The organism is Patescibacteria group bacterium, from assembly GCA_028716665.1.
In the GTDB taxonomy this organism is placed as follows: Bacteria; Patescibacteriota; Patescibacteriia; order UBA2591; family JAQUPP01; genus JAQUPP01.
This window is the reverse complement of sequence record JAQUPP010000002.1, coordinates 228,936-334,070: the sequence shown is the minus strand read 5'-3', so window position 1 is coordinate 334,070 and position 105,135 is coordinate 228,936. Positions and strand designations below refer to the sequence as shown.

At 34.9% G+C, this 105,135-nt stretch carries 125 protein-coding genes and 4 tRNA genes (1 of these 129 cut by a window edge); 30 read left to right on the top strand and 99 right to left on the bottom strand.

What is annotated here, in order from left to right:
- Nucleotides 1–124 precede the first annotated feature (124 nt).
- Nucleotides 125–850: a ZIP family metal transporter gene (locus tag PHF10_04935; protein ID MDD5535065.1), complete on the top strand. Its 726-nt coding sequence runs from the start codon at nucleotides 125–127 to the stop codon at nucleotides 848–850.
- 52 nt (nucleotides 851–902) lie between these two features.
- Here the strand turns inward: PHF10_04935 and PHF10_04930 are convergent, their stop codons facing one another.
- From PHF10_04930 to PHF10_04655, 56 genes are all read right to left on the bottom strand, one after another.
- Nucleotides 903–1,448 carry a phosphoesterase gene (locus PHF10_04930; protein MDD5535064.1) on the bottom strand — a complete coding sequence of 182 codons (546 nt, stop codon included), beginning with the start codon at nucleotides 1,446–1,448 and terminating at the stop codon, nucleotides 903–905.
- Entirely contained in the window at nucleotides 1,445–1,771 is a 327-nt protein-coding gene (locus tag PHF10_04925) for a hypothetical protein (protein MDD5535063.1), read from the bottom strand. Before PHF10_04925 ends, PHF10_04930 begins: the two co-directional genes overlap by 4 nt.
- Nucleotides 1,772–1,841: 70 nt before the next feature.
- A complete protein-coding gene (locus PHF10_04920; protein MDD5535062.1) occupies nucleotides 1,842–2,558 on the bottom strand; it encodes a phosphoglycerate mutase family protein in 717 nt (238 codons plus the stop codon).
- A 58-nt stretch (nucleotides 2,559–2,616) separates the two neighbouring features.
- Complete coding sequence (locus tag PHF10_04915) at nucleotides 2,617–3,600, bottom strand: methionine adenosyltransferase domain-containing protein (protein ID MDD5535061.1); 984 nt, start codon at nucleotides 3,598–3,600, stop codon at nucleotides 2,617–2,619.
- A 267-nt stretch (nucleotides 3,601–3,867) separates the two neighbouring features.
- Nucleotides 3,868–5,607, bottom strand: coding sequence for a class IV adenylate cyclase (gene cyaB, locus PHF10_04910; GenBank protein ID MDD5535060.1), 1,740 nt, complete (start codon nucleotides 5,605–5,607; stop codon nucleotides 3,868–3,870).
- A gap of 72 nt (nucleotides 5,608–5,679) precedes the next feature.
- Complete coding sequence (locus PHF10_04905; GenBank protein MDD5535059.1) at nucleotides 5,680–6,030, bottom strand: hypothetical protein; 351 nt, start codon at nucleotides 6,028–6,030, stop codon at nucleotides 5,680–5,682.
- On the bottom strand, nucleotides 6,027–6,317 hold the full coding sequence (locus tag PHF10_04900) for a hypothetical protein (GenBank protein MDD5535058.1): 291 nt from the start codon (nucleotides 6,315–6,317) through the stop codon (nucleotides 6,027–6,029). Before PHF10_04900 ends, PHF10_04905 begins: the two co-directional genes overlap by 4 nt.
- 158 nt (nucleotides 6,318–6,475) lie before the next feature.
- The gene (gene atpC, locus PHF10_04895) at nucleotides 6,476–6,916 is read right to left on the bottom strand and encodes an ATP synthase F1 subunit epsilon (GenBank protein MDD5535057.1); all 441 of its coding nucleotides are present in this window, start codon (nucleotides 6,914–6,916) and stop codon (nucleotides 6,476–6,478) included.
- 6 nt (nucleotides 6,917–6,922) lie between these two features.
- A complete protein-coding gene (gene atpD, locus PHF10_04890; GenBank protein MDD5535056.1) occupies nucleotides 6,923–8,314 on the bottom strand; it encodes a F0F1 ATP synthase subunit beta in 1,392 nt (463 codons plus the stop codon).
- A 168-nt stretch (nucleotides 8,315–8,482) separates the two neighbouring features.
- Nucleotides 8,483–9,397, bottom strand: a complete 915-nt coding sequence (atpG, locus tag PHF10_04885; protein MDD5535055.1) for an ATP synthase F1 subunit gamma — start codon at nucleotides 9,395–9,397, stop codon at nucleotides 8,483–8,485.
- Nucleotides 9,398–9,400: 3 nt separating this feature from the next.
- Entirely contained in the window at nucleotides 9,401–10,924 is a 1,524-nt protein-coding gene (gene atpA, locus PHF10_04880) for a F0F1 ATP synthase subunit alpha (protein ID MDD5535054.1), read from the bottom strand.
- 34 nt (nucleotides 10,925–10,958) lie between these two features.
- Entirely contained in the window at nucleotides 10,959–11,360 is a 402-nt protein-coding gene (atpH, locus tag PHF10_04875; protein MDD5535053.1) for an ATP synthase F1 subunit delta, read from the bottom strand.
- A 19-nt stretch (nucleotides 11,361–11,379) separates the two neighbouring features.
- Nucleotides 11,380–11,868, bottom strand: a complete 489-nt coding sequence (gene atpF, locus PHF10_04870) for a F0F1 ATP synthase subunit B (protein MDD5535052.1) — start codon at nucleotides 11,866–11,868, stop codon at nucleotides 11,380–11,382.
- Nucleotides 11,869–11,943: 75 nt separating this feature from the next.
- Nucleotides 11,944–12,156, bottom strand: coding sequence for an ATP synthase F0 subunit C (atpE, locus tag PHF10_04865; protein ID MDD5535051.1), 213 nt, complete (start codon nucleotides 12,154–12,156; stop codon nucleotides 11,944–11,946).
- Nucleotides 12,157–12,197: 41 nt separating this feature from the next.
- The gene (atpB, locus tag PHF10_04860; GenBank protein ID MDD5535050.1) at nucleotides 12,198–13,025 is read right to left on the bottom strand and encodes a F0F1 ATP synthase subunit A; all 828 of its coding nucleotides are present in this window, start codon (nucleotides 13,023–13,025) and stop codon (nucleotides 12,198–12,200) included.
- A 101-nt stretch (nucleotides 13,026–13,126) separates the two neighbouring features.
- Entirely contained in the window at nucleotides 13,127–13,354 is a 228-nt protein-coding gene (locus tag PHF10_04855; GenBank protein ID MDD5535049.1) for an AtpZ/AtpI family protein, read from the bottom strand.
- Between the two features lie 102 nt (nucleotides 13,355–13,456).
- A complete protein-coding gene (locus tag PHF10_04850) occupies nucleotides 13,457–13,807 on the bottom strand; it encodes a hypothetical protein (GenBank protein MDD5535048.1) in 351 nt (116 codons plus the stop codon).
- A 62-nt stretch (nucleotides 13,808–13,869) separates the two neighbouring features.
- Nucleotides 13,870–14,151, bottom strand: a complete 282-nt coding sequence (locus PHF10_04845; protein MDD5535047.1) for a hypothetical protein — start codon at nucleotides 14,149–14,151, stop codon at nucleotides 13,870–13,872.
- A gap of 21 nt (nucleotides 14,152–14,172) precedes the next feature.
- Complete coding sequence (locus PHF10_04840) at nucleotides 14,173–14,856, bottom strand: hypothetical protein (protein MDD5535046.1); 684 nt, start codon at nucleotides 14,854–14,856, stop codon at nucleotides 14,173–14,175.
- A gap of 199 nt (nucleotides 14,857–15,055) precedes the next feature.
- Nucleotides 15,056–15,547 (bottom strand): tryptophan-rich sensory protein, encoded by a 492-nt coding sequence (locus PHF10_04835; protein ID MDD5535045.1) that lies wholly within the window; start codon nucleotides 15,545–15,547, stop codon nucleotides 15,056–15,058.
- A 14-nt stretch (nucleotides 15,548–15,561) separates the two neighbouring features.
- The gene (locus PHF10_04830) at nucleotides 15,562–16,074 is read right to left on the bottom strand and encodes a dCMP deaminase family protein (GenBank protein MDD5535044.1); all 513 of its coding nucleotides are present in this window, start codon (nucleotides 16,072–16,074) and stop codon (nucleotides 15,562–15,564) included.
- A 48-nt stretch (nucleotides 16,075–16,122) separates the two neighbouring features.
- A complete protein-coding gene (locus PHF10_04825) occupies nucleotides 16,123–16,971 on the bottom strand; it encodes a BRO family protein (protein ID MDD5535043.1) in 849 nt (282 codons plus the stop codon).
- 11 nt (nucleotides 16,972–16,982) lie between these two features.
- Nucleotides 16,983–17,738, bottom strand: a complete 756-nt coding sequence (locus tag PHF10_04820; GenBank protein ID MDD5535042.1) for a PD-(D/E)XK nuclease family protein — start codon at nucleotides 17,736–17,738, stop codon at nucleotides 16,983–16,985.
- A 1-nt stretch (nucleotide 17,739) separates the two neighbouring features.
- On the bottom strand, nucleotides 17,740–18,105 hold the full coding sequence (locus tag PHF10_04815) for a hypothetical protein (protein ID MDD5535041.1): 366 nt from the start codon (nucleotides 18,103–18,105) through the stop codon (nucleotides 17,740–17,742).
- A gap of 11 nt (nucleotides 18,106–18,116) precedes the next feature.
- Nucleotides 18,117–18,632, bottom strand: coding sequence for a hypothetical protein (locus PHF10_04810; protein ID MDD5535040.1), 516 nt, complete (start codon nucleotides 18,630–18,632; stop codon nucleotides 18,117–18,119).
- Nucleotides 18,633–18,636: 4 nt separating this feature from the next.
- Nucleotides 18,637–18,825 carry a hypothetical protein gene (locus PHF10_04805; GenBank protein MDD5535039.1) on the bottom strand — a complete coding sequence of 63 codons (189 nt, stop codon included), beginning with the start codon at nucleotides 18,823–18,825 and terminating at the stop codon, nucleotides 18,637–18,639.
- Between the two features lie 74 nt (nucleotides 18,826–18,899).
- Complete coding sequence (locus PHF10_04800; protein MDD5535038.1) at nucleotides 18,900–19,313, bottom strand: hypothetical protein; 414 nt, start codon at nucleotides 19,311–19,313, stop codon at nucleotides 18,900–18,902.
- A 37-nt stretch (nucleotides 19,314–19,350) separates the two neighbouring features.
- Nucleotides 19,351–20,742, bottom strand: coding sequence for a hypothetical protein (locus PHF10_04795; protein MDD5535037.1), 1,392 nt, complete (start codon nucleotides 20,740–20,742; stop codon nucleotides 19,351–19,353).
- Nucleotide 20,743: 1 nt separating this feature from the next.
- Nucleotides 20,744–22,630 carry a DNA adenine methylase gene (locus PHF10_04790; GenBank protein MDD5535036.1) on the bottom strand — a complete coding sequence of 629 codons (1,887 nt, stop codon included), beginning with the start codon at nucleotides 22,628–22,630 and terminating at the stop codon, nucleotides 20,744–20,746.
- A 172-nt stretch (nucleotides 22,631–22,802) separates the two neighbouring features.
- Nucleotides 22,803–23,618, bottom strand: a complete 816-nt coding sequence (dinD, locus tag PHF10_04785; protein ID MDD5535035.1) for a DNA damage-inducible protein D — start codon at nucleotides 23,616–23,618, stop codon at nucleotides 22,803–22,805.
- Nucleotides 23,619–23,636: 18 nt separating this feature from the next.
- Nucleotides 23,637–23,858, bottom strand: coding sequence for a type II toxin-antitoxin system RelE/ParE family toxin (locus PHF10_04780; protein MDD5535034.1), 222 nt, complete (start codon nucleotides 23,856–23,858; stop codon nucleotides 23,637–23,639).
- Nucleotides 23,830–24,192: a type II toxin-antitoxin system Phd/YefM family antitoxin gene (locus PHF10_04775; protein MDD5535033.1), complete on the bottom strand. Its 363-nt coding sequence runs from the start codon at nucleotides 24,190–24,192 to the stop codon at nucleotides 23,830–23,832. The genes PHF10_04780 and PHF10_04775 overlap by 29 nt, the downstream gene beginning before the upstream one ends.
- Before the next feature lie 141 nt (nucleotides 24,193–24,333).
- Entirely contained in the window at nucleotides 24,334–24,924 is a 591-nt protein-coding gene (locus tag PHF10_04770; GenBank protein MDD5535032.1) for an MBL fold metallo-hydrolase, read from the bottom strand.
- 5 nt (nucleotides 24,925–24,929) lie between these two features.
- Nucleotides 24,930–25,904 carry a virulence protein RhuM/Fic/DOC family protein gene (locus PHF10_04765; GenBank protein ID MDD5535031.1) on the bottom strand — a complete coding sequence of 325 codons (975 nt, stop codon included), beginning with the start codon at nucleotides 25,902–25,904 and terminating at the stop codon, nucleotides 24,930–24,932.
- A gap of 8 nt (nucleotides 25,905–25,912) precedes the next feature.
- Complete coding sequence (locus tag PHF10_04760) at nucleotides 25,913–26,566, bottom strand: Type 1 glutamine amidotransferase-like domain-containing protein (GenBank protein ID MDD5535030.1); 654 nt, start codon at nucleotides 26,564–26,566, stop codon at nucleotides 25,913–25,915.
- Nucleotides 26,567–26,570: 4 nt separating this feature from the next.
- A complete protein-coding gene (locus tag PHF10_04755; protein MDD5535029.1) occupies nucleotides 26,571–26,906 on the bottom strand; it encodes a hypothetical protein in 336 nt (111 codons plus the stop codon).
- A 2-nt stretch (nucleotides 26,907–26,908) separates the two neighbouring features.
- On the bottom strand, nucleotides 26,909–27,256 hold the full coding sequence (locus PHF10_04750; protein MDD5535028.1) for a DUF5674 family protein: 348 nt from the start codon (nucleotides 27,254–27,256) through the stop codon (nucleotides 26,909–26,911).
- Between the two features lie 146 nt (nucleotides 27,257–27,402).
- On the bottom strand, nucleotides 27,403–29,007 hold the full coding sequence (locus tag PHF10_04745) for a dihydroorotate dehydrogenase (GenBank protein ID MDD5535027.1): 1,605 nt from the start codon (nucleotides 29,005–29,007) through the stop codon (nucleotides 27,403–27,405).
- 116 nt (nucleotides 29,008–29,123) lie between these two features.
- Complete coding sequence (locus PHF10_04740) at nucleotides 29,124–29,462, bottom strand: hypothetical protein (GenBank protein MDD5535026.1); 339 nt, start codon at nucleotides 29,460–29,462, stop codon at nucleotides 29,124–29,126.
- Complete coding sequence (locus PHF10_04735) at nucleotides 29,443–29,793, bottom strand: hypothetical protein (protein ID MDD5535025.1); 351 nt, start codon at nucleotides 29,791–29,793, stop codon at nucleotides 29,443–29,445. The genes PHF10_04740 and PHF10_04735 overlap by 20 nt, the downstream gene beginning before the upstream one ends.
- Before the next feature lie 71 nt (nucleotides 29,794–29,864).
- The gene (locus PHF10_04730) at nucleotides 29,865–30,386 is read right to left on the bottom strand and encodes a hypothetical protein (GenBank protein ID MDD5535024.1); all 522 of its coding nucleotides are present in this window, start codon (nucleotides 30,384–30,386) and stop codon (nucleotides 29,865–29,867) included.
- A 6-nt stretch (nucleotides 30,387–30,392) separates the two neighbouring features.
- Entirely contained in the window at nucleotides 30,393–30,734 is a 342-nt protein-coding gene (locus PHF10_04725; GenBank protein ID MDD5535023.1) for a hypothetical protein, read from the bottom strand.
- A 96-nt stretch (nucleotides 30,735–30,830) separates the two neighbouring features.
- The gene (locus PHF10_04720; protein ID MDD5535022.1) at nucleotides 30,831–31,076 is read right to left on the bottom strand and encodes a hypothetical protein; all 246 of its coding nucleotides are present in this window, start codon (nucleotides 31,074–31,076) and stop codon (nucleotides 30,831–30,833) included.
- 25 nt (nucleotides 31,077–31,101) lie between these two features.
- Nucleotides 31,102–31,389 carry a hypothetical protein gene (locus PHF10_04715; GenBank protein ID MDD5535021.1) on the bottom strand — a complete coding sequence of 96 codons (288 nt, stop codon included), beginning with the start codon at nucleotides 31,387–31,389 and terminating at the stop codon, nucleotides 31,102–31,104.
- 326 nt (nucleotides 31,390–31,715) lie between these two features.
- Nucleotides 31,716–32,147 (bottom strand): hypothetical protein, encoded by a 432-nt coding sequence (locus tag PHF10_04710; GenBank protein MDD5535020.1) that lies wholly within the window; start codon nucleotides 32,145–32,147, stop codon nucleotides 31,716–31,718.
- Nucleotides 32,148–32,189: 42 nt separating this feature from the next.
- The gene (locus PHF10_04705) at nucleotides 32,190–32,570 is read right to left on the bottom strand and encodes a hypothetical protein (protein MDD5535019.1); all 381 of its coding nucleotides are present in this window, start codon (nucleotides 32,568–32,570) and stop codon (nucleotides 32,190–32,192) included.
- Nucleotides 32,571–32,723: 153 nt separating this feature from the next.
- Nucleotides 32,724–33,416: a hypothetical protein gene (locus PHF10_04700; protein ID MDD5535018.1), complete on the bottom strand. Its 693-nt coding sequence runs from the start codon at nucleotides 33,414–33,416 to the stop codon at nucleotides 32,724–32,726.
- A gap of 190 nt (nucleotides 33,417–33,606) precedes the next feature.
- Nucleotides 33,607–33,828: a hypothetical protein gene (locus PHF10_04695; protein ID MDD5535017.1), complete on the bottom strand. Its 222-nt coding sequence runs from the start codon at nucleotides 33,826–33,828 to the stop codon at nucleotides 33,607–33,609.
- A gap of 243 nt (nucleotides 33,829–34,071) precedes the next feature.
- Nucleotides 34,072–34,311, bottom strand: coding sequence for a hypothetical protein (locus PHF10_04690; protein ID MDD5535016.1), 240 nt, complete (start codon nucleotides 34,309–34,311; stop codon nucleotides 34,072–34,074).
- Nucleotides 34,312–34,383: 72 nt separating this feature from the next.
- Nucleotides 34,384–34,457 (bottom strand) — tRNA-Gln (locus tag PHF10_04685).
- A 5-nt stretch (nucleotides 34,458–34,462) separates the two neighbouring features.
- Nucleotides 34,463–35,554, bottom strand: coding sequence for a DNA polymerase III subunit gamma/tau (gene dnaX, locus PHF10_04680; protein ID MDD5535015.1), 1,092 nt, complete (start codon nucleotides 35,552–35,554; stop codon nucleotides 34,463–34,465).
- A gap of 53 nt (nucleotides 35,555–35,607) precedes the next feature.
- Nucleotides 35,608–36,156 carry a 50S ribosomal protein L11 methyltransferase gene (locus tag PHF10_04675; GenBank protein ID MDD5535014.1) on the bottom strand — a complete coding sequence of 183 codons (549 nt, stop codon included), beginning with the start codon at nucleotides 36,154–36,156 and terminating at the stop codon, nucleotides 35,608–35,610.
- A 111-nt stretch (nucleotides 36,157–36,267) separates the two neighbouring features.
- On the bottom strand, nucleotides 36,268–38,796 hold the full coding sequence (locus PHF10_04670; protein ID MDD5535013.1) for a type IV secretion system DNA-binding domain-containing protein: 2,529 nt from the start codon (nucleotides 38,794–38,796) through the stop codon (nucleotides 36,268–36,270).
- A gap of 203 nt (nucleotides 38,797–38,999) precedes the next feature.
- A complete protein-coding gene (locus tag PHF10_04665; GenBank protein MDD5535012.1) occupies nucleotides 39,000–39,350 on the bottom strand; it encodes a NifB/NifX family molybdenum-iron cluster-binding protein in 351 nt (116 codons plus the stop codon).
- Complete coding sequence (locus tag PHF10_04660) at nucleotides 39,347–39,859, bottom strand: hypothetical protein (GenBank protein ID MDD5535011.1); 513 nt, start codon at nucleotides 39,857–39,859, stop codon at nucleotides 39,347–39,349. Before PHF10_04660 ends, PHF10_04665 begins: the two co-directional genes overlap by 4 nt.
- A 26-nt stretch (nucleotides 39,860–39,885) precedes the next feature.
- Nucleotides 39,886–39,960: transfer RNA gene (locus PHF10_04655), tRNA-Glu, on the bottom strand.
- A gap of 138 nt (nucleotides 39,961–40,098) precedes the next feature.
- On the opposite strand from PHF10_04655, the gene PHF10_04650 reads away from it, so the two are divergent.
- From PHF10_04650 to PHF10_04630, 5 genes are read left to right on the top strand one after another with little or no spacing between them, the layout of a single operon-like run.
- Nucleotides 40,099–40,617 carry an adenine phosphoribosyltransferase gene (locus PHF10_04650; GenBank protein MDD5535010.1) on the top strand — a complete coding sequence of 173 codons (519 nt, stop codon included), beginning with the start codon at nucleotides 40,099–40,101 and terminating at the stop codon, nucleotides 40,615–40,617.
- Between the two features lie 4 nt (nucleotides 40,618–40,621).
- Nucleotides 40,622–41,419 (top strand): S-methyl-5'-thioadenosine phosphorylase, encoded by a 798-nt coding sequence (locus PHF10_04645; protein ID MDD5535009.1) that lies wholly within the window; start codon nucleotides 40,622–40,624, stop codon nucleotides 41,417–41,419.
- Nucleotides 41,420–41,437: 18 nt separating this feature from the next.
- Nucleotides 41,438–42,685 (top strand): serine hydroxymethyltransferase, encoded by a 1,248-nt coding sequence (locus PHF10_04640; protein MDD5535008.1) that lies wholly within the window; start codon nucleotides 41,438–41,440, stop codon nucleotides 42,683–42,685.
- A 56-nt stretch (nucleotides 42,686–42,741) separates the two neighbouring features.
- Nucleotides 42,742–42,942, top strand: a complete 201-nt coding sequence (locus PHF10_04635) for a hypothetical protein (GenBank protein MDD5535007.1) — start codon at nucleotides 42,742–42,744, stop codon at nucleotides 42,940–42,942.
- A gap of 18 nt (nucleotides 42,943–42,960) precedes the next feature.
- Nucleotides 42,961–43,314, top strand: coding sequence for a hypothetical protein (locus PHF10_04630; GenBank protein ID MDD5535006.1), 354 nt, complete (start codon nucleotides 42,961–42,963; stop codon nucleotides 43,312–43,314).
- A 195-nt stretch (nucleotides 43,315–43,509) separates the two neighbouring features.
- Here the strand turns inward: PHF10_04630 and lon are convergent, their stop codons facing one another.
- Nucleotides 43,510–45,828 (bottom strand): endopeptidase La, encoded by a 2,319-nt coding sequence (gene lon / locus PHF10_04625; protein ID MDD5535005.1) that lies wholly within the window; start codon nucleotides 45,826–45,828, stop codon nucleotides 43,510–43,512.
- A gap of 367 nt (nucleotides 45,829–46,195) precedes the next feature.
- Here lon and PHF10_04620 point away from each other — a divergent pair, with 367 nt between their 5' ends.
- From PHF10_04620 to PHF10_04565, 12 genes are all read left to right on the top strand, one after another.
- Nucleotides 46,196–46,414 (top strand): hypothetical protein, encoded by a 219-nt coding sequence (locus PHF10_04620; GenBank protein MDD5535004.1) that lies wholly within the window; start codon nucleotides 46,196–46,198, stop codon nucleotides 46,412–46,414.
- Between the two features lie 14 nt (nucleotides 46,415–46,428).
- Nucleotides 46,429–46,848, top strand: a complete 420-nt coding sequence (locus tag PHF10_04615; protein MDD5535003.1) for a hypothetical protein — start codon at nucleotides 46,429–46,431, stop codon at nucleotides 46,846–46,848.
- Nucleotides 46,849–46,988: 140 nt separating this feature from the next.
- Nucleotides 46,989–47,387 (top strand): hypothetical protein, encoded by a 399-nt coding sequence (locus tag PHF10_04610; GenBank protein ID MDD5535002.1) that lies wholly within the window; start codon nucleotides 46,989–46,991, stop codon nucleotides 47,385–47,387.
- A gap of 221 nt (nucleotides 47,388–47,608) precedes the next feature.
- The gene (locus PHF10_04605) at nucleotides 47,609–48,424 is read left to right on the top strand and encodes a bifunctional 5,10-methylenetetrahydrofolate dehydrogenase/5,10-methenyltetrahydrofolate cyclohydrolase (GenBank protein MDD5535001.1); all 816 of its coding nucleotides are present in this window, start codon (nucleotides 47,609–47,611) and stop codon (nucleotides 48,422–48,424) included.
- Nucleotides 48,425–48,445: 21 nt separating this feature from the next.
- Nucleotides 48,446–48,679, top strand: coding sequence for a preprotein translocase subunit SecG (gene secG, locus PHF10_04600; protein MDD5535000.1), 234 nt, complete (start codon nucleotides 48,446–48,448; stop codon nucleotides 48,677–48,679).
- Between the two features lie 93 nt (nucleotides 48,680–48,772).
- The gene (locus PHF10_04595) at nucleotides 48,773–50,545 is read left to right on the top strand and encodes an ABC transporter substrate-binding protein (GenBank protein ID MDD5534999.1); all 1,773 of its coding nucleotides are present in this window, start codon (nucleotides 48,773–48,775) and stop codon (nucleotides 50,543–50,545) included.
- Between the two features lie 52 nt (nucleotides 50,546–50,597).
- Nucleotides 50,598–50,684: transfer RNA gene (locus tag PHF10_04590), tRNA-Leu, on the top strand.
- Between the two features lie 22 nt (nucleotides 50,685–50,706).
- Nucleotides 50,707–51,114, top strand: a complete 408-nt coding sequence (locus tag PHF10_04585; GenBank protein MDD5534998.1) for a hypothetical protein — start codon at nucleotides 50,707–50,709, stop codon at nucleotides 51,112–51,114.
- 117 nt (nucleotides 51,115–51,231) lie between these two features.
- A complete protein-coding gene (locus tag PHF10_04580; protein MDD5534997.1) occupies nucleotides 51,232–53,271 on the top strand; it encodes a sodium-translocating pyrophosphatase in 2,040 nt (679 codons plus the stop codon).
- Between the two features lie 86 nt (nucleotides 53,272–53,357).
- Nucleotides 53,358–53,978, top strand: a complete 621-nt coding sequence (locus tag PHF10_04575; GenBank protein MDD5534996.1) for a hypothetical protein — start codon at nucleotides 53,358–53,360, stop codon at nucleotides 53,976–53,978.
- An 18-nt stretch (nucleotides 53,979–53,996) separates the two neighbouring features.
- A complete protein-coding gene (locus PHF10_04570) occupies nucleotides 53,997–54,299 on the top strand; it encodes a hypothetical protein (protein MDD5534995.1) in 303 nt (100 codons plus the stop codon).
- Between the two features lie 241 nt (nucleotides 54,300–54,540).
- A complete protein-coding gene (locus tag PHF10_04565) occupies nucleotides 54,541–55,299 on the top strand; it encodes a hypothetical protein (protein ID MDD5534994.1) in 759 nt (252 codons plus the stop codon).
- 59 nt (nucleotides 55,300–55,358) lie between these two features.
- On the opposite strand, the gene PHF10_04560 is transcribed toward PHF10_04565, so the two are convergent.
- Complete coding sequence (locus tag PHF10_04560; protein MDD5534993.1) at nucleotides 55,359–57,143, bottom strand: PHP domain-containing protein; 1,785 nt, start codon at nucleotides 57,141–57,143, stop codon at nucleotides 55,359–55,361.
- 49 nt (nucleotides 57,144–57,192) lie between these two features.
- On the opposite strand from PHF10_04560, the gene trpS reads away from it, so the two are divergent.
- From trpS to PHF10_04545, 3 genes are all read left to right on the top strand, one after another.
- Entirely contained in the window at nucleotides 57,193–58,188 is a 996-nt protein-coding gene (gene trpS, locus PHF10_04555) for a tryptophan--tRNA ligase (GenBank protein ID MDD5534992.1), read from the top strand.
- A 4-nt stretch (nucleotides 58,189–58,192) separates the two neighbouring features.
- On the top strand, nucleotides 58,193–59,743 hold the full coding sequence (locus tag PHF10_04550; GenBank protein ID MDD5534991.1) for a hypothetical protein: 1,551 nt from the start codon (nucleotides 58,193–58,195) through the stop codon (nucleotides 59,741–59,743).
- 83 nt (nucleotides 59,744–59,826) lie between these two features.
- The gene (locus tag PHF10_04545; protein MDD5534990.1) at nucleotides 59,827–60,066 is read left to right on the top strand and encodes a hypothetical protein; all 240 of its coding nucleotides are present in this window, start codon (nucleotides 59,827–59,829) and stop codon (nucleotides 60,064–60,066) included.
- 107 nt (nucleotides 60,067–60,173) lie between these two features.
- On the opposite strand, the gene PHF10_04540 is transcribed toward PHF10_04545, so the two are convergent.
- The gene (locus tag PHF10_04540) at nucleotides 60,174–61,571 is read right to left on the bottom strand and encodes a phosphomannomutase/phosphoglucomutase (protein MDD5534989.1); all 1,398 of its coding nucleotides are present in this window, start codon (nucleotides 61,569–61,571) and stop codon (nucleotides 60,174–60,176) included.
- Nucleotides 61,572–61,609: 38 nt separating this feature from the next.
- Here PHF10_04540 and PHF10_04535 point away from each other — a divergent pair, with 38 nt between their 5' ends.
- Nucleotides 61,610–61,816 carry a hypothetical protein gene (locus tag PHF10_04535; GenBank protein MDD5534988.1) on the top strand — a complete coding sequence of 69 codons (207 nt, stop codon included), beginning with the start codon at nucleotides 61,610–61,612 and terminating at the stop codon, nucleotides 61,814–61,816.
- A gap of 10 nt (nucleotides 61,817–61,826) precedes the next feature.
- Here the strand turns inward: PHF10_04535 and PHF10_04530 are convergent, their stop codons facing one another.
- The 4 genes from PHF10_04530 to PHF10_04515 all read right to left on the bottom strand — a co-directional run bounded on the left by PHF10_04530 (nucleotide 61,827) and on the right by PHF10_04515 (nucleotide 64,447).
- The gene (locus PHF10_04530) at nucleotides 61,827–62,711 is read right to left on the bottom strand and encodes a hypothetical protein (GenBank protein ID MDD5534987.1); all 885 of its coding nucleotides are present in this window, start codon (nucleotides 62,709–62,711) and stop codon (nucleotides 61,827–61,829) included.
- 9 nt (nucleotides 62,712–62,720) lie between these two features.
- Complete coding sequence (locus tag PHF10_04525) at nucleotides 62,721–63,431, bottom strand: methyltransferase domain-containing protein (GenBank protein MDD5534986.1); 711 nt, start codon at nucleotides 63,429–63,431, stop codon at nucleotides 62,721–62,723.
- A 525-nt stretch (nucleotides 63,432–63,956) separates the two neighbouring features.
- A tRNA-OTHER gene (locus PHF10_04520) sits at nucleotides 63,957–64,038 on the bottom strand.
- A 118-nt stretch (nucleotides 64,039–64,156) separates the two neighbouring features.
- On the bottom strand, nucleotides 64,157–64,447 hold the full coding sequence (locus PHF10_04515; GenBank protein MDD5534985.1) for a hypothetical protein: 291 nt from the start codon (nucleotides 64,445–64,447) through the stop codon (nucleotides 64,157–64,159).
- A gap of 349 nt (nucleotides 64,448–64,796) precedes the next feature.
- On the opposite strand from PHF10_04515, the gene PHF10_04510 reads away from it, so the two are divergent.
- Entirely contained in the window at nucleotides 64,797–66,341 is a 1,545-nt protein-coding gene (locus tag PHF10_04510; GenBank protein MDD5534984.1) for a tRNA uridine(34) 5-carboxymethylaminomethyl modification radical SAM/GNAT enzyme Elp3, read from the top strand.
- Between the two features lie 26 nt (nucleotides 66,342–66,367).
- Here the strand turns inward: PHF10_04510 and PHF10_04505 are convergent, their stop codons facing one another.
- From PHF10_04505 to PHF10_04450, 12 genes are all read right to left on the bottom strand, one after another.
- Nucleotides 66,368–67,624 carry a UDP-N-acetylmuramoyl-tripeptide--D-alanyl-D-alanine ligase gene (locus tag PHF10_04505; GenBank protein MDD5534983.1) on the bottom strand — a complete coding sequence of 419 codons (1,257 nt, stop codon included), beginning with the start codon at nucleotides 67,622–67,624 and terminating at the stop codon, nucleotides 66,368–66,370.
- Nucleotides 67,625–67,735: 111 nt separating this feature from the next.
- Nucleotides 67,736–69,481 (bottom strand): penicillin-binding protein 2, encoded by a 1,746-nt coding sequence (locus PHF10_04500; GenBank protein ID MDD5534982.1) that lies wholly within the window; start codon nucleotides 69,479–69,481, stop codon nucleotides 67,736–67,738.
- A 24-nt stretch (nucleotides 69,482–69,505) separates the two neighbouring features.
- Nucleotides 69,506–69,835 (bottom strand): hypothetical protein, encoded by a 330-nt coding sequence (locus tag PHF10_04495; protein MDD5534981.1) that lies wholly within the window; start codon nucleotides 69,833–69,835, stop codon nucleotides 69,506–69,508.
- Nucleotides 69,836–69,856: 21 nt separating this feature from the next.
- Nucleotides 69,857–70,726, bottom strand: a complete 870-nt coding sequence (rsmH, locus tag PHF10_04490) for a 16S rRNA (cytosine(1402)-N(4))-methyltransferase RsmH (GenBank protein MDD5534980.1) — start codon at nucleotides 70,724–70,726, stop codon at nucleotides 69,857–69,859.
- A 1-nt stretch (nucleotide 70,727) separates the two neighbouring features.
- Complete coding sequence (gene mraZ, locus PHF10_04485; protein ID MDD5534979.1) at nucleotides 70,728–71,159, bottom strand: division/cell wall cluster transcriptional repressor MraZ; 432 nt, start codon at nucleotides 71,157–71,159, stop codon at nucleotides 70,728–70,730.
- A gap of 546 nt (nucleotides 71,160–71,705) precedes the next feature.
- Nucleotides 71,706–72,752, bottom strand: coding sequence for an acetate/propionate family kinase (locus tag PHF10_04480; GenBank protein ID MDD5534978.1), 1,047 nt, complete (start codon nucleotides 72,750–72,752; stop codon nucleotides 71,706–71,708).
- 8 nt (nucleotides 72,753–72,760) lie between these two features.
- Nucleotides 72,761–73,894: an aromatic amino acid transport family protein gene (locus PHF10_04475; GenBank protein ID MDD5534977.1), complete on the bottom strand. Its 1,134-nt coding sequence runs from the start codon at nucleotides 73,892–73,894 to the stop codon at nucleotides 72,761–72,763.
- Nucleotides 73,895–73,897: 3 nt separating this feature from the next.
- Nucleotides 73,898–74,932, bottom strand: coding sequence for a DNA recombination protein RmuC (locus PHF10_04470; protein ID MDD5534976.1), 1,035 nt, complete (start codon nucleotides 74,930–74,932; stop codon nucleotides 73,898–73,900).
- Nucleotides 74,933–74,972: 40 nt separating this feature from the next.
- The gene (locus PHF10_04465; GenBank protein MDD5534975.1) at nucleotides 74,973–75,188 is read right to left on the bottom strand and encodes a hypothetical protein; all 216 of its coding nucleotides are present in this window, start codon (nucleotides 75,186–75,188) and stop codon (nucleotides 74,973–74,975) included.
- Between the two features lies 1 nt (nucleotide 75,189).
- Nucleotides 75,190–75,807: a hypothetical protein gene (locus PHF10_04460; protein ID MDD5534974.1), complete on the bottom strand. Its 618-nt coding sequence runs from the start codon at nucleotides 75,805–75,807 to the stop codon at nucleotides 75,190–75,192.
- Nucleotides 75,808–75,896: 89 nt separating this feature from the next.
- Entirely contained in the window at nucleotides 75,897–78,179 is a 2,283-nt protein-coding gene (locus tag PHF10_04455) for a hypothetical protein (protein ID MDD5534973.1), read from the bottom strand.
- Nucleotides 78,154–79,296, bottom strand: coding sequence for a glycosyltransferase family 4 protein (locus tag PHF10_04450; protein MDD5534972.1), 1,143 nt, complete (start codon nucleotides 79,294–79,296; stop codon nucleotides 78,154–78,156). The genes PHF10_04455 and PHF10_04450 overlap by 26 nt, the downstream gene beginning before the upstream one ends.
- 93 nt (nucleotides 79,297–79,389) lie before the next feature.
- On the opposite strand from PHF10_04450, the gene PHF10_04445 reads away from it, so the two are divergent.
- The 5 genes from PHF10_04445 to PHF10_04425 are packed head-to-tail and all read left to right on the top strand — an operon-like array spanning nucleotide 79,390 to nucleotide 81,790.
- The gene (locus tag PHF10_04445) at nucleotides 79,390–79,707 is read left to right on the top strand and encodes a hypothetical protein (GenBank protein ID MDD5534971.1); all 318 of its coding nucleotides are present in this window, start codon (nucleotides 79,390–79,392) and stop codon (nucleotides 79,705–79,707) included.
- Nucleotides 79,708–79,716: 9 nt separating this feature from the next.
- The gene (locus tag PHF10_04440; GenBank protein ID MDD5534970.1) at nucleotides 79,717–80,226 is read left to right on the top strand and encodes a GNAT family N-acetyltransferase; all 510 of its coding nucleotides are present in this window, start codon (nucleotides 79,717–79,719) and stop codon (nucleotides 80,224–80,226) included.
- A gap of 6 nt (nucleotides 80,227–80,232) precedes the next feature.
- Nucleotides 80,233–81,075: a methyltransferase domain-containing protein gene (locus PHF10_04435; GenBank protein MDD5534969.1), complete on the top strand. Its 843-nt coding sequence runs from the start codon at nucleotides 80,233–80,235 to the stop codon at nucleotides 81,073–81,075.
- Between the two features lies 1 nt (nucleotide 81,076).
- Nucleotides 81,077–81,445 carry a hypothetical protein gene (locus tag PHF10_04430; GenBank protein MDD5534968.1) on the top strand — a complete coding sequence of 123 codons (369 nt, stop codon included), beginning with the start codon at nucleotides 81,077–81,079 and terminating at the stop codon, nucleotides 81,443–81,445.
- A 9-nt stretch (nucleotides 81,446–81,454) separates the two neighbouring features.
- Nucleotides 81,455–81,790 (top strand): hypothetical protein, encoded by a 336-nt coding sequence (locus tag PHF10_04425; GenBank protein ID MDD5534967.1) that lies wholly within the window; start codon nucleotides 81,455–81,457, stop codon nucleotides 81,788–81,790.
- Between the two features lie 71 nt (nucleotides 81,791–81,861).
- On the opposite strand, the gene PHF10_04420 is transcribed toward PHF10_04425, so the two are convergent.
- The 7 genes from PHF10_04420 to PHF10_04390 form a co-directional block, all read right to left on the bottom strand.
- Nucleotides 81,862–82,167 (bottom strand): hypothetical protein, encoded by a 306-nt coding sequence (locus PHF10_04420; GenBank protein ID MDD5534966.1) that lies wholly within the window; start codon nucleotides 82,165–82,167, stop codon nucleotides 81,862–81,864.
- An 801-nt stretch (nucleotides 82,168–82,968) separates the two neighbouring features.
- On the bottom strand, nucleotides 82,969–84,039 hold the full coding sequence (locus tag PHF10_04415) for a glycosyltransferase family 2 protein (protein ID MDD5534965.1): 1,071 nt from the start codon (nucleotides 84,037–84,039) through the stop codon (nucleotides 82,969–82,971).
- A gap of 3 nt (nucleotides 84,040–84,042) precedes the next feature.
- Nucleotides 84,043–84,618, bottom strand: coding sequence for a phosphate propanoyltransferase (pduL, locus tag PHF10_04410; protein ID MDD5534964.1), 576 nt, complete (start codon nucleotides 84,616–84,618; stop codon nucleotides 84,043–84,045).
- 4 nt (nucleotides 84,619–84,622) lie between these two features.
- A complete protein-coding gene (locus tag PHF10_04405) occupies nucleotides 84,623–85,573 on the bottom strand; it encodes a carbohydrate kinase family protein (protein ID MDD5534963.1) in 951 nt (316 codons plus the stop codon).
- A gap of 38 nt (nucleotides 85,574–85,611) precedes the next feature.
- On the bottom strand, nucleotides 85,612–86,754 hold the full coding sequence (locus PHF10_04400; GenBank protein ID MDD5534962.1) for a hypothetical protein: 1,143 nt from the start codon (nucleotides 86,752–86,754) through the stop codon (nucleotides 85,612–85,614).
- A gap of 13 nt (nucleotides 86,755–86,767) precedes the next feature.
- Nucleotides 86,768–87,175, bottom strand: coding sequence for a hypothetical protein (locus PHF10_04395; protein MDD5534961.1), 408 nt, complete (start codon nucleotides 87,173–87,175; stop codon nucleotides 86,768–86,770).
- 6 nt (nucleotides 87,176–87,181) lie between these two features.
- On the bottom strand, nucleotides 87,182–87,565 hold the full coding sequence (locus PHF10_04390) for a hypothetical protein (GenBank protein MDD5534960.1): 384 nt from the start codon (nucleotides 87,563–87,565) through the stop codon (nucleotides 87,182–87,184).
- Nucleotides 87,566–87,710: 145 nt separating this feature from the next.
- Between PHF10_04390 and PHF10_04385 the strand changes: the two genes are divergently transcribed.
- Nucleotides 87,711–87,986 (top strand): hypothetical protein, encoded by a 276-nt coding sequence (locus PHF10_04385; GenBank protein MDD5534959.1) that lies wholly within the window; start codon nucleotides 87,711–87,713, stop codon nucleotides 87,984–87,986.
- Nucleotides 87,987–88,039: 53 nt separating this feature from the next.
- On the opposite strand, the gene PHF10_04380 is transcribed toward PHF10_04385, so the two are convergent.
- The 14 genes from PHF10_04380 to PHF10_04315 form a co-directional block, all read right to left on the bottom strand.
- Complete coding sequence (locus tag PHF10_04380; protein MDD5534958.1) at nucleotides 88,040–91,039, bottom strand: UvrD-helicase domain-containing protein; 3,000 nt, start codon at nucleotides 91,037–91,039, stop codon at nucleotides 88,040–88,042.
- Nucleotides 91,040–91,448: 409 nt separating this feature from the next.
- Complete coding sequence (locus PHF10_04375; protein ID MDD5534957.1) at nucleotides 91,449–92,255, bottom strand: TatD family hydrolase; 807 nt, start codon at nucleotides 92,253–92,255, stop codon at nucleotides 91,449–91,451.
- Nucleotides 92,256–92,342: 87 nt separating this feature from the next.
- Entirely contained in the window at nucleotides 92,343–93,812 is a 1,470-nt protein-coding gene (locus tag PHF10_04370) for a hypothetical protein (GenBank protein ID MDD5534956.1), read from the bottom strand.
- An 89-nt stretch (nucleotides 93,813–93,901) separates the two neighbouring features.
- Complete coding sequence (locus PHF10_04365; protein MDD5534955.1) at nucleotides 93,902–94,792, bottom strand: hypothetical protein; 891 nt, start codon at nucleotides 94,790–94,792, stop codon at nucleotides 93,902–93,904.
- Nucleotides 94,793–95,052: 260 nt separating this feature from the next.
- A complete protein-coding gene (locus tag PHF10_04360; protein ID MDD5534954.1) occupies nucleotides 95,053–95,313 on the bottom strand; it encodes a hypothetical protein in 261 nt (86 codons plus the stop codon).
- A gap of 106 nt (nucleotides 95,314–95,419) precedes the next feature.
- Entirely contained in the window at nucleotides 95,420–95,872 is a 453-nt protein-coding gene (locus tag PHF10_04355; GenBank protein ID MDD5534953.1) for a DUF5666 domain-containing protein, read from the bottom strand.
- 51 nt (nucleotides 95,873–95,923) lie between these two features.
- Complete coding sequence (locus tag PHF10_04350; protein ID MDD5534952.1) at nucleotides 95,924–97,147, bottom strand: ABC transporter permease; 1,224 nt, start codon at nucleotides 97,145–97,147, stop codon at nucleotides 95,924–95,926.
- Nucleotides 97,144–97,857, bottom strand: a complete 714-nt coding sequence (locus PHF10_04345) for an ABC transporter ATP-binding protein (protein ID MDD5534951.1) — start codon at nucleotides 97,855–97,857, stop codon at nucleotides 97,144–97,146. The genes PHF10_04350 and PHF10_04345 overlap by 4 nt, the downstream gene beginning before the upstream one ends.
- Before the next feature lie 36 nt (nucleotides 97,858–97,893).
- On the bottom strand, nucleotides 97,894–99,774 hold the full coding sequence (locus tag PHF10_04340) for an HlyD family efflux transporter periplasmic adaptor subunit (protein ID MDD5534950.1): 1,881 nt from the start codon (nucleotides 99,772–99,774) through the stop codon (nucleotides 97,894–97,896).
- A gap of 245 nt (nucleotides 99,775–100,019) precedes the next feature.
- Nucleotides 100,020–100,541, bottom strand: coding sequence for a hypothetical protein (locus PHF10_04335; GenBank protein MDD5534949.1), 522 nt, complete (start codon nucleotides 100,539–100,541; stop codon nucleotides 100,020–100,022).
- A 14-nt stretch (nucleotides 100,542–100,555) separates the two neighbouring features.
- Nucleotides 100,556–100,954, bottom strand: coding sequence for a hypothetical protein (locus PHF10_04330; protein MDD5534948.1), 399 nt, complete (start codon nucleotides 100,952–100,954; stop codon nucleotides 100,556–100,558).
- Nucleotides 100,955–101,018: 64 nt separating this feature from the next.
- Entirely contained in the window at nucleotides 101,019–101,612 is a 594-nt protein-coding gene (locus PHF10_04325) for a sigma-70 family RNA polymerase sigma factor (protein ID MDD5534947.1), read from the bottom strand.
- A 77-nt stretch (nucleotides 101,613–101,689) separates the two neighbouring features.
- Nucleotides 101,690–101,920 carry a hypothetical protein gene (locus tag PHF10_04320; GenBank protein ID MDD5534946.1) on the bottom strand — a complete coding sequence of 77 codons (231 nt, stop codon included), beginning with the start codon at nucleotides 101,918–101,920 and terminating at the stop codon, nucleotides 101,690–101,692.
- Nucleotides 101,921–102,008: 88 nt separating this feature from the next.
- On the bottom strand, nucleotides 102,009–102,227 hold the full coding sequence (locus PHF10_04315; GenBank protein ID MDD5534945.1) for a hypothetical protein: 219 nt from the start codon (nucleotides 102,225–102,227) through the stop codon (nucleotides 102,009–102,011).
- Between the two features lie 87 nt (nucleotides 102,228–102,314).
- Here PHF10_04315 and mnmA point away from each other — a divergent pair, with 87 nt between their 5' ends.
- Nucleotides 102,315–103,412, top strand: a complete 1,098-nt coding sequence (gene mnmA, locus PHF10_04310) for a tRNA 2-thiouridine(34) synthase MnmA (GenBank protein ID MDD5534944.1) — start codon at nucleotides 102,315–102,317, stop codon at nucleotides 103,410–103,412.
- A gap of 51 nt (nucleotides 103,413–103,463) precedes the next feature.
- On the opposite strand, the gene PHF10_04305 is transcribed toward mnmA, so the two are convergent.
- The 3 genes from PHF10_04305 to PHF10_04295 form a co-directional block, all read right to left on the bottom strand.
- Nucleotides 103,464–103,766 carry a hypothetical protein gene (locus tag PHF10_04305; protein MDD5534943.1) on the bottom strand — a complete coding sequence of 101 codons (303 nt, stop codon included), beginning with the start codon at nucleotides 103,764–103,766 and terminating at the stop codon, nucleotides 103,464–103,466.
- A gap of 234 nt (nucleotides 103,767–104,000) precedes the next feature.
- On the bottom strand, nucleotides 104,001–104,198 hold the full coding sequence (locus PHF10_04300) for a cold shock domain-containing protein (GenBank protein ID MDD5534942.1): 198 nt from the start codon (nucleotides 104,196–104,198) through the stop codon (nucleotides 104,001–104,003).
- Between the two features lie 274 nt (nucleotides 104,199–104,472).
- A protein-coding gene (locus tag PHF10_04295; protein ID MDD5534941.1) for an ATP-binding cassette domain-containing protein crosses the window boundary here: on the bottom strand, nucleotides 104,473–105,135 show its 3' portion. It continues 819 nt past the right edge of the window; only the last 663 of its 1,482 coding nucleotides appear in the window; its start codon lies beyond the right edge, outside the window; the stop codon is at nucleotides 104,473–104,475.

Sequence of the window (105,135 nt, the reverse complement as noted above, 5' to 3'; positions counted from 1 at the left end):
AATTTTACTCTTGACTGGGGATAACTCCATTGCCTGATTTAACCTTATTTTAAAAGGATTTATTGATATAAATAAATCCTCGGTCTATTGAAATAAATGTAGATTTACTATAATATAATCCTATATGGAAATCATTATTTTAGCCATTATTACCTTTGTTTCCACCTTGGCCGGAGGTTTATTGGCCATTAAATTTAAAAATCGCCTTCATTTGATAATGGGATTTACCGCCGGCGTATTGTTGGGCGTGGTGGCTTTTGATATTTTACCGGAAATTATAACCGAAGTCGGCATTAACAAATATCCGCCCATTGAACCGATGATTGCCCTGGTGATCGGTTTTCTTTTATTTCATATTTTGGAAAAAACAATTTTAATTCATCATACGCACGAAACAGATTATGCCGAACACAAACATCCGCAAGTCGGTGTATTTTCGGCGCTGGCCTTGATCGGACACAGTTTTATGGACGGAGTCAGTATTGGTTTTGCGTTTCAAGTAAACCAAGCAATTGGTTTATTGGTGGCCATTGCCGTTATTTCTCATGATTTTACCGACGGCATGAATACCATTACTTTTATGCTGGCCAATAAAAATAATATGAAAAAATCAAAGATGTTTTTATTCTTTGATGCTTTGGCTCCGGTACTGGGAGTGCTTTCAACATTTTTATTTATTATTCCTCCGCATTTTTTAATTTGGTATCTGGGATTTTTCGCCGGATTTTTATTGTACATCGGCGCCAGCGACATTTTACCCGAAGCGCACAGCAAGCACAGCTCTCCTAAATTAATTTGTCTGACTTGTCTTGGCGTTTTATTTATTTTTATTATCACTCGATTGGTTTAAAATTTTTTACAAGTAAAAAAGCCAGCTATTTTTAATAAGCTGGCCTTATGTTTTATTTAAATCTTCTTCGGTCATTGAAATTCAATGGCCGGCTCTCCATAATTTTTTTAACCTCATCAAGAGACCAAGGTTTGAAATTATGAGAATCAACGCCTACATCCAATAACTTGCCTTCTTCTTTTGCGTAATCATCCATTCTGCCATGAGAATGTCCGAATAAATGCCAGGCTCCGTAATGCGACAGATGCCATTCTTTGTGGATATAATGGTTTAAAAAAATGAATTGGTCTTCCTCAGTTTTTATTAAAAAAGATTCTTTCATTTCTTTAAAATATCCGGACAGTTGAGACATATGCTTATCATGAGAACCGAAACAGAAAAATTTTTTTCCGTTGAGCCGTTTCAAAATACTTTTTACCAATTCAATGTCATCCCAACTGAAATCTCCGAGATGATAAATGGTATCATCCTCGCCTACAACTTTGTTCCATTCCTCAATAAGAGATTCGTTCATTTCGTCCACGCTTTTAAAAGGACGATTGCAGTACTTAATAATATTGGTGTGGCCGAAATGAGTATCTGCCGTAAAATATATCATCGACATTTTTCACCTCCTTTTTTTCTGGTTTTTTGTTGTTTACGCGGCATTTTATGTAAAAGTTGATATTTGCCGCTCATCCTGAAATTCATCGCATTCATGCCATTTGGACAAGCATGATCTATCCGGCACCAAGAACAATGATTACCGGGCAGAACAATCATTCCGTGGCAATTGAGGCAAATAATCACCAGTTTTACTTTTTTCCCATGTGGACATTTGCCATCGCAAGGACATGGCCTGGTTGTGTCCCAAAATAATTTACATTTTTTATCAGGACAAATAATATAGGTTACGCCTGATTCCATCTCAGATATTTTCATTTTTTATATCCTCCCTTTTAAAGAACTTAATTTAATTTTAATCCGATAATTTTTTTTGTCAATTTATATTTTACCAGTAAATTTTATTATATACTTTGAGCGCCATTTTTGGTTTTGGCTTTAAATTCGGATTAAATTGATAAGCAATTATGGCGCAATTTTTAATATCGTCTTCCCGGTCTATTTTTAATAATTCCGCTTCAGTGAATTTTTCCATCAATTTTCTAAATGACAGCATAACTGCGGAATGGCAAACCACCATAATATCTTTTCCTGAATATTCTCTCACTATTGATGTTAAAAATGACCAGACTCGCAAATTAACATCCGGATAAGATTCGCCGCCGATTGGCCGATAATAATATTTTTTTTCTTTTTCCTTGCGTTCATATTCGTACGGAAATATTTTTTTTATTTCTTCAGCGGTTAAACCGTCGGCAATACCGAATTCTTTTTCCCTGACTCGTTCTTCAATGACAAATCTGGTTTTTGAAAAATTACGGGCAATAATTTTAGCCGTATCTTGAGCTCTTTTAAAAGGTGAAGCAAAAATTAAATCAAAACTTTTATAATCTTTTTTTAATCCCAGTCCTGTTTTGAAAGCTTGTTTTTTCCCGATTTTAGACAAATGCACATCGGCGTTGCGAACACTTTTCACCTTATTGGTATAAGTTTTCAAAACGCCCCGGTTGATTAATTCTCTTTCTTCGTTGTAAACAGACAGGCCGTGACGCACAATTACCAATCTGTTCGGCCATTTTTGTTTTAAGATGTTTTCTTCAGACATATTATTTTATTTTATTATTATAAATTAAGTGTAGCAAAAAAACATCTTTTAATCAAGATTAAATATCCCATTTAAACCCATTGCCAAAATGTCCGTATTTGGCGGTTTCTCTGAAAATCGGTTTTTGCAAATCCAAATATTTGATAATTTCCGCCGGCGTTAAATTATATCCTTCAATGTGCGATATGAATTTTGTCGGTTTATTTTTAAAATTCAATTCCGCGGTTGCCATAACCGGTTTTGCCACTCCGATCGCATAAGCCAATTTCACAAAAACTTCTTGAGCTTTGTATTTTTTAAGCAAGTCCACGGCTACTTTGCGCGCCATATAGGCGGCCGATCTGTCAACTTTTGTGGCGTCTTTACCCGAAAAACTTCCGCCGCCGATTGAAATATTCGGTCCGTAATTATCAACAATTAATTTTCGGCCGGTTAATCCGGTATCAGCCTTAAATCCGCCAAACGTCCATTTTCCGGCAGGATTTTTAAGCCAACGTTTATCATTGTTTTTTATCCCCCATTTTGTTAATAAATCAATTAATTTTTTTGGGTAATTTTCACCGCAAACACTGGTAATAATTTTTTCTATTTTTTTACCATTGAGCGTTACTTGGCTTTTACCGTCGCGCGCGCCCATTGCTTTTGTCAATTGACGAGACATTAAAACTTCCGAAGGAATCATTTCTTTTGTTTCATCGCAGGCGTAACCGACCATTATTCCCTGATCACCCGCGCCACCAATATCAACTCCGGCTTTTATTTGCGGCGATTGTTTTGCCACATTAACAAAAACTTTAACTTTGTCTTTGTATCCGCAATCTTTATAAACTTTTTTCGCGATTAAAACGTAATTCGGATTGGCATGACTGGTTATTTCGCCCATTACATAAACACAACCATGTCCACCCATGGTTTCTATCGCCACGCGCGAATTAGGGTCAACTTTTAAACATGCGTCTAAAATTGCGTCGCTGATTTGATCACAGATTTTATCCGGATGGCCGATGGCGACGCTCTCGGCTGTTTTAATTTTTTGCATCATACATTTTTATTTAATAATTAAAAAAATTCATTCCCGAAAGAATGAAAGATTTGGACTATTATCTTCCCTTTCGGGTTCTTTAGCACCTTCCGGGATTATTGTCTCCGGGGTTGCCGGACGCATCATCGGGTTTTGTTCCCGCATTCCGATTTTACTCGGAAACTCCGCGCCTCTCTTGATAAACTAAATTAAATTGTAAGTTAATTGTAAAATAAAAAAAAATTAAATGCAATGGCTGGCCTGTGGAAAATTTTACTGCGAATATTATTACATTTCAAAATAAGATTTTTTAATACTGTCGTCCAATGAAAATCCCAGTTTTGATATGGTCTCTTTTATTTCTTTTTCATTTGTTTCTTTGTCCGTTGACCTGATTTCCACAAATTTTCCCAAATTTATTTTTTTACCGTCTTCTATTTTCGCGACTGAATCAACTGAAAAAATCACACCACCGAGTTGATATAAAACTCTTTCTTTTTTAATTGTTTTTATTTTATCTCCATAAACCGATAAGAATTTTTTCTCCGTTTCAGCATCTATTTCAAATTCAAATTTTGGCCTCTCTCTGAAATCAGATTCAATTCTTGGCCCTTTATAAGTGAGAATTTTATATTCGCCTTCATCCCGAATTCTTAAAACTTCGTCAGTTTCAATTAAATTTCTATCTTTGGGATTATAATAATAATCTGTTTGCGTAGTGGATCCCAGCCGTTCCGCGCCCATTTTACGCAAAAATTCAGGATCAATCTCAGCGCTGAATTTCAATTGAATCTCGTGCAAACCGGATTTTTGCGCTTCTATTTTGGGACTATATTCGTTTTTTATTATAATATCCGCGTTTTTCTTGGTATTTTGAATATGTTTTTCGTGCATCGGTTCCACCACTTCTGAAAAATATTTTAAAATATCAATCGGTTTTTGACCCGTTCTTTCCACATCTCGCAAAAGTCTTCTTAAAATTCTGCCATGAGTTCCGATATCAACAAAAGCTTTAATGTCGCCTTCCGGCGCTATTGATTCATTAAGTGCGAATAATCCTTCAACGATAACCACTTTATTGGGTTGTACTTCTTCCGTTCCTGTTGATTCGGCTTCTTTAAAATTGTAAATCGGTTTTTGAATTGATTTTCCTTGTTCTAATTTTTGCAAATGTTCTTTAAGCAATTCAAGGTTTAAAGCCTCGGGTTGGTCCCAATTTAAAATATTTCCTTTTTCAGCTTCTTTATCCATGAATTTTTTGCCGCGATAATAATCATCCATTGAAAAAATCAGCGCCTTGTCGTCAAAAAGTTCTTTAACTTTTTTTGCCACCGCGCTTGTTTTTCCAGAAGCGGAACCGCCGGCAATTTCAACTATAACCGGATTTGTTTGCTGGGATAATTTTTCATTAATCAGAGAAGAAAGTTTTCCAACTCCTTGCTCCAAGTCGTATTCAGGAATATTTGAGACCTCTTTTGTTTCCTGCAATATTTTTTTATTTTCAGGAAGTCCATGAATCGCCAAATATTGATTTTTATATTTTTCATTATTCGTCGCTTCTTCGCCAAACCATTGAGGCGGAATGAATTTATCACTGTCTTTTTCTGATTTAAATTCCATTTCTGCAGTGACCAATCCCTTTAAATTGCCTTGATAAACATCAAGCTCAATAACACCTGCTTCATAAGGTATCTTATATCTTATTTTTTCCAATCTTTTGCCTTCGGTCGTAATCCAGAGCGCGTTAAATTGTTCTTCGGTAATTTCAATTTCCAATTCCGTTCTGATCTTGCCCGCGCCGTTTTTAACGGTTTGAAAATATTTATCTCCTCTTTTTCTCAGTCGTATTTCGGTTCCGTCTTCGGCAAGCGCGATATATCCTTGCATTACTTCTTCGTGTGGAAAATCTTCCAAATTTTCAGGAAGAGATGAAATAAAAAATTTTCTCTCTATTTCTTTTGGCAGTTTTTTTATTTTTTCTTGAACAGGAATGTTTTGTTTTAATTCAGGATTATTTATTGAATTCATATTTTTAATTATATCAATCTCGGCTAAAAAATCAATAAGAAAAGGCCCGCGAATTATTGCGGACCCTTTAAATTAAACTTCCTTTATCCTTGTAATATTTTCTATAAAGAACATCTGTCTGTAAGGACCGCGTAGGAACTGTACGGTTTTATTAGAATTCATCTTGCATATCAAGCTGAATTCATGAGGTTCTACGACTTCACTTAAAGTACACCTGATTTTACCTTTCCAGTCACCTTCATTCCAGCATATTTCAACCCGTTTTCCCGCGAATTCCCTGAATTTTTCAGCCTTTTTTTTCAGCAACTCGCTTTTTTTCGCCTGTAATTCATTCACTTTTTTAGATTGCTCATTGATTTTATCCTGTAAATCAATTAATTTTTGATTTTCCCGATAAAACGATGAACATTTTTCTGCTTTCATTTTTCACCTCCTTTCTTGACAATAATAGGCGAGATTTTTTTCCAATCTTTAAGAAGTGTTTTTTTGCAGGCCAAACATTTATACATTGACCATTCTTCTTTTTTGTCATAATGCGATTCAACCATATTCATGGTCTTGCAATGAGGGCAGTTTATAACTTCTTCCCCGGCAAAAAATTTTTGAATAGTCTTTTTCTTCATTCCTGCTTTTTCGCACCGAGTCATCAGTATTTTTATCGTATTCCCGACTTCTTTAACGAACTTATCGATATTATTTTTTTTGCTCATGATTTCCTCCTTTTAAAAAAAATATAACAAAATTTTTAAAAAATGTCAACCCCGTTTTCAGTTAATAAGCTGATAAGCGAATAAGTTGATAAGCAAAAAAATAAAATACCACTTTTTCACGGCCGTGAAAAAGTGGTATCAAGTGATTTAACTTTGATTTATTTAATATTTTTTAAATTGCGCCATCTTTTGGCCGCCTTGGAACGAGCCAATTGTTTTTCAATCTTGCTGCTGATTTCCGCGAATTGAACATCATCAATGTCTTTGCTTTTTTTAATTTCTTCCGCTCTTTTTCTGGCTTCTTCAATCCTTTGTTCGTCAAGTTCAACGGCCAGTTCTGCCGTATCGGCCAAAATAATAATTTTATTTTTCAGGATTTCCACAAAACCGCCGGAAACCGAAATAATTTCATTTTCACCGCTCGGTTTTTTGAGTTCAATAACGCCCGGATTCAAAATTGAAACCAACGGAATATGATCCGGCAAAATGGTAATTTCGCCCGATTGAGTCGGAATCGTAGCTTGAAAAACTTCTTCTTTCAAAACCACTCTTTCCGGAGTAACAATTTCAAATTCAATTGTTTTTTTATCAGTTGGCATAAAAAATTATTTTTTAATACTGGCGATAACGTCATCAATGCTGCCTTTCATATAAAAATCACCTTCACCTTTATCGTCATGTTTGCCGTCTAGAATTTCTTTAAAGCTTCTGATTGTATCGGCTAATTTGACATATTTGCCAGGATGGCCGGTGAAAGTTTCAGCCACGAAACAAGGCTGAGATAAAAATCTCTGAACTTTTCTGGCTCGAGAAACTATTAATTTATCTTCATTGGACAATTCTTCCATACCCAAAATGGCGATGATATCCTGCAAATCGCGATAGCGCTGTAAAATTTTCTGTACGCCGCGGGCGACTTCATAATGCTGCGCTCCGACAATTTTCGGATCCAAAATAATTGAAGAAGAATCAAGAGGATCCACGGCCGGATAAATTCCCAATTCCGATAAAGAACGGGACAAGACCACAGTTGAATCAAGATGCGTAAAAGTAGTAGCCGGAGCCGGATCGGTTAAATCGTCGGCCGGTACGTAAACCGCTTGAATTGAAGTGATTGAACCATTTTTTGTGGAAGCGATTCTTTCTTGAAGTTCTCCCATTTCAGTCGCCAAAGTCGGCTGATAACCGACCGCGCTTGGCATACGACCCAATAAAGCTGATACTTCAGAACCGGCTTGAGTGAAACGAAAAATATTATCAACAAAAAATAACACGTCTTGATTTTGTTCGTCGCGGAAATATTCCGCAATGGAAAGACCGGATAAAGCCACGCGAGCGCGAGATCCGGGCGGTTCATTCATTTGGCCAAAAACCATTGAAACTTTATCAATAACGCCGCTTTCTTTAAATTCATTATACAAATCATTGCCTTCGCGCGTACGTTCGCCGACGCCGGCAAAAACAGAATAACCGCCATGTTCAGAAGCAATATTATGAATCAACTCTTGAATAATAACCGTTTTACCCACGCCTGCTCCGCCAAACATTCCGACTTTTCCGCCTTTGACAATCGGACAAATCAAATCAATAACTTTAATTCCGGTTTCCAAAATTTCAGTTTTAATGGATTGATCAATAAATTTCGGAGCCGCGCGATGAATCGGATATTTTTTTTCAGTTTTAACTTCTTTGCCGCCATCCACCACTTCACCCAAAACATTAAAAATTCTGCCCAAAGTTTCTTTGCCGACCGGAACGCTGATCATCTCTCCGGTATCAATGGCTTCATCGCCTCTTTTTATACCATCGGTAGTTCCCATGGCAATAGTTCTGACCAAATTAGATCCTGTATGCTGGGCAACTTCCAAAACCAACCGTTTTCCGTTATTATTTACTTCCAAAACATGGTAAATTTCCGGAAGTTTTTCAGCAAAATAGACATCAACGACTACGCCGATGACTTGTTTGATTATTCCAATGTTTTTCTTTTCAGACATATATTCTTAAAATAATAATTAATTAATTTTAATTCAAAATTTAAAAATCAAAGATTAAAATGACAAATTAAAATGTAAAATTATCAAAATAATAAAATTCATTTTGACTTTTATTATTTTTGAATTTTGCTCTGTCATTTTTCATTTTGATTTTTTCACTTTTAATTTTTAGGACAGGGCATTTGCTCCGGCGCTGATTTCGGCAATTTCAGCCGTAATATTTGATTGACGCGCCTTGTTGTAGAACAAAGTCAATTCGTTAACCATATCAGACGCTGATTCGGTTGCTTGATGCATGGCGGCCATTCGAGCGCTGTGTTCCGAAGCATTTGATTCCAACAAGGCCTGATATAATTGAACTTCAATCAAGCGAGGCACAATCCGATCCAAAACTTCTGTCGGAGTCGGCTCAAAAGTATATTCATATGTAAATTCTTCAGATTGAAAATGTTTTTTTTCTTTTTCTTCTTTTTCAGCCATGCCCAAATATTGATCTTGAAATTCAATATTTATCGGCAAAAGCTGTTTGACTCGAGGAATTTGTTTTACACCGCTGACAAAATCAGTATAAACAAGCATCACTTTGTCATATTTGCCCGATAAATAATCATTAATTGCCATCCGAGCAATAGGGTTGGTTTCGGCTGCTGATAAGACCAAATCAGATTTGGGAAATTCTGCCGCAATATTATATTTTTGCTGAGCCATAATACTCCCCTTTTTGCCGACTAAAATAATATCAGTTTCCAAATTATGTTTTTTTAATGATTCTTTCGCTCTATTGATAACCGCGGCGTTAAATCCGCCGCATAAACCGCGATTGGAAGAAATTAAAATCAAGGCGGCTTTTTTTATTTCCTTTTTTTTGGTTAAAAGCGGATGTCCGATTTCATTATTGCCTGCGGAAATTTTTGCCAAACGTAAAACCATCTCCCAACTTAAATTTGCATAAGTGCGAGTTTTAAGCACGGCTTCCACCGCTTTTCTCATTTTTGACGCCGCCACCATTTCCATTGCTTTGGTGATTTTTTTGGTATTGGAAACGGATTTGATGCGCCGAGATATTTCTTTGGTCTTGGCCATATATTACTTAGTCAAATAATCCAGAGTGGCTTTATAATCGTCAATTAATTTTTTTATTTTAACCTCCACTTCTTCGGTTAATTCTTTTTTTTCTTCAATTAAATTCAAAACTTGATTATTCAAATCTGCGTATTTCATCAGTCCTTGTTCAAATTCTCTGGTTTTTTCCACCGGAACATTATCAACATAGCCGTTAATCAAAGCATAATAAATCAGAACTTGTTTGGCGACATGAACGGGCAAATATTGATCTTGTTTGAAAATTTCATACAATCTCTTGCCTCTTTCCAATTTATTTTTAGTATCAGTATCCAGGTCAGAACCGAATTGGGCAAACGCGGCCAGTTCGCGATATTGAGCGGCTTCCAAACGCATTTTTCCGGCTACTTTTTTCATGGCTTTAATTTGAGCTGTTGAACCGACGCGAGAAACTGACAAACCGGCATTTACGGACGGACGCTGGCCCTGATAAAATAAATCAGGTTCCAAATAAATTTGGCCGTCAGTAATGGAAATAACATTGGTTGGAATATAAGCCGAAACATCGCCGGCTTGAGTTTCAATAATCGGCAAAGCGGTAATGGAACCGCCGCCAAAATCAGCATTTAATTTGCAGGAACGTTCCAATAATCTGGAATGAAGATAAAATACATCACCCGGATAAGCTTCGCGTCCCGGCGGTCTGCGCAATAATAAAGAAATTTCACGATAAGCGACCGCGTGTTTGGATAAATCATCATAAATAATCAAGACATCTTCGCCTTGATCTAAAAAATATTCAGCCATGGCGCAACCGGCATAAGGAGCAATATATAATAATGAAGCTGAATTTGAAGCACCGGCCAAAACAATGGTCGTATAACTCATGGCTCCGGCTTCTTCCAACTTAGCAACGATATTGGCTATTTTTGATTCTTTTTGTCCAATGGCCACATAAATACATTTCATATTCTGGCCTTTTTGATTGATAATAGCATCAATCGCAATGGCTGTTTTTCCGATTTGGCGATCGCCGATAATCAATTCTCTCTGACCGCGGCCGATTGGAATCATGGCATCAATGGCTTTAATACCGGTTTGAACAGGATCTTTAACCTTGGCGCGGGTAATAACACCCGGGGCGATTTTTTCAACCGGATAAAATTTAGCCGCTTCAATTTTTCCTTTTCCGTCAAGCGGAGCGCCCAATGGATCAACTACGCGTCCGACTAAATTCGGACCAACCGGAACTTCCAAAATTCTTTTGGTGCAAACCACTTCATCACCTTCTTTAATAACTGCAAATTCACCCAAGATAATAGCTCCGACCAAATTTTCTTCCAAGTTTAAAGCCACGCCGACAATTTCTTGTCCGTTGGATTTAAAAATTAAAATTTCAGACATCATGGCATCGGACAATCCTGAAATCAAAGCAATACCGTCGGAAATTTTTAAAACTCGACCGACCGTCTGTTCTTTGGCTTCAGCTTGATAACCGGAAATTCGGCTTTTAAGCTGTTCAATGATGAAATCTTTCGTATTTGACATATTTTTTATAAAATTATTATTTTTATTATTTGTTCTATTTATTCATTTCGTTTTTTAAATCCTGCAAAGATTGTTTCAAGCTAGCATTGATCACTTTGTCTTCATAACGCAGAACAAGGCCGCCTAGAATATCTTCATCTGTTTTTTCGGTTAAAACTATTTTTTGTGCGCCGGTTTTCAATTTTAAATATTCTTCAATTTCTTTTTTGGTTTTTTCCGAAATAGCTCGAGCGCCGGTAAATTCAACCGCCAATTCTCCCTGATTCTTATCCCAAATTTTGGAAAAAGCAGACAGAATCTCATTCAATCGATTTAAATCCCGATTTTCCATCATAATTTTGGCGAAATTATCCAAAATCACCGCCATTTCAGGCTTGCTTTTTGAAGAGATGGATTGAGCCAAACTCTCGGCATATTGTCGAGCGGAAATTTTCATAATATATTATACCCTTTTATTATTTAATTAAATCCTCAATTATTTTTTTATCTTTAACATCAGTCATTTTTTCCTTAAGCACTTTTTCCACGGCCAAAACCACCAAATCAGTCATTTCATTTTTTATTTCTTTGATTGATTCTTCTTTTTCTTGAGCGATTTTGGCTTTCTCGCTTTCAAAAATAGCCGCCACTTCCAATTTGGTTTTTTCAACTAATTTTTGCTTATTGATTTCAGCCGACTGATTGGCATTTTCAACAATAGCCAAAGCGTCTTTCTTGGCGCTGTTTAAAATTTTAATTTGTTCAAGATTTGTTTCGGCCAATTTTTTTTCAACTTCCTTGGCATCATTCAAACTTTTTTCAATCGTCACGGTTCTTTCTTGCATTACTTTAGCAATCGGCTTAAAAGCGAATTTATAAAGCACAAAAAAGATAATCGCGAAATTAATCAGTTGAGCCAAAAATAATTTAAAATCAATGTGAAAAATAGAAACTAATGAATCCATATAAAAAATTTAATATAATAATAATTTAACCTCTGCTCCCGAAAAAGGAGCAGTTCGTCAAATTGCTATTTGATGTTAACTGATACTGAAAGCAATAACTAAAGCGTAAATGGCAATAGCTTCGGCAAAAGCGCAGGCCAATAACATTGGCACTAAAATTTTGCTGGAAGCTTCCGGATTGCGGCCGATCGCTTCCATGGCTTTCGCGCCAATGAAACCGATACCCAAACCGGGACCGATAGCGCCGATACCAATAGCTAAAGCTTTGGCTAACATTATATTTTCCATAGTGTTGTTAATAATTTATATTTTTTTAAATTGACCTTTAATTAATGTTCTTCCGCCGTAGTGGCAATGGATAGATATATTAACACTAAAATTGAAAAAATCAAAGCTTGGATGAAACCAACAATAACTTCCAAAAACATAAACGGCAGTGGCAAACCGAAAGCGAATATGGCCGACATTGAGGCCAGTAATACTTCACCGGCAAAAATATTTCCAAATAAACGAAAAGATAAGCTGGCAACTTTTGCCAACTCACCCACTATTTCAATCAAGCCGACAAAAAATTTAATCGGGTTAATAAGCAAGATAGTCGGATCTTTGATAATTTTTTTCGGTATTTCCAATAAAATTTTAAAATTGATGAATTTGTTCAGATATTTCCACCAACCGACAGCCACGACTCCCATAATATGACTGACTACGACCGCCAAGGAAGCCAAAGCCAAAGTGGTGTTCAAATCAGCCGTAGCGCCGCGAAAATAAGGAATAAATAATTTATGCCCTCCTTCGGATACTATCTGGCCAATAGATCCGACTCCGGGCAAAAGACCCATCCAGTTATTGATTAAAACAAAAAAGAAAAAAGATAAAACAAACGGAGCGAAGTGTAAAGTCTTTTTGCGACTGCCGGTAACCGAATCAAAAATATCAAAAAATGATTCAAAAACCATTTCCAAGGCATTCTGCAAGCCGCGAGGCACTTGTTTTATTTTTCCTTTTAAAGACCAAACCAAAGCGACGACAAAAATAATCACTACTATCCAAGAATTAATTATGGAATTAGTAATGGGAAAATTACCGACATGAAAAACCTGTTCGGCATATAAAGTATTTTCGTGCAAAATTTGTTCTCCGGCACTATTAGACATATTATTTGCGTTTTTCAATCTTTTTATTATCAAGCGAGTGAGAGAAAAGTAGTTCGCTTACTAGTGGATTACTTTTCCGAGCGAGCGCAGATATCAAAGAGTTAATACTTTTTATATTCTTCTAAAGTATTTTTGACCAAAGCAATCATTGAAAAAATAAAAGATAAGCCGATGACGATTAAAAACCAACGCGGCGAACTGTTATATTTTTTATCCAGCCATTTTCCCAATAAAGCTCCCAAAAGAGCCGGGAAAACAATCCAAACCGACAACCGGCTGAATATCTTCAAAGATTCCATTAAATATTGTTTATCTGCGAATTTAGACATATATGAGTTAAAATTATATCAATTTTAAAATTTTTGTCCAGACGATAAATATAAAAAAATCAATAAGAAAAGGCCCGCGAATTATTGCGGACCTTTTTTAAATTAAACTTTTTCTATCTTCGTAATTTCGTTCACAAATAATATTTTTGTTTCGGGACCACGAATATATTTTATGGATTTCTGTTCTATTTTACATCCCCAGCCAAAATTACGATCTTCAAAAATTTTAACTAAAGTACACTCTATTTTACCTTTCCATTGCGAATCGTCGTCCCAACATATTTCAACTCGTTTTCCTACAAATTTCTTAAGTTTTTTAACCTTTTCTTTCTCTAACTTGCCTTTTTCTGCCATTAATTTATTTATTTGCTTACATTTCGCATCAATCTTTTTTCGCATTGCATGCATTTCCTTAAATTCCCGATAAAACGATGAATATTTTTTCTTTTTCATTTTTCCTCCTTTTAAAGAACCTTCTTTATATAATAGCCGAAAAATTAAAATACGTCAATGGATTATTTCTCAATAATTTCTTCAAAATTTCCCGATTCAATGTCGTCGGTAAAACCCTTTAATCCTTCATATTGTTCTTCCAAATCCGCCAATTCGTTTTCCAGTTCAACTCTTATCCCCGTATTGGTTTCTGTTTTTAATTCTGTTTTAATTTCTTCAATCCTTAATTTTAATCCTTCTGTATATTCCTTCATATCTTGTCCCAATTCTTTTGTTTCGTTGGGATTTAACGCTTTCTCTCTTTTTGTTTCGGCTGATAAATTCGGTGTTTCAAAATTTTTCATAAAATTTATTATTTAAATTATTTATTTTTTGGCGTATATGTAAAATTTTGTAGCCGACATGTCAAGATATTGTTCCATGGAAGAATCAATGTTTATGTAAGATATAAGCCCCTTGCTTCTTTTGGCCTTCATGGAATCCGAGTCCGCTCTGACCACTGCCATTTCCCGTCCTTCTTTGCTGAACAAAACCGCGCTGACAACAAGTTTGGAAATATCAAAATCATTCGGATTATATAATTTTACGTTGATTTTATAAGAACTGTTTTTTTCTTTGGTCGTTTCCAAAGCTTCCGTTTTTAAAATAGGTTTTGTAAAATTGATCGCCGGAATCCAATTTGTGTCGCCAATAACCACTTCCGCCCGGCCAACCATATTTCCGCCCGTATCAATTTTTGTTTCAGCCAAAGTTTGAGTTTCTCCTCTGTAAATAAAAAGTGATTTCTGAATTGATTTTATCAAATTTTCATGGTCGTCATAAAGATTGATCGTGTATGAATAATTATCCGATCCGTAATTTCTGTTGGGATTTTCAATTTTAAAAAGTACTGATAATGTCCTGTTGTCAATCCAAAAAACAGTTGGCTTTGACGCCGTAAGCGGCTTCGGGGGTTCTTTATTAACTGATTTAAAAATCAAAAAATAAATGCCGCACCCGATTGCCATAAATATTAAAATAAAAATCAAAATGAGTCTTTTATTTTTCATAAATTTATTAAATGATTTATCCTGAGTTTACTTGTACTGAATCTGTTGAAGTATCGAAGGATTTATCCTGAGTTTACTTGTACTGAATCTGTTGAAGTATCGAAGGGTTTATCCTGAGTTTGTCGAAGGGTTTATCCTGAGTTTGTCGAAGGATTTATCCTGAGTTTGTCGAAGGATTTATCCTGAGTTTGTCGAAGGGTTAATTTAATTTCCAAACAAAAAAGTTTAAAATTGTGGCAAAAGAAACCCAAAGCCAATAAGGAATAAATAAAATTCCGGCCAGTTTTCTGATTTTGAAGAATTGAAAAGTCAAAATTCCGATCATCACCCATAAAATTATAATGTCAAAAAGTCCGAGTAATGGGCTCTCCAATCCGAAAAATAAAAATGACCAAATGGCGTTAAAAAATAAATGAATCCAGAAAAGACGAGAAACCATTTTTATTTTTTTGCTCTGTCCTTCTGTAGCTTTAGCGTAAGAGGACGAAATGAGAAAAATGGAAATTGCCATTAATAGATAAAGTGTGGTCCAGGCCGGACCGAATAACCAATTTGGCGGACTGAAAGACGGTTTTTCTAAAAATACATACCAATTTTTGATGGCCGAAACGGTGAAAATACTGCCAATGGCGCCGGCGCATTCACAAAAACCGAAATAAATTAAAAACTTGATAACATTTTTTTTATTCATATATTTTTTATTTATTATTTATTTTGGTCTTTTCCGTATTGTTGCTGATCGTCTATAATATCTTTTTCTTGCCAATCGCGCGCCCAATCTTCAACATTAAAAACTTTTATATCCCCTTCTCTTGTGGAGCAAACCACTCTTTTTAAACCGGCATTGATAATCATTTTTTTGCAAATAAAACAAGGAAAAGCATCGGTTTTTTCACCTTTCTGATTTTCACCGTAAATATACATATCGCCATTCAAAAGAGATACTCCTGCTCGGGCAGCGTTTAAAATACAATTTTGTTCAGCATGTACGCTTCGGCAAAGTTCATATCTTTGGCCGTGAGGAATATTCAATTTGTCTCTTAGACAATCATTTCTTTCAAGACAATCTTTTGTTTGTCTTGGACTGCCCAAATAACCGGTAGCGATAATTTGATCATCTCTGACAATAATCGCTCCAATTTTAGCGCGAAGACAAGTGCCACGATTTTTTACTCTCTCGGCAATCATTAAATAGTATTCATTTTTTGTCGGTCTCATAATTTTTATTTAAAGTTAATAAAAAAGCAAATTAAAATCAAGCTATAATTATTTTTTAATTAATTTTTTTCCATTTTTTGGAGATTGTAAAAAATTTTCTCTGCTGACAACACTTTTGCCGGTTTTCTGTTCCAATTCCAATCGCGCATTTTTGGCAATGCGGCCTCCCTTAACCGCCGGAATTTTATTTTCTTCCAAGCCTTTTGTTTTCATTGTTTCGGCGATTTCACGTGTGGAAAGTTCCGCCAAGGCCGAAAAAACCAATTCCGCATCCGTCATATGATCGCGCAAATTTTCTGTTTTCAATTTTTTTAAATTCTTATGATCCTTAACCGACAAATCGATCCATTCTTGATGAATAATATTTGTCAAAATAGCGTATTCGTCCTGCTCTTTGACTTCGTTATTTTTCCAATAATCCGTCAATTTATTTCTGATTTCCTGCCCCATCATTCTTTGCTGTATCCATTTTTGGCTTCGGCCCATTCTTTGCCAATTCATTCTGCCCCGATTGATTGATTTTTCCGGATCAACGGTTTCTTGTATTCTTTCATAACCCACGCGCGCCAGCCATAATTTTATCGGTTCAGCTTTTTTACTCGGAACTGATTGAATAAGGCGCAAAATTGTTTCTACGTCGGCTGTGTCGGTTTTATAATACTTTCCATCAGTAGATTGTAATTTCAGTTTGTCACATTTTGTGACAGACTCATTCCCTTCTTGTTTTAAACGATTTTTAAGCGTTGTCCAATAGCTTTGCGCTTTTTTAAAATCGGGTTGCTCTGTAAGAACGGCCATAATATCAATAACTGAAAAATACCATTTTTCTTTTTTTTCGTCCCATAGCCGGCGGATTTTTTGACCTTCAAAAATCGTGATTTGTTTATTATTTATCATAAATTATTATTTTAGTTCTCAAATTTTTTGACCGCTTGGCGGTATTTACAAAAGTCGCAGTCGGGTCCGGGTTTAGGGAGAATGTCGGAATTAAGGCACTCTATCGCCTCTTTAACGGTTTTTTCAACCCAAGAATCATCGCCTTTATACGGAATAATTTTGATGTCAAATTCCAATTTGCCGTCAAACGCTTTTTTGTCCGCGTCGCCGTTGCAATAAACAAAATAACCGGTTGAAGACACTTTAAAACCATTTTGCCTGAACAACCATTGATATATTTCCATCTGCCGTTTATACCCAATCTGCCATTCGGCATCCAAATTAACTTCCTCACTTTTTGAAGTGGCTTTGTAATCAACAATCAGAAATTCGCCTTTCGGATTTACCCAAACATCATCCACGCCGCCGGTAATCATTATATTCGTGCCGGGTATTTGATAAGTTATGCCGGCGCGCAAAGAATCACGCCATTCTTCCATTTTTTTATGAACCAACGGCACCGCGTCCACGCCATATTCGGTCATTAACGGATGCGCCACTCCTTTAGCCCGATGAATATCAAATTCTTTTTTCAAAAGTTTATCCACGGCGGAATTCAAGGAAAACGGAAATCCGGGCGGTTGGCCGACGCCAAGCCGGCGATCCAAATAAAAACACCTCGGACATTTTATGAATAAATCAATCTTTGACCGACTTAAACGAAAAACTTCCTTTGAAATAGGACTGTAAAGATTTCTTGTTCTGTTTGGGTTATAATATTCAGACATATTATTTATTATTTAATTTTTTGTCGTCATTAAAAATTGATTTATAAGCATATATAAATAATATAATAAAACCCAAAAGAATAATAAAGTATATTAACATTTTTTCCCATAACCGTTCAAATTGAAATAAAGTTATAAGTATTTGAGAAATACCAATTTCCATTAAAATCATTGTGAGTATTAATAAAATTTTGGAATATCTAGAAGAGGCATCATCAAAATTTCGAATACTGTCAATTAGACGTTTGGTAAGTTCAGCCTGAGCTTGTTGGGCATCAAGTCCGCTCGACATTCCTGAAAGTTTAGCTTTTTCGCCCGTATATTCAACAAGTTGGGACTCAGTTAATTTTTCGATATTGTTAATCATAGTTTAATAAATTATCCATGATTAATCTTGTTTAGTAATTCATTCATGACAGATGAAACAAATTCCAATTCTTTTTTTGTATAACTTCTATCCAAATCATCTAATCCTTGAATATGTATTCTATTCCTTAATTTTCTTACCTTTTCTATTTTTTTGAATGATTTTGTTGAGAAAACATTAAGGAAATGACAAACCTCGTTTACCTTTTTGAAATCAGTTTGTTTATTTAGCTCAAACTTAAATCTTTTTCTCTCACAAATACTTAACCTTTCTCCTTTATCGCTTTTATATTGTTCGGGCAAAAAATTTGAACGTACACACTTCCAATCTTCTAACGGCATTTCTAGAGAATAATTTTGCTCTAATATTTTATATGCAAGTGCTTCTATTATTGAAGCGGCTAAAATAATTGCCGACTTATAATATCCGCTTCTAGCTCTTCCCTTTACTCCTTCTGCATGTCCAACCTGAACCACGATTTGTTCAAGATTCCATTTAACATTTTTATAAAAAGTATCAATATTCATATGGTTATCTCTTTTTTGTCACTTTGACTAGAGCCTTAGAAAGAGAAGGAAGTCCTTTGTCTCTAAGATATGTTCCAAGTTTTTCGTCGCCTCGCACGCCAAAATTAACACCATATTGTTTTTCAATATTTTTAATTAAAGTATCCTCTCTTTTTTTTCTAATTTGTCCTGAATTAGTTTGAATTTTACTCATAAAATTTTTAAAATTATTTTATAATATATTATTTTTTTTCGCCTAATTTTTTGTCAGTAAAATTAGTGCACTGCCTATTGAATTTTTTTAAGATTTTGCCAAGAGTATTGTTTTACTTTTCCAGATTTATCTACAGAAAATACATAAAGTAAAAGTTTTTTAGCTACTTGCCACGGAATACGCCGAATAGCAATTTTTGCACTTACATCAGGTAATCCTAATGCATAATAATTTCGTGTTGATCCGCCAGATTTCATTCTTGTAATAATCTGCCCGAGTGAATAGATAAAAGCGACCTCATCTGCCTGTCTTATTTTTCCTTGCCCTTTTGTTTCAATAAAAAAATATCGAGAGTATTTAAAATTTTTAGCCTTAAGATCAACACCATGATCATGTAAATTTCCAAATTGAAAATATCCCCAACCATTTGATGATAGCCACTTAATTATTGCATGTTTAACAAAATCTTCTGTTATTTTCTTCTCCATTATTTTGAGATTTAATTATATAATTTTAATCTTTTTATTACAACCAAAAATCTAAAAGGTTTTTAATTGCTTCTTTAAATAATTTTGGTGCTTTCATTCCTAGTATAAGATCGCCGTTTTCATTGAGTAAAAAACCTACTTCAATTTCAATAATTTTTGTTTTAGTTCCGCCATATAAAACGACAGTACGAGTAATTTTAAATTTCGGATAATATTTTTTGATATAAGTTTTTTCTATATCACCAAAACCTTTTAATTCTTTAATTCCGTCTTGGCGAAATTGATATTTTTTACCCTCAATATTGACAATCTCACTTCTTCCAAAATCAATCAAAATTAAATCAGGGATGCTAATTATTTTATTTTTATTTCCGGCTTTGTATGCTTTTCTATCTGAGTATTTTTCAAGTGGAATATGTTTGCCATCGCTCGTTATAAAATAACCTTTTTCACATCCAGCATGATTTTCAAAAATTGCATATCCTTCTGTAAAATTCTCAACTACTAAATGAATAAAAATTGTGCCAAGTTTTTCGCCCTCTGTTTCATATTTCCAATAATTATCTCTATGTTTACTGACAGGGATTAAAAGTCCATGAATTTTTATATTCAACTTGTTAGCAATTTTTATAAATTTATTATCAGTTTGAATATGTTTTTGTTTTAAGCCGTGTTTAGTAATAATAATTTCACCATCCCAACCTAATTCCCTAATAACGGCGCAAATCAAACTTAATGCCCCGATATTTGGATCATGAGCAAGCCCATCTGATTTATATAATCTACCAGAAACTGTAATTTTATTGCCAATTTTTTTAATTAAAATCGGGACATTGCCTTTATGGGCTTTTCTCATTGCTTTTTTAAGAGCAATAATTTCATCAAGTGAATGAAATGGCTGAAAAATTTTACTATCTAGTTTTTTACCGAGTATTTCAACTCCAAGAGTTAATAATAATCGTGTGCCGAAAATATAAGTAGCTGTTGGTATCTCTTTTTGTTCTATCTGTAAATTATAAAGCATTACTTTCTTTATTTTAGGATAGTATTTTTCGATAAATACAAATTTTGAAGCACGCTGATATACGCCTGTGTTTCTGCTTTCTTTATCATCAGTTTTTGTTTCTTCTATCGCATATATTGGTAAATCTGTTTGTATCGGCTGTTTTTCTTGAAAAAAAATTAAAAAATCAACAAAACTACCAAAACCGCTAACAGATTTTATAAAAACTCTCTCAATTTTATTGCAACGAAAACCAACCACTTCATATAAAAATGAAAATTTACCATTCTCTAAAATTGGTAAAATGCGGATAGTGTCAACAAAGCAGACAAATTCATTATTTTTTGCAAACATCATTAAAATATTAGCGATAACTTCTCGCTTTGGTCTTTCTTCTGTTAAAATCCACAAATTTTTATTTTTCATACTACTTTTCTTTACGAAATATCATAATAAATTGATGAAATTGGTTGGCAACGAAAGCGTGCGGATAGCCAAAAGGATAAAGTTTCTGCGTTGCGTCATACCAAATTTTATAACCCCGAAAAGATATATCTGGAATTTCTAATAATTTATCTGTTATAAAAGCATGAAGCATATTATGCTCGCCATTTTTAGGTTGTAAATCTTTTACAAAAACAGCAATATATCCTTTTGGTTTTAGATATTCCGCTGATTTTGCAATTATCTCTTTTAATGATTCAAGAAAATTTTCTCGTTCCATATTTCCCAAATCAGTTTCGTGATTAGTAAATGGCGTGGCTACGGCTATACCTGTTTTCTTTTTTCTTTGTCCTGTTCGTTTTTTACTTAACATTTCACCGTATGGCGGATCAGTTAGAATAAAATCAATAGTCGTACCTTTTTTTAATAATTTATCTATTCCTGTGGAATTACCAACAATCGTTGTTTGCTCAACAACGTTAAGTTCTTTACAAACCTTTTTATATAAATCAATATATTTTTTTGATAAATCTATACCAATTCCTTTTCGATTAGATAATGAGCAAGCAATTAATGTTCCGCCAACGCCCATAAATGGATCGAGGACGATTTGATTTTCTTTTGTAAAAAAATCAATAAATTTTTTCATCAATTGAGGTGGTTTAGGCGAGGGATGTTTTCCACGTAAATGATGGGCAAAGCCGTCTATTCCTTTTGTTGAATAGTGAGTTACATCAACCGAATTTAAAAAGTAAATCCACTCTGAGCCGCTTAAATCATTAAGTTTATTATTATGGTTTACTCTTTTAAGATAATAAAGTTTTTCCCTTACTCCATTTTTTTGATCGCCATTATTATTGCTTTTATACCTTTGATAATCCTGTTCTGTTACCTCAATTTTTCCAGCATTATTAAATAGTTTTAATATTTCATTTTCTGGCATAATACCGTCATCATTATAACTCAAAATTAAATGTTTAAAGTCGCTTTTTTTAATAATTTCATCAAGAGCTTTAATACCAGATTTTGAATTACAAAATTCAGATTTTTGATTTTCATAAGCTCTCATTCCAGTAATACCTTTAATTTCTGGTTTATCCCATTTTGCGATAGTTTCTAAAATATGATAGTTCGGTGCGTATTGTCTCTCATTGTAGGGCGGATCAAGATATAAAATATCAATTCCTTTTATCTGATCAAAAACATTTAAACCATTAATATTAAACACTTTATGTGTTTCATTGCTCTTAATAATTTCTGGCACTTCAAGTGTTAGTTTTTTAAATGCTCGCTTGTCCCATTTTTTAAGAAAAGCAGAATAAGTCCCACTGATATTTGCGACAAATGGCACTGCTTCAATAAGTGCGCCAAGTAAGAAAAAATACTCTTGCTCATTAAGGAAATTTGATTTTTTCCATTCCTCAATTTTTTCTCTTATCGTGTCAATTTGTTTGGCATTATTGCCAGTAAAATATTTACGAAGATTTGTTTGACCCCGTGTGCCTTCAGGTGAGTAATTTTTATAAATAAAACCCTCAGTTCCTTCTAAATTATTAAGACATTTGATTACTTCTTTTGCGTTTTGACTGTCACTAGTAAAAAGAGTTTCCTCTACGGGATTTATTTTTAAATATTTTAATAATTTAGCGAATTTAGGATATTGATTTTGTTCAATATAAACTTTTTGCAAAACATAAGAAAAATATAAAAGGTCGGATGAAATAATTTTATAGCCAAGCTTTTTGAAATGTTTAGCGACACTTCCTGTTCCAGCAAAAAGATCACAAAAGGTATTACCTCTTATGTCTTTTTTTTTGACAAAGGTTTCTATAAAACCAAGTAAATTTTCTTTACAACCAATAAAACGCATAATTATCTTATTTTATCATTTTTTATTTTTAATACTATTCCCCCTGTTTTGAACATTTTTCCGTGGCCGGGGATGATATAATCCGCGATTTTTAAAATCTTTTTTCTGCTTCGTTTATATTATTATTTATCATTTCCAATAAAAATATCGAGATATTTTTTGTAAGTATATGTTAGTTTCTTTTTTTTAAACTTTTTCTTTTCTCACTTTTTAATTCCTTAATATGTTTTTCCGGCGGAAGATTTTCCGGAAGTGTTCCGCCTATATCCTTGATTGTCTGTCGGACTTTACCACCGACCATAAAATGCGTTCTTGACGCAAGGTCATCCCCCCTGATATCATCTTTTCTGATTTTTTCATCAGTCTGAGTTATTCGAAATAAATTTGCTGCCAGCTCAGTTGTTCCTGCACGATCCAAAAGTTCTCCTTTCCTTATTCCTTTTCTATTTTCAATATCCGCAAGAGGCATTCCATACAATCCTTTATAGCCAGCATCATTAAATGAACCGAATTTTGTTACACCGGCTCTTTTAGCAGTGCTGAAAAGCTTTTTATTTTCCGCCGTTACTTCGCCACGAATAAAAAGTCGTTTATCGGAAGCAGAAAGTTGTTCAAATATTTCTTGTTTTCTTGTTTGAATGGCAAAATAAGTCTGAGCCAAAGCAATCTCTTGCTTATTAGGATCGCCGTTTTGCGCAACCAAATAACAAGCATATCGATCTAATTTCCAGTCTCTTATTTCTCGCATTGTACTTGAGCCAATCTCCACCATTTTAACCATTTGGTGAAAATGGTTATCCACAGCTTGGCCGCTATTAATACAGGCCCTAGCAGCCCTAGCTATCACTTCTTCTGCTTTTTGCCAATTTGGATAATCTAAAAGAGGCATTAATTCGCGAGCTTGCCAATACTCAATACCATTTTTAGTAATTTTTTTAATACTCTCAAAATCTTTATTAAGGGAATTAATAATTATATCATCTGTCATATTTTTATATTAATTTTATTAATAAACTCCTTGTCGATGTCCGACTTTGACTATCCAGACTTCCAATTCGCGCTTGCGAATTTTATACAAAATGCGATACGGCCAAACGCGATATGACCACGAATCTTTATATTCGCCTTCTAATTTTTTCCCAATGAAAGGATTGATTGCCAATTGAGCTAACGCAAGTTGAATTTTTATCTGAAAAACATTATTTAACTTTTCTATTTCTTTTTGCACACTCTTGGCGATGATTATTTGATATGCCATATTTTTGTTTTGATTTATCCGCTAAAATATAACCGCTTTTGGCCATCATTTCTTCTAAGGTGATATAATCACCTTTTTTTATTTCCGCTTCGGCGCGCGCGATGTCTTTCTTCAAATTGGGAAATTCTTGCATCACTTCCAAAGTTTCCTGCCAAGATTCAAACTCTTCGGCAGACATCATCACCACTTTTGGCCTTCCTTTTTCGGTTAAAGTATAATAATTGCCGGGCCTTTGGGCCTCTTCTGCGATTAAAAAAATTTGTTTTCTTGCCTCAGAAATGGGCAAAGTTGTTTTCATATTCATAATATTTTTTTGTTTATTTTTTATAAATCTCTATGTACATAATAACGTACATATTATAATTTGTCAAATTTGAATTGTGGATAACCCCAGAAGCAGAACAAGTTCGCTACGGGGCAAGCTTTTTAAATCAATCCCCCATTTTTAATCCCCTGTTTCGAACATTTTTCCATGGCCGGGGATGATATAATCCGCGGTTTTCAGAATCTTTTTTCTGCTTGCCAGGAGCAATTTTTCATTTTTTACGTAAGGGTCTTTGTGTTTTAACAGGCTTTGTTGGTCTGTTTTTTGTTTTTCTTCGTCTGCCCACCAGAAAACATCGCCGACAATGGCCGTTTTTCCGAGTTCCTTTGTCTGGACTAAAACTGAACAATGAAACATGGCGTGGCCGGGCGTTTTTATAATTTTAATTTCAGTTCCGGGGACTTTACCGTTATGACCGGTGATTTTTCCGTCCCATGAATAAATATCATCCGCGTCCAAAATTTTGGCTTTTTCAAAAATTCCGGCCAAAAGACAATGGTCTGAGTGATCATGCGTTAAAATCACATAATTTATATCCAAAACAGTCAAACCTTGTTTTTTCAAAGACGTTAATAATAATTTTCGGTTCATTCCCGGGTCAACGATTATGTTTAATCCTTTCTCTTGAATCAGCGTGGTTGTTGACGAAGCGAATTCTTGTCCGTTTTTTTCTTTGGCGTAACCTTGAATTAAAACTTTTATTTTACTCATCGAATTTATTTAGCAATTAAATTTAAAATTAAAGCCACAATTTTATCTTTGTCTTTCGGATCGCTACTTGCGACAAGAATCGTAAGTGCCGTAAGAGCGGAAGGAGTAAGTTTTGATACATTTAAAATATTGGCTTGTTTTAAAAACCAGACAAAAGCAAATGCTCCGCTTCTTTTATTTCCATCAGTAAAGGGATGATTTTTAACCATAAAATACAACAAATGCGCCGCTTTTTCTTCCGCACTTTCATATAATTCCTTGCCTCCGAAAGATTGCATTACATTGCCGACAATTCCCGCCACAGATCCCCTGCTTCTTTCCATACCGAAAATATCAGTCGCTTCTGACTTGCGAATAAGCTCTGTTTTTAATTCAGTAAGGCTGTCAATGATTTTATCTGCCGTTAATTCAACTTTCTTTTTTGTTAGTTTCCCTTTTGGCAAAGAATCTCTATCATATGCATCAAGCGACAACCAAGTATCGGCAAAAAGCGAAACAAGCTCAACTGCATCCCTTGCTTCCATCGCCGGTCCGGCAGGTAGGAATTTTTTAATATCATCAACTACATTTAAAAACTGCTGGTAATTTTTCGCAATACGATTTTTATTCACGGCAAAACCATCAATGATATAGCTTCGCAGCGTTTTGGTCGCCCATTGGCGAAACTCAATAGCTCGTTTTGAATTAGTTCTGTATCCCACAGCCAAAATTACATCAAGGTTGTAAAACTGCACTTTATATACTTTTCCGTCATTCGCAGTATGTGCAAAATTTGCACATACTGAATTAGCATCCAATTCTTTATCTTTAATAATATTTTGAATATGTTTAGTCACAACTGATCGCTCAGCCTGAAAAACATCAGCTATCTGTGCCTGCGTAGCCCATATGGTTTCGCGCGTAAAATCACCCCGAAGCTCAATTGCGCCGGATTTCGCCTGATAAATAACTAAATTCTTGTTTATTTCTTTTTTACTCATATTAGAAACTATATTTTTAGATATTTGCCTTCGGTGATGATTTCAATTTTTTTGTTTTTAATTTTGAGGGCGGATTGGTCATCAAGGGCGTAGATGGGATCTTTTAATCCTTTTTTCGTTTGTTCCAAAAATTTCTTGCGGACTTTTGGAAAATGCGGAGAATTGAGATGCGGACGGAAATAAAAATCAAAAAACCCGAGTCCTTTTTCGTCGGGCTTTCCTTTCAAATCTTCATAATAAAGGCGTTTAGCAGAGCTGAATGAGAGGTCTTTGGTGGTAACCATGCTGCCGGCGCTGATTCCGACGTAAACTCTGGTTTTTAAAAGCTTGGGCAAGATTTTCGCCAAACCTGATTTTTTCATCCAATACATCAAATGAAAAACATTTCCTCCGGAAAAAAACAGAACATCGGCGTCTTCAAGCCGCGGCAGCCAATTTTTTTTCGGCAAAGCGGAAATATCAACAATATCAATGCTTTTAAAATTTTGTTTCTTGATATTGTACAGATCGTTAATCAACCAAGTTTTGTCGTCTTGAATGGGATTGGCCGCGGTTGGAATAAAAGCAATGGTTGTTTCTTTGGCTTTTTTACCGACCAATTCCAATAAAGCTTTGGCAATTGATTTGTTTGTAAGACCTGACGAAGTAAGTAAAAATTTCATATTCTTATTTATTTAATCTGGCCAGATAGCCGAAACTTAAAAAATACTTTTCCAAACCTTCAATTGATTTTTGATTCGGTGATTCATTAAATAATTCTTCGCAAACCACCTCTCTTATTCTCGTTAATTCTTTAAGGCGATGGTTGTGCCAACGTTTGTCGCTGATGGTTAAATCCATTAAATCCAGCATTCTTGCCGCGGCATTGTCAAAAAATTGCGAATTATTTTTTTTCTTCCATTGCAATGCCCTTTCAAATTCACTGCCAACATTGGCCATTTGCTCGGCTAACGTCATTACAGACCAACGGCCATTTGCCAAATTAGAATGAATAAAATCCATATTTAAATAATAAAATTTTTAACAACTGCCAAAATTTTTTCTCTAATTTCTTCATTTTCAACTGAACGCGAGCGATTATTCTGTTTTGGACGAATATTAATAACAGAATCAAATTCAACCATTTCCGGCATTTCAAGATCCGGATAAAGATTGATACCCCACAAATTTTGCTGGTCAGAACCGTTATTCAATAAAAATGCTTCTTCGTCAGAGTGCAAATCGGCTCCTAATGCCATTGTTCCTTTTTCAAGATCAACTACTGCTTTTACCAGATCGCCGAATCTTTTGACGGCAATTTCTTTAAGTTCTTGTTTAGAAATAGGTTTTGTAATCAAAATAACATCTTCCATATAATAAAATTATGATTATTTATATCTTTACTATACCAAAAAAACGGGCAAATGGCAATATAAAAAAAATCAGGAGATGATCGATTTTAATCAAATCCTTGAATATTCGACATTCTTGAGAATATCGGAATGTTTTTATTTAAATCTTACTGAATTTGTTTTATTTTTAAAAAATTTCCGTCGACGCAGCTTCTGTATCCTTTTGAAGTGGCGCAACTCCCACACAAACCGATTCCGCATTTTGTCAAAAAATCTATTGAAGAATAAATTTTTTCCGGATTTATATATTTAATTTCTCTTTTTATAACTTCTTTCACCATTTTTTCCGGACCGCAATTAATGCAATAATCCGGCCGCGTATTTTTTATAATTTTTTCCAATTCATCCGTCACCAAGCCTTTGTGTCCAACTTCGCCATTTTCCGTTGTTAAAAAAATTTCTTCGCATACTGATTTGAATTTTTCAATATAAGGCAAATGATTTTTATCTTTTGCTCCCAAAATCGCAATCGTTTTCTTGTTTCTTTTGGCGAACAGATAAAGCGCCGCCATTCCCGTCCCTCCGCTTACCAATAAAATTTTTCCATTCATGATCGGCGAATTTCCATAAGGTCCCCTGATATATAAATCATTTCCTTTTTTTAATTTTGACAATTCGTTCGTGAAACAGCCTCTTTTTTGAATAAATAAAGTTAACGGCTTGTCATCAAAGACGGAAAACGGTTTCTCCCCCACTTCCGGCAGCCAAGTAAAGATAAATTGCCCCGCTTTTATTTTTATGTCCCCGTCTAACTTCAAGAAAAATAAATCTTCGGTTACTTGCTTATTTTCTATGACTTTGTATTTTTTATATTTCGTGTTTATCTTGTTTTTTAAGAGTTTGGCGGATTTATTTGTTCCTTTTTCCAAATCCAAAGACAATTGATGAAAATACTGCTTCATTTCTTCCGTATTCATTCCGGCTAAAGCAGAACCTACTCCGAAAAAATCCCCTCCGGCTTGCTTGTAATTTCTTATGTCTTCGGCTGTTGAAATTCCACCACAGGCTATTATCGGCAAGTTGGTAATTTTTCTTACTTCCTTCACGCTTTTTAAACCGAGTTTTAAAATTGCTTTTCCGGAAATTCCGCCCACTTTATTCAAAAGAACAGAAAAATTATTTTGTGAAAATAATTCCGGACCCTTGGTGTTTATGGCTGTTATTCCGGATGCGCCATTTTTCACAACGCATTCCACTGTTTCTTTAATATTTAAACTTGGCGAGATTTTAACAAAAACCGGTTTTCCAAAAGAAGCAACGCTTTTTGTTATCTCGCCTATTAATTTTTTATCCTGGCCTATGACTTGGCCGTATTTATCAGAATGCGGACAGGAAATATTCAGTTCAAAACCATCCGCCCAATCAAATAATTTTTCCGCGACTTCTCTGAATTCACTGACACTATCTCCAAAAATTGAAATTAATAAAAATTTATCATCGGGAATTTTTATTTTTGATAATTGATTCGCAAATTCTTCCGCTCCCGGATTAGCAAGTCCGACGGCATTGATAAAAGAAAAAGGAGCGTATTTCGCGATAACCGGCTCCTTGTTTCCTGTTTTCGGTTTTAATCCGATGCTTTTTGTGGTAATGATTCCGATTTCAGGAATCTCTTTAATAATTTTTTCAATCACCGATACATTAGTAGAAACAATACCCGAAGGTATTGTAAAAATTCCGCTGATTTTTTTGTTGAAAAATTTATATTTCATAAATTTAAATAGATTCTACTCTGCCGCATATTATTAATATTATAGCCGAGATAAAATAAATTTGCAAATAAAAAAGCCGTTAAATCTCGCGAGATAACGGCTTAAAGATTATTTCTTTACTTAATCTGCAAAGGAGAAGGAATCTCAAGAATATTGGAATCTCCTTCATCTTCTTTTATTGTAGTAAACTGTATTTCTTTGGACGCGCACCAATTTTTAAATTTTTTCTTCACATTTTTCAGACAGAACAACATTATTTCTTTATCTGTTCCTTCGGAATCAAAAATTTTTACCAATTCCGCTTCTCGTCCGTATACTTCACAATGCCCGGCTTTTTGACTTTCTACACTCCAAATTGCGTAATGGCCATCTTTTTTGACAAAGAAAGTATCTACCCGATATCCTTCAGTATCAATTGTGTAGCCATTTTTCTTTTTATGAATTCTTACATTCATCTTCTGCCTCCTTTTTTTTCTTAATTTCTTTAAGTTCCTTTATACCCTGCTTGGCAAAAAAAGCGCAAATTAATGCAGCGCTGATAGTAATGCCAATAACGCAAGGATGTTTAAGGCTCACAACATCAAAAATGTGTCCGTATTTATCGCCAAAAATCATAGTAAAAATACCAAGGCTGAGGAAAAAAACTGCACCAAATGTCATGGCAATTGTCATATTGATTCTAGATTCTCCTTCGTTCCACGGCAAATTACTAAGAGCTAAAACAAAAAAGACAAAACCAACTAATCCTATTACCAAAATCACTATCAGTAATATTTTATCAAGCATCTTTCCCCCTTTTTAAATAACTAATTTAGTTTATATTTTATGTAAATATTATAGCATTTTTTCGATTTTTGTCAAATATTTATTTTTCTATAATTATATTTATTCAAAGTCAGCTCAATATCTGAATATTTTCTACCGGCCAGCATGCCGCCGGCCGCAACTTTTTCTTGCGTAACATCAGCCAAACAAAAATCCGGCATCACGAAAATATTTTTTTCTTCAATTGATTTAAATTCAAAATCCGCTAATGCCAACCCTTCCAAATCATCTAAATAGATATCAATTTCTGCTGTCATATCGCTTATTGGATAATAATAACGAAATTTTCTTAATTTTTTTCCATTCAATTTTGACAAAGCGATAAACTCTTCTTCTGACAAAACAATTGTGTGTTCTTCCTGCTCCGACGCGTCATTATTAATTTTTGGAAATTTTTTTGTCATTTCAAAAACATTCCCCTTTTTGCGCAATCTTAAAACCGGATGCGCCGCTGATTGCGGAATATAAATATCAATAATCTCGATGAATTTGCAATCTTTTATTTTCTCCGGAATATTTTTCAATAAAAAAGTTCGTTCTAATTCTATTTCCATAAAAAATTAAATTTTATTTATCCCGTTAAAATAAATTTCTCCTTCTGGAATTATTTTAATCACTTCATATTTTCCTTTGGTGTATATTTTAACGTTTTCCTTAAAATGAGTCGCTTCCAAAATAATTATGCTTGCTTTTGGTTTTGATAAATTTCCCATGCCTTTTGTTTCCAACAACGGCAGTTCTTCCCCAAAATAATAACAACGCTGGCCCTCTTTTAAAAAGTCGTAAACTTTATTTATTTCTAACGGGTCAGGAATGCATTCTTCAATTTTTCTCCTGCCTGCTTTAAATTCGGAAATATCCCTCAAGGCAAGGTCGGGATTAAATTCAACTGAAATACCCATATAATTTTTATTAAAATTAATTAATACTTTATATTATATCACAAATAAAAAAATGGAGATAGCGTTATTACTACTATCTCCATTTGAATTGAAATTTTAATGCTTTATTAATTTCCCTTCTTCCATAATCAAAATGTAAATTATAGAAGAATTTATTTCTTTGGGCGGTAGAACAGCAATAAGTTTTAAGTTGAATGTGAATGCAAGGTAATTTATAGCCGTGATTAATCCATGTCCGTGAATAGCATCTTGCGCACCAAGCAAAGCGACGCGTTTTTTAAATCCATTTTTTTCATGAATTTCTATCACCTCTACTTCTCCAGTTGACGATGCGTTAAACATTTTAACTTCAAAAAGTTTATACATCTTACACCCCCTTTTTAAGATTAATTTTTTCAATCTTTCTGCGTTCCGATATGCCCTTCTTAAAAATTAACAAACAGATAACTGCGAGAATCACCCAAAATACAGAACCCCCTATACTATTATGCCGCCAATCACCGATACTAAACAGCAGGCATTCAATAAACATAATGCCTGTTATAACAATCATGGCCTCTATTTTTTCTCCGGGATTTTTAAAACAGAAAGCACAGATAAGAAAATAAACAGCTATAAATTCCAGCACTATAGCTATTGTTGTCAGTAATGACATTTTGTCCTCCTTTGTAAAAATCCATCTATCACCAAACGTTATATTTAATTATGTTTGGCTATTAATTATTTAAGCAAATTTTTCACTTTTTGTCAACCCCGTTAGAAGTTCATCAATAAACCATAGATATATAAAGGCTTTAGGCGAAGCCGCCTTTGCGGCTCTGAATATTTTAAAATATAAAAACTTGCGTCAAACTTCTGACGGGGTCAACCCCGCACCTTTTGGCGATAATATAATTATAATTCAACTTCGTGTATAAAAAACATTCTCATATTCTTGAGAATATGAGAATGTTTTTTAAAAAATAAATATAATATGAATAACTAATTTAAATACCCAATTTTCTTTAAAAGTTTTTTTGAAGGAGGCACAATGTCATATTCCTTAATTTTTTCTTTAGGTATCCACTCAACTTTTTCTGCTCCCTCGGGTGTTTTAGGTAGTCCGTTCTTGTAGAAGCAGCTAAAATCTATATAAATAAATTTTTTCACAATTCCATCATGGTCTTGCTTAACTTCACTATCCTCTCCTATTTGTATAATAGAATAAATATCAATATTCAAGGTTTTCTTAATGTATTCCGATATTGTTTTAGAATCGTCTTGATTTAATACGCGTTCGCAGCCGAACAGATACCATGTTTCTTTATATGGCAATGAACCTTCTGGTTTTTTTCGCATCAAAATCGCATCATCTTTTTCAATAACAGCAATCAGCAATATTTTTGTTCCTAATTCATTAGCAGTATTATTCATAGTATTAATTAAACATGGAAGCCTTGGACAATATTAGAACCATTATTTCTCAAGAAACTTTTTAAGCTGATCAATAACTGCTTTTTCCCAGTATTTCATTGAATACCAGCGTAGTAATGGCACGGCGATTATACCTAGCCATTTTTTATGAATAGTGACTTGATAGGTATAGTCAATCAAAGTTCCTTTGGCGTGTTCAGAAAGCAATAACTCTTCGTGTCCGGAAGTCCCAAACTGATAACTGTCATTGTCCGAAATAAAGCCTTTCCCCGGAAGAATTTGAGTTTTCATCTTCACCTGAAATTTTTTACCGAATGATCTTACGGTTGCGTCCATCTCTACATAATTTCCTTCTCGTTTATTAATCTGTATTGATTCAGCGACTTTTGGAAAATTCTTTGGAAATTTTTCGAAGTCGGTCATTATTCCGAATACATCATTTATAGGAGCTTTAACAACCCATTGATTGTGAAGTTTTATTTCGTTCATGTATAATATTTTACAATAATTTACTGAAGCAATGGAACGATATTGGAATGTGGGTAATTAAAATTAAGTAAATTATTTATCTATAATTTATATATCACTTATTCTTTTTTTAGCTAATTCAGCCGCCTTAAGTCTTAAATCAGTTAGAATATTTATTCCAAGTATTTCTCTAATTTTTTCTATAACTGTATCTATTTTCATATCAGCCTCCTCTTTGCTCATTGGTGTTTCATGTCCCAATACTAAACCGAAAGATCTATAAACCTCGTCAACTATTTTTTTTCTTTCTTCTCCCGGGAGGAGTCTTGTATCTTGAAGAAAACCTTCCTTGGCTCCTATTTTAATTAATGCTTGTTCAAATGGTTTTAAGTTTTTTTCAATTTCTTGAGTAAGCCAGGCAGAATGTTTCTGTCTTATTTTGATTAGATCCCCTCCGATAATGAGTGCATTTTTAGAAACACCATCTCTTAATAATTCTTGGAATCCCTCTTGTACTCTGTCTATATATTCTTCACAAAATTCTACGTGTTTATTATATACTACATCCGCCATATGTGATGCTGTCCCTAAAATAAAATCTTGCTGTTTATTCTGTAGTTCAATAACACGCTCATGGGCTCGTTCATCTCGCCATAGTTGATATAAAACAGATAACAAAGCAACAATACCAGGGAATGTTAAAATGCCTTTAAAAATTTCATTTACTGGTAAAAATAGGGTTGCTAAAAATGAAACAATGAAAACTATTACACAAATTATGTAATAAATAATTTTTTTCATAAATTTTAATAATAATTTTTAAAACTGAGAAAATGGAACGATGTTGGAATTTAGATAAAAAAATTTGACCTTTCATTTGTCTTATTTTTAAACACATCCACTCTACGCCCAATGTATTGTTTATAAACTTTTTACTTCTATTTAAATACCTACAAATTACAAAATAAATTATATTAAAAAACGTTTATAATTATTCTTTAAAGATTTTTTTAAACCACGCGATAATGTCTTTTTGAAAATCTGCTGTAAGCATAAAAATTAAAGCAATAGCAATAACAAAAGTGCATAACCTCTCCCCAACACTCCCTTCAGACTTAAGCCAAGTATAAATTATTGCCCCACATAAATATAAAATAAATCCTTTTAATATATATGAGAGTATTTTAGACCAGTTTTGTTTAAGCCAATTCATAATTATTTATATAAATTTAAATTACATTTTATAATTTTGCTGATTATTCTATACTGATTATTATATTCTTTGTTTAATGAAAAATCAAGGCTTTCAACCTTGTTTTATTCTTTAAAAAATATAAAAAAATTAAGATTTTGCATTTATAAACCGGAGTAATGGAACGATATTGGAACCTTTTTAATGGAAAATATGGGTTAAAAAACAGAAAAGTCCCACTAGATGGGGTAATACGCTTAAAATTTATGATTTCTTTTTGGCAGATTTTAATTCTTTCTTGTATTTGTATTCAACTTTCCATGTTAGTCCTGGTTTTACATGAGCTATGGCTGGTAATAGATGATTGAGAAGCTGTTCTGCTGTCATGCGAAACTTCTTACCTTTCGCTGAAATTTTCATCCAACCCCCTTCATCTCGAAAATATTTTTCAGTGAAGTTTTTTGTGCCTATAGAAATTATGTAACTATCATTTGTCAATTTCATAATTCTATTATATCAAAAAAAATAATCTTGAAATCGAACCAGCTTTACCTTGTCCTATATAGCTAAAATTGTTGGCTGCGGGACTTGGATTCGAACCAAGATAACATCCTCCAGAGGGATGTGTCCTACCATTAGACGATCCCGCAATAATTTATTTCGTCTGGCAAAGTTTTAAAACCGCCAATTCTATTGGCAATTGAGGAATTTCGCTGTAGCCCAATTGAATTTTTGTTTTTATAAATTCGTCAATAATAGTGATGAGTTTTTTTGTTTCAATTTTTTCGCCAAACTCTTTCATTTTTTTGGTTGTGACATCGTCAAATTGTTCCCAAAAATCATCTTTTATCGCGCCGATTTTCACCAAAATCATTTTTCTCAAAAATTCAATCAAGTCAGTAATAAATTGTTCCAAATCCACGCCTTCGTCCAAAAGATGATTAACCATTTTTACCGCTTCCTGGCTGTTGTCATTGATTATCAAATCAATAAATTCAATGTGCAATTTTGTTTGAGTGGGCGGAATAACCAAACTCGCCTCTTCCATGGTAATTTCCTCGCCGCCCAAAGCCAAAATCTGACTCATCAAACTTTCCGCGTCGCGGACATAACCTTCTGATCTTCGAGCAACAATTTTTAATATTTCGTCGTCAATTTTTATTTTTTCCAATTTCATTATATTTTTAAGTCGATTGAAAATTTTTTCAATCGGAACTTTTGTTAAGTCAAATCTTTGACATCGCGAAATAATCGTTTCCGGCAATTTGTGAATTTCCGTGGTGGCGAGAATAAAAATAACGTAAGACGGCGGTTCTTCCAAAGTTTTCAAAAGTGCGTTAAAAGCCGAAGTGGAAAGCATATGGCATTCATCAATGACAAACACTTTATATTTCCCGATGGTCGGGGGTAGTCGGCTGTAAGCAATAATATTTTCCCTGACATTATCAACTCCTGTTTGCGAAGCGGCGTCCAATTCAATCAAATCCAAAAATCTTCCTTTCGTGATATCCAAACAATTTTCGCAAGTGTTGCAAGGTTCGCTTTGACCGGGTTTTCTGTTTTTGCAATTAACCGATTTGGCAATCAAGCGCGAAAGAGTGGTTTTACCCAAACCGCGCGGACCGGTTAATAAAAAAGCGTGAGCGATTTTATCCTGCTTGATTTCGTTTTCCAAAATTTTAACAACATTATCTTGACCGATAACTTCGCTGAATTTTTGAGGCCTGTATTTGCGATAAATGACCATAATAAATTTATTTTAACATTTTAACATTATAACATTGTAACATTTTTAAAAAATCAAATGCGATAAACATAAATTGGCGGGGAATCAGGCAATAATCTGTTCACTTCTTCCGGATCCATTCCCTTAATCGGAAACATAAAACTTAAAATTTTTGCGCCGGGTTTTAATTCTTTCAAAAATTTATTTTTTAATTTTTCCAATGTGGCCGGCAGAAGATAACAAATAATGACATCTGCTTCTGTTAAATCTGTTTTGAAAAAATTCTCGCATTTTAAATTTACTTTATCGGATAAACGGGAAAAAATAACTTTTAATTTCGCCAGCCAATGCAGAAACAAACTGATTTCCACGCCATAAACTTTTTTAACTTTAAATTCCTTGGCGGCAATAATCACTATTCTTCCCTCCCCGCTTCCCAAATCAAAAAGAATATTATTTTCATTAAGATTGGCCAGTTTTAACAATCGCCTGATATTTTTTTCTTTAAGCGGCACCCAAGGAGTTCCGGACTTAATTAAAAAAATCCCCCGATAGATTGAGGTAAAAATAAAAACAACTGCTATAAGAAATAAAAATAAAACTGAATAATAAAAAATTTGCATTTTTGTGAGAATTCCAAATTATAAATTAACGAATTAATGAGTTCACGAGTTAAAATTAATTCGTTAATCCGTTAACTCGTTAATAAATAATAAAAAATTGCATTATGAAGTTTAAAGAGTTCTTTCTACTTCAGCTTCTTGATTTAAAGGCACAGAACCCAATCTTGAACGTTCCATTATTTCTTTATTCACTTCGGCTCTCGGTTTTCCGTATTTCAAACGAGACGCTTCCTTGATAACGCGCCCAATTTCCGAATCTCCTTTTTGCGGCGGTATGGTTATCATATTGAACGGCCGAGCGGATTGATTGTTAACCAATAATTTGATGTAAGCGTTGAATTTTTCAACATTAATCAAATCATAAGAACTGAAAACCGGCGCAAATTCTTTGGCCAAAATTTCAGTGTCTTCAACACCCATTTTAAAAGCGACCAACGTGCCGACAGTTCCCAAAACCGCGTCGCGAATGGAAGTATCAGCCCCTTTTGAAAGCTGCCCGATATATTGATGAGCAATTGTCAAGCATAAGCGATATTTTCTCGCTTCGGAAAGAATGGTGGTGATTGAATCAGTGATGAAATTTTGGAACTCGTCAACATAAAGATAAAAATCTTTGCGCTCCGATTCCGGAAGCTCGGCTCGTCCCATGGCAGCCATTTGCAATTTGGAAACAATAATCAAACCCAATAAATTCGCATTGACTTCTCCGACTTTTCCTTTTGATAAATTAACCAATAATATTTTTTGATTATCCATTATGTCTCTGACGTCAAATCCCGAATGTGTTTGTCCGATGACATTTCTCATCATCTCATTTTCCACAAACCGTCCGACTTTGGAAATCAAATAACCAAGCATTTCCGATTTATGAAAATCTGACGTTTTGGCCATTTCTTTTTCCCAAAAAGAGCGAACAACCGGATCGGTTAATTTTGACACCCAAAGCGCCTGAAATTCCGCATCGGAAAACATTCTTGGAATTTCGGCAATCGTGCCCGGATTTTTAATATCGTTCATCAAGGTTAACATCACATTGCGCATATTGTGTTCAAACATCGGGCCGATCATTTCCGGCGGGAAAAGTTTGTAAAATATGGCAATCATTTCCTGAACGGCAAAATCTCTTTGATCCATGCTTCTGGCTTCCAGCATATTCAAGCCGATTGGCCGTTCCGTATCCGAAGGATCAAAATAAATAACGTCATTCATTCTTTCTTTTGGAATATTTTCTAAAATAGAATTTACCAAATCGCCATGCGGATCAATAACGCAAACTCCATTGCCGTTTTTAATATCCTGAATGGCCATATTGGAAATCAAAACAGATTTACCCGTACCGGATTTACCGATGATGTACAAATGGCGGCGGCGATCGTCTGTTTGAATGCGGATAAGTTTTTCCTCGCCGCGATAAATATTTTTGCCCAAAATAATTCCTTCAGTCGGAAGATTAACCGGCGCTGGAGCTTTTTTGGCAATCAGCCAATGAATATTCGGGGTTTCCGTAATCGGCAAAGGCAAATGAAAAATACTGGTAATTTCTTCCGTATTTAAAACGAATTTATATTTTTCATTAAAAAGACGATAAATAAATTGTCTGGCAACAACCGCCGGACTCACTTTAACCACGGTAAAACTGTTGCCGTATTCGTAAGCGTTATATTGAGAGAAAGCATTAACTATATTGTTAAGATACGCTTCAGCTTTTATTTTATCTTTAGCGGAAACAATAATTCTGATATTAACGTCCATTCCCGCCCGACCGGCTTTTTCTTCCAAAGTTTTGATTATTTCCTGTTCCATTGGAGAGAGCTGATAAAGTTTTTTCGGTTCGCCTTTCGCGTCAGGTTTGGAGGGTTGTGGAAAAGCGGCCTCGCCAAAACCTTTGAAAAATCCTGAAAGTCCGCCGCCCGTAATTGACGACATTGCTTCTTTTAATTTTTTGCCTTGTTGCATAGCCGAAGCTACTTTTGCTCCCAAGCGATGCCATTCGCTCTTGGCTGAGCAAGCGACAATTTGAATCGCCGCCGCGTCGCCTTCAGCAATCTTGCTTAAAGCATTGGTAATAGCATTTAAAGGATCAACTTCAGATTTAGCGTAAGTTTTAATCGGAAAAATATAATGCTTTTTTAATTTTAAATTAACGCCGGCAATAGTGCTTTTTGGAGTAAAAATATTATAATCTTCCACTTGTTCTATTTCCGCCATTGGATATTGCGCGTGCAGTTGCTGCTCAAAAAATTGCTGCAAATATTTTGGCACGACTATATAAAAAGAAATAGTCCCCTCTTTATCAGAAACTATTTCAAATGAAAAACTGTCTGTTCGTCCGGCAAATTTACTATGCCATCCTCTTTGAGCTTTCAGTCCGCCGATATTGTCAAAAAAATTCTCCATCGGCATTAAATATTCTTTAATGGTCGTTTTTTTATTTTCGTCTTCTTTTGATTCTTTGGGGAGAGTAATCAATAAACTGACATTTTGAAAAGCAAAATTCATGCTGACTGATTTTTTCAAACGTTGCCTTAAAATTATAAAAATTATGATTCCCGCGATGACGACAAAAAGAATAATAAAAAACCAAATGCTTTGAAAAAATTGTAAATCAACTGATGATAAATCTATTTCTATTGATTCCATATTTATAATTCAAAAAATTAATTATAATCGTGGAGAATTTCGCCTGAACGATATTGCGGAAAATCCTTAGAAAATTAAGGAGTTTTATTGAAAAATTCATTTGTTTGACGACCTATTCGGGAGGAGTTATGAATTTTTCAGAATAAAACGAGTATAATTTTCAAGGATTTGGAGCGTTGAGTGAAGACGAAATTCGTAGCTCGTTAAAGTATCCTGCCTTTTGCCGCACCGGGTAAATTTCCCGCTTCTTTAATCATGCCTGTTTGATATCTTTCCAACGCTTCTTGGGCAGTAATGCCGAAAACGCCCGAAGCTATTTTAATGCCTGAAGCTTTTAAAAAATCAAATGAATTACCGGTAATATTGCCGGTAATAATAATATCCGGTTTCTTCTCGGCGACCAAATAAGCCGCGCCGTCATTTTTAACATTATTGACGATTGTTTCTATCTGTCTGTTTTGAGTGTCAATAAATAAAAAATACTTGCTTTGCTCAAAACGCGTAGATAACAAAGAATTAATTTTTTTAGTTTCGCTGGTTAAACAAATAATCATAATTGTATTTTTTGTTTTTTATTTTTTTCAATTAAAGCTAAAATTTTGTCAGTTTTTATTTTTGCCTCCTGTTCCAAGAAAAATACATTAACGGCCGGAATAATCAGCAACCATCTTTTTATCAAATCCAAAATTTTCTGAATGACTACTTTTACCGACGAACAAACTTTTTCTATTTTTCTCGCCGTCTCTCTTCCCTCTTCTTTAAATTGTTTTTTTAAATTTTCCGGCAAGTTTTGATATGTTTCTTCCATTCCTTCGGATAAAATAGCTTCAATTTCTTTAAGTGTTTCACTTACTTCCAAAAGTTCTTGTTCTTTTACTTTTTGAGAAATAATCGGAGTGTGGCGGCGCAAAGGATTTATTCTTGTTGTTTCTTCTTCTCTGGAAATTGATTCTTCCCTTTTTTCCTGAATTTCCGGCAGTTTTTCTTTTTCAATTCTAATCTTTTCCTCTTTTGGAGGGAATTGTTCTGGTAATATATCTTTTGATGTTTTTTCTTCAAACATAAGTTAAAATGTTAATTTAAATTTTCTGGTAGCGTCTACGGGAGTCAAACCCGTGTTACATGGTTGAGAACCATGGGTCCTAATCGTTAGACGAAGACGCCCTAAATTTTGGCGGACTAACGCAACCATGCGAAAGCGACTTATAGAAATATTATAACATTTTTAATAAACTTGGCAAACCCCTTATAACCTAAATCAGTGTGGACAATTAAAATAAAATTTTGTATAATAACTTCCATATGATTAACAAATTTGAAAATAAAATCCGCTCAATTTCCGATTGGCCCCAGAAAGGGGTCACCTTCCGCGACATTACTCCTGTTCTGCAGGATAAAAAAATGTTTCGCGATTTAATCAACGAACTTGCCAAACCGTATCTTAAAAAGAAAATTGACATCGTGGTGGCGATTGACGCCCGCGGTTTTCTTTTGGCCGCGCCTGTGGCATATAAACTGGGCGCCGGCGTGGCATTGGTAAGAAAAAAAGGCAAACTGCCTTATAAAACCATCAGTACAAAATATGATTTGGAATACGCCTCAAACATTTTAGAAATGCATCGCGATGCCATTTTGCCCGGTCAAAGAATTTTATTGGTTGATGATGTTTTGGCCACCGGCGGAACAATGGAAGCCAGCATCAAACTGGCCAAACAGCTCGGCGGTAAAATTATCGGCGCCGCTTTTTTTATTGAATTAAAAGGCTTAAATGGAAAAAGAAAATTAAAAAATTGTCCAATTAAATCATTAGTAAAATATTAATAATATGAAAAATGAACAAAAAATTGGCATTATCGGCGGTTCTGGATTTTACAGTTTTCTAAAAGGCAAAGAAATTTCCGTGAATACGCCTTACGGAAAACCATCTGATAAAATTTTACTTGCCGAATACGCGGGCAAAAAAATCGCCTTTCTTCCGCGGCACGGCAAACATCATCAATTTCCGCCGCACAAAGTCCCCTATCAGGCGAATTTATTCGCTTTAAAAAAATTGGGTTGCGAAATAATTTTAACCTCAACCGCAGTCGGCAGCTTGAAAGAAAAAATAAAACCGGGTGATCTCGTAATTTGCGATCAATTTGTTGATAAAACCAATAACCGAAAAAGCACTTATTTTAACGGGCCGAAAATCGTTCATATTTCCGCCGCTGAACCCTATTGCCCGAATTTACGAAAAATAGCGGCTGATACTTGCCGAAAATTAAAAATCCCCTGCCATAAAAATGGCACAGTGGTTGTTATTGAAGGTCCGAGATTTTCCACCAAAGCTGAATCTAATTTTTATTCTAAAATGAATTGGGACGTAATAAATATGACCCAATATCCGGAAGTGATTCTGGCTCGCGAATTGGAAATGTGCTATTTGAACATTTCGTTAGTCACCGACTATGATGCCGGTCTGCAAGGAAGACCTGATATTAAACCTGTTAATGCGCAAGAAGTTATGGAAGTTTTCCGAGTCAACAATGAAAAGGTAAAAAAAATATTTTTAGAAATAATAAAAGGTTTGCCCGACAAGCAAAATTGTTCCTGTGGTCAGGCCTTAAAAAACGCAATATTATAAATTAAAACATTATCAATTATGAAACTTCAACAAACCGACCCGCAAATAGCCAAATTAATCAAAAAAGAATTGAACCGCCAAAAAAACGGTTTGGTTTTAATCGCTTCGGAAAATTTCGCTTCGCCTTCGGTTATGGAGGTTTCCGGTTCGGTTCTAACCAATAAATATTCCGAAGGTTATGCCGACAAAAGATATTACGGCGGAAATGAATTTATTGATGAAATAGAAAAATTGGCCATCGCCAGAGCGAAGAAAATATTTTTGCCCAAAAATCAATGGGATAATTGGTCGGTTAATGTTCAGCCATATTCCGGCTCGCCTGCTAATTTGGAAGTTTATTTCGCCTTGCTTAATCCGGGCGATAAAATTATGGGCATGGCTTTGCCGCAAGGCGGACATTTGACTCACGGCCATCCGGTCAATCTTTCGGGAAAAATTTTTAAAGCAATCAAATACGGCGTTGACCCGAAAACTTTTCTTTTGAATTATCAAGAAATTGAAAAAATAGCTTTGCAGGAAAAACCAAAACTTATTATTTGCGGAGCCACGGCTTATTCAAGAAAAATTGATTTTGAAGCTTTCGGCAAAATCGCCAAAAAATGCGGAGCGATTTTAATGGCTGACATATCGCACATTGCCGGCATCGTCGCGGCCGGACTTCATCCGAGTCCGTTTCCTTATTGTGACATTATTACCACTACGACTCATAAAACTTTGCGCGGTCCGCGCGGAGCGATGATTTTTTCCAGAAACGAATATTCGGAAAAAATAAATAAAATGATTTTTCCCGGAATGCAAGGAGGTCCACACGATCACACTACCGGCGCGATTGCGGTTTGTTTGAGTGAAATTTTAAAACCGTCTTTTAAAAAATATATCAAGCAAGTTTTGGCAAACGCGAAAGTTTTGGCACAAACCTTAAAAGCAAGCGGAATTGATTTGATTACTGACGGCACTGAAAATCACTTGATTTTGGCCGATCTCAGAAAAACCGGATTAAACGGCAAAGAAGCGGAAAAATTATTGGAAGCAGTCGGTGTTTATTTAAATCGCAATACTATTCCCTTTGATCCGAATCCCCCGTTCAGCCCGTCAGGAATTCGTATCGGCACTGCGGCTTTAACCACTCGCGGAATGAAAGAAAAAGAAATGAAAATTGTCGGCAAGCTGATCGCTGATTTAATTTGGAATCCAAAAAATAAAAAAACAGCAGCAGAAGCGAAAAAAATAATCAAAAAATTAACTCAGAAATTTCCACTTTACTAATTTTTAAAATATGTTAAAATAGATAACAGTTATTTAAACTTAAAAAAGGAGGAAAAATGGAACATTGTAATTATTGTGGAAGTGAAAATACTCATGAAACTGACGCTTGGACAACAATTTGTTTAGATTGCGGAAAAGAGTTTTGTCCATGGATAAAACCAAAATTTCGTCAAATATGGATGAATAAAGATGATATTTCAGAAATTTGGAAGAAAAAAGTTGGCGGAAATCTAGATAGTTGCGGCGGAACAAGGTGAAATAAAAAGGAGGGAAAAATGAAAGAAAAGAAAAAGGTTTATCCTTTAAGAGAAGCGCGGAAAAGTTCAACAAAAGAGATAAATGCAGAAATGGCTCTAAAAAAGAAAGCGAAGATAAACAAATTTTTGGAAAAAGAAAATGAAAAGGAATTTAAGCCATTAATCGGTAAAAAAGTGAAGGTTCGTATAGACCTTTTGGCTTTCCCGGGTCCAAACTATTTAGACGTAATTGGGATTCTAAAAACTGTGGAGTTAGAATTAATTACCATAGAAATTGACCGAGTTGCTCGTGCTCGTAGTCAATTTCCAGAGGACTGGCCTAAAAATGGACGGATTCATAAAAGTCAAATACAGACAATCACAGAACTCTAATCTAAAAGGGACTGACGTTAAAACGCCAGTCCCTAATTCTTTATAAATAATAATGTCATTTTTAAAATAAAAAAAGTTAAATCATTTCTCACGGCCGTGAGAAATGATTTAACTTTATAAATTACAATATAAACGTCAAATAATAAAAATATGCTTATTAATAAGCATATTTTTATTGCGTCAAATCTTAAATTATTATTTATTTAAGACAACCTTAATCGCTTCATCAATATGTTTGACGAAAATAAATTGCAAATCTTTTTTAACTTTTTCCGGCAATTTTTCCAAATCTTTTTTATTTTCCGCGGGAAGAATTATTTTTTTCAAACCGGCTCGATGAGCGGCTAAAATTTTCTCTTTCACTCCCCCGATTTCCAAAACCTTGCCGCGCAAAGTTATTTCACCCGTCATTCCAACTTCTCTTTTTGTTGATCTGTTAGTCAAACAAGAAATAAGCGAAATGGCCATGGCTACGCCGGCCGAAGGTCCGTCTTTCGGTGTGGCGCCTGCCGGAACATGAATGTGCAAATCAAAATTTTTATAAAAATCTTTATTTATTTTTAATTCTTGGCAATGGCTGCGAGCGTAAGAAAAAGCGGCCTGAGCAGATTCTTTCATCACCTCTCCCAAATGACCGGTTAAAATCAAATTGCCTTTGCCCGGCATTTTTGTGGATTCAATAAAAAGAATTTCGCCTCCGGCTGAAGTCCATGCTAAACCCGTGGCCACGCCAACTTCGTCTTTTTTCTCGGCCAAAGTAGGTTGAAAAACAATCGGTCCGAGATATTGGTGAAGATCTTTCGGTCCGATAACTTGATTTTTTTTGGCTTCTTTTGAATCTTCGGTAATTTTCTTGGCTATTTTGCGGCATAATTTCGCCAGCTCTCTTTCCAAATTTCTTACTCCTGCTTCGCGAGTATAACCTGTGGCCACTTCTCTGATCGCTTCGTCAGTAATGGTGAATTTTTTGGCATCAAGTCCGTGAGCGGCAATTAATTTCGGCATTAAAAACTTTTTGGCAATATGAAATTTTTCCTCTTCCGTATATCCGGGGAATTCAATAATTTCCATTCTGTCTCGCAGAGCGGGCGGAATGGTGTCTAAAACATTGGCCGTGGCGACAAACATCACATCAGAAAGATCAAACGGCAATTCAATATAATGATCTGAAAAAGCGAAATTTTGTTCCGGATCAAGAGCTTCAAGTAAAGCTGAAGAAGGATCGCCCCTGAAATCAGCTCCGATTTTATCAATTTCATCCAGCATAAAAATAGGATTATTGGCGCCGGCATTTTTAACGCCTTGAATAATTCTGCCCGGCAAAGCTCCGACATAAGTTCGGCGATGTCCTCTGATTTCCGCTTCGTCTCTGATTCCGCCAAGCGACATTCTGACAAATTTTCTGCCCATTGCCCGAGCAATGGATTTGCCGACTGAAGTTTTTCCGGTGCCCGGAGGTCCGGCAAAACAAAGTATCGGTCCTCTGATTTTTTTCGCCAATTTGCAAACAGCCAGATGTTCCAAAATTCTTTCTTTAACATCTGTAAGTCCGTAATGATCTTCATTTAAAAATTTTTCCGCTTTTGAAATATCAAGTTCGGTTTTTGATTTTATGTTCCAAGGCAAAGAAACCAGCCAATCAAGATATGTTCTGATGTAAGAAATTTCCGGAGAAAAAGAAGGCATGGCGATTAATCTTTCCAATTCGTCTTGAGCGACTTTCTTGACTTTTTCCGGCATTTCCGCTTTTTCTATTTTCTTTTTTAATTCCGCGATATCGGCCCGCTCGCCCATTCCCAACTCTTTTTGAATGGCTTTCATTTGTTCATGTAAAATTGCTTCTCGCTGAACTTTATTAATGCTTTCATTTGTCTTTTTTTCTATTTTTTTCGCCACTTGTAAAACTTCCAATTTATGGCGAATGGCTTCATTAACCAATTCTAATCTTTCTTTCAAAGAAATTTCTTCCAAAATTTTTTGTTTTTCCGATACTTCCAAACTTAATGAAAAAGCGATCAAATCTATTTTTGCTGATTGTTTCGGACTGGAAAAAATAATTGATAAAGTTTCAGTCGGAATGGACATTCCCAAAGCCACGCATTTCTTAAAATAATCTTCAATATTATGAAGCAAGGCCTCGCCCTCCAAAGTCAATTGTTCAACATCCAAAATTTCTCTGACTTCAACTATGGCGCAATCATTTTTTGGAAAAATATTTTCTATTTTCACCCTCGCCTGACCTTCAACCATGGCGATAATCGTTCCGTCGGGCATTTTGTGGTTTTCCAAAATTTTCACCAATGTTCCCATTGAATGAATATCTTCCAAACTTATTTGCCCTTGAATATTTCTTTTTCGCCAAGCCAAAACCGCCATTCTTCCTTTGTGTAAAGATTCTTCCACTGCGATTTGAGAATATGAACTCTTAAAAACCACCGGAACAGTGGTCCCGGGAAAAATAACCTCATTGCGCAGAGGAATTAACGGATATTCTTTTTTTGTGCCAAAAATCATAATAGTTCTTAGTTATTAGTTTTTAGTTTTAGTTTATTAGTTTCTGGTTATAAACGAATAACTGAATAACCATAACCATCAACCAAAAACTATAAACTGTTTATATTATAACTCTTTTGAAATTAAAATCAAGACTCTCACTTGACCCCCTCACCTATAACACTGATAAACACTCAGCTCTGTATTTTTAAATCTCTAAATTTAAAATTTTGATATAAATAAAAAAAATACCTTAAATAGAAATAAATTGGCTTCGTGTTTTAAAAAATATATCAGTGTTTGGTGAGGGGGTTGACAAGAGGCGAAAAATTTGCTTAAATATTTATATAATAATCGATAAACTTTGTTCCTTACAAAAGGAGGAAAAATGAATATACAAATATCAACTTGGATACCAATTAGTATGATGGTAGCAGGAATAGGATTAGCGCTTGGTGGCAATTGGTTTATAATATATAAAGTGAAAGATAAGAACATAAAAAATATGATAACGTTTATAGTAGTACTACTGAGTGTTCTCTTGATATTCTTTGGGACTATCTGGGGAAGCCTTTCAATATTTATTAAAACTGGTTTAGTAAAGTAGAAAAGGGGGAAAAGATGAAAAAACTAATTTGGGCCGAATTATTTGCTATTATCGTTACAATTGTAATTTTTGGAATTGGGTTTTACTTTCAAAAATATAAATTTCCGTTTGCTACCCTTGCTGATTCTGTCTGTATCGCCGCCTTTACGTCTGGCTTTATTACCCTATTCTTTGCCGCTATTCAAGAAGACTTTTTTGCCTATGAATCCTCTGCGGCTTTCCTAGTTTCTGCTTTCGCCGCCCTTTTCATCTTTGCTTCTTTCTCTTCCGCCATCGTTCGCTCAATTCTTTTCTTTATTGTCGGTATTTTTGCCCTAATCTCTTTCAGGGCCGTCTTACGTCTGGGATTTAAGAAGAAAAATGTTTTAATATCGGCTGTATTAGAAATATTTTTAATCTGGGTAGGATTTTGGTTGGTGACAGTTATTATTTAAATCGAAAACAAAATATAGCCCTGGCGCATCGTCGCCAGGGCTATTGATTTTAACTTGACAAAAACCAAAAAATTTGCTATTATATTTATATATAATAACCGTTAAATTAGTTATTTAACAATTCAACAAAAGGAGAAAAAATGAAAAAACTAATTTGGACTGAGATTATCAGTCTTATTGTTGTGATTAGTATATTTGCTATAACATTAAATCTAAGAAGTGGAGATGTTATGTCTGCGGGTGGTTTAACTCTTGCTATTCCTTGTATTCTACTTTGCTTTACTGGTACTACTGCTATTCCTATCATCTTACCTGCTGTTGTTTTTAGTGTTTTTATCTTTTTAACTTTTTTTGCAACCTCTCTGGATGTTCTTATTATTCTTATTATTGGTGTTGCCTTTCTTGCCCGTCGATTCATTATTGAAGTCGATTACATTGTCAATGAATTGGGTATAAAAAAGAGCGCCCTGTTTATTTCCGTAATCCCCGAAATTATTCTAATCTGGTTAGGATTTTGGTTGGTGACAGTTATTATTTAAATCGAAAACAAAATATAGCCCTGGCGCATCGTCGCCAGGGCTATTGATTTTTCAAAATTATTCCCAATATTCCTTTTTTTACCCCCTTAGGCCATCAGATTGCGCCGCAAAGAAAAGCGTCACGGAGTCCGAGTGGTCCGCCAGCTGGCGGAGTCTTTTCGTGCGGCCAACCTAATGGCCGCCCCTCTTCCCTATTTTTAACTTTCTGGTATAATAATTCTATGTTTTTAAACGGGAAAAAAATAGCCAAAACAATACTTCAGGACCTGAAAACAACGATTAAAAGGCAAAGGACAAAACCCTGCTTGGCAGTAATTCTAATCGGCAAAGACCCGGGCTCAATAGTTTACGTCAGATTAAAAGAAAAAGCGGCCCAAGAAATCGGCATTAAATTTGTTCGTTTTGATTTGAAAAATAACGTCAGCCAAAAAAAAGTTTTGGATTTAATTCAAAAACTTAATTCCAATTCTCATGTTCACGGCATTATTATCCAATTCCCTCTTCCCAAACATTTGAATTCAAATTTAATCGCTCAATCAATTTTGCCAGAAAAAGATGTTGACGGTTTTGTTAAACAATCTCTTTTCTCTTCACCTGCTCATTTAGCTGTTTTAAAACTGATTCAAGTCGCGAAAGAAAAAAAACCTGCCTGCCGGCAGGCAGGGAGAACAGCGGTGATTATTTCCAAGAATCCGATTTTCGCTCAGCCATTGGCCGAATTATTGATTCGCCAAAAAATAAAATCTCAATGCGTTTATTTGGTTAAAGGAAAAATAAAAAATCCAACAGCAATAAAAAAAGCGGATATTGTGATTGTCGCTATCGGCAAACCTCATTTTATCAAATCAGAAATAATCAAAAAAAATGCCATTGTCATAGACGTTGGTTATAACCGAGTTAATAACAAACCGGCCGGAGATGTTGATCCAAAAGTTGCCTTAAAAGCTTCTTACTTTTCGCCTGTTCCCGGCGGCATTGGTCCGCTAAGCGTCGCATTTTTATTAAAAAATACCTATTTAGCAACAGTTAAGAAATAATTAATTAATAAAAAAATTTATATGTCTACATCTCAAATTCTCAACATTGTTCAAATCGTCGTTTCCGCTGTTCTTATCAGTGGAGTGCTTTTGCAAGCAAGAGGCGGAGGTGCGTCAGGATTATTCGGCGGAGGCGGTGGCGGTGATGTTTATCACACCAAACGAGGACTTGAAAAAATTATCTTCGCGATTACTGCCGTAGCCGCAGTTGCCTTTCTCATCTTGGGAGTGGTTCAATTAATTATCGCCAAGTAAAGGTTATTAAACCATTTTTTGCCTGTGCTCGCTCGGAAATAAAAATTTACTATTTTCATTTCCCTCGCTCGCTTGGCAATAGAAAAACTCTCCATGATCAAAAAAATTGTACAAAGATTGAAAAATCGGTTTGTTGCTATTCCGGAATTTGAGCACCGAATTTTCAAACAAATATTCAATAAAAAACATCCGACTTTAAAACAAATAAAATATGTCGGGCGTTTTCTGACTATTCAAGAGAAAAGAGTTGTTATTGTTCTGACATGCCTGACTCTTTTTTCTTTTATTTTTCTTGTCGGGCGTTTTTGGTTTTTTAATTTACAAACAAAACCTATCAGCGGCGGATATTATATTGAAGGATCTGTCAGTGAGCCAAAATTTATTAATCCTCTTCTCGCTTCCGATGACATGGATTTGGATTTATCCCGTTTGATTTTTTCCGGACTTTTAGAATATAATAAAAACTTGGAATTAAAACCTGATTTGGCTGAAAATGTTTCGGTCAGCCAAGATAAAAAACAATACACAGTTTGTCTTAAAAAAAATATATTTTGGCATGACGGAGAAAAATTAACCCCTGAAGACATATTATTCACTTTTAATTTGGCTCAAAGTGATGTTTCTAAAAGTCAATTTAAATCCTTGATTAAAGAATCAGAAGCTCAACAGCTTGATGAAAATTGCGTTCAATTTAAATTAAAAAATCCTTCAGACGCTTTTATGTCCGCCCTTGCCTTGGGAATTTTACCAAAACACATTTGGCAAAATATTACACCGGAAATTTTTTCTCAATCAGAATTTAATCTCAAACCAATAGGAAGTGGTCCGTTTCAATTTAAATCTTTAACCCAAGACAGATCTAATGTTATTAAAGTATATACTTTGGAACGCAATGAAAAATTTTACGGACACGTGGCAAATCTACAAGAAATAACTTTTAAAATTTATTCCGATTTCAATCAAGCAGCCAAAGCTTTAAAAAATCAAGAAATTATCGGTCTGGGATATGCTCCTAAAAAAATAAGAGACGAAGTGTCCGGTCTTAAAAATATCAAACATTACCCCCTTAACTTGCCATATTATACTGTTATCTTTTTTAATCTTAAAGATCAAAATTCTCCTTTAAAAGATAAATCTGTTCGAGAAGCATTGGCTTATTTAACACCCAAAAATCAAATTTTTAAAAATGTTTTAAACGAAGAAGGGCAAATTATAGACAGCGCTATCCTCCCTTTTTCTTCCGCTTACAATCCGAATATTACAAAATACAGTTTTAATCCGTCTTTGGCGGAAAAAACTTTAACTCAAGCCGGTTGGCAAAAAAATCAGCGGGGAATTTTTGAAAAAAACGGACAAGAATTGGAAATAACTCTCACTACGGTCAGTCAGCCTGATTTGGAAACAACTGCTAAATTAATTCAAACCGCCTGGCAAGATATCGGCATTAAAATAAAATCAATTACCATTTCACCGGACCAAATTGCTGAAGTTATCAAAGCGCGTAATTTTCAAAGTTTTCTTTATGGCGTTTTGGCTAATTCCGATTCCGATCCTTATTTTCTTTGGCATTCTTCGCAAATCGCGCCTCCGGGTTTGAATTTAAGCGGTTTTAATAATAGAAAGGCTGATGAATTATTGGAAAAAGCGGAAAAAACAAAAGGAAATAATTTAGGTAAAAAATATTGGGGCGACTTTCAAGAAATTATCGCTGAAAATATTCCGGCCGTTTTCTTATACAATACCACTTACAGCTACCTGGTTGATAAAAAAATAAAAGGGATAGATATCAATTATATTCACCGACCATCAGATCGTTTTATCAATATTGAAAATTGGTATATTAAAACAAAGATGGTTTGGAAGTAGGCCCACGTGGTGGAACCCCGCCGCGAAAAGCGGGGCAAGTTGGTATACTTTTGCCGGAGTGGTGAAACTGGTATACACGCAGCGTTCAGAGCGCTGTAAGCGCAAGCTTATGAGAGTTCAAATCTCTCCTCCGGCACCAAATAAAAAATTATTAAAATAATATGCTGCATCAAAAAAACTTATCAATTGTTATTTCTTGTATTGATTACCGTTTTTGGCCTCAGGCCTTACCGCTTTTAAAAGAAAAATACGGCCACTTTGATTTGATTACAATAGCCGGAGCGATCAAAAATTTAACTTCGCCGGCTAAAAAAGAAAACAAAATAACTCTTTTGGAAAATATCGGAATATCTATAAAATTGCATCACCCGCACTCAATAATTTTGGTGAATCACATAGATTGCGGAGCTTATGGCGGAAGTAAAAATTTTAAATCAGAAAAAGAAGAAATTGAATTTCACAAGAAAGAATTGGAAAAAGCCGAGAAAATCATTCGCAAAAAATTCCCGCAATTAGCGGTTAAAAAAGAATTTTTAACAGTAAATAAAGAAAAAATAAAGTTTTTATAATTTATAAAAAATAGCTAATTTAATTATTAATTAGCTATTTTTTATTTTTAATAATCTTGACAAAAAATAAATATTTGATAAAATTTACAATACTTTATAATTAATTTAATAAAAATTATGTTGATCACTGTATTTTGTATCAGTTTAACAGGCCTAATCGTTGCTTTTTTTCTAGCGCGCTTTGTTTTAAAAAGCGACCAAGGTTCGGATAAAATGCAAGAAATCGCTCTGGCTATCAAACAAGGAGCAATGGCATTTTTAAAAAGACAATATTCAACCATTGCTTTAATTACTTCTTTGTGCGCCATTTTAATTTTTTGCCTTTACGCGTTTAATGACGATCTTAATTTGGGAGTTAAAACAGCCATCGCTTTTATCGCCGGCGCGTTTTGTTCCGGCTTAGCCGGTTTTATCGGCATGTATATTTCAGTACGAGCCAATTTGCGCACTGCCGTCGCTTCCACGAAAAATGTTGATTTGGCGGTAAAAATGGCAATGCGAGGCGGCGCTGTTTCCGGAATTTTAGTCGTGGCTTTATCGCTTTTAGGCGTAGCCGGACTTTTTGTTTTATACGGCGGTTTAAAAAATCCTGAAATCGTTCCATTAACAATTGTCGGTTTTGGATTTGGCGCGTCACTGGTGGCGTTATTCGCTCAATTGGGCGGAGGAATTTACACCAAAGCGGCTGACGTCGGCGCTGATTTAGTCGGCAAAGTTGAAGCCGGCATTCCCGAAGACGATATCAGAAACCCGGCTGTTATCGCTGATTTGGTTGGTGATAATGTCGGAGATTGCGCAGGCCGCGGAGCGGATTTGTTTGAAAGCACGGCTGCGGAAAATATCGGCGCCATGATTTTAGGAATTGCTTTGTTCCCAATTTTCGGTTTAGCCGGAATCATTTTTCCTTTGGTTGCCCGCGCTTTCGGATTAATCGCTTCCATTTTTGGAATAATGATTGTAAAAGTTAAAGGCAGTGAAGATCCGATGAAATCTTTAAATCGCGGATTTTATTTAACCGCTGTTTTAGCGGCAATCGGTTTTGGTTTTGCCACTCATTGGCTCTTGCATTCACATTGGTTATTATTTTTCACTTGCGGCCTAGTCGGTCTATTGACCGGCGTCGCCTTTTTATTAATCACTCAATATTATACCGAATATCGTTATCGTCCTGTTAAATCAATTGCTCAAGCATCAACAACCGGAGCTGCGACAAATATTATTTCCGGTTTTGCTGTTGCTTTAGAAAGTACTGCTTTACCGGCTGTTGTAATCAGCGCCGCGCTTTTGGGTTCTTATTGGCTGGGAAAAATGTCAGGTTTGAATCAGGGCGGACTTTATGGCACGGCTATTGCCACAATGGGAATGTTATCTACTGCGGCTTATATTTTAGCCATGGACACTTTTGGTCCGATTACCGATAATGCCGGAGGAATTGTTGAAATGTCGCAAGCATCTCCTGAGGTGCGCAAAATTACCGATCGTTTGGATTCTGTCGGCAACACGACTAAAGCTTTAACAAAAGGTTATGCTGTCGGTTCTGCCGCATTGGCTGCGTTCTTGCTTTTTTCCGCTTTCTTAACCGACGCTCATTTAACAAGTATTGACTTGGCCAAACCGGCTGTTTTCACCGGCGGATTATTGGGAGCAATGTTGGTTTTCCTTTTTTCTTCTTTGGCTATTCGCGCAGTCAGCCGCGGTGCTTACTATATTATTAATGAAGTGCGTGATCAATTCAAAAAAAATCCGGATATTATGAAAGGTTTGGCTAAACCGGATTATGCTCGCTGCGTTGATATTACCACCAAGGGCGCTTTAAAAGAAATGATTTTACCTGGCTTGGTGGCGATTTTATTGCCGACTTTAATCGGTATTATTTTCAAAGCCGAAGTAATCGGCGCCTTTTTAATGGTTGCTACGATTGCCGGAATTTTATTGGCTTTGGTTTTAAATAACGGCGGCGGAGCTTGGGATAATGCGAAAAAATTCATTGAAATCGGAAATCTCGGCGGCAAAGGTTCAGACACGCACAAAGCCACAGTTGTCGGCGACACAGTCGGCGATCCATTTAAAGACACCGCCGGTCCTTCGCTTCATGTTTTGATTAAATTGCTTTCCACTCTAACTTTGGTTTTATTGCCTTTATTCTTATTGAAATAAAATTTGACAAAAACCGAAAAATTTGCTTAAATAATAACAGTTCTTAAAAATAAAAAAGTCTGCAAATCAGCAGACAAGGAGGAAAAATGGCAAAACCTATTTCCGTCAGTCGACAATTTCCATTTGGTTGTGTTTGTGAAAAAATTCTTCACGAACTTAAAAAGCGTAATTGGCAAGTACCCGGCATCAAAGTGGAATTCGATGAAGAAGAACTTTTTTGCGTGAGGTATGTCAGAGGACAAGATTTTGAACTCTATTTTTATTATAAACCCCGTCCTATAACTGATGGCGCTATTGCGTTTATAACCAGAATCGTGATTCCCAAAAAGCAACTCAATGTCTATGAAGACGAATCCGGCCCTACTTTCTATCTCTATGTCGGCGACAATTGGGAGCGAGATCGCGATAAATTTATAAATAACGTAAAGGTTAACAGCAAGCTCAGAAAAGAACCGAGAATGTATCTTGAATACAAAGGTGAATGCCATTGCGGAAAAAATAGTGAAGACAAATTCGATAGAATACCGCATACGCATCCAAGATGCCGACCTCCTCTTCTGGTGCATACTAATGATTTGGGTCGTGAGTATGACCCTGAAGGTAATGAACCGAAATCATTCAGCACTGCCAAGGTAATGGATGAATTCAGACAATATCTTAATAAAATTGTCTTGAAAAAAATTATGTCTCATCCGATTGAAAAATAACAAAAAAGGAGGTGAAAAATGGATGGTATCAAAAAAATTAATAGAGCGTCGACAAAATTACGTTCTAAATATACTGAAAAAATAGAAGAACTTACTCAAGAGATGGCCAAAGATTTCATTGCCTTATTTCCAAAATATGGAGTAACGCTTTATCAACGGATAGAGAATGGATATACTAGCTCTCCGGAATATTGTATGTTGTTAAGAAGTTGGCTTAATATGATAGAAGGCAATTTTGGGTTTAGTATGACCATTGCGATTGAAAAAGAATTTTGTAAAAACGGGCCGAAACAATTGAAAAAAAGAATCCTGAAAAATTAAAAAAATAAAAGGGCGAATAAATATAATTCGCCCTTTTTTAATTGAATAAAACGGGGTTGACTCTCACACCAGAATGGCGATTAGCGCCTTTGGACACAAATAAAAAAATATTGCCATTTGGTGTGGGGGTTGACAAAAATTGATTTTTATGATAAAATAATGACTAAAGTTAAAGCCGAATAATCGCTTTAATAAAAAGCACTTTAAAAAAAGCCTGCTATTGGCAGACAGGGAGGAAAAAATGGAGAAACCGTATATTGGAATTACGGGTTTTATGAAACCGGAGGAAGTTTCTGAAATTTTATTAAAGGTGAAAATACCGGAAAACAGAAAAATCATGGTCGGAGTTTTGGCAAATTCCAAAACCCTAGGGGGTTTAAAAAATGAAAAATTTCCCGGCCGCTATCCATCATTGAATCAAATTTACAAAATTTTCCCCGACAACCCACAAGTTCTGAGTTTAATCCATTTTAACACCAAAGAGAGGGATATTCTTTATGACCAGCTGGGAAAATTAACTGCTATAAGCGGTCAATATCTGCATGGTTTTCAACTTAATATGGCCTGGCCGGATCCTTATGTTTTGAAGATGTATCGGGCAAAAAATCCCGGAGTAAAAATAATCTTGCAGATTGGGAATCATGCTCTCGAAATGGTTGGTCATAATCCTCAAGAATGTGCCAATAGAATAATGAAATATAAAGGATTTGTGAATCATGTTTTATTGGACTCCAGCGGCGGTTATGGCAGAGTATTGGATATATTGGAGACGAAAAGATATCTTGATGTTCTAATGCCTACGATAAAAAATATGGATGTAGGAATTGGGATAGCCGGCGGTTTGAATCCGGATACGTTGCATCTGATTGAACCAATTATTAGGAATTTCCCAAATGTGAGCATTGATGCCGAGGGTGGACTCAGAGACAGTAACGATCATCTGAAATTGGATAAAGCTATCGCCTATCTGCAAACGGCAATAGAAATGTTTGAAAAATAAAACAAATCCCCGAACTAAACTTAGTTCGGGGATTTTTAATTTTAAAATTATTCTCTATTTTATTTTAGATATTCCAATAATTTTTCCAGCGGCTGAGTATTGATTATATCTTTTTTCTCCGCCCAACCTCGCCTGGCTTGAGCAATGCCGAATTCCATAAGTTTCATCTGGTCTCTGTGATGCGCATCCGTATTGATAATCATTTTTACTCCCATTTCTTTTGCTCGGCGGATATTCTGATCGTTTAAATCCAATCTCACCGGATGAGCGTTAATTTCCAAAATTGTGCCTGTTTGTTTTGCCGCTTTTAAAATTTCGTTAAAATCAATTTGATACTCTTCTCTTTTCTTGATGATTCTGCCGGTCGGATGCGAGATAATATCAATATTCGGATTTTTCATCGCCTTGATTATTCTGGCCGTCATTTTTTCTTTGCTTAATTTAAAATTGGAATGAACGCCGGCAATGACAAAATCTAATTTCTTTAAAACCTCATCTTTAATGTCAACTGAACCGTCATTTAAAATATTTGTTTCGCAGCCGTGCAAGATGCGGAATTTGGAATTTTGCTCATCCACTATAACTTTAGTGGAGGTAAGAATCTTGCCAGCCCGAGGCTGGTCGGCCTTAGGCCGAAATTTGGAATTTAATTTTTCTATTTCTTCGTGCTGTTTTAAAAGTTGTTTCTCGTCCAATCCATTTTCAATTCTTAAAAATTTTGTGTGATCGGAAATACCAATATATTCATAACCCATTTCCATGGCTTTATCAGTCATTTCAAGAATCGTATTTTCTCCGCCATCCCAATTGGAATGACAATGCAAATCGCCCTTAATATCATTATAATCGATAATTTTCGGCAAATTATTTTTTAAAGCCGCCTCTATCTCTCCTCTGTTTTCCCGCATCTCCGGGGGTATCCAATTCATATTGAGAGCTTTATAAATTTCTTCTTCGGTTTTTCCGGCAATCATTTTTGAACCGCGAAAAAGTCCGTATTCGGAAAGTTTTAATCCTTTTTCCATGGCTATTTTCCTGACAACAATATTATGATCTTTTGAACCGGTGAAATATTGAAGAGCCGCGCCATAACTGTTTTTTGGCACAACTCGAATATCCATATCAAAACCGTTATTCATTCTGACTGAAGCTTTTGTCATACCTTTGCCCCAAACTTTTATTACTCCGGGCAAAGAAACAAAAAAATCCATCACTTTTTTTGGATTTTCCGAAATTACCAAAAAATCAACATCGCCGATGGTTTCCTGTCTTCTTCGCAAAGAACCGGCCATGTCCACTTTTTCCACTTCTTTTAAATTTTCCAATTTTTGATAAATTTCTTTGGCCATGGGCAAAATTTCCCCCAAAAGAAATCTCCCCTTACTCCTTTTTAAAAACTCAATTCCTTCCAAAATATTTTTTTCAGTTTTTTCGCCAAAGCCGAAAAGCGGAGCGATTTTGTGCGACTGAGCCGCTTTTTCCAAATCTTTCAAATCTTTAATCTTTAATTTTTCGTAAAGTATTTTTATTTTTTGAGGACCCATTCCTTCAACCGCCGTTAATTCATCTATTTTAACCGGTGTTTGTTTTTTTAATTTTTGATAATATTTTATTTTGCCTGTTTTTAAATATTCTTCCATTTTCAAAGCAATACTCTCGCCCACTCCGGGAATTTTCTCCAAGCCTTTTAGTCCGTCTTTGTGATAAATATCTTCCGCTGATTCTTCCAGTGTTTCCAAAGTAAGGGCCGCTTTTTGATAAGCATAGGGTTTAAAAGACACTCCTTGCATTTCAAGGTATTCGGCAATTTCGTAAAATATTTTTGCTAATTCTTGATTTATCATACCCTTCTATTGTAAATTACTCACACAAATTGACAAGCCTATTATCATTATGTATAATATAATCATGACTTTATTCAGCGGAGTACAACCGACCGGAATGCTCCATATCGGAAATTATTTTGGAGCAATTAAAAATTGGGTAAAACTTCGAGAAAAATATCCAAGCATTTTTTGTATTGTTGATTATCATGCCATCACTGTGCCTTATGACCCGAAAACAATGCAAGATAAAATTTTAGATTTGGCCATGGATTACATCGCCTGCGGTATTGACCCAAAAAAATCAATTCTTTTTGTTCAATCGCAAATTCCGGAAGTAACCGAATTGGCTTGGATTTTAAATACGATTACTCCGATTGGCGAACTTCGCCGCATGACTCAATTTAAAGAAAAAAGCCAAGAACATTCGGAAAGCGTCAATATGGGGCTTTTTGATTATCCAGTTTTAATGGCTGCTGATATTTTGCTTTATAAGGCGGGAATTGTCCCGGTTGGCGAAGATCAGGTCCAACATTTGGAATTAACCAGAGAAATTGCCAGAAGATTCAATAAAACATTCGGTCAAACGTTTCCCGAGCCAAAATCAATTTTAACTCAAGGATCGCGAATTATGAGTTTGACTGATCCGACCAAAAAAATGTCAAAATCTCACGGTCCGGAAACTTATATTTCTTTATCCGATTCGCCGGAAATTATTTTTAAAAAACTTTCCACTGCCATGACTGATCCGGCTCGTCAGAGAAAAACCGATCCTGGCACGCCTGACAAATGCAACCTTTATCATCTCCATCAATTGGTTTCTTCTTCAAAAGAATTGGATTATATTGCCAAAGGCTGTCAAAAAGCGCAAATCGGCTGTTTGGAATGTAAAAAATTATTAGCTGATAATTTAGCCAAAGAATTGGCGCCAATCCAGAAAAAAATAAAAGAACTGGCAAAAAATCCGGAGAAAATAAAAAAAATTCTGGCTGACGGAACTGAGCGAGCCAGAAAGATTGCGCAAAAAAACATGATTGAAATCAAGGGAAAAATGGGATTGTTATAAAACTATGCTCGAAACATTAGAAAAACCACAATTTATACCAGAAAAAGAGCCCCAAAAAACGCCGGAAAAAATACTTCAAGACGTCCTACCCACTGCCTGGGAAGAGGCGTTAGAATTTGCCAAACAAAAAAATTTTGCTACTGAAGAAGAAATTAAAAAAAGAATTGAATTAGCGAAAAAATACAATATAGAAATAGAACACTTCTTTTATAACCCTGATACGTTAGGGTATACTATAGAAGTAGAAGATCAAATAAAACCAGTTAGTAACGAATCAGTCTTAACCAATAATTTTTGTCAGGAATTTTCACGGCAAACTAGAACTCCAGTATTGGCTATTTTTAACGCTAGGGCCGGCACGATTTATAGTTATGGTCCCTCTTCCCTTAATACCCAACTTAATTTTCAATTTGAGAAATTATCCGACAAAGAAAATATTCCCGATGAGCAGAAACAAAAATTTATTGATGGTCTTCGTCAAAAATTTGCTCAAGATGTACAAAAAACTAAAGAATGGCAATCAAATAAAAAATTGGCTATTCTGAATACAGCACAAACCTGGATAGAAAATAATAAAATCGATAGTCTTGTCTTAAGTATAAATAATTTTCGGATTAAATCTACCAAGGCCTCACCCAATGCGGATCTTAAATATACCTCTTTCGATTCAGTACCCTCTCAGACACAAAAATGTTGGGAAAATCACTCTACAATATTAATTGATGCATCAAAAGCAAGCAAGCCTGGTTCTTTTTCTAGATTTGAAGATGAATATTGTCGAGAGATAAAAAAATTTCCTAAACTGTGCTTCTTACCTGCGTCCCAGATTGAACAGAAAGTAACTGAGATTATAAAAGAAACCCAAGAGACAAACCAATCTCACGACGGAGACCCTTCTGAAAAGTCTTTAATTTGTTTAAACTCATATCGCAAAAATCGTCGATGGGCTAATGACTATTTGTGGTGGGATAATTTTTCATGGGTTTTAGGAAAGATGGGAAAAAAATTTAGGCACCGCAAAAATGTTGAACTACCAGAAGGAGAACAGCCCAACCTACCTACCGAAAAAATCATTAAAACTGCTGAGCGTGTAGAATATTTATCAGAAAAAATAAAAAATACCCTGCGTTATTATATGCGGGACGAAAAAGGAGAAAACTGGTTTGAAAGAGAATTTAATGGATTAATGATTGCTAAGGGGCTAAAACCTGGGACAGAAGAATATCTAAAAAAATTCCGCGCCTGGGTGCCATATGAAACTTATGAGCATAGTGGCCTTGATAATAAAGAAAAAGAACTGATTGAAAAAGAATTTACTCAAGCAATAGCGTTTACTCCAGGGCTAAAACATGGAACAAAAGAATATGAAGAAAGATATAAAAGATATTTAGAAATATATCTTGCTTTTACGCCGCACAAAACCTATGAAGCTGGTAAGGCCAAACTTGATAATAAAGGTTACCCCATCCCCAGAGCAGAAGAAATTGCAGCAAAAGCAGCCGAAGATGAGTTGACCCGCATTGAGGAAGCAATGCAAGAATTAAAAGAGGTTTGAACTATAAACAAAACAAAAAACAGAGTTGACGGATTTATAAAAAATGTTATAATAATTTCAGTAAAAAAAAGGGGGTGATAAAAATGAAAGAAAAAATACAGAGTTTTCGTATCGTGGGGGCAGGAATTAACGAAGAGTACGATAATGTAAAAATATTGGAAATTACAGCAGACGCCAATGGTAAACCGATCATAATTATCTTCAAAGATAAAAATGTAAACGTTGACGGCTCTCATGTTGAAAAAAGCACTGCTTATATAGCAGTATGCCACACGGTGATATTTAAGGACGTAGAAATAGATGAGGACTGGCAAAAAAAATAAAAAATAAAGGGGTTGCTAATAAGCAACCCCTATTTAATTAAGTAAGTATTTAATTTTTTTGATGATACGAATTGTAACGGCCGTTACTTTTTGTATCCTTTCTATTTTTATGCTGTTTTGATAATTCTACTAATTTTTTTAAATTCCTCTTCTGCTTTTTCTTTATTTTCAGCTTCAATCACCAGTCGCAATAATGGCTCTGTATTTGAAGGACGAATATTAAACCACCAGCTTGTCCCGCCCTTTACGGCGGGAGAACTCCAATAATCCACGGTCAAACCGTCCAACCAATCTTGTTTGCCGTCTTTATATATTTCAGCTATTTTTTTAATAATTGCCTGGCTATTTTTTACTTCAAAATTAATTTCTCCGAGGCGGTAATAACGTTTAAAATTATTGATTATTTGCGAAAGCGGTGTTTTGGTCGCTGATAAAATTTTTAACATTAAAAGCAAAATTAATCCTCCGCATTCAACATAAAAAGTATCGCGGAAACAAATGTGTCCTGAAATTTCACCGGTAAAAATCGCCTGATGTTTTTTAGCTATTTCTTTGACTAACGATTGGCCTGTTTTGGTGCGCAACGGTTTTCCGCCCATTTCTCGAATTATTTCCGGCACGCTTTTTGAACAAATCAAATTATAACCAATGGTCGCTCCCTGCTCTTTCTTAAGAAAATAAGAAGCAAACAAAATAATAAGCATATCGCCGCTCACCGCTTGTCCTTTTTCGTCAATAAAAATCGTTCTGTCTCCGTCACCGTCATAAATTAATCCGAAATCCGCTTTCTGTTTTATCACTTCTTTTTGTAAATCACGCGTGCTTTCGGGAAGAAGCGGGTTCGACGGATGATTTAAAAAAGAGCCATCTTGATTGCAATAAAGACAAGTTAATTTAATGGGCAACTTTTTCGCCAATGATTTAACTATTTTACCGGCCATGCCGTTACTGGCGTCAACCACCACTTTTAACGGTTTAATTGAACTGATATCTTCTAAATTCAAAATATATTTCAAATAGTGCGGCACAATATCTTTTTTAATAACTTTGCCGTGATGTTTAGCTTTTATAAATTGATTCTTGAGCGCCAATTCTTTAATTTGCGGAATTCCCCAATCAGCGCAAAGACATTTGGAATCTTTGGCCATCATTTTAATGCCAATATATTCCGGCGGATTATGACTGGCGGTAATCATCGCCGAGGCGTCAGTTTTAAAATAATGGAGCGCAAAATACAAAGCATCAACCGGAACTTTGCCAATATCAATAACATTTGCCCCCTGATCAATTACGCCCTTAGAAAATGACTTGAAAATTTTAGGCGCGGCCAAACGGCAATCGCGGCCGACAACTACTTTGAATTTGGAATTTGGAATTTGGAATTTGGAACAAAGAAAATCAACAAAAGCACGACCTATTTTATAGGCCGCGTCTTCATTAAAATCCTTCGGGTATATTCCCCGAATATCATAAGCGAGAAAAATTTTTTGATTTATGCTTGACATTTTTATAAAATATGTTATTTTGAAATAAAGGAGGAAAAATGAAAAAACACTTTTTAAGATTTTTTAATAACTGTGTATCTGCTATTTTCACGGTTGTTGCTCTTATTAGTCTCGTATTGGTTTTAATATTTAATCCCACCGCAATATTCGGCGTTATCGCTTTAATGATTATTTGTTTACTTGTAGCTTATTGGTTTGGTTCTGCCGAGGATACAATAGGGGAAAAAATAAAGCCCTGGTTTTAACTGGGGCTTTTTATTTTTCCGGAAAATGCTTTTTAATTTCAGGTTCAATTTGAGCTAAAAATTCTTCAGTTGGTTTGCCGGTTAAATCATCAAAACTGTGATCAGGACAAGCCAAATAAAAACCAACCACTTCTTTATGTTCGCGCTGAGCTCTAGCGTCGCATTTTTCTTTTAAATGGATCATTTCTTCAATATCTTTATTGGAAATATGAATATTTTTTTCTTTTCCATAATGGACGATATTCGGGTGAGAAATTTCATCAGTTGAAATAAAAATGGGTTTTTCCGTGCCGCGAATATATTTAGTCTGAACCGGATTTGGATTATCGCCTGGGAAATGAACCTTTAAATCGGTTTTTTCAAAAGCGTCTTCCCATGGAGGAGGCATTTCCGGATTTAATCCAAAATGTTCCATCATTTTATAAACTCCGACTTGGCCGATAACCCCTTTTTTATAAATAAAAAATGAATTATCGGAAAATAAACGATTTAATCTGTCACACTCTGACCAAAATGAACCAAGAAGTTCCTTATTTTCTCCTGCATGAAGAACGCAATGAGTTATGGTAAATTGCCATTCGGTCAATTCGCGCATAGATTTTTGAAAATTCTTTTTTTGTTCCGGCGTCCATCGGGCATCTCTGGGCAATTCAACTAATTTTTTTTCACCTTCCGCCATGTCTTTAATGCCTAAAAATGCCGCAATCATAGACTCGGCTCCGGGATTTTCATTAATGCATTTTTCGCGTAATTCATCATATTTTTTATCAAAATCCTGCTCACTTGTTTTCACTTTTAAAGTCCTGATGTCTTCGTATATTTGCCTTAATATCAAACCAACCGATTTGTGTTTGGGATTTCTTGTTTGTTCAAATTGTCTATTGCCTTCAACCATATATTTTAATTACTTCTTAGCAATTATAACAAGATTATGGCCTTTTGTCCAATTGGATTTTTTGCCTTTTTTCGTGTAATATTCGTCAATTATTTTTCCGCCCGCCGATATTATCAATTTTCTCAACTCTTTAAAAGTAAAAGCGTGATAATATCGCCAAATTTTTCGCGGCGGTATTTTCCAAGGAATGAAAAAATCTCCCCTGTCCAATTTTTTAAATCGCCAATTAAAAATCGCTGGCCAAAGTTTATATTTAAAAATCAATTTCGGCTGCCACAAATTCCAAACCGTACAAATTAAATATCCATCTTTTTTAAGCAATTGATAACAATCTTTTAAAACTTTCAAACGAAGCTCTTCTGAAGGAATATGATGCAAAGACGCAATGGCGAAAATAACATCAAACTGCTCGCTTTGAAACGGTAAATCTATAATATCGCCGACAATAAATCGGTGCTGATTAAATCTTTGCTTGGCAACATTAATCAATGGTTCGCATTTATCAAGTCCGGTATATTGAATATTTTTATCTTTCAATAATCCCAATAACCTGCCGTTTCCGCAGCCCAAATCCAAAACCTTGTCCCCGTCTTTAACGTATTCCAAAAAAGACTCCATTTCCTGCCAATAACGAGCCCTGGAAGCGGAAAATTCTTGAGCCGACTCATTATAGGCATCTTTGGAATTTTCTAAAATTTGTTTGGCTTTTTCTAACTTCATGTACCAAAATTATTTAAAAATTTAAGTTATTTATAACGCAAAATTTTTAACTATAATTTTGCGTACCGAGCACTCAGTATTATTTTACTTATTAATTTATATATAATTCAACCCACTTATAAATTTACTCTTTAAGTAGTTAAAATAGTGCTGAGTGCTTGGTAAAGGTTTTGTTGCTAAAATTTCTGCTCCGCCCAAGTTGGCGGATTGAAATTTATAGACAAAGCCCTTCTATTTTATCACTTTTAACCAATTAAAAAAGGGTAAATTCCGTAGAATTACCCTTTTTATTTATAAATCTCACTTTTGCCAAGGCCACATATTCATAATTGCAGTAAACATACCCGTCGCCATCATTCCCAACCCGACTACTGCCCCTATCCCAGCAAGAACGCCCACTTTAAAACTAAAAGTATACATCTCGTTTGCCATCCAGCTACAATAACCCAAAAGTACAAACCCTACTATTGCCAAAAAAATTCCCACTATCCTTTTCATTATCTCCTCCTTTTTTTATTATTTTTTTGGTGGCAGTGGTGGGAATCGAACCCACTCGGTTCACCAGTCACCCTTCCGAGTTGTACTCCTGTACTTACCGGTCACTGCCAATTTAACGAACAAAATTGTTAAATTATTATATTTATACAATAACACATTTTTTAGCTTTTGTCAAGTAGATAAAATTGGGGGATGGTCTTTTTAGACCATCCCTTGTTTTTGTTTGTTTATCTTTCGTATATTTTAATCCATTCGGTTATCCATTTAATTTCTTTATCAAACCGCTTTTGGATGCTTGTATTATTCTTCGGCACCGGCCAAAGATCATCTTCGCAGAAACCATACTTATCTACTTTCCCATCCATATTACTATCTTGAAAGCATTCCATTCTTATTTCTCCGTCTCCCAATACTTCATTACAATACATAATTAACGGACCCGTCACCTCTATCTCTTCTCCCTTTCTGATAGGGTCTGTTCCGACAGTAACTACGACTGACTTTATGTCTGGTATCATCCCCTCAATCCAAAAGTCTTGATAATACCAACCTTCTTCCTGCTTTAAACATCTTGGATGGTCCTGCAAGACATTCAAAAAATTATTGAATGTTGAATCACTCGGACCAACGCTGGTACAAATAGCAATTAATAATACGATCATTTTTACCCCCTTTTATATTATAATAGCAAATTTTTAACTTTTGTCAAGATGCGGGATTTACAAATTTCATAAAAAAATCTATAATAAATATAATAATTAAATGCTAATCACTACAAATTTATTTTTACAAATAATTACAAATTTAATAATTATTCGTAAAAATTTGTAATCTATTAGATTTGTAAGGATTCGTATTTAAAATCTTATGAATAATAAATCTAAAATCAATTTATTAGTCAAACAGCTTGCTCAAAAACCAATCGCTTCAGGCGAGGATTTTTTGAAATTAAAACAAAAATTAAGCAATGAAATATCAATCTCGCCTGTCGGCAATATTGATATTTTAAATACTTACAAAAAATTAAGATTGCTCAAAAAAATTAAAAAAAGTTTTTATCTGGAAAAACAACTAAAAAAAAGACCGGTGCGCAGCCTTTCCGGCGTGGCTGTAGTGGCCGTTTTAACCAAGCCTTGGCCTTGCCCGGGAAAATGCATTTATTGCCCAACGGAAAAAAATATCCCAAAAAGTTATTTGGCCGGCGAACCCGCGGTTGAACGGGCTTTAACCTTAAAATATAATCCTTATCAGCAAGTTAAAAAAAGAATTGAAGTCCTGGAACAAAACGGACATCCGACTGATAAAATTGAATTAATCGTTATCGGCGGCACTTGGAGCTATTTGCCTAAAAAATATCAATATTGGTTTATTAAACGTTGTTTTGACGGCGCCAATGGCCGAACAAGCAAGAATCTGGCCATTGCTCAAAAAGTAAATGAAAGGGCGCATCATAGAATCATTGGCCTAACGCTTGAAACAAGACCTGATTTTATCAATCCCAAAGAAATTATTCAAATGAGAGAATTAGGCTGTACCAGAGTAGAAATCGGCGTTCAGGCGATTGATGATAAAATCTTGAAAAAAAATCAACGCGGACATAATGTTCAAAGAATAATTGAAGCCACTAAGCTTCTAAAAGACGCCGGATTTAAAATTTGTTATCACATTATGCCCGGACTATACGGTTCTTCAGTAAAAAAAGATTTGGCAATGTTTAAAAGAATATTTGATGATCCGAATTTCAGGCCTGATATGCTAAAAATCTATCCGTGCGTGGTTACCAGAAATTCCAAATTATACAAAATCTGGAAACAAAAAAAATATAAACCTTATTCCAATCGCCAATTGATCGATCTTATAGTTAAAATGAAATTACTGGTGCCGCATTACGTAAGAATTAATCGGGTTATCAGAGATATCCCGTCTTGGCAAATCAGGGGCGGAAGTAAAATTTCAAATCTGCGCGAAGTATTGGATAAAAATTTAAAAAAATTAGGCAAAGAATGCCAATGTATCCGTTGCAGAGAAATCAAGGATTCAAAATTTGAAGCTAAAAATTTAAAAATGAAGATCAGAGAATATTCTGCTTCCGGCGGAAAAGAAATTTTTCTTTCTTGTGAAAATTTCAAAACGAATAAATTAGCCGCTTTTTTACGTTTAAGAATTTCCAAACCATATCCCATTATTCGCGAAGTTCATACTTACGGCGAACTTATTCCGATCAGTAAAAAATCAGTCGCCGTCCAACATTTGGGATTTGGGAAAAAATTAATGCGCGAGGCGGAAGAAATAAGCGAAAAATTAGGTTATAAAAAAATCGCCGTTATCGCCGGCGTTGGTGTGCGTGAATATTACAGAAAACTTGGTTATAAACTGGAAAAAACTTATATGGTAAAGAGTTTGACTTATTAACTTAGTTAGCTTATTTACTTATCAACTTATTCTATATCACCGATTTTTGCCACTACCCTTTTCACTATTTCCTCCATGTGTATGCCGCGAGAACCTTTTATTAAAACAATATCCCCTTCTTCAATTTCTTGACTTATACTCTCTCCGGCTAGAACAGAATTTTGATAAATTTTAATTTGATCTTGATTTAATCCTGCTTCTTGAGCCGCTTCAACAACCGTCTCAGCTTCTTTCCCAATAAAAACCAAATAATCTATTCCTGCTTTAGCGACATTTTTACCTAAATTTAAATGCTCTCCGCGGCTTGCCGCGCCTAATTCCAACATATCACCCAAAACAGCCCATTTCTTGGCATCCGGCTGTTTTTTTATTTCAGCCAATGTTTCTAAAGCGCTTTGAGCGGCAACCGGAGAAGAATTATACGTATCATCAATAATCAAACTATTATTAATGCCTTTTATCACTTTCATCCGACCGGGCAAGGGACTAAAATCATTCAAAGCTTCAGATATTTCAATTAAATTAAGATCTAAAATAATACCAACCGCAATGGCCGCCAAAGCAGAATAAGCTTGAGACCGAGCAATAATATTCGGTAAAAACACCGGTACGATAGATCCCTTGTAGTTTACCTTAAATCTTAATCCTTCAATTTTATATTTACCGTCCTCCCACTCCTGATCTAAAATAATTTCTATAGCCTTAACATCTGATTTTTCCGACAAACCATAAGTTAAAATTTTAGCTTCTGTTTTATTTTTCATCGATATTACTCTCTCATCGTCAGAATTTAAAATAGCCCAACCAGTTGGCAATAAATGACTGATAATTTCTTGTTTTTCCTTGGCCACATTTTCTATGCTTTTGAAAAATTCCAAATGCGAAGAACCGATAGCCGTGACAACACCGATATTGCAAGGCGCAATTTTGGTTAAATATTTTATATCACTCGGATGATCAGCGGCCATTTCCAAAATTAAAATTTTAGGATAAGACTTTTGAAAAAAAAGAATTATTCCCAAGCTGTTAAAAAAAACTTTGAACCAACTGATTAAATTCTTACCCGGCGCGTCTTGACCCAAAATTGTTAAGGGTACGCCGATTTCATTATTATAATTTTTAAAATTTCGCCGGCAGACAAAATGATTTTTAAGAACTTGATAAATCGCCTCCTTGGTGGACGATTTGCCGACGCTTCCGGTAATACCAATAATCAGCGGTTTATATTTAATAATCGCCTGTTTGGCAAAAAATTTTAATAATGTTTGAATAAATTTTTTCATTTAATTAATGGTTTATGATTTTTAGTTAATGGTTATGGTTGTCTGGTTGTCAGTTTAAAAACTAAAAACCAATAACCAAAAACTATTTAAATACTACTTGTAACTTGAAGATTATTTTGTATTTGGCCGGTCCGGTGGAATATTATAATATTTTAAAATAAATTCCGATAGCTTGCCGAAAGTCGGCGCGGCTGTCGTATCGGCAAAATGCCCTGTTGCCGGATTATCAATTTTTATCAAAGCTATGAATTTAGGATTGGTTGCCGGTGCAAATCCGATAAAAGAATGAACGGTTTTTTCAGAATAATTACCGCTTGTTCCGGCCACTTGAGCAGTTCCTGTTTTGCCAGCCGTAAAATATCCCGGCACTCCCGCCCCTATTCGCCAGCCGTTTTCCAAAACTGAAACCATCATTGACGTTAAAGTAGCGGCGGTTGATGAAGAAATAACTTGGCGAACAAAAACCGGTTCTCGCTGAATAGTCTCACCATTTTTAATAATTTTATCAACAATATAAGGTTTCATCAATTTACCTTGATTGGCGATGGCAGCTACGGCATTAATCATCTGAATCGGCGTAACACTGATACCTTGCCCAAATGAAGCGGTGGCCAAATATATTTCCGCTTTCTGCTCCAAATTGTCAATATTACCGCTTGCCTCTCCGCTTAATTCTATTTCAGTCAATCTGCCAAAACCAAATTTCTTAACATAATTTCTAAATGATTCTTTTCCCGTGGCCTTGGCGGCAAATACCGCTCCTGTGTTGATTGATCTTTCCAGAACATTAGTCATAGTTGCTTTGCCAAAAACTCTGTCTGCGGCATTTTTAATAACATGTCCGTCTATTGTCAGAGATCCTGTATCAACGTACGAAGTGTCTGGAGTAACTTTTCCGGCATCAAGCGCGGCAGCCATGGTGATCACCTTAAAAATAGAACCTGGTTCATATGAATAATCAATGGCTGAATTTTTAAATACTTCCAAATTTTTAATTTTTGAATATTGATTGGGATCAAAGTCAGGTTGATTGCATAAAGCCAATATTCTTCCGCTCTCAGGATCTTCAACAATAATAGAACCTCTTTCCGCGCCGTAATCTTTTACCGCTTGCTGTATTAACTGGCAAGCGAAAAATTGTATAGATCGGTCAAGAGTTAAAACTATATCTTCCCCTTTTTCCGCTTTTTTAATTTCTTGATAAGAAGAACTGATTAAATATCCTCCCGGCGCTTTTTCACCCTTCATTTGGCCAGGAACGCCTTCTAATTCTTGATTAAAAAATTCTTCTATGCCATATTGACCGCTTGGCTTATTGTCTGATGGAGAAACAAAACCGACTACATGACTGAAAAGATTTTTTTCCGGCCAATATCTTTTAGAAATTGTTTCAAAATCAATACCTTCTAAATTTAGCTTCTTAATGGCATTGACTTCATTAATAGTCAATTCTTTTTTTAATAATTCGTAAAAATCTTTTTCGCGAGAAAGGCGCTCTATCATCGCTTTATATTCATCCGTTTTTTCACCTTCTTCAATTATTTGATCGCCGGTAATATTATCATGGAAATTCAAATAAGGCGCCATTTTTTCCAGCCATTCTTCCGGATTGGTAATTCTGGCCGGAACAGCGATTAAATTATAAGTATTAATATTTGTGGCAAGCGGATAGGTCTCGCCTCCGTCTTCAATTAAGATTCTGCCTCTTTCAACGGGAATTATTTCATTAACCCCTCCCCTGTTTTCAACCGAAGTGGTATAGAAATCATGACGCAAAACCTGCAGCTCAAAAAGCCTGCCAATTATCAAAAATCCGCAAATAAAAACAACGACTATCAAGATTTTGAGCCGGGGCATAATATCTTATTAAACATTAAATAATTAACGTCTGGCAAGGGTTTGTTCTGTTGGGGAAAGATAATTGATTTTAGTAGTTTTAACCATGCCTAAAACGGAAATGTTTTGATCAATATTAGCAAGAGAATTTAGCTGAGACACTTCTTGGGCTAAACGCTCATTCTCAGTTCTTAAAGTCGTTAATCTAAAATTAGCTTGTTTAATTTTTAAACTGTAAAAAATACCGGCGTTAACTTGGGTCAATGAAATAATTACCATCAACAAAACAATACCTGCCCCAACAGCATTAAAAATAAAATATTTATCTGACTCCTGTCTTAAATTAGATTGTGATATTACTTTGTAAGAAGTCATAAAATTTAAATAAAATAATAATTATATTTTTTCTGCAACTCTTAATTTGGCGCTTCTGCTGCGCGAGTTGATTCTAATTTCTTCATCCGTCGGAATAAGCGGTTTCTTGGTTATAATTTCCGCCATTCCCTCTTTCTTGAATTTTTTAAAAAATAATTTGACAATCCTGTCTTCTAAAGAATGAAAACTGATCACTGCCAATCTGCCTCCCGGACTTAATATCTCCATCCCCTGATTTAATGTTTGTTCTAAAATTTCCAATTCATTATTGACTTCAATCCTTAAAGCTTGAAAAACTCTGGCCAAACTTTTGATATGAAACCTTCTTCCCAAAGTTGTTTCAATCAAACCGGCCAATTGAACAGTTGAAGTAATATTTTCTTTTTTTCTGATATTGACTATCGCCTCTGCTATTTGACGAGAAAATTTTTCCTCGCCGAATTTCCTGAAAATTTCCGTTAATTTATCTTTTGGATATTGGCGGATAATCATTTGAGCGGTGAAATCTTGAGTAGTCGGACTGAATCTCATGTCCAATGGTTCGTCTTTCGCAAAACTGAATCCCCTTCCGCTTGTCTCTAAAAGATCAGACGAAAGTCCCAAATCCATTAAAATACCGTTTATCGGACCAAAATTATACTGTTCAACAATTGTTTTTAAATGAGCAAAATTGTCGCAAACTAAAATTAATCTCTGTTCTTCTATTTGCTGAAGTTTTAAAATTGCTTCTTGAGACAAATCTAAACCTAATAACTTGCCATTAGGTTTTGTTAAAGATAAAATTTTTAAAGCATGTCCCCCGCCGCCAACCGTGCAATCAATAAAATTTTTATTTTTTTGCGGATTCAGATATGCAATGACTTCATTTAAAAGTACCGGTGTGTGTGCCATATTACACGCCTAAACCCCCAAGCTCTTCGGCAATATCAGTGCTTTCTTCTTCTGATTTTTTCTTATATTCTTCCCAAGCTTGTTCATCCCAAATTTCCAAGCGATTATAAAGTCCGGCAATAACTATTTTTTTATTAATACTCGCGTATTGTTTTAAATAATCAGGTAAATTTATTCTTCCTTGTTTATCAAGCTCCACTTCCATCGCACCAGCCAACATTAATCTGGAAAAAGCTCTGGTCTTGGATTTATTAATCGGCATTGCCGCCAACTTAGCGGCTAAATTATCCCATTCTTTTTTAGGATATAAAAAAAGACAAGCATCTATTCCGCGAGTCACTACTGCTCCCTTTAAAATGCTTGCTCTAAATTTGACCGGAACGGCCAATCTATTTTTTTCATCTATTGTATAATGGTATTCACCAATAAACATACAAAAATTATTTAAAAATTTAAGTTCGCAAAACGCAAAATTTTTAACTATAATTTTGAGTACCGAGCACTCAGTATAATTTATAAATTTTTACTGAATTACTCGTTATAATAATTATATTTGAAATATTTTAAATAAACTGTGTTGAGTGCTCGGTAATAATTTTGTAGCTCCGACTTAACGTCCGGAGACAAAATTTATTAGTTATTCACATAAAAACTGGCTTATCCCCACATTTATCCACTTTCCTACACAACGAATCAATTGTAATCCATTTTCTCCCACTAGGCAACCACCTGATTGTGGATAACTTTGAGCGACTAAAAAGAGCGAAACCCCGTCCTAATTTTGCCAAATTTTCTTTTTAAAAATAAAAATTTAAAAATAAATTTTATAAAATTCTCGCGAGGCGCGTGTCCCGAATAGGGACATTCCTTGTTGGGCGCAGCGCCTCGCCTAAAATTTTTCATTCGCAAAATTAGGATAGGGTTGAATAACAAAAAAAGACCCAAAAAATTGAGTCTTTTTATTTTTTAAACTAAATTTTTATTTTAGAATTTTTTGACACTCTTGGGCAATCGCCAATTCTTCATCGGTTTCAATGGCTAAAATTTTTGCGGACTTGATAAATTTTAATCCTTGGCAAATATTTTTTCGAGTATAAGAATCTCCCGCGCCGATTGCTCCGGTGAAAACAATCGCGTCAGCGCCGCCTAGAATTCCAAAATAAGAACTGATATATTTTTGAATTCTATAAATAAAAATTTCAAAAGCCAATTTTGCCTTTTTGTTTCCCTTTTTTGCGGCTTTTAAAATTTCTCTGAAATTACTTGTTCCAAACAAACCTTTCATTCCGGATTCATAATTTAACAGATCGTTTACCTGATCCATAGATAAGCCGCATTCTTTATTAAAATAATTAATAAGACCCGGATCAATATCACCCGAACGTGTCATCATCACTAATCCTTCAAGCGGAGTAAAACCCATACTGGTATCAACCGCCTTGCCTTTTTTAATCGCCGCCATGCTGCATCCCCCGCCCAAATGGCAAGTGATTAAATTTATTTTATTCAAATTCTTTTTTAAAATTTTTGCCGCTTGGTTGGCTACGTATTGATGAGAAATACCATGAAACCCGAAACGTTGAATATTATATTTTCTGTAATATTCAAGCGGAATGGCATACAGCTTGGCCTGCAGCGGCAAGTCAATAAAAAAACCGGTGTCAAAACACCCTACGTGCGGTATGTCATTTAAATAAACCCTGGCCAATTGCGCCACTTTTAAATTATAAGGATTATGAAGAGGAGCCAAACTGCTGTAATTGGCCAAATTTTTTAAATTTTTATCATCAAGCAAGGTCGGCTTTTGAAATTCAGTTCCGCCATGCACTATTCGATGACCAACTATTTTAATATCGGTTAAATTACCGATTTGTTTTAAAACAGAAACAACAGCGCTTAAGTGAGCGTCACCGCTGATCGGCAAATTTTCAAAAGATTCTTTTTTGACAACTTTAAGCGTCTGATAATCAAATAATTTGTATTTCAGAGAAGTGCTGCCGGCATTTAAAACTAAAATTAAGGCCATATCGTTTATTAATGATAAATAATTTGATAAATAATTCCTCCGACAAACATCAAACAAATGAGACAAGCCAAGGGCTTAGCCAGATTAAAATTATATTCCGGTGTTCTGTCGCCCATTTTTTTCGCTTTGTAAAAAATTGTTATTAAAATAATACTTTGAATACCTGAAAGAATGCCGCCGGAAAAACCAATGACACTCACAAAACTGTTTAATCCGAATAAAAATAAAATCAGCGGAATAAAAACCGTTAATCCCCAACTTGATAAAACGGGAATTTTATAATCTCTTTGGAAAACTTCTTTTAAAACATAACTCAAAGACAAGAAAGAAGTGCTTATGGCTAAAACGCCGAAAATTCCGCAGACAAGAAGTATTAAGTTGCTTGTTTTGGCAGCCAGTCCGAGAATGGCAGTTTCGGAAGTATCTTTTCCGCACACTCCGATCACGGCAAAAGTAAAAATAATATAAACGATAATCGGAATAAGATGACCCAAAAATATCGTTGGTTTAAGCCATTTGGTTTTTTCATTAAGCAAACGGCGCATTGTCGGAATAGCGGTTGCTCCACCCAAAGCGAATAAAACTATGCCGTAAGGAAAAAATAAATTCGCGGGATGAAATGTTTTGAGATTATCAAGATGGATATAAGGAAAACTGAAAATAAAAATAAACAAAGCGATAAAAATAAGACCGCCGGTCATTAATAATTCCATTTTACTGACAATGCCGATACCTTTTAAAACAATCAAGCTGACGCAAGCCCAAAAAATCAAAGACCAAAAAAATTGACTGCCCCCCAAAATCGGCCCTAAAATCGCTTGTAAAAATTGACCGACGCCGATAATATAAGCCACTAAGGCGGCATAGATTCCCAATATTAAAGAAACAGTCATTATAATCTTGCCCTTTTTGCCCAAATAACGTTCGGTATAACCTGACATTTCCAATTGATCCTTGGTGCGCAAGACTATCTCACCATAACAAAAACTGGTTATTAAAAATACTCCGCCTAAAATCAATAAATAAAAAAGGCCCACCATAAAGCCCGATTTATTAAAAGCATACGGCAAGCCAAAAATTCCCGCTCCGACAATTGTTCCGATTAAAACAGCAATAGCTTCGAAAAATTTTTTATTTTTCATATTTTATTCATTACTCGGTTTTTCAAGTTCAAGCGGGTCAACGCCGCTTTTTCCTCCGGCAATTTTCGTTATATCTTTGTCAATTTTTTTAAATTCTTTGTATGCGGAATTATACATGCCAACTGTCGTTCCGAGATTATTGCCCAATTTTTTCATATATTCTTCATAACTTAAAAGATGCTTGCCGACATCGCCGACATTTTTAATAATTTCTTTAATTGATTCCTCAATTTTAAGCGCTTTCAAACCTTGTAAGACGGTTTGTAAATAAGCGAGAAAACTCGTCGGTGAAACAATAATCACGTGATATTTGCCGGCTGCCCGCTGAATAATACTTTCTGTATCCCCTGTTATGCTGCCGATTTTATTAATCAAGAGATCATAATAAATCGCCTCGTGAGGAATGAACATAAAAGCGAAATCCATCGTATTTTCGTTCGGCCGAATATATTTCGCTGTTTCCGTGACTCTTTGTTTCAGATCACTGACAAATTGTTTTTCCAGCTTATCTTTTTCCGCTTGATTTTTTTCTTCAATAATACGATTATAATTTTCCAAACTGAATTTTGAATCAACCGGAATTATTTTATTTCCCACAAATACGACTGCGTCAACAATTTCCCCGTCCAAAAATTTATATTGCATTTTATAAGTGTCGGGCGGCAAAATATTTTTCAAAAGCGTTTCCAAATAATATTCACCGAGAATTCCTCTTTGTTTCGGATTTTTTAAAATATCCTGCAGGCTCTGCAATTGTTCGGTAAAATTTATAACCTGCTTATTGGTCTCGTCCAATTTGGTCAAATGCTCAGTAACCTCTCTGATAATTTGAGCGCTTTGGCTGAATTGCTGCTGCAATATCTGATTTGACTGGCCAAGCTTATTATCTATGGTTTTATTCAATTCATTAATCTGGTTTTGAATCAATAAAAAACTCTGATCGCCCTTCCCTGTTCCGAAACGCTTGTTCAAAAAAACAGCCAGGCCGATGAATCCGCCGATAAAAACTACGATTAAAACAATGAGTAAGGTATTCATAATAGTATAAGTATAAATTATTATCCTTAAAATGTCAAAATTAAGATTGATTAACAAATTTAGAAGAAAACAGAGCCAAAATGCCGCTGGCTATTACTCCGATAGTCAGGCCTTTTATATCAAACCAAAATGAGAAAAAACCCGGCTGAAGATCTTCGGCAATTATAAGCAACAAAAAACATATACCCACGATTATAAAAGTATTACGCAAAAAATAATAAGCAATCCCGGCAATTTTTTTAAATAATATATTCATTTTAAAATTTATTTATTTTTCTAAGCAAATAATTTTTCAAGTCCGCAAAAATAGTTTTCCAATCTTGAGTTGATCGGCTCAGTTCAACTTCTATTCTTCTGATTTTTATTTGATGGCGGCCGTCAGTCAAACCGGGCACGGAAATAATGAATTCCAGAGAATGATCCGTGATATCGTCCAAGCTGACAGAAAATTCCGCGCTCTGCTCTTCCAAATTATCTTTTGAAATATGATTAATAATTTGATCTTCGGTTGATTGTAAATCAAATCGCCAATCAAGAGGAGTTATTTTTCTTTTCATCAGGCCAAGTTGAACAAGCGATTGTCCTTCATCTTCATAGACAACTTTAATTTTCGCTTTGGAAAAAGTTCGTGAAATTTTCACTTTAAAATAAACCGGTTCGGTAAAAATGCGCTGAGAACAAATATCATTTTCTTTTTCCACGCCCCCTACCCTATTTTCCGGATAAAGATTGGAAACAACCTGAGACTCATTGCAAAAATCATTGACCAAAAAAAGTTTTCCCGTAACTACCAAATTTTTATAAACCAGCCAACCAAAAAAGAAAAGCACGCCGATGATTAATAAAATAGTATAAATTTTTAAAATAATTTTCATATAACCATTTAATGGTTTATAGTTTTTGGTTGATAGTTATGGTTGTTCGGTTAAGTGTTAAACTGAAAACCATAAACTAAAACCACCAACTAATAACTATTGACTATATTGGGCTGATACAACCAAATCATCACCTGTCCGATATTTTGATGATTACCCAATATGGAATCAAGCTGATTAATAATTTGATCTTTGCGATTAAACAACATCCATCTTCCTTCAGTCATAAAATAACACTGATTTGCGCCGGTTACTTCCATGGCTTTTTCAATATAACGAATTGACGGAGCAGTATTCATGTTGTCAAACAATTGAACTCTTTCGGGCTGGCGATATTCAATATAATAAGGAAATCCGCCCGTAACGATTTGTTTTCCCGAAGCCGCCTCTAAGGCCAAAAGTGGCCAAGTATTGGCTAAAACGCAGTGTTTATTCGCCAATTCACCTGAATTGATTTTTCCCCAAACATATTTGGCGGCCGCCAATTCATCCGAAGAAACGGTTTGAGACTTCGGTCCGGAAGCATAAACGGTAGTGGAGGTTAAACCGATTATAATTATCAAAGCAAAAATTATAACTTTGCGCGAAAAAACAGATTTGGAATATTCGGTTAAACAATAAATCCCCCATGCCAACGGAATCATCATCAAGAAAGAAGTTAAAATCACCAATCGCTTGGAAAAAATATGATTGCCCTCCATGAAATAAGAACTGATAAATTGGTTCAGCAAAAAAATAACCAAAACTAAAACAAAAAGATGTCCGATTTTCGGTTGAAATAATTTACGATAATTAATAATTCCCAAAATTATTAAAAATAAAATTATCGGCGTAAGTATCAAATGCCAAGGCAAGGCCTTCAACAGAGTTGCCCTGGAAAGATATTCGCCCGTCTGTGAATAAAGCCAATTATCCTGTTCCATCCGATAAAGACGCGGAAAGATGGCGTCTGAAGTTAAAATTCTAATCGGAAAATTTATCAAAGCGCTTTTAAAATCAGTTGAAGTTAAATTCTTTTTAAAAGATGAATATTGATTATTCGTATCAAGCAAGGGAATTAAAAACACTAAGGCCAAAAAACAAATAAAAATCAGGGCCAGCCAAATCATTTTGCCGCGTTTGAATTTATAAAAATTCTTAAGCAAAAATACTAAAATAAATATTTCCACGAAAACAACCAAATAAAGAACGTAATTAAAATATAAAAATGGAATTAAAAAAACCAGTCTTTTGAGCAGCTGGCGAAAAGAAAATTTATCCATGAAATATTCCAAAAGAAAAATCAGAGAAAATAAAAATGGCAGAAAGCCGAAAGCCTGCGGCACAGTAATACTGCCGTAAATTTGAAAAGGAAAAAATAAAACCGGCGATAAAACCAACAAGCACAAAAATTCTTTCTTTTTGGAGAATAAACTGCCGATTTTCAAAAGTAAAAACGGCAAAAATATTGAGAACAACAATAAACCCAAAAAAAGATCAATATAAAAAATATCAATTTTCGTCAGCCAAGAAAGAGCGATTGTTATCCCCCACATATTGGCGTAAGAAGTTTTATTGCCCGCGATCAAAACTTCGGGAATTTTTATCGGCCCCAATTGCTTGTAAGAAATCTGTTCGCCAAAGAGAGACGGCGTGTAAATATGACCGTCCATCAGCCATTGTTCAGCGCCAAGATGCCGCCATTTATCGCCGCCAAAACCGGTTTGATATGTTATCAACAAATAAGAATGCAAAAGCAAAGAAGTTAAAATAATGAAAAATAAAAATGTCTTTAAACGGCATTTTGAAAAAATAAAAAGCCCGATGACAAAAATTATGAACAGCCAGCCATAAAGATAAAAAGGATGAATTACTGTCCACGGCGAACGGATATCAGCCCCTGTTCTCGCCCTGAAAAGTAAAAACCAGCAAAAAATATAAGCAAGGCCGAATAAACCATAAACAAATTTTGGAATTTTAATTTTTTCTTTATTTTCAACCAGTACCAATTCTTTTTCCATTTCTTCGTCCTCCCCTTTTCTTTTCAAACGGCTTGATAAAGAAATGATAATTGTCAGTAAAATCAATAATAACGCCAAATAAATCGGCGTTATTTTATAAAGAACAATCGGCACGGCCATGCCGAAAGCGATTAAAAAAAACAACAAAAATAATCCGAAAATAAATTGAAACTCTTTTTCAAAACCAAAACGCGCTAAAATTTTCCCCAACCAAACGGAATTGATTAGAAAATAAAAAACAGAAAACAATAAATAAAATCCCGAAATGTGCCAAAACTGAAAATTTAAAAACCAACCGACTGCGCAGAGTATCGCAATTAACGTAAAAACAAAATTTTTGTCTTCTCTAATTTTTAAAAACAATTTCTTCATGGTAAATTTGTTCTAATTTTTGAACCGAGGTCGGCCAATTATATTGTTCTTTCACCAATTTAAAACTTTGAGCGCCGAGTTGATTGGCTAAAACTTGATCTTCCAAAATTAAAGATATTTTTTGCCTTAAATCATTAACGTCACGAATTTTAACTTTAAAGCCGTTATTTTGAACCAAGGTTCTCGGTCCGGGCAAATCGGAAACAATAATCGGCTTGGCGCAAGCCATGGCTTCAACCAAGACCAAACCAAATGCCTCGGAACGGCCGATTGACGGCAAAACGCAAACATCGGCCAAGTTATAATATTTAGGCAAATCTTCATCTGAAACATGGCCGGCAAAAATAACTTTTTCTTTTATATTTAAATTATTGGTCAGCGCTTGATATTTCGGTTTCAAATCGCCTTCGCCGACAATAATCAATTTGCAATTTATATCAGCGATGGCCTTGATTAAAACATCAATCCCCTTGAAATAATGCGCCCGATCCAGTCCGCCGACAAATAAAACAATTTTCTCGCGATAAGACAAATTATATTTTTTCAATAATTCTTCGTCTTTGGGTTGAAGATAAAATTTGCTGGTGTCCACTCCCAGCGGCACGGCAATAAATTTTTTTTCAAAACGATCAACATATCGTCTGATATGGGAATAATGGGCGTAATCAAACGAAGAAACTAAAATTTTGTCCGCCGCTCTGGCCAATAAAGGAATAAAAATTAAACTGTAAAGTTTAAAAAATATTCCGCGCCAGCCGCGATCAACCAAATCCATTTGATATTGAACAACCAACGATTTCTTGATCAAACCGCAAAGTTTGGCGAAAATAATAAATTCAGCCCCGATAAACGGCCAATGAAGATGAATAATGTCAAAATCTTTCAGATGCCAAGTAACTTGCGGCACCATGGCGGCATTTCCGAATTTTAAAAACGGTTTTAAATAAATAACCCGAAAATCAGGACTTTGAGCTGGTAATTTCTTACCTCCGTATCTTGGCGTTAAAACTAAAACATTATGTCCCCTTTTTGCGAATTCTTTAACCTGGGAATAACAGGTATTACCCATTCCGCCGAAATAAGGAGGAAATGTTGAAACAATATGAGCGATATTCATAGATTCTTTACGAAAGCCTTAATTATGCTATAATTTTACTATAATTAAGAGCTAAAGTCAATAATTTGGCACAAAATTTATTAAAATACTTTTATGACAATACAACAATTAACAGACTTAATTATGAAGCAAGCCAAACAAAAAGGATTTGGCGTAAAACCAAAAGAAATTAATGTGGCGGAAAAAATCGCTTTAATTCATTCGGAAATTTCCGAAGCATTTGAGGCTTATCGCCATAAAAATATTAACGGCAAAAACGGTCTTAAAGAAAAATTGGGCGATGCTGTTCAGCGCATTCTGCATCTTTGCGGTGTTTTAAATATAGATGTTGAGAAATCAATATTAAAAAAAATAAATTCAAACAAGAAAAGAGATTGGGATTGGGATAAAATGAATGAAAAACATTCTTAAAAAATTAATATGATAAAATTTGATAAACCTCAAAAATCTGAATATCCTCAAATAGTTAATTTGGTAAATAATGCCGATCAAATTTATCTCAATATTTTTTCTCCGCAAGAATTCAAAGAATATGATTGCGCTTCCGAATCAATTGATAATTTAATAAAGGGAGAAAAAAGTAGAGAATATTTGTGCGCTTATAATGAGAACGGCGCTATTATCGGATATTCATCTTTTCGTTTAAAAAATCCCCAAACCGTATGGTTAAGTATGATATATATTGATCCCAAATATCAGAAGAAAGGTTTTGGCAGTATTTTCTTGAATAAAATAGAAGAATTCGCGAAAAAATTAAACGCATTAGTGTTGGTATTAGAAACTGACCAAAAGGCGGTCTGGGCCACAAATTTTTATAAAAAAAATAATTATCAAATTTTATCCGACGAGGATCTGAAAAAATATCCTTTTGACAAAGTATTAGAAAAAAATCAAGTTGAAGGCCGTTATATTTTTGGAAAAAAATTATAATTTTTTATGGATCAAGAAAAAATAAAAAATCATTTCAATAATCACAAAGGATTAGAAATGTATTTCTCGCCGGAAATTGCCGAAAAATTCGCCGAGCTTGAGCAAAACGATAAAAATTTCAAAGTCGCGGAAATCGTTGATCGAACGATTATACAGGAAATAAAAGATATACCTGATCCGATTTACGCTGCTGAATTGGGCGGAGGCGCGCATCCCGACAGATATCATGAATTTTTCAACAAGTTACTAAAAGAACCGCGCGGCCATATTGATTGGGTGGACATTTCGCCATATATGCTTGAATTGGCGGGGAAATATATTTCTGACGAAAAATATCAGAATCGAAAAGAAGTTATATCGTTTGTCAAAAGCGAAATATTAGAATATTTACAAGGCCTTGAGAATGAAAAACTTGATCTGGCTTTGATGAAATACACAATTGATCACCTAAATAATCTTAATGAATTATTCAAACTGCTTGCGCTGAAATTAAAAAATGGCGGCAAGCTTATCGCCACGATCGGCAGTTCAAGTCCGGAATTAAAAAGTTATTCAACAAACGCACGCTTTTTATATAACGGCGAACAATTTCCCGACAATGAAATCAGGATATTAAAAGACGGAGATAATTTTACAGTCAAATTTTTCAAAGTGTCGGGCGATCCTAATTCCGGTTATTTGGAAGGAGCGGAAACAGTAAAATATTTTTACTCTGCGGAAAAAATTAAACAACTTGCCGAATCTTCGGGTTTTGACATTTTTCTTGGTGATTGGAAAGATTTTGTCAAACAAGACAATCAAGGCAACGAATCAATGAACCAAGAAATTTTAGTTTTAACAAAAAAATAATATGACCGAGCAATTTAGAGAAAAAAGTTTTTCGCCGGAAAAATCCGATAAGCAAATTATCATGGGTTATTCTTCTATTTTCGATCAAATTCCTTCGGATCCCAAAGAATTTGAAGAATTTAAAAATAAATATAAACCGGCGATTGGTAAAATTATAGACGCCTGGACCATCCCGGACCTTTATTCGGCGACTAAAGAAATTATTAATCTGCCTGATACTGTTGACGAAAACGAAATGAGACGCAATTTAACCTATCTCTGCTCCGCTGAAATTCCTATGATGCAGAAAGATCCTCCCCTGCCGGCCGCGCTTTGGGCTTATACAATAATTGACAAAAATATTCTTATGAGACTCGCATCAATTTCTTAAAAAAATTATATGGAAAATTTTGAAAAACAATCTTCTGAAAACAGAATTAATGAAATCAAAAATACTATTTCAAAATCCTCAGAAGGAATCGAAAAAGAATTTCAAAGAACAGTAAATTCATGGCTCGCCTGTTTTACCAGCCGGGTTTTCGCGATTGAAATTATGATGTCTGATAAAAAAGTTGAAGATGAACTTGGATTGGAAAAATATAATACTGCTCAAGAAAAACTGGAAATTTTGAAACAAAAACTTTTTGATTTGAAACAGCAATATCCGGACAGAAATACCGTACCGCCGGATGAAATAAAACAAGAATTATTGGAAATGTTAGATATTTTAAATTAAAAAGGGGTACTGGGACTCAGAGAGAAAAGAAAAATGGGAGCAAATATATTTGCTCCCATTTAATTTAATCTTTATTTATCATTTTTTATTGTTAAGAAACCGCCCCTACAAGCCGCCCAACCCTTTTTTATAGCCCCTTCCTTTTCTAGTTCTGCGATTATCCTTTCGTAATCGTCCATTCTCAGGTCAAAAATGATTCCCAACTCCTTAAAAAGATCCCAATAATCCTTGTATCCTTTAGCTTTCTCGGCGCACCCAATTGCCTTCAGCATCACCGGTGTTAATTCTTTCTTTATTTTTTCGTAAAGCTCTTCTCTATTCTTTACTAATTCCTTAACCACCAACGGAGATATTTTATTTTCTTTCTTTTTTCCCATAGATCCCCCCCCTTTTTTTTCTTTTAATTTAATGAACTTTATATAAAGTAAAAATAACAAATTTTTTGATTTTTGTCAAGTTAATTAAGACGGGGTTGACAAAAACCGAAAAATACGCTAAAATATTTTTTATAAAAGCTAAAAATAAGTTCATTGAAATTAAATAATCTGCCCGCGCAGATAGGAGGAAATAATGGAAAAATTATATAAATGGCCCAAGCTGTCAAATGTAGGAGTAATTTTTATCTTTATTGTCTTTCCTTTTATTCCGGCTAGTTTGGCAATAATGTGGCTAATAGTAGGAATGGCAATGATTATTTATAAAATTTGGTTGCTAATAAAAAACGTCAAAAAATGTCTAAGAAAAATACCCTTAGGAGATGAGGGCTAAATAATTATATTCTCTGTACTTTTAAAAAATAATTATTGGCTGGATTTGGTTAAAATTAAATATTGGCGTTGACAATAACAAAGGAGGAAATAATGAAAAAATTGGGCGGGAAAATATACGATTCTGTCATGCTGGTTATTCTCTCTATTATCCTTGCAATCTTGGGAATTTTAGAATTAATAGTCTGTTCAATAAAAATTCTAATCCAAGAATTCCAATCGATTTGTTCTTTTTTCAAAAAAATCAGAGAGTGGCTAAATAGAATGCCCGCGGCGTGGCAAGCGATGATTTTATTTCTTGCTCTCCTCGGGATAGCCTGGGGATGGATAAAATTTCAGTATACATACATGAAATGGTAATAAAAAAGACGGTGTATAAAAAATTATACACCGTTTTTAAATTTACCTCTTCTACCAAAAAATTATTTTTCTAAATATTTTCCAATATAAGCCGAAAATGGGATTAACCAAATATTTCAATAATGGGTGCTCAAATCCGGCAAAATTAAATTTCGCTTCCAGATATTTGGAAAATTGTCGGTCGCTGATTTTTCTGGTTCTTTGAACTTTTGCCCGTTTAACCAAGGTTTTAGGAATAAGACGCAGAGCGCTGAAATAACTTTTTATTTTCAAAGAAAACCAGCCGCTCATTAAACTATAACCCAAAACTCCCAATTCCATAAATAACCAAGGTAAAAAAATCAAAATTAAAGTCGGCAGTTTATAAAATTTAAGCAAAGTTAATCCCCTGTTTCTCTCCGACCAATACCAGCGATGAGGTGAAACCCCGGCTCTATATTTGTGATAAACCAAAGATTGAGGCGCTAGAAATATATTATAACCCAAGAAACGCGCTCTTAAGCAAAGATCCAGGTCTTCATGATACATAAATAAATCTTCGTCCAATAAGCCAACTTCTTTTAAGGCCTGAGTATTAATAAACATTGCCGCTCCGGAAGCGTAGGTAATGTCCCTGGATTGCAGTTGACTATTCGCGATTGGCAGTTTGTAACCGCCGGAATAACCAAAACCCAAAAAATGAAATTTATCGCCGGAAGTTTGAATTTTATCTTTTTCCGGCCAGCAAAGAACAAGCGGCTGAAAAGCAAAAGTTTTGGCATTTTCATTATCCGCCACTCTGGCCAATTCTTCTAAACAATTATTATCACAAATCGTATCCTGATTTAATAAAAAAATAAAATCTAGCCCGCCTAAATTTTCCGAAGAAAAACTTTGGCGGGTAAAAGCTTCTTTTATCCCCTGATTATTAGCTTGGGCAAAACCCAAGTTTTTTTTATTTTCAATTAAAATCACTTCCGGAAAATTTTTCCGAACATAATCAACAGAATCATCTTTTGAATTATTATCAACAAAAATAATTTCCGCCGGTTTTAAAGTTTGATTTTTCAAACTATTTAACAAATCCGGGAGATATTCCCGGCCGTTATAACAAACAATTATGATTGCGATTTTTTTAGACATAATTTAATCCAAAATAACTTCTCCCGAAATCGGTCCTTCAATTCCGGCTGCATTGGCTTCGTCAGTATCCAAACATAAAACCGGCGTAAAGCTCGGGTCAATATGGAGATAAACTTGATTAAAAGTAACGCTTCTTGAAGGAGTGCTGATTTTTACCGAGACAAATTTTCTGCTGTCCAAATTATAATCTTGCATATATTTCGGTGTAGCGTGAATATGCCGCCATGCGATAATAATTCCTTCTTTCAATAAAACCGTGCCTTTTGGCCCGATTAACATGCAACCGGCAGAACTGCTTAAATCTCCGGAGTGCCTGATGGGCGGATTAATACCCAATTTCTTTGCATCAGTCTTGGAAATTTCCACCTGGGTTTGTTTTCTTACCGGACCTAAAATTCTCACTTTTTCAATTTTATCTTTTTCTGTTTGAATGGTAATCGTTTCCGTGGTGGCGAATTGCCCTTTTTGAGAAAGTTCTTTTAAATTATTCAATTCATAACCAACGCCAAAAAGCGCGTCCAAATGTTCGCGGCTTAAATGAATATGTCTGGCTGAAACTTCAACTGGAATTTCTATAATCATATTATTTATTAATTTGAGATTTATTTAATAATCCTTCCTGAGCGCCAACCTTGGCAATCACTGAAGCGCTGTTTATAATTCCCCAATGAAGCGCTTTTTGAATATCATTTTTGTCATAAAACAAACCGGCAATAAAACCGGAAGAAAAAGCATCACCCGCCCCAACCGTATTTATGACTTTAGCTTTTTTGATTTTGTGCGAATAAAATTTATCGCCGTTATAAGCAAAAACTCCTTTTGGTCCGGCAGTGATGGCGACAATTTTCGGCCCCATCTGATAAATTCTTTTTAATAAATGTTTAATTGACAAATCTTTTGTTTTTTGGGCTGATAAAACCAATTCTCTCGCTTCGTCTTCATTAAGAATCAAAACATCAATTTTTTTCAAAAACTTGGCCAACTTTGAATAACCGGTCTTCAGTTGAACAATTGAAGGATTCCAGGCTTTAATCGCTTTATATTTTAAAATCTGATTCAGCATTTTTTCCCAATATTTGGCGCTTAAAGAAGAAATATAAATCCATTTTGCGGAAATATTTTTCGGCAAAGAATTAAGATTCTCGCCCGGTCCGCGATAAACAAAAATAGTGTGGGCTTTTTTATTTTTCAGAGTCGTAACAAGCGAAAAACCGGTGCGGATATTTTTGTCGCGTTGAATAAATTTTGTTTCTATGCCCTGTTTTTTAAAATATTTCACCAGCTCATCGCCTTCCCCATCAGCGCCGACTCTGACAATAATAGCTGTTTTTAGCCCTAATTTAGCCACGCCAACGCCCGTATTATCGGCTCCACCGCCCCATGACCAATATGCTTCATCAGTATAGATTTTAGCCCCTAATTCAAAAGCGATTAATTTTTCACACAAAGGATTCGGATTATTAACCACTAATCCTTCGTTGGTGTAAAAAATAATATCGCGTATGGCTCCGCCAATTGTAACTATATCGTACATAATAAATTTAAAAATCTAAAAAACTAAAAATTTAAAAATTAGCGCAAGACTGCGTTTAAATCTTGTACAGTCTTCTGTCTGATCTCATCTTGTATTTTATTTATTTCCTCATTGGTTAAAGTTTTTTCCGGTGAACGATACACGATTCTGAACGTATAACTTTTTTTATCCTTGCCGAATTTTTCTTCATTTTCGTAGCTATCCAAAAATTTTACTTCTTCAATCAAGTTCTCGGCAAAATCTCTTACAATTTCGTAATAATTATTCAAATTTATATTTTTATCAATGACAAATGAAATATCTCTTGTGGTTGCGGGATATTTGCTGACTTCTTTAAACTTGCTGTTTATGTCTTTAAATTGACTGGTGATTCTCGGATCATCTGACCACAAAATTCTGATATCAGGAATTCCCATTTTTATCATCGCTAGTCTGTCTCCAAATCCAAAAGCCCAACCGTTATAAATTTCCGGATCCAATCCAAAATTTTTTAAAACTTGCGGATGCACCAGGCCTGCTCCGTTCACTTCCATCCACTCCCCGTTAAATTTAATATCCATTTCAACTGACGGAGTTGTAAAAGGAAAAGAATCAACAATAAAGTTATATTCAATATCCGGACCAAAAATACCTTTTGCCAAATCAATTTGAACATCCTTTAACTCCTTCACCGTAATAATTTTTTGAGATTTTTTATAAATACCCAATCCGTCGATCTGATGAAATGCCGGATAATGGCTTCTATCAATTGCGTCTTTGCGAAAAACTATTCCTGTTGAGAGAGCCTCTATTTGGCCATCTGTTTCTAATTTTTTCAAAACTTCGGGGTCTTTCAAGTAAAAAGACCACATGACCGTCATCTGCGTTCTTAAAACATACTCATCTGTAACATAATAAGTATCTGTTTCTTTTCTGCTCGGGTGGTCTTTTGGGGTGTTTAAAAGGTCAAAATTATCTTTAACCGTAACAATTCTTGGAAAATCAACCAAATCAAAATCTTTGAATCTGGGCAGCTTCAATATCTGATCAACCAAAATTTTAACAGGAGAATTTTCTTTTTTTGTCAAATCCGGAAGCTTTAATAATCTTTTAATTCTTTCGGCTTTAATATCACTTCTTTTATTAATTTCTTCAATTAAAGTATTTTCTTTTTCGTTTTTTATTATAATATTTCTTTGCATATTTTTTATTTACTTATCTTAAAAATTTATCAACTCTCTCGCCTATTTTCGCCTTCTGAGGCAAAATATAAATACCGGTATGATCCTGGCCCAAGCCTAATTCGTCTTTGGCGCAAAGCATTGCTTCTGATTTGACGCCCCGAATAACGCTTTCTTTAATTTCAATGCCGCAAGGCAATTTCGCTCCTTTAAGAGCCAAAGGAACCATTTGGCCTATTTCCACATTTGGCGCGCCGCAAACTATTTCCATTTTTTGCTCGCCCGTATCCACAGTGACAATTCTTAATCGGTCGGCATTTGGATGCGGTTTAATATCTATGATTTTCACGGCAATAACTTTTTCTAATCCTTTAACCGATTTTCTGGGTGTCAATTTCAAACTCTGTAAAATTTTTTTAAGCCAATTATAAATTAACTTCATACTATTTTAAATCTTATATTTCCTTTGAGAAGATAAAAAGAAAAATTCCAAAACAACGAAGAACAAAACTAAAAATAAAAAATTCCACCAACGCAAAAGATCAAGCCCTTTCAAAATCAGCATGGAGACAATCACTAGTCCCAGCCAAATCCCCTGGCGAAAAGCCAATTCCACTTGAACAAAAATCGGTTTTAAATTCAATCTTGTTCTGATAATAAAACCAAGAAGTGAGGCCGCGCCCAAAATAGCCAAAAATAAACTGAAATAGAATAAAATAAAACCAACCAGTCCCAGCCCTCTCGGATTGATAAAAAAAATTACCGCCACCCAAGCCAGCCAACAAATAATGGTTAGAATTGTCATTAAATTGAGATATTTTTTTAGGGTCATAAGTTTAAAAGTTACCAGCCCGAGGCTGGTCCGCCTTGGGCGGAGAATATAGAATTTAAAATAATAACATTATTATAGCACTCCAATATCTCTTGACAAGAACAAAAAAATGTGCTATTATTTATAATAAAAGGAGGGTAATAAAATGAAAATAGGTCTTGCCTTTGAAGTTGAAAAACTTCAAAAAAAACTTACCGAGCGGCTTTACGAACAACTTAAAAAAAAGTCACATAAATGGCTTAAGCCTTTCGATGGGAAGGAAGTAATGCTTAGATCCAATAAAGACAATAAACGTCAAAGTGGATTTCAACCTGAGATGAAGGAATACAGAGGAAAATTAACCGTCGATAAATATGGAGTCTTTGTAGGATCAGATTACTTTGATTTTAGCAATATTATCTACATTGAAACCATTGAATAATGAGATCCCAAATAGGCTTCTGTTTTGTAATGAAACAGGGCCTATTTTTTATTTTAAACAGCTTTGTATTCACAGATATCTTTAAAATCGCACCATTGGCACTTAGTAGCTTTAGGCGGGAATTCGCTTTGCTTGATTTCTTTAATAATTTTTTTGATTTTTTCCTCAATTTCTTCAAGTTCTTTTTCATCGCCTAAAAATGAAATCTTATCCCCTGTTTCCAAATAGTAATAAGTCAAACGCACTGCCGGTTCGCGAAATAAAGATCTAAGAGCCAATTGATAAATCAAAAGCTGCCACTTTTCATTCGCATTCAGTTTTTCTTTTAAATTGCCTGTTTTATAATCAATGATTTCTATTCCGCCTTCAACTTCGTCAATTCGGTCTATTTTTCCTTTCAACGCGTATTCCCCCAATTTAAAATTAAACGGGAGTTCCAATGATTTTATTTTTGGCGGATTTTTCATGAAATTATCGTAGAAAAGTTTCAAAATCTTTTTTCCTCTTTCTTTGTATTCATCCTGATTATTTTTATCTTCATACCATTCATCAATCCAACATTCATTATAAATTTGAATTAAATCTTTGAAAGTTATTTCTTTTTTTGATTTCTTTTTGCCGGACGTGACAAACAATTCCGCCTGTTTCACATCTTTTAATTCCAGATACTTTTGTAAAAATTTCTGAAGTGTGTTGTGAATGCTTTGGCCAAAAACCAAACTACCTTTTCCTTTTCTGGGAATTTTTAAAATATGAGCGAATTTATATTGAAGCGGACAAGTTTCAAAAGCCATTAACTGAGTAAAACTGAATTTGGTCGGCAATTGATAATCACTTTTTGATGAAACCATTATTTCTTTCGGAGCCAAAAATTGGCGCAAATCTTTGACAGAAGGAATCGGCTCGGGCGGAAATTTTTTATCAATCAAACCCAATTCATGTAAAAATCTGGAAAACTTTTTAACTGTTTTGCCGCCGTAATTTTCAGCAGAAGTTAAAAATAATCCGTCTTTGGCTCTGGTCATGGCGACATAAAACAAACGCCGTTCTTCCTGAAAATGAATATCGCCTTCGGGAATAATTTCTTTAATCAGAGCCGGCGGTATTTCAATGGCTTCGTGCCGTTCGGTGGTTGGAAAACGGCGATCAACCAAGTTAACGACAAAAACCCAATTAAATTCCAATCCTTTGGCGGCGTGAATGGTCATAACTTTGACTGTTTCCGGACCGCTCTCTTCGGCCTCAGTCGCGACCGCACCCGTGTCCCCCGCATCCAGCATCAAATCAATCATCTGGATAAAATTGGAAATTGATTTATCCAAATTGACTTCTTCAAAATTTTTAACTTTATTGAAAAATTGCCGCAGCCAAAAAATATTTTCAATATTTTGTTCATTGCCTTTTTCGGCCGATTCGGATAAAAGTTTCAAATAACCGGTGTCTTCCAAAAAAGCGTAAATAACTTTGCTGGCATTTTCTTTTTTTGCCAGCTGAGTGTGTTTCTCAATCCAGACCAAAACTTTATTCAATTCTTCGATTCCTTTTGGTGAAATATTCGGAACAGTTGAAACTTTGGCAATGGCTTCATAAATTGACCAATTTTTTCGATTTGCCCAATAAGTCAAATTAATCAAATCTTGATTCGGAAGTTCATCAAAAAAAATCGGCGAAGTTAAAATGCGGTAAACAGCCGGACTTTCGTGATAATTATCAAGAAGTTTCAAATAAGCCAAAATATCCATCACAATCGGTTTTGAAAATAATCCGGTCCTGGCCAAAAATTGATAAGGAATATTATTCCAACGCAAAGTTTGGCAAAAAATTTCCGCCTGATTATTCGCTCTGACCAAAATGGCGAAGTCGTTCCAACTCGCTTTTGGGTTTAATTTTCTTAGTTCTATAATTTTTTTAACTGTTTCTTTTGCTTCCTCTTCCTGCGTTTTGGCGTGAATATGCGCGATTTCCGCTTCTCCTTTTCGGGTTGATTTTAAATTTTTGCTTAACAAGCCCTTGAATTTTACGCCTGAATCTTTGTCTTCAAGATAATTTTGTTCAATAAATTTATAAGCCAAATCAAGAATCGCCTGCCGAGAACGATAATTTTCATCCAAGAAAACAATTTTGCATTTTGGAAAATCTTTTTTTAATTGAAACACGTTATTATAAGCCGCGCCGCGCCATCGGTAAATCGCCTGTTTATCGTCGGTTACGACCGTGATATTACCTGCCTGCCGGTCAGACAGGTTTTCCGGTTGGGCAAGCATTTGAAGCAATTTATATTGCGCCCAATTGGTGTCCTGAAATTCATCCACTAAAATATATTTGAATTTCTTGCGGTATTTTTCCAAAATTTCCGGGCGTTTTGAAAATAATTCAATGGTGTAATTAATCAAATCGCCAAAATCCAAAGCGCCGTTATCCAATAATAATTGCTGATAAGTGTAATAAGCATTGGCCACTTCTTTGATTCTGCCTGCCTCTCCTTTGACCAAATTGTCAGACATTGATCTATCGTTATCCATTTCCAAACCTTGAGCATATTCCAAATATTCTTTCGGCGAAATAACCTCATCTTTGGCCCGGCCGAAATGTTTTACCAGTTCGCGAATAAATTTGGTCGGGTTGCCAAGCGGACGATAATAATCCAAATCAAAACGATCAAAATTTTTCTGGACCAAAAAGCACTGCCCGGCCGTATCAAGCAATTTAAAATCAATAGGCAGGCCGATTTCTATGGCATAATCTCGCAAAACTCTTTCGCAAAAAGAATGAAAAGTGGAAATCCAAATATCAACATAACCATAAGGCAATAATTTATCCACCCGTTCTTCCATTTCTTGAGTGGCTTTATCAGTAAAAGTAACGGCCAAAATTTCTTCCGGTTTTGCTTGTCCGCTTAAAATCAACCAAGCAATGCGATAAGTAATGGCTCTGGTTTTTCCCGTACCTGCTCCGGCAATTATAATTAAGGGGCCGTTAACATGAGTAACAGCCTCTTTTTGCCGAGGATTCAATTCTTCTATAATTTTAGAAATAATTTCGTTTTCTGGCATACCCGCCTAAATTTATAATATTTAAATAATTTTTTTAATATAATTTCTACCCAGCCCCTTGATTATGCAGAAATATGGATAAATAAAAAATTTGGGCGGGCATGTTTAACATTTTACCACAAAAAATATCGAATGGCAACGAGTATTACGAAACTCGCCTCAAATATCTATTTTTTAAATTACTAACTCATTTCGGACGGCCGTCTAAAATGAGTTAGTAATTTAAAAAATATATAAAAAAGAAGATTATTAATAATCTTCTTTTTTTATTAAATCTTGTTTTAAACCCCGCACCCAGAATTTATTTATTTTTTAAATGCGAAGCTATATCTCTTAAAAAAAATAAAGTATCTCTAAAAAAAGATACTCTATAATGTTTTCTATACAAATTTTTAAAAAATGCTGAGCATTATAAATTCTGGGTGCGGGGTAAATTAAATAATTTAATTGCGTTTTGAGTGGTTATTTTTATGATTTCTTCCAATGACAATTCTTTAATTTCGGCAATTTTTTCAGCTACAAAACGGACATAAGAAGGTTCATTTTGTTCTCCCCGATGGGGTTCGGGTGCTAAGAACGGACAATCCGTTTCAATTAATATTCTGTTCAAATCAACATTTTTAACAACTTCAAAAAGAGAATGCGTATTCTTGAAAGTAATAACTCCGGTAAATCCCAAATAAAAACCAAGGTTTAAAAATTTTTGAGCGATTTCCAAATCAGACGTGAAACAATGAATCACGCCTCGGGGTATAAACGACAAAGAACTAAGAATTGACAATATTTCCAAATAGGCGTCTTTTGGATTTTCTTTACTGCCGCGACAATGAATTATTATCGGCAAATTTAATTTTTGAGCCAATTCCAAATGTTTTTTAAAAATTTCTTTTTGTTTGTCGCGCTCGGCATTATTCGTTATGTGATAATAATCAAGTCCTGTCTCCCCTATTGCTTTAATTTTATCTTGATTTAAATTAACCAAATTAATATATTTTTTGGGATCAAAATTTTCTTTTTCAATATCAGTCGGATGAAGTCCGACAGCGGCATAACAATTCTGAAATTCATTGGCAATAGCCACAACTTTTTTACTGCTCTCCAAATCAGTGCCAATATTAATAATCGCCTGGACGCCGTTATCAAGACTTCTTTTGATTACTTCTTTATAATTATTATCAAAAACTTTAAAATTGAGATGACTATGAGTATCGATCATAAAAAATTAAAAATGTAAAAATCAAAATGAAAAATTTAATAAAATACCTCGCAGTAAACCACGAGGTATTCTGCTAAAAATAAAAAATTAGAATATAGGACTGGCTTCAGTATAATATTTCAATTCTCTGGTATCAATATTAACTATATCTGAAGTGGTAAATCCCAATTTTTTAATGACATCCGGCGAAGTCACCCATCTGATTATTTTCTGATCAAGAAAGTAAACTTTTGTGTCTCCCTTGGCTCTGATTAAACAATTATCAGGAATAGCGTTAAGTATATCATTCGGCAAAGTGACAACCTCGGTCGTGCGGCCGTAGAAATTTAAAACTTTAATATCAGGTATATATCTTTTAAATCCCGATTCAGAAATTAAATAAATTTTTTTATCGTCCTTGGCTCTGATAAATTTGAATAAAGGAACTTTACTGATATTTGAGTTAATTACCACATCTTTTGAAGTGGCGTTAAGTTTATCCAAAATTTTAGGATCTCTTATCCAAAACCGGCGGTTATTCAATACAAACCAAACCTTCGGATCATTTTTAATTCTGGCAAAAACCGTGCCTTTGATTTTATTCGCTTTATTTTTATTGGTTTCAAAAGTTTTGGCAATTATTTCCGTTTGACCGGGAATACCTTTTGATGAAAAACAATAAATTGGCGGAGTACAATTTACTCCCAAAATACTGCCCTTCCACGAATCAGATCCGGCAAAATGTTTGGAATTTACATCTTCTAATCTGGTCCACATCAAATAATAAGCGCCTGAATCCCCCGTTAAATATCCATATTTAAAATCATTGCCTAACACTTTCGGTTGTGCGACAAATCCATTGGTATAACTTTTATGCCAGGTTAACGATGCGGAATCCAAAACATCTTTTAATAATTTCCATTGATAATCCTTGTTTTCTTTATTATCATTAGATATACTTACAGCCGGATATATAATAAAATCTTTGTAAAAATTATTAACGACATTTCTTATCTTTTTTAAATCCGAGACTCTGGTATTATCTCGATTAATCGGTCCGCTGTCGGAACGATCTTCCAACTCCACCTTCACCCTTAATTCATGAACCACCGGCGTCAAAGCCGGATTATCGCTGGCTAGAAATATTCTTAAACGCATTTTTCTGACCCTGCCATCAGGTTGATATAAATCTCCCCACTCAAAAGGATTCAAAGGATATTCTCTAACGCTATTTTCAAAAGTGACAAAACCTAAAATAGTGGTTCCGGTCGGACGATCAAAATTACCATCCAATGTCACATTAAGAATATCTTGCTTAAAACTGATTTCATTGGTCCAGAAAACACCATTAGACATATAACCGTCGCCTTCTTTTGCCAATGTAATGCTATTTTTCGCCCATTTAACAGTGCTTTGCTTGGTATCAATGGCAGATTGGGAACCAAAATCAGTTTTCCAACTGCCTGTTTCAATCGGCGCCGCTCCTCTGGGTGGAAGATAATCAGCAAGAGCCCCTTGCAAAGGGGTTAAAATAAAAGAAAAAATAATTGAAATAATTATAAATTTATATTTTTTCATATTATTATAATAACATAAAAAATGTCATTTGTCAATCCCATTTAAAAAAAGATAGCCAGGTTGATTACCAACCTGGCTATTTATATAGATCACCTCAAACGAACACAAAACGGAGTCTGACAATTTTCATCTTGATTGTCCTTGTCTACCGCGAAAAGCGTGGGGACCCCATCAATTAATTTTAGACATGGGATTTTTCCGTCCACTGTTTCCGAAGCTATGGCATACATACCATAGTCCAAGTTACCTTGTTGGATAGCAAGAGAAATTACCTCCTCAATCGTAAGACCTGTTCTGTTCGGCATTATCGCAAAGGATGGCTGATTTTCTTTTTTCTCTTCTTGAGCTTCATTGGTCTTATCGGTTTCGTCAGTCATAGACGATAATTTCCTGAAATACTGTACGAATTTTGGATGTTCAGTAGCGATCACATTCAGGGCAAATTGAGGAGACTTTCCCCTAAATTTTTCCCCTAAATCTATATCGAGTATCCAAAATGATTTTGGTGATTGAAACAACCCCTTTATCATTTCGGGATCAATATTATTGCTCCCGTTTTTTTTATCCATAAGTATCTCTACTTGGTCATCCAAACTTTTCCGACTTACCGGAATACGAGGAATCAAAGGGATATTATCATCTCCGACGACTAATCCTCTGATAACAATTCCATCAGGTCTTTTGTTGACAATTTCTCCTTCAATTACCCCTAAGATACTTTCTATCTGATCAAGCCATAGATCAGATATCTTTCCAGATATGCCTGCGTCCCGATATATTTTCATCTTAGAATTAATCCACTCCGAAAGATATTCTTTTTGTTCAGTCATCAAATACTCCACAATTCCTTCTTTTAGACCCTCAACAATCCCGTCGCCTAATAATTGATTCATGGATAAATCCTTACATTGCGGTAGAACCGTATCAATAAGTTTACTTATAAATTCGCTTCTTTCCGTCTCATTCAATTTTGTTGCCATTTTTCCTCCCTTTTTTTCTTTGTTTTTTTTAAAGATCCATTTTATATAGTATAAATATAGCACAAAATCAACGTTTTGTCAACCCCCTCACCTATAACGCTGATAAACACTCAGTTTTATATTTATCAAATCCATAAATTTAAAATTTAATATAAATAAAAATACTTTAAATATAAACAAATATGGACTTCTTGTTTAATACATATATCAACGTTTGGTGAGGGGGTCAACCCCCTAAAATATAGAAAAACAGAAGGTTTTTAAGCCTTCTGTTTGTTTTTTTTGAAAATTATAGCCTTACTGGCCCATGGAATAATTGAAACTTTTCCTTCCTGGGCGCCTCCACTTACAACACTTTCCGGTATATCCAATATTCTGGCGGTTTCTTTATTTTTGACAGCGATTATTATTTCTATGCCATTTTCAACATTTTTACCGCCAACCTTTCCGCATCCACAATTTTGCCATTCACCGGTTAAAACTATTGCTCTGCGACACTCATCACAGATAAATAATTTCATTTTTTCCTCCTTTTTTATTTACTGATTTTATAATAACATTTTTTTTGTTTTTGTCAAATCAAAAAGCGTTGTTTAAAAACAACGCTTTTTGATTATAGAAACTCTTTTATTTTTGAATTTGCGGCTGAGCCGGCGGTGTAGCCGGTCTTAGCTGAATTGATTTGGCGGTAATACTGCCGTCTGAGTTAGAAGAACCATTCACCATAACATTCTCCCCTATTTTTAAATCAGCAGCTAATCCTTGAGAAAATTTCATAACTTGAGTCGTGTCGGAATAAAAAATAATTTTTGATCCGCCATCGTTTAATTTGACGGTAATGCTTTTATCATCTTGAGAAATAATTTCTCCGCTGATAGAATTTACACCGCCTTGTCTATTTCCAGTTGGAGCCATACCGTTCCCCATTTGTTGAAAACGCTGTTGCCGTTCTGCTGCCGAGAGATTGCCAAAATTACCATTTTTTAATTGTTTACTTTGAGCATATTTCATGCCTCCGAAAAAAGCTCCTCCGCCTACTACGACAACCAATATTATAATAATTGGTAATATTTTTTTCATAATTTTTTAATTACTTATTAGCTTATTAACTTATTTACTTATTAGCTTATTCTATTCGTATCTCAGTGCTTCAATAGGATTAAGGGCTGCAGCACGGCGGGCCGGGTAATAACCGAATATAATTCCAATCGCGGCCGATACGCCAAAGGCCAACAAAACTGACGATAATGACATCTTGGTGGCAATACTGCTAAATTGAGAAATGCCAAGTGAAATAAGCCAGCCGAATAAAACGCCGATAACTCCTCCAAGGAAAGTAACCATCACCGCCTCAGTTAAAAATTGAAGATTAATCTCCGATCTTTTGGCACCAATGGCTTTTCGCAAACCGATTTCCCTTGTTCGCTCAGTAACGTTAGTCAACATCATATTCATAATACCAATACCGCCGACAATCAAAGAAATTCCGGCAATCGCGGCCAAAAGCATGGTTAAAGTTTTAGTTATTGAAGATGCGCTTTCCACAATATCAGATTGATTCATAGTACTGAAATCAGCCAAGGCAGCATCTGAAATATTGTGACGGCTTAATAATAATGTTGTAATTTGACTTTGCAATTCAGTCATTGATTTTTGATCAACTGCCTGCACGCTGATTGTACTTACATATTCGCTACCGGCCAAGAAACGCTGAGCCGTGGACAAAGGAACATAAATCTGATCGTCCTGATTGCTGAAACCGCTTCCGCCTTTTGTTTTGGTAAGACCGATAACTTTAAATTCAATTTTTTTGATGCGAATCGTTTGTCCGACCGGATTTACATTTTCGCCAAAAAGATCATCTCTGACCGTTGGACCGATAACCGCCACTTTTGATGAACCCTGCACATTTTGATCTGAAATAAAAGAACCAATATCAACTTCAACATTGCGAACCGAAGAATATGCGGCCGTAGTCCCGATAACCGAAGTATTGGTGTTTTTTCCTTTTGTCGTAATTTGATAGCGGCCTGAAAGTTCAGGAGCAACAGCTTTCACAAGAGTAATTTGTTCTTGAATGGCTTCTGCGTCCGCCGGCTTGAGCGTTTGAGCAGATCCCCGACCCGCGCTTACTTGAGTGCCGACTCCTCTTTGAAAACTTGGCATTACGATAATTAAATTTGAACCGATTGATTGAATACTTGATTCTATGGAACCTGTCGCGCCTTGACCGAGTGAAATCATGGCAATCACTGATCCGATACCGATTACAATGCCAAGAACAGTTAAACCTGTTCGCGCTTTATTGGCGAGCAAAGCAAAATATGTTTCTTCAAATAAGTCTTGTACTTTCATAAATGATCGTGATTAATAGTTAATCTGTTTTTATTTTTTGAATCTTCCACAATAGCGCCGTCGCGGATAAAAATTATCCGGTCCGTGTGTTCAGCTACATATCGTTCATGCGTAATTAAAATAATCGTGCGATGCTGTTCTTGATTTAATTTTTGAAAAGCCTCCAAAACAATATCACCGGTTTTGGTATCCAAATTTCCGGTTGGTTCGTCGGCAAGAATTAAAGCCGGATTATTAACCAAGGCGCGGGCAATGGCCACTCTTTGCATTTGACCACCGGAAAGCTGATTGGAAAGATGATTAAAATGCGATTCATCCAATCCTGCATTTTTTAAAGCTTGTCGCGCCAATATTTCGCGCTCCGCTTTGGGGACGTTTGAATAAATAAGCGGCAGCATGACATTTCGCAAAACCGTCGCGCGCGGCAAAAGATTGAATGATTGAAAAATAAAACCGATTTTATTTTTTCTGATATCCGCCAATTCATCATCAGAAAGAGTGGAAACATCATGATTGTCTAAAAAATATTGACCGCTGGTCGGAGTATCAAGCGCGCCCAAAATATGCATCAAAGTTGATTTACCTGAACCGGACGGTCCCATAATCGCCACGAATTCGCCATCATTAATGGTAAATGACACTTTCTGCAAAGCAGCAGTTTCGAATTCACCGACTTGATATATTTTTGAAATATTTTTACATTCAATCATAATTATATTTTAATGATTCTATTTCTATTTATTATGTTAATCGCGCGGTCCGCCGCCTCCCATTTGAAATAAATTTCTTGTATTGGTTGTTTTTGTTTGCGTGGCAGAAGAACTGCTGCTGGTCCCACTGACCACCCAATCGCCTTCTTTAAGACCGCTTATAATTTCCGTGGACGAATCATTTATCAAACCGGTCTGAATTGATTGCTGAGCGGGAGAATTTTTTACAATAACAGTCGCAGTATTTGTCGTTGAATTTTTTGGATTAATTGTTGAATCAAATATTTCCACGTAAGACGTGTCGCCCAAAGTTTTTACCGCGGAGTTGGGAATTAATAAAACGTCTTGTTTAACATCCGTAATTATTGTCGCAGACATACTCATTCCTGATTTCACACGTTCATCTTGAGTGTCAAATCCGATTTTTACGTTATAAGTCACCACTCCTTGAGAAACCGTTCCGATTGCGTCGGTTTCTATCACTTCACCGCTGATACTTAAATCTTCAATTGCGTCAAAAGTGATGGTTACTTTTTGTCCTATTTTCACTTTAGCAATATCAACTTCGTTAAGAGTAACCTCAGCCATTTTTTGCTTGGTGATAAAGGTAATAACCGAGGCACCGGAAGAAATTGAATCTCCGTTTTTAACATTTAACTCTGCAACCACTCCGTCAAAAGGGGCCTGAATATAATAATCCGCAAGAGTTTGTTTCGCGCTTGTTAAAGCATCTTGCTTTTGCTGAATAGTTATTTTTTGATTTCTAATATCAAGATCAGTGGCACCGGCTTTCAAATCGGCCAATTTTTGTTCTTTTTCTTTTATACTTTCTTCACTGGCTGTCAAATCAAGAGGATAATTTTGATCCATTTCTTTCAAATCTCTCTCTTTATCAATAATTGTATCTTTGTCTGTTTGCAAAGTACTCTTGATTGAAAGAAGGTTAAGAAGATATGTGTTTGTTTTTCCGGTATAAGTGCTGAGAGTGGAGAGATGAGTATCGGCAAGTGTTTGTGGTCTTAAACTGCGCTCGGTTAATTTATCTTTATAAAATTGAATTAAATTAGTGACACTTTTTAACGCTTCAGCAATACTTCGGGTGGTTTCGTAGGTTTCACTGATCAGTGATTCAATTACGATTTTATCCGAAGACCTGTCCGCGGATTTGTAATCCAAAAAATTTTTATCATAGGCTGTGCGGGCAGATTGATATTTCGTATAAGTGTCATCTCTGTATTGCGTCGCTTTTTCGTCATATAATTGAGAAATACTTGTATAGTAATCAAGATTGTATTGAGTTGTTGAAAAATTAAAACCAAACAATAAATCTTGAAGTCCGGTTATAATGTTCGGAAGTTCAAGAAATGTATTCGATACATTATTAAAACCATCCTCATAAGCTTTTTGAAGATCATCTTTGGCGTTTTGTTTAGCGTCTAAAGCATTCTGATAATTAGTCGCTTGAGTAAATTTAAGTTTAGTCAAACTGTCCTTGGCTTGAACAAGAGAATTTTCCGCTTGCAACATTGTAAGCTTGTCTGCCGGAGCCAATAGATCCTCCAATTGAAGCTTGGCTGTTTCAAGAGCTGTCTCGGCGTTCCGTACATTTATTTGAGCATCACTGGGATCCAATCTGACAAGAGAGGTCCCGCTTTTAACTTCTTGGCCTAATTTTACTCCCAAATAAACCACGTCGCCCGATGCTTTTGCTTTAATATCCACTTGATTGGAGGCTGAAATTTGTCCGCTTCCGGAAACAGAAGTAATCAACGTCCCCTTTTCAACCTTGGTTAATGTATAACGAATTTCAGTTGTGTTGCTTTTATTTTTTTTATATACAAAATAACTTCCGCCGGCTATTAAAATAATAATCAGCGCGATAATAAATTTTTGTTTTGATGTAATTTTTTTCTTCATACCAGGTAGTAGAACTTTGACAATTTTTGTAAAATTACCAAAGTTTTAAATTATTAATTAAATTATTTTAGGAAACCTTTGTTTATCTTATGATTTTTTGTCCGACCAAAAATCAACAAATTAAATCTTCAACAATATGTTAGATGCGCGAAATATATACCAGATAAAACTTTTTAGCTGTGAGAGGACAAGTCAAAGTCCACTACCTGGCATAATAAATATAATAAAAGAATAATTAATATAATTTAGCGCTGGCGGCCGGGCATTTGAAAATCAGGCAATTTTCCCATCGGCATTTCTTTTTTTGGTTGAGGCATGATTCTGATAAATTTCGCCTCTATTTGTCCGCTGGTGTTCGGTTCGCCTATAACCACGATTTGATCATCAATTTTAAGATCGGTTAATTTTATAGTTTCTCTAAAACGCTCAATTACAGTATCGTCTTTGGCAATTACAGTTTTTTCCACATTATCAGGACTTTTGATAATAAGCGTGGAGTCTTCAATTTTAATAATTTGCCCAAAAACTCCGTGCGGTTCTATAAAATCTCTGCCGCCGAAATCTCTGAAAAAACCGCCGCGGGGACCGGCAAAATTCTGATGATAATTTTCTCCCCACTTGTAAGAAAAATTAGCCTTTCTGAACCCGATGATCATTCCAAGATTAAAAATAAGTAAAAAAACAATCACTCCGATTATTATCAGAGTAATGATCTTAAATGATTTTGATCGAAAAAATTTATTGAAATCAATTTTATTAAAATCCATATTATTATTTAATATTAATGATTAAATATTTGCGCGTGCTTTAAAATAATTCTCATATCTTGCGTTAAAAATTTGAGCGATTCGAGGAATATGAAAACAATAACCAGAAAAGTGGCCACGCTCATCAGGGGCAGTGTTCCTAAAAGCGTCATGGCAAAACTGCGCCAATAAGTCATGACCATTCCAATATCAGTGAAAAATAAAGAGAAAAAATTAATAAAACCGGATTCATTAAATCCAGTTTGCATCATTTTAAAGGCAGGCATAAAAGCCGCCATAGAACCGATCAAGCCGACAAAAAATATCGCAAATCTGCGCTTAACCATTATTATTTTTTGCTCCTCGTGAATACGAGACATTATTTGGTCAAAAAGACCATCCGAGGGTTTAAATAATTTTTCCTGATTATTCATACTATATAATACGTCAAAGGGATGCATTTTGGTGCATCCCTTTGTCTTCTGAAAAAAAATTTATTTATATTGATTCAACAAGAAATTTTTTAAGAGAAATCAGGGCGCGTCTGTATCGGCTTTTTATGGTATGAAGCGGTTCATTAAGAGATTGGGCGATTTCACGAAAAGTAAGATCGTCATTATAATGTTTATCAAGCACTAAACGATATTTCGGAGAAAGTTTTTTTATAGCCGAAAAAAGAGATTGAGTTGCATTTTTTTGTTCAAAAATTTCATCAGGCAATAGAGAACTATCTTTTAATGTATCTGTAATAATATTATCCCCTTTTTCATCTGTGAATACGGAAAACGACAATGTTTTTTTTCTTCTAAGAAAATCAATCGAAGCATTTTTGGCAATACTGAAAAGCCAAGTTTTAAGCTTTCCTTTTTCAGGATCAAACCCCTTCGACAAGCTCAGGGCAGGTTTTTTAAGATTTCTCCACATTTTTACAAATACCTCTTGGGTTATATCTTCGGCGTCCGAAGCGCTATTTACATAATGATAGATAAAGTTATAGACGGGTTTGAGATATTGTTGAATTAAAATTTCCAACGACTTTTCATCGCCTTTTAAATATTTTTTAACCAGTTGCTCGTCATTTATTTCCGGCATAAATACATTATGGCATATTTTCGCAAAAATTTCAAGATAAAATAATGAGGCGGTTTTAGCGCCTCATTATGATACAATTATAAACTAATAATTCCTCCATGTACTTTTCCTGTTTCTCCTTTTAATATAGAAATGGACTCCTTTTTGTCGTGAGCAGTTACTGTTAAACACTTTCCCTTCTCTTTGAGATGAGGCCTAGTATCAATATGGAAAATAATTGTATCACAACCGTTTACAACAGTCTTTATTTTGAAATAGTAATTTTTCTTTTTTCCCATTTTTTTCCTCCTTTCTTCATATAATATCATATTTTCTAATTTTGTCAATGATTGACGACTGATTAAAAATAAAAAAGGCGGCTAAAATTATTTCACCGCCTTTTTAATTTATTTTTCATTATTGGGCCCTGTTTGTTAAAGACCCTAATAATAAAAAAGTTGCTAATCCACCCACAAATCCGATCATAAGCCCAAATACGATTCCATTTACAAGACCCGATTCAATCCCAACCCCAACGCCGGACCCAAACCCAAATGCAATTCCATTCATAATTCCAATACCGAGTCCGAATATTCCTCCTACTTTTGTCAATGCTTTAATTCTATTTTGATTCACTTTTTCCTCCTTTTTAAAATATTTATTTTAAATATATCATATTTTAGAACCTTGTCAATAATCAAAAAAAGATTTAAAATTAATTCAATGAAAAATAAAAAAACAACAAAAATCGCAGTGGGAATGAGTGGTGGAGTTGATTCCACAATCGCCGCTTTGATGCTCAAAAATGAAGGATATGACATTGTCGGGTTAACAATGAAAATTTGGGATAATAATCCCCTGATTAAAGGCAACCGAAGCGGGTGTTACGGACCGGGAGAAATTAAAGATATTGCCGAAGCGGAAAAAGCGGCCAGAATAATGAATATCCCCCACTACGTAATAGACCTCAGAAAAGAATATCACAAAAGCGTCATTGATTATTTCAAAGAAGAATACCAAAAAGGAAAAACTCCCAATCCGTGCGTGATGTGCAATTCAAAAATAAAATTCGGATTATTGATAGACAAAGCGATTAACAGCGGAATAAAATTTGATTATTTCGCCACCGGACATTATGCCAGAACAAGCTTTGATAAAAAAAATAATATTTATTTGTTAAAGACCGGTCTTGATAAAAACAAAGACCAGTCTTATTTTTTATACCGATTAAAACAAAAACAATTGAAAAAAATTCTTTTTCCTCTTGGAGAAAAAAGAAAAGATGATATTAAAAAATTCGCTCAAAAAAACGGGTTTGCCGATTACGCGGAAAAAGACGAAAGCCAAAATTTCATTGAATGCGACAATTATTCGGTCTTACTGCCGGCCGGAAAAATCGGATCAATAGTTGACTGGCAGGGAAATATTTTAGGACAGCACAAAGGAATATCAAATTACACTTTGGGTCAGAGAAAAAATCTCCATATCGGCGGATTAAAAGAACCTTATTATGTTTTAAAAATAGACGTCAAAAAAAATATCATTGTTGCGGGGCCGAGAAATCTCGCTTTTTCAGATAAAGCATTTGTGAAAAAAATCAATTGGATCGTTCCGTTAAAACTGATAAAAACCAATAAAGTCAGAACCAAAATAAGATACGGCGCCGAATTCGCCGAAGCCGTATTTTTATCAAAAACAAACAAGAGCGCTGTTTTAAAATTTAAAAAACCGCAATTCGCGGTTACTCCGGGCCAATCAATTGTTTTTTACGACAAAGATATGGTTCTTGGCGGAGGAATTATTATTGACAAAAAACAATAATTTCCGAATAAAGAAAAAACTGGGGAATAATCTGCCCCAGTTTTTGTTATTTTACCTTTTCCAGAAAAAGAAAAAGCTTCTTTTTTTCAGAGTAATTTCCATGCTAGGGAAATTATCCTGTACTTCTTTCAAAATTTCTTTTTCAGTTTTATTTTTGATCTTAGCCATTGCTTTTATTGCCGCTTCTACTGTTTTAAACTTTAATACTTTAAACATCTCGTTCGACTTACTCACTGGCTCCAGCGCTGCTTGTCCTTCTTTATATTTAGGAAAAACAAGATCATCGCTTTCTGCATCAATTCTGACTATATAACAACCAATGATGCCCCAGTAAGGAAATTTCCATTTTGCCATTTTCCCCTCCCCTTTTTTAATTTTTAATTTTTTATTTTAAACTACTGTTAAAAATTATATCATATTTTAGTAAAAATGTCAACCCCCGTGTTCAGTTAATAAGTTGATAAGCAAATAAGTTGATAAGAAAAAAAATAAATAAAAAATTTAAATATTAAGGGCGGGACCCTTATAAAAAAATTAAAAACAAAAAGACCGCTCTCAAACGAAAGTGGTCTTTTTTGCTCACGACGACTATGCGCGTGCTACATTGATGGCAGCTGGGCCTTTATCGCCCTGCTCGACTTCAAAGGTGACGGCATCGCCAACCTTTAATTCGGCAAAAGTAACGCCAACCAAGTTTTTGGAATGAAAAAATAGATCTTTTGTTTCGCCTTCGCGAGAAATAAATCCAAATCCTCTATCCGTAAGAGTTTTAATAGTTCCGTTCATACGTTTAAACTTTTATTTTAATTTTAATAATTTTTAATACAGAAAAACTCGACTATGTTTCCGCATCTTTTGTAACTATATAAGTATACACTATTGATAATATTTGTCAACCCCCTCACAAGGAAATTATTGTCTTTCTTAAAAATTACGATTTAATAGGTCAAAAGTTAAAATAGATGTCTAATTAAAATAAAATCAGTATATGTAAAAACGAAAGACAGTAATTTTTATAATTTACTATGTGAGGGGGTCAACCCCCTTACAAGGTTATTGTTTATAATTTGCCTAGATCAAGTTCTTCGTTAATTTTCAATGATTCAACAAATTTTTCCATATGGCTGACCAAAATAACAGGTCCGTGAAAATTATTAATTGCTTCGGCGATTAAAGGCAAATGACGAAAATTAATGTGATTGGTCGGCTCGTCCAAAATCAATAAACCGGGCCGCATTAAAACAAGCCGAGCAAAAGTCAAAAGTCCTTTTTGCCCTTCGGATAATTCGCAAATAAGATTATCCATAATATCCCCTGTTAAAAGAAATCCGGCCGCCACTGTTCGCAAATGTTGGGAATCCGAATTGTCAAACACAACATTTTTCAATGAATCAAGTACGGTTTCCTGAAAATTAAGATTTGAGAAATCCTGGCTGTAATAACCGATTCTGATATCGTCGGCGATTTTGACACCCTCGTGTTTTTCCGAAACCAGCGAGCGCAAAAAAGTGCTTTTGCCGATTCCATTCGGCCCGACCACCGAGAGATGAATTTTTTTATTAATATCTTTTTTAACTTTTTTGACAACCAGTTTATTATCTTTAAAAATTTTGACAGATCTGATTTCCACGATATTGCCGATTAAATCTTCCTGCACCGGAATTGAAAATTTTCTGATGACCCTGTCTTCTTTTCTGACATCAACCATATTTTCTTCCAATTC

What these genes read in the sequence shown, in the direction of transcription:
- PHF10_04300 (MDD5534942.1), bottom strand. Translation starts at nt 104,198, where the DNA reads ATGAACGGAACTATTAAAACTCTTACGGATAGAGGATTTGGATTTATT.
- PHF10_04695 (MDD5535017.1), bottom strand. Translation starts at nt 33,828, where the DNA reads ATGAATTGGCTTAAACAAAACTGGTCTAAAATACTCTCATATATATTA.
- PHF10_04535 (MDD5534988.1), top strand. Translation starts at nt 61,610, where the DNA reads ATGAAAAAACACTTTTTAAGATTTTTTAATAACTGTGTATCTGCTATT.
- PHF10_04925 (MDD5535063.1), bottom strand. Translation starts at nt 1,771, where the DNA reads ATGAAAATATCTGAGATGGAATCAGGCGTAACCTATATTATTTGTCCT.
- PHF10_04795 (MDD5535037.1), bottom strand. Translation starts at nt 20,742, where the DNA reads ATGAAAAATAAAAATTTGTGGATTTTAACAGAAGAAAGACCAAAGCGA.
- PHF10_04640 (MDD5535008.1), top strand. Translation starts at nt 41,438, where the DNA reads ATGAAACTTCAACAAACCGACCCGCAAATAGCCAAATTAATCAAAAAA.
- PHF10_04360 (MDD5534954.1), bottom strand. Translation starts at nt 95,313, where the DNA reads ATGAAATTATTTATCTGTGATGAGTGTCGCAGAGCAATAGTTTTAACC.
- PHF10_04700 (MDD5535018.1), bottom strand. Translation starts at nt 33,416, where the DNA reads ATGAAAAAAATTATTTATTACATAATTTGTGTAATAGTTTTCATTGTT.
- PHF10_04920 (MDD5535062.1), bottom strand. Translation starts at nt 2,558, where the DNA reads ATGTCTGAAGAAAACATCTTAAAACAAAAATGGCCGAACAGATTGGTA.
- atpA (MDD5535054.1), bottom strand. Translation starts at nt 10,924, where the DNA reads ATGTCAAATACGAAAGATTTCATCATTGAACAGCTTAAAAGCCGAATT.
- PHF10_04760 (MDD5535030.1), bottom strand. Translation starts at nt 26,566, where the DNA reads ATGAAATTTTTACTTACTTCGTCAGGTCTTACAAACAAATCAATTGCC.
- PHF10_04805 (MDD5535039.1), bottom strand. Translation starts at nt 18,825, where the DNA reads ATGAGTAAAATTCAAACTAATTCAGGACAAATTAGAAAAAAAAGAGAG.
- PHF10_04765 (MDD5535031.1), bottom strand. Translation starts at nt 25,904, where the DNA reads ATGAGTAAAAAAGAAATAAACAAGAATTTAGTTATTTATCAGGCGAAA.
- PHF10_04660 (MDD5535011.1), bottom strand. Translation starts at nt 39,859, where the DNA reads ATGTTTGAAGAAAAAACATCAAAAGATATATTACCAGAACAATTCCCT.
- PHF10_04595 (MDD5534999.1), top strand. Translation starts at nt 48,773, where the DNA reads ATGATCAAAAAAATTGTACAAAGATTGAAAAATCGGTTTGTTGCTATT.
- PHF10_04380 (MDD5534958.1), bottom strand. Translation starts at nt 91,039, where the DNA reads ATGCCAGAAAACGAAATTATTTCTAAAATTATAGAAGAATTGAATCCT.
- PHF10_04385 (MDD5534959.1), top strand. Translation starts at nt 87,711, where the DNA reads ATGAAAATAGGTCTTGCCTTTGAAGTTGAAAAACTTCAAAAAAAACTT.
- PHF10_04705 (MDD5535019.1), bottom strand. Translation starts at nt 32,570, where the DNA reads ATGACCGACTTCGAAAAATTTCCAAAGAATTTTCCAAAAGTCGCTGAA.
- PHF10_04905 (MDD5535059.1), bottom strand. Translation starts at nt 6,030, where the DNA reads ATGAAAGCAGAAAAATGTTCATCGTTTTATCGGGAAAATCAAAAATTA.
- PHF10_04545 (MDD5534990.1), top strand. Translation starts at nt 59,827, where the DNA reads ATGAAAGAAAAAATACAGAGTTTTCGTATCGTGGGGGCAGGAATTAAC.
- PHF10_04835 (MDD5535045.1), bottom strand. Translation starts at nt 15,547, where the DNA reads ATGAATAAAAAAAATGTTATCAAGTTTTTAATTTATTTCGGTTTTTGT.
- PHF10_04460 (MDD5534974.1), bottom strand. Translation starts at nt 75,807, where the DNA reads ATGAAAATTATTTTAAAAATTTATACTATTTTATTAATCATCGGCGTG.
- PHF10_04570 (MDD5534995.1), top strand. Translation starts at nt 53,997, where the DNA reads ATGGATGGTATCAAAAAAATTAATAGAGCGTCGACAAAATTACGTTCT.
- PHF10_04435 (MDD5534969.1), top strand. Translation starts at nt 80,233, where the DNA reads ATGGATCAAGAAAAAATAAAAAATCATTTCAATAATCACAAAGGATTA.
- PHF10_04475 (MDD5534977.1), bottom strand. Translation starts at nt 73,894, where the DNA reads ATGAAAAATAAAAAATTTTTCGAAGCTATTGCTGTTTTAATCGGAACA.
- PHF10_04430 (MDD5534968.1), top strand. Translation starts at nt 81,077, where the DNA reads ATGACCGAGCAATTTAGAGAAAAAAGTTTTTCGCCGGAAAAATCCGAT.
- PHF10_04710 (MDD5535020.1), bottom strand. Translation starts at nt 32,147, where the DNA reads ATGAATAATACTGCTAATGAATTAGGAACAAAAATATTGCTGATTGCT.
- PHF10_04635 (MDD5535007.1), top strand. Translation starts at nt 42,742, where the DNA reads ATGGAACATTGTAATTATTGTGGAAGTGAAAATACTCATGAAACTGAC.
- PHF10_04745 (MDD5535027.1), bottom strand. Translation starts at nt 29,007, where the DNA reads ATGAAATATAAATTTTTCAACAAAAAAATCAGCGGAATTTTTACAATA.
- PHF10_04450 (MDD5534972.1), bottom strand. Translation starts at nt 79,296, where the DNA reads ATGAATATCGCTCATATTGTTTCAACATTTCCTCCTTATTTCGGCGGA.
- PHF10_04470 (MDD5534976.1), bottom strand. Translation starts at nt 74,932, where the DNA reads ATGAATACCTTACTCATTGTTTTAATCGTAGTTTTTATCGGCGGATTC.
- PHF10_04330 (MDD5534948.1), bottom strand. Translation starts at nt 100,954, where the DNA reads ATGAATAATCAGGAAAAATTATTTAAACCCTCGGATGGTCTTTTTGAC.
- PHF10_04735 (MDD5535025.1), bottom strand. Translation starts at nt 29,793, where the DNA reads ATGCTTGATAAAATATTACTGATAGTGATTTTGGTAATAGGATTAGTT.
- atpC (MDD5535057.1), bottom strand. Translation starts at nt 6,916, where the DNA reads ATGCCAACTGATAAAAAAACAATTGAATTTGAAATTGTTACTCCGGAA.
- PHF10_04605 (MDD5535001.1), top strand. Translation starts at nt 47,609, where the DNA reads ATGTTTTTAAACGGGAAAAAAATAGCCAAAACAATACTTCAGGACCTG.
- atpG (MDD5535055.1), bottom strand. Translation starts at nt 9,397, where the DNA reads ATGGCCAAGACCAAAGAAATATCTCGGCGCATCAAATCCGTTTCCAAT.
- mnmA (MDD5534944.1), top strand. Translation starts at nt 102,315, where the DNA reads ATGAAAAATAAAAAAACAACAAAAATCGCAGTGGGAATGAGTGGTGGA.
- PHF10_04340 (MDD5534950.1), bottom strand. Translation starts at nt 99,774, where the DNA reads ATGAAGAAAAAAATTACATCAAAACAAAAATTTATTATCGCGCTGATT.
- PHF10_04370 (MDD5534956.1), bottom strand. Translation starts at nt 93,812, where the DNA reads ATGAAAAAATATAAATTTATAATTATTTCAATTATTTTTTCTTTTATT.
- PHF10_04775 (MDD5535033.1), bottom strand. Translation starts at nt 24,192, where the DNA reads ATGAATATGAAAACAACTTTGCCCATTTCTGAGGCAAGAAAACAAATT.
- PHF10_04725 (MDD5535023.1), bottom strand. Translation starts at nt 30,734, where the DNA reads ATGGGTATTTCAGTTGAATTTAATCCCGACCTTGCCTTGAGGGATATT.
- atpH (MDD5535053.1), bottom strand. Translation starts at nt 11,360, where the DNA reads ATGAAAATTTCCGCTCGACAATATGCCGAGAGTTTGGCTCAATCCATC.
- PHF10_04840 (MDD5535046.1), bottom strand. Translation starts at nt 14,856, where the DNA reads ATGAAAAATAAAAGACTCATTTTGATTTTTATTTTAATATTTATGGCA.
- secG (MDD5535000.1), top strand. Translation starts at nt 48,446, where the DNA reads ATGTCTACATCTCAAATTCTCAACATTGTTCAAATCGTCGTTTCCGCT.
- cyaB (MDD5535060.1), bottom strand. Translation starts at nt 5,607, where the DNA reads ATGAATTCAATAAATAATCCTGAATTAAAACAAAACATTCCTGTTCAA.
- PHF10_04815 (MDD5535041.1), bottom strand. Translation starts at nt 18,105, where the DNA reads ATGATTAACAATATCGAAAAATTAACTGAGTCCCAACTTGTTGAATAT.
- PHF10_04915 (MDD5535061.1), bottom strand. Translation starts at nt 3,600, where the DNA reads ATGATGCAAAAAATTAAAACAGCCGAGAGCGTCGCCATCGGCCATCCG.
- PHF10_04365 (MDD5534955.1), bottom strand. Translation starts at nt 94,792, where the DNA reads ATGGCAACAAAATTGAATGAGACGGAAAGAAGCGAATTTATAAGTAAA.
- PHF10_04530 (MDD5534987.1), bottom strand. Translation starts at nt 62,711, where the DNA reads ATGGTTGAAGGCAATAGACAATTTGAACAAACAAGAAATCCCAAACAC.
- PHF10_04715 (MDD5535021.1), bottom strand. Translation starts at nt 31,389, where the DNA reads ATGTCATTACTGACAACAATAGCTATAGTGCTGGAATTTATAGCTGTT.
- PHF10_04425 (MDD5534967.1), top strand. Translation starts at nt 81,455, where the DNA reads ATGGAAAATTTTGAAAAACAATCTTCTGAAAACAGAATTAATGAAATC.
- PHF10_04645 (MDD5535009.1), top strand. Translation starts at nt 40,622, where the DNA reads ATGAAAAATGAACAAAAAATTGGCATTATCGGCGGTTCTGGATTTTAC.
- PHF10_04855 (MDD5535049.1), bottom strand. Translation starts at nt 13,354, where the DNA reads ATGTCTAAATTCGCAGATAAACAATATTTAATGGAATCTTTGAAGATA.
- PHF10_04415 (MDD5534965.1), bottom strand. Translation starts at nt 84,039, where the DNA reads ATGTCTAAAAAAATCGCAATCATAATTGTTTGTTATAACGGCCGGGAA.
- mraZ (MDD5534979.1), bottom strand. Translation starts at nt 71,159, where the DNA reads ATGTTTATTGGTGAATACCATTATACAATAGATGAAAAAAATAGATTG.
- PHF10_04525 (MDD5534986.1), bottom strand. Translation starts at nt 63,431, where the DNA reads ATGAAGTTAGAAAAAGCCAAACAAATTTTAGAAAATTCCAAAGATGCC.
- PHF10_04615 (MDD5535003.1), top strand. Translation starts at nt 46,429, where the DNA reads ATGAAAAAACTAATTTGGGCCGAATTATTTGCTATTATCGTTACAATT.
- PHF10_04515 (MDD5534985.1), bottom strand. Translation starts at nt 64,447, where the DNA reads ATGATACCAGACATAAAGTCAGTCGTAGTTACTGTCGGAACAGACCCT.
- PHF10_04465 (MDD5534975.1), bottom strand. Translation starts at nt 75,188, where the DNA reads ATGAATATATTATTTAAAAAAATTGCCGGGATTGCTTATTATTTTTTG.
- PHF10_04670 (MDD5535013.1), bottom strand. Translation starts at nt 38,796, where the DNA reads ATGGAATCAATAGAAATAGATTTATCATCAGTTGATTTACAATTTTTT.
- atpE (MDD5535051.1), bottom strand. Translation starts at nt 12,156, where the DNA reads ATGGAAAATATAATGTTAGCCAAAGCTTTAGCTATTGGTATCGGCGCT.
- PHF10_04830 (MDD5535044.1), bottom strand. Translation starts at nt 16,074, where the DNA reads ATGAGACCGACAAAAAATGAATACTATTTAATGATTGCCGAGAGAGTA.
- PHF10_04455 (MDD5534973.1), bottom strand. Translation starts at nt 78,179, where the DNA reads ATGAAGAAATTGTTTTTAAAAATTAGAGAAGACAAAAATTTTGTTTTT.
- dinD (MDD5535035.1), bottom strand. Translation starts at nt 23,618, where the DNA reads ATGACAGATGATATAATTATTAATTCCCTTAATAAAGATTTTGAGAGT.
- PHF10_04395 (MDD5534961.1), bottom strand. Translation starts at nt 87,175, where the DNA reads ATGAAGTTAATTTATAATTGGCTTAAAAAAATTTTACAGAGTTTGAAA.
- rsmH (MDD5534980.1), bottom strand. Translation starts at nt 70,726, where the DNA reads ATGGCACACACACCGGTACTTTTAAATGAAGTCATTGCATATCTGAAT.
- PHF10_04665 (MDD5535012.1), bottom strand. Translation starts at nt 39,350, where the DNA reads ATGATTATTTGTTTAACCAGCGAAACTAAAAAAATTAATTCTTTGTTA.
- PHF10_04500 (MDD5534982.1), bottom strand. Translation starts at nt 69,481, where the DNA reads ATGCCCCGGCTCAAAATCTTGATAGTCGTTGTTTTTATTTGCGGATTT.
- PHF10_04750 (MDD5535028.1), bottom strand. Translation starts at nt 27,256, where the DNA reads ATGGAAGATGTTATTTTGATTACAAAACCTATTTCTAAACAAGAACTT.
- PHF10_04480 (MDD5534978.1), bottom strand. Translation starts at nt 72,752, where the DNA reads ATGGCCTTAATTTTAGTTTTAAATGCCGGCAGCACTTCTCTGAAATAC.
- PHF10_04935 (MDD5535065.1), top strand. Translation starts at nt 125, where the DNA reads ATGGAAATCATTATTTTAGCCATTATTACCTTTGTTTCCACCTTGGCC.
- PHF10_04505 (MDD5534983.1), bottom strand. Translation starts at nt 67,624, where the DNA reads ATGAAAAAATTTATTCAAACATTATTAAAATTTTTTGCCAAACAGGCG.
- PHF10_04630 (MDD5535006.1), top strand. Translation starts at nt 42,961, where the DNA reads ATGAAAGAAAAGAAAAAGGTTTATCCTTTAAGAGAAGCGCGGAAAAGT.
- trpS (MDD5534992.1), top strand. Translation starts at nt 57,193, where the DNA reads ATGTATAATATAATCATGACTTTATTCAGCGGAGTACAACCGACCGGA.
- PHF10_04375 (MDD5534957.1), bottom strand. Translation starts at nt 92,255, where the DNA reads ATGATCGATACTCATAGTCATCTCAATTTTAAAGTTTTTGATAATAAT.
- PHF10_04620 (MDD5535004.1), top strand. Translation starts at nt 46,196, where the DNA reads ATGAATATACAAATATCAACTTGGATACCAATTAGTATGATGGTAGCA.
- PHF10_04800 (MDD5535038.1), bottom strand. Translation starts at nt 19,313, where the DNA reads ATGGAGAAGAAAATAACAGAAGATTTTGTTAAACATGCAATAATTAAG.
- PHF10_04850 (MDD5535048.1), bottom strand. Translation starts at nt 13,807, where the DNA reads ATGAAAAAGAAAAAATATTCATCGTTTTATCGGGAATTTAAGGAAATG.
- PHF10_04350 (MDD5534952.1), bottom strand. Translation starts at nt 97,147, where the DNA reads ATGAAAGTACAAGACTTATTTGAAGAAACATATTTTGCTTTGCTCGCC.
- PHF10_04585 (MDD5534998.1), top strand. Translation starts at nt 50,707, where the DNA reads ATGCTGCATCAAAAAAACTTATCAATTGTTATTTCTTGTATTGATTAC.
- PHF10_04495 (MDD5534981.1), bottom strand. Translation starts at nt 69,835, where the DNA reads ATGACTTCTTACAAAGTAATATCACAATCTAATTTAAGACAGGAGTCA.
- dnaX (MDD5535015.1), bottom strand. Translation starts at nt 35,554, where the DNA reads ATGGTCATTTATCGCAAATACAGGCCTCAAAAATTCAGCGAAGTTATC.
- PHF10_04565 (MDD5534994.1), top strand. Translation starts at nt 54,541, where the DNA reads ATGGAGAAACCGTATATTGGAATTACGGGTTTTATGAAACCGGAGGAA.
- PHF10_04540 (MDD5534989.1), bottom strand. Translation starts at nt 61,571, where the DNA reads ATGTCAAGCATAAATCAAAAAATTTTTCTCGCTTATGATATTCGGGGA.
- PHF10_04755 (MDD5535029.1), bottom strand. Translation starts at nt 26,906, where the DNA reads ATGGATTTTATTCATTCTAATTTGGCAAATGGCCGTTGGTCTGTAATG.
- atpF (MDD5535052.1), bottom strand. Translation starts at nt 11,868, where the DNA reads ATGGATTCATTAGTTTCTATTTTTCACATTGATTTTAAATTATTTTTG.
- PHF10_04930 (MDD5535064.1), bottom strand. Translation starts at nt 1,448, where the DNA reads ATGATATATTTTACGGCAGATACTCATTTCGGCCACACCAATATTATT.
- PHF10_04675 (MDD5535014.1), bottom strand. Translation starts at nt 36,156, where the DNA reads ATGCAAATTTTTTATTATTCAGTTTTATTTTTATTTCTTATAGCAGTT.
- PHF10_04390 (MDD5534960.1), bottom strand. Translation starts at nt 87,565, where the DNA reads ATGACCCTAAAAAAATATCTCAATTTAATGACAATTCTAACCATTATT.
- PHF10_04845 (MDD5535047.1), bottom strand. Translation starts at nt 14,151, where the DNA reads ATGAAAAATTTTGAAACACCGAATTTATCAGCCGAAACAAAAAGAGAG.
- PHF10_04510 (MDD5534984.1), top strand. Translation starts at nt 64,797, where the DNA reads ATGAATAATAAATCTAAAATCAATTTATTAGTCAAACAGCTTGCTCAA.
- PHF10_04335 (MDD5534949.1), bottom strand. Translation starts at nt 100,541, where the DNA reads ATGGATTTTAATAAAATTGATTTCAATAAATTTTTTCGATCAAAATCA.
- PHF10_04820 (MDD5535042.1), bottom strand. Translation starts at nt 17,738, where the DNA reads ATGTCTGAATATTATAACCCAAACAGAACAAGAAATCTTTACAGTCCT.
- PHF10_04770 (MDD5535032.1), bottom strand. Translation starts at nt 24,924, where the DNA reads ATGAGTAAAATAAAAGTTTTAATTCAAGGTTACGCCAAAGAAAAAAAC.
- PHF10_04720 (MDD5535022.1), bottom strand. Translation starts at nt 31,076, where the DNA reads ATGTTTAACGCATCGTCAACTGGAGAAGTAGAGGTGATAGAAATTCAT.
- atpB (MDD5535050.1), bottom strand. Translation starts at nt 13,025, where the DNA reads ATGTCTAATAGTGCCGGAGAACAAATTTTGCACGAAAATACTTTATAT.
- PHF10_04325 (MDD5534947.1), bottom strand. Translation starts at nt 101,612, where the DNA reads ATGCCGGAAATAAATGACGAGCAACTGGTTAAAAAATATTTAAAAGGC.
- PHF10_04825 (MDD5535043.1), bottom strand. Translation starts at nt 16,971, where the DNA reads ATGATAAATAATAAACAAATCACGATTTTTGAAGGTCAAAAAATCCGC.
- PHF10_04345 (MDD5534951.1), bottom strand. Translation starts at nt 97,857, where the DNA reads ATGATTGAATGTAAAAATATTTCAAAAATATATCAAGTCGGTGAATTC.
- PHF10_04575 (MDD5534996.1), top strand. Translation starts at nt 53,358, where the DNA reads ATGGCAAAACCTATTTCCGTCAGTCGACAATTTCCATTTGGTTGTGTT.
- PHF10_04790 (MDD5535036.1), bottom strand. Translation starts at nt 22,630, where the DNA reads ATGCGTTTTATTGGTTGTAAAGAAAATTTACTTGGTTTTATAGAAACC.
- PHF10_04420 (MDD5534966.1), bottom strand. Translation starts at nt 82,167, where the DNA reads ATGGGAAAAAAGAAAGAAAATAAAATATCTCCGTTGGTGGTTAAGGAA.
- atpD (MDD5535056.1), bottom strand. Translation starts at nt 8,314, where the DNA reads ATGTCTGAAAAGAAAAACATTGGAATAATCAAACAAGTCATCGGCGTA.
- PHF10_04400 (MDD5534962.1), bottom strand. Translation starts at nt 86,754, where the DNA reads ATGCAAAGAAATATTATAATAAAAAACGAAAAAGAAAATACTTTAATT.
- PHF10_04550 (MDD5534991.1), top strand. Translation starts at nt 58,193, where the DNA reads ATGCTCGAAACATTAGAAAAACCACAATTTATACCAGAAAAAGAGCCC.
- PHF10_04305 (MDD5534943.1), bottom strand. Translation starts at nt 103,766, where the DNA reads ATGGCAAAATGGAAATTTCCTTACTGGGGCATCATTGGTTGTTATATA.
- PHF10_04580 (MDD5534997.1), top strand. Translation starts at nt 51,232, where the DNA reads ATGTTGATCACTGTATTTTGTATCAGTTTAACAGGCCTAATCGTTGCT.
- PHF10_04690 (MDD5535016.1), bottom strand. Translation starts at nt 34,311, where the DNA reads ATGAAATTGACAAATGATAGTTACATAATTTCTATAGGCACAAAAAAC.
- PHF10_04440 (MDD5534970.1), top strand. Translation starts at nt 79,717, where the DNA reads ATGATAAAATTTGATAAACCTCAAAAATCTGAATATCCTCAAATAGTT.
- PHF10_04445 (MDD5534971.1), top strand. Translation starts at nt 79,390, where the DNA reads ATGACAATACAACAATTAACAGACTTAATTATGAAGCAAGCCAAACAA.
- PHF10_04810 (MDD5535040.1), bottom strand. Translation starts at nt 18,632, where the DNA reads ATGAATATTGATACTTTTTATAAAAATGTTAAATGGAATCTTGAACAA.
- PHF10_04650 (MDD5535010.1), top strand. Translation starts at nt 40,099, where the DNA reads ATGATTAACAAATTTGAAAATAAAATCCGCTCAATTTCCGATTGGCCC.
- PHF10_04405 (MDD5534963.1), bottom strand. Translation starts at nt 85,573, where the DNA reads ATGTACGATATAGTTACAATTGGCGGAGCCATACGCGATATTATTTTT.
- PHF10_04730 (MDD5535024.1), bottom strand. Translation starts at nt 30,386, where the DNA reads ATGGAAATAGAATTAGAACGAACTTTTTTATTGAAAAATATTCCGGAG.
- PHF10_04320 (MDD5534946.1), bottom strand. Translation starts at nt 101,920, where the DNA reads ATGATATTATATGAAGAAAGGAGGAAAAAAATGGGAAAAAAGAAAAAT.
- PHF10_04740 (MDD5535026.1), bottom strand. Translation starts at nt 29,462, where the DNA reads ATGAATGTAAGAATTCATAAAAAGAAAAATGGCTACACAATTGATACT.
- lon (MDD5535005.1), bottom strand. Translation starts at nt 45,828, where the DNA reads ATGATTTTTGGCACAAAAAAAGAATATCCGTTAATTCCTCTGCGCAAT.
- PHF10_04355 (MDD5534953.1), bottom strand. Translation starts at nt 95,872, where the DNA reads ATGAAAAAAATATTACCAATTATTATAATATTGGTTGTCGTAGTAGGC.
- PHF10_04900 (MDD5535058.1), bottom strand. Translation starts at nt 6,317, where the DNA reads ATGAGCAAAAAAAATAATATCGATAAGTTCGTTAAAGAAGTCGGGAAT.
- PHF10_04610 (MDD5535002.1), top strand. Translation starts at nt 46,989, where the DNA reads ATGAAAAAACTAATTTGGACTGAGATTATCAGTCTTATTGTTGTGATT.
- PHF10_04560 (MDD5534993.1), bottom strand. Translation starts at nt 57,143, where the DNA reads ATGATAAATCAAGAATTAGCAAAAATATTTTACGAAATTGCCGAATAC.